At 39.0% G+C, this 115343-nt stretch carries 104 protein-coding genes, 1 pseudogene and 2 riboswitches (2 of these 107 running past the window's edge); of the genes and pseudogenes, 81 read left to right on the top strand and 24 right to left on the bottom strand.

Features of this window, described 5'->3' with window-relative positions:
- Together CRI88_RS14515 and CRI88_RS14510 are read left to right on the top strand one after the other, a co-directional pair.
- Positions 1-632 carry the 3' portion of a beta-carotene 15,15'-monooxygenase gene (locus tag CRI88_RS14515; protein ID WP_101966774.1) on the top strand. Its footprint begins 397 nt before the window's first position, so only the last 632 of its 1029 coding nucleotides appear in the window; its start codon lies beyond the left edge, outside the window; it ends in the stop codon at positions 630-632.
- A 481-nt stretch (positions 633-1113) separates the two neighbouring features.
- Positions 1114-6249, top strand: coding sequence for an ATP-binding protein (locus tag CRI88_RS14510; protein WP_089934718.1), 5136 nt, complete (start codon positions 1114-1116; stop codon positions 6247-6249).
- Positions 6250-6279: 30 nt separating this feature from the next.
- Here the strand turns inward: CRI88_RS14510 and CRI88_RS14505 are convergent, their stop codons facing one another.
- Together CRI88_RS14505 and CRI88_RS14500 are read right to left on the bottom strand one after the other, a co-directional pair.
- Complete coding sequence (locus CRI88_RS14505; protein ID WP_036119936.1) at positions 6280-6969, bottom strand: response regulator transcription factor; 690 nt, start codon at positions 6967-6969, stop codon at positions 6280-6282.
- A gap of 305 nt (positions 6970-7274) precedes the next feature.
- On the bottom strand, positions 7275-7742 hold the full coding sequence (locus CRI88_RS14500) for a hypothetical protein (protein WP_058844503.1): 468 nt from the start codon (positions 7740-7742) through the stop codon (positions 7275-7277).
- Between the two features lie 264 nt (positions 7743-8006).
- Between CRI88_RS14500 and bioD the strand changes: the two genes are divergently transcribed.
- The 5 genes from bioD to CRI88_RS22950 all read left to right on the top strand — a co-directional run bounded on the left by bioD (position 8007) and on the right by CRI88_RS22950 (position 12140).
- Entirely contained in the window at positions 8007-8711 is a 705-nt protein-coding gene (gene bioD / locus CRI88_RS14495) for a dethiobiotin synthase (RefSeq protein WP_058844504.1), read from the top strand.
- Positions 8692-10068, top strand: coding sequence for an adenosylmethionine--8-amino-7-oxononanoate transaminase (gene bioA, locus CRI88_RS14490; RefSeq protein WP_101966773.1), 1377 nt, complete (start codon positions 8692-8694; stop codon positions 10066-10068). The genes bioD and bioA overlap by 20 nt, the downstream gene beginning before the upstream one ends.
- A 25-nt stretch (positions 10069-10093) precedes the next feature.
- Positions 10094-10654 carry a biotin transporter BioY gene (locus CRI88_RS14485; protein ID WP_369802783.1) on the top strand — a complete coding sequence of 187 codons (561 nt, stop codon included), beginning with the start codon at positions 10094-10096 and terminating at the stop codon, positions 10652-10654.
- The gene (gene bioB, locus CRI88_RS14480; RefSeq protein ID WP_058844505.1) at positions 10651-11646 is read left to right on the top strand and encodes a biotin synthase BioB; all 996 of its coding nucleotides are present in this window, start codon (positions 10651-10653) and stop codon (positions 11644-11646) included. Before CRI88_RS14485 ends, bioB begins: the two co-directional genes overlap by 4 nt.
- Before the next feature lie 371 nt (positions 11647-12017).
- Entirely contained in the window at positions 12018-12140 is a 123-nt protein-coding gene (locus CRI88_RS22950; protein WP_255358819.1) for a hypothetical protein, read from the top strand.
- Between the two features lie 100 nt (positions 12141-12240).
- Here CRI88_RS22950 and CRI88_RS14475 read toward each other — a convergent pair whose 3' ends face one another.
- Complete coding sequence (locus CRI88_RS14475) at positions 12241-13404, bottom strand: aminotransferase-like domain-containing protein (RefSeq protein ID WP_089934721.1); 1164 nt, start codon at positions 13402-13404, stop codon at positions 12241-12243.
- A 128-nt stretch (positions 13405-13532) separates the two neighbouring features.
- Between CRI88_RS14475 and CRI88_RS14470 the strand changes: the two genes are divergently transcribed.
- From CRI88_RS14470 to CRI88_RS14460, 3 genes are read left to right on the top strand one after another with little or no spacing between them, the layout of a single operon-like run.
- Positions 13533-14930 carry an aminotransferase-like domain-containing protein gene (locus CRI88_RS14470; protein WP_058844506.1) on the top strand — a complete coding sequence of 466 codons (1398 nt, stop codon included), beginning with the start codon at positions 13533-13535 and terminating at the stop codon, positions 14928-14930.
- A 48-nt stretch (positions 14931-14978) separates the two neighbouring features.
- On the top strand, positions 14979-16217 hold the full coding sequence (locus CRI88_RS14465) for a DNA polymerase IV (protein ID WP_036119957.1): 1239 nt from the start codon (positions 14979-14981) through the stop codon (positions 16215-16217).
- 20 nt (positions 16218-16237) lie between these two features.
- The gene (locus tag CRI88_RS14460; protein WP_089934759.1) at positions 16238-16990 is read left to right on the top strand and encodes an alpha/beta fold hydrolase; all 753 of its coding nucleotides are present in this window, start codon (positions 16238-16240) and stop codon (positions 16988-16990) included.
- Between the two features lie 55 nt (positions 16991-17045).
- On the opposite strand, the gene CRI88_RS14455 is transcribed toward CRI88_RS14460, so the two are convergent.
- The 3 genes from CRI88_RS14455 to CRI88_RS14445 are packed head-to-tail and all read right to left on the bottom strand — an operon-like array spanning position 17046 to position 19558.
- Positions 17046-17903 (bottom strand): SDR family oxidoreductase, encoded by an 858-nt coding sequence (locus CRI88_RS14455; RefSeq protein ID WP_058844507.1) that lies wholly within the window; start codon positions 17901-17903, stop codon positions 17046-17048.
- Positions 17900-18928, bottom strand: coding sequence for a polysaccharide biosynthesis protein (locus CRI88_RS14450; RefSeq protein ID WP_089934761.1), 1029 nt, complete (start codon positions 18926-18928; stop codon positions 17900-17902). Before CRI88_RS14450 ends, CRI88_RS14455 begins: the two co-directional genes overlap by 4 nt.
- A gap of 30 nt (positions 18929-18958) precedes the next feature.
- Positions 18959-19558: a glycosyltransferase family 2 protein gene (locus tag CRI88_RS14445; protein WP_089934723.1), complete on the bottom strand. Its 600-nt coding sequence runs from the start codon at positions 19556-19558 to the stop codon at positions 18959-18961.
- Between the two features lie 256 nt (positions 19559-19814).
- On the opposite strand from CRI88_RS14445, the gene CRI88_RS14440 reads away from it, so the two are divergent.
- Positions 19815-20903, top strand: coding sequence for a glycosyltransferase family 4 protein (locus CRI88_RS14440; protein WP_089934724.1), 1089 nt, complete (start codon positions 19815-19817; stop codon positions 20901-20903).
- A gap of 115 nt (positions 20904-21018) precedes the next feature.
- Positions 21019-21459 (top strand): GNAT family N-acetyltransferase, encoded by a 441-nt coding sequence (locus CRI88_RS14435; protein ID WP_101966772.1) that lies wholly within the window; start codon positions 21019-21021, stop codon positions 21457-21459.
- Between the two features lie 101 nt (positions 21460-21560).
- Here CRI88_RS14435 and CRI88_RS14430 read toward each other — a convergent pair whose 3' ends face one another.
- The 5 genes from CRI88_RS14430 to CRI88_RS14410 all read right to left on the bottom strand — a co-directional run bounded on the left by CRI88_RS14430 (position 21561) and on the right by CRI88_RS14410 (position 28069).
- On the bottom strand, positions 21561-25061 hold the full coding sequence (locus CRI88_RS14430) for a S8 family peptidase (protein ID WP_089934728.1): 3501 nt from the start codon (positions 25059-25061) through the stop codon (positions 21561-21563).
- 372 nt (positions 25062-25433) lie between these two features.
- Positions 25434-26270 carry an energy-coupling factor ABC transporter ATP-binding protein gene (locus CRI88_RS14425; RefSeq protein ID WP_089934730.1) on the bottom strand — a complete coding sequence of 279 codons (837 nt, stop codon included), beginning with the start codon at positions 26268-26270 and terminating at the stop codon, positions 25434-25436.
- Positions 26267-27040, bottom strand: a complete 774-nt coding sequence (gene cbiQ, locus CRI88_RS14420; RefSeq protein WP_036120002.1) for a cobalt ECF transporter T component CbiQ — start codon at positions 27038-27040, stop codon at positions 26267-26269. The genes CRI88_RS14425 and cbiQ overlap by 4 nt, the downstream gene beginning before the upstream one ends.
- A 6-nt stretch (positions 27041-27046) precedes the next feature.
- Positions 27047-27319 (bottom strand): energy-coupling factor ABC transporter substrate-binding protein, encoded by a 273-nt coding sequence (locus tag CRI88_RS14415; protein WP_058844510.1) that lies wholly within the window; start codon positions 27317-27319, stop codon positions 27047-27049.
- Positions 27320-27322: 3 nt separating this feature from the next.
- Complete coding sequence (locus CRI88_RS14410; RefSeq protein ID WP_058844511.1) at positions 27323-28069, bottom strand: energy-coupling factor ABC transporter permease; 747 nt, start codon at positions 28067-28069, stop codon at positions 27323-27325.
- Positions 28070-28212: 143 nt separating this feature from the next.
- Positions 28213-28397: riboswitch (cobalamin riboswitch) on the bottom strand.
- Positions 28398-28654: 257 nt separating this feature from the next.
- Positions 28655-28836, top strand: a riboswitch (cobalamin riboswitch).
- A 147-nt stretch (positions 28837-28983) separates the two neighbouring features.
- On the opposite strand from CRI88_RS14410, the gene CRI88_RS14405 reads away from it, so the two are divergent.
- From CRI88_RS14405 to CRI88_RS14275, 27 genes are all read left to right on the top strand, one after another.
- Positions 28984-29355 carry a (2Fe-2S) ferredoxin domain-containing protein gene (locus tag CRI88_RS14405; RefSeq protein WP_036120017.1) on the top strand — a complete coding sequence of 124 codons (372 nt, stop codon included), beginning with the start codon at positions 28984-28986 and terminating at the stop codon, positions 29353-29355.
- 4 nt (positions 29356-29359) lie between these two features.
- The gene (gene cobJ, locus CRI88_RS14400; RefSeq protein WP_058844512.1) at positions 29360-31027 is read left to right on the top strand and encodes a precorrin-3B C(17)-methyltransferase; all 1668 of its coding nucleotides are present in this window, start codon (positions 29360-29362) and stop codon (positions 31025-31027) included.
- A 14-nt stretch (positions 31028-31041) separates the two neighbouring features.
- Positions 31042-31935 (top strand): sirohydrochlorin chelatase, encoded by an 894-nt coding sequence (locus CRI88_RS14395; protein WP_101966771.1) that lies wholly within the window; start codon positions 31042-31044, stop codon positions 31933-31935.
- On the top strand, positions 31932-32693 hold the full coding sequence (gene cobK, locus CRI88_RS14390) for a precorrin-6A reductase (protein WP_089934737.1): 762 nt from the start codon (positions 31932-31934) through the stop codon (positions 32691-32693). Before CRI88_RS14395 ends, cobK begins: the two co-directional genes overlap by 4 nt.
- A 12-nt stretch (positions 32694-32705) precedes the next feature.
- Entirely contained in the window at positions 32706-33365 is a 660-nt protein-coding gene (locus CRI88_RS14385) for a precorrin-8X methylmutase (RefSeq protein WP_058844515.1), read from the top strand.
- Positions 33365-34498, top strand: a complete 1134-nt coding sequence (locus CRI88_RS14380) for a cobalt-precorrin-5B (C(1))-methyltransferase (protein ID WP_036120040.1) — start codon at positions 33365-33367, stop codon at positions 34496-34498. Before CRI88_RS14385 ends, CRI88_RS14380 begins: the two co-directional genes overlap by 1 nt.
- Complete coding sequence (cbiE, locus tag CRI88_RS14375; protein WP_089934739.1) at positions 34455-35675, top strand: precorrin-6y C5,15-methyltransferase (decarboxylating) subunit CbiE; 1221 nt, start codon at positions 34455-34457, stop codon at positions 35673-35675. Before CRI88_RS14380 ends, cbiE begins: the two co-directional genes overlap by 44 nt.
- On the top strand, positions 35668-36375 hold the full coding sequence (gene cobI, locus CRI88_RS14370; protein WP_058844517.1) for a precorrin-2 C(20)-methyltransferase: 708 nt from the start codon (positions 35668-35670) through the stop codon (positions 36373-36375). Before cbiE ends, cobI begins: the two co-directional genes overlap by 8 nt.
- On the top strand, positions 36375-37160 hold the full coding sequence (cobM, locus tag CRI88_RS14365) for a precorrin-4 C(11)-methyltransferase (RefSeq protein WP_036120052.1): 786 nt from the start codon (positions 36375-36377) through the stop codon (positions 37158-37160). Before cobI ends, cobM begins: the two co-directional genes overlap by 1 nt.
- Positions 37153-38274 (top strand): cobalt-precorrin 5A hydrolase, encoded by a 1122-nt coding sequence (locus CRI88_RS14360; RefSeq protein WP_089934741.1) that lies wholly within the window; start codon positions 37153-37155, stop codon positions 38272-38274. Before cobM ends, CRI88_RS14360 begins: the two co-directional genes overlap by 8 nt.
- An 11-nt stretch (positions 38275-38285) precedes the next feature.
- Positions 38286-39653, top strand: a complete 1368-nt coding sequence (locus CRI88_RS14355; protein WP_089934743.1) for a cobyrinic acid a,c-diamide synthase CobB — start codon at positions 38286-38288, stop codon at positions 39651-39653.
- Positions 39646-40284, top strand: coding sequence for a precorrin-2 dehydrogenase/sirohydrochlorin ferrochelatase family protein (locus CRI88_RS14350; protein WP_058844589.1), 639 nt, complete (start codon positions 39646-39648; stop codon positions 40282-40284). Before CRI88_RS14355 ends, CRI88_RS14350 begins: the two co-directional genes overlap by 8 nt.
- On the top strand, positions 40281-41048 hold the full coding sequence (gene cobA, locus CRI88_RS14345; protein WP_036120058.1) for a uroporphyrinogen-III C-methyltransferase: 768 nt from the start codon (positions 40281-40283) through the stop codon (positions 41046-41048). Before CRI88_RS14350 ends, cobA begins: the two co-directional genes overlap by 4 nt.
- Before the next feature lie 34 nt (positions 41049-41082).
- Positions 41083-41643: a nitroreductase family protein gene (locus CRI88_RS14340; protein ID WP_036120059.1), complete on the top strand. Its 561-nt coding sequence runs from the start codon at positions 41083-41085 to the stop codon at positions 41641-41643.
- 13 nt (positions 41644-41656) lie between these two features.
- Positions 41657-42193 (top strand): cob(I)yrinic acid a,c-diamide adenosyltransferase, encoded by a 537-nt coding sequence (locus CRI88_RS14335; RefSeq protein WP_058844520.1) that lies wholly within the window; start codon positions 41657-41659, stop codon positions 42191-42193.
- A 19-nt stretch (positions 42194-42212) separates the two neighbouring features.
- Positions 42213-42470, top strand: a complete 258-nt coding sequence (locus CRI88_RS22515) for a hypothetical protein (RefSeq protein ID WP_170832572.1) — start codon at positions 42213-42215, stop codon at positions 42468-42470.
- 126 nt (positions 42471-42596) lie between these two features.
- Positions 42597-44096 (top strand): cobyric acid synthase, encoded by a 1500-nt coding sequence (locus CRI88_RS14325; protein WP_089934749.1) that lies wholly within the window; start codon positions 42597-42599, stop codon positions 44094-44096.
- Entirely contained in the window at positions 44093-44929 is an 837-nt protein-coding gene (locus CRI88_RS14320) for a class I SAM-dependent methyltransferase (RefSeq protein ID WP_089934751.1), read from the top strand. The genes CRI88_RS14325 and CRI88_RS14320 overlap by 4 nt, the downstream gene beginning before the upstream one ends.
- Before the next feature lie 98 nt (positions 44930-45027).
- Positions 45028-45960, top strand: a complete 933-nt coding sequence (rnz, locus tag CRI88_RS14315) for a ribonuclease Z (protein ID WP_058844523.1) — start codon at positions 45028-45030, stop codon at positions 45958-45960.
- 305 nt (positions 45961-46265) lie between these two features.
- Complete coding sequence (locus CRI88_RS14310; RefSeq protein ID WP_036120078.1) at positions 46266-46496, top strand: hypothetical protein; 231 nt, start codon at positions 46266-46268, stop codon at positions 46494-46496.
- A 114-nt stretch (positions 46497-46610) separates the two neighbouring features.
- A complete protein-coding gene (locus tag CRI88_RS14305; protein ID WP_036120081.1) occupies positions 46611-47192 on the top strand; it encodes a TetR/AcrR family transcriptional regulator in 582 nt (193 codons plus the stop codon).
- An 83-nt stretch (positions 47193-47275) separates the two neighbouring features.
- Entirely contained in the window at positions 47276-48652 is a 1377-nt protein-coding gene (locus CRI88_RS14300; protein WP_058844524.1) for an MDR family MFS transporter, read from the top strand.
- A 90-nt stretch (positions 48653-48742) separates the two neighbouring features.
- The gene (gene cdaS / locus CRI88_RS14295; protein WP_036120087.1) at positions 48743-49363 is read left to right on the top strand and encodes a sporulation-specific diadenylate cyclase CdaS; all 621 of its coding nucleotides are present in this window, start codon (positions 48743-48745) and stop codon (positions 49361-49363) included.
- Between the two features lie 98 nt (positions 49364-49461).
- A complete protein-coding gene (locus CRI88_RS14290; RefSeq protein ID WP_036120090.1) occupies positions 49462-49905 on the top strand; it encodes a MarR family winged helix-turn-helix transcriptional regulator in 444 nt (147 codons plus the stop codon).
- A gap of 52 nt (positions 49906-49957) precedes the next feature.
- The gene (locus CRI88_RS14285) at positions 49958-50899 is read left to right on the top strand and encodes a ring-cleaving dioxygenase (protein ID WP_036120093.1); all 942 of its coding nucleotides are present in this window, start codon (positions 49958-49960) and stop codon (positions 50897-50899) included.
- A 16-nt stretch (positions 50900-50915) separates the two neighbouring features.
- A complete protein-coding gene (locus CRI88_RS14280; protein ID WP_101966785.1) occupies positions 50916-51971 on the top strand; it encodes an LLM class flavin-dependent oxidoreductase in 1056 nt (351 codons plus the stop codon).
- Positions 51972-51984: 13 nt separating this feature from the next.
- On the top strand, positions 51985-52551 hold the full coding sequence (locus CRI88_RS14275) for an NADPH-dependent FMN reductase (protein WP_058844525.1): 567 nt from the start codon (positions 51985-51987) through the stop codon (positions 52549-52551).
- A 60-nt stretch (positions 52552-52611) separates the two neighbouring features.
- On the opposite strand, the pseudogene CRI88_RS14270 reads toward CRI88_RS14275, so the two are convergent.
- Positions 52612-53591: pseudogene (locus tag CRI88_RS14270) on the bottom strand (DUF2332 domain-containing protein).
- Positions 53592-53746: 155 nt separating this feature from the next.
- On the opposite strand from CRI88_RS14270, the gene CRI88_RS14265 reads away from it, so the two are divergent.
- The gene (locus tag CRI88_RS14265; RefSeq protein WP_036120103.1) at positions 53747-54628 is read left to right on the top strand and encodes a LysR family transcriptional regulator; all 882 of its coding nucleotides are present in this window, start codon (positions 53747-53749) and stop codon (positions 54626-54628) included.
- 112 nt (positions 54629-54740) lie between these two features.
- Positions 54741-55019: a YuzB family protein gene (locus CRI88_RS14260; protein ID WP_080717045.1), complete on the top strand. Its 279-nt coding sequence runs from the start codon at positions 54741-54743 to the stop codon at positions 55017-55019.
- A 50-nt stretch (positions 55020-55069) separates the two neighbouring features.
- Here CRI88_RS14260 and namA read toward each other — a convergent pair whose 3' ends face one another.
- Both namA and proC read right to left on the bottom strand, forming a co-directional pair.
- The gene (namA, locus tag CRI88_RS14255; RefSeq protein WP_101966770.1) at positions 55070-56080 is read right to left on the bottom strand and encodes an NADPH dehydrogenase NamA; all 1011 of its coding nucleotides are present in this window, start codon (positions 56078-56080) and stop codon (positions 55070-55072) included.
- Positions 56081-56128: 48 nt separating this feature from the next.
- Positions 56129-56932, bottom strand: a complete 804-nt coding sequence (proC, locus tag CRI88_RS14250; RefSeq protein WP_101966769.1) for a pyrroline-5-carboxylate reductase — start codon at positions 56930-56932, stop codon at positions 56129-56131.
- 347 nt (positions 56933-57279) lie between these two features.
- On the opposite strand from proC, the gene CRI88_RS14245 reads away from it, so the two are divergent.
- The 16 genes from CRI88_RS14245 (at position 57280) to CRI88_RS14170 (ending at position 72331) form a co-directional block, all read left to right on the top strand.
- Complete coding sequence (locus CRI88_RS14245; protein ID WP_170829910.1) at positions 57280-58269, top strand: MBL fold metallo-hydrolase; 990 nt, start codon at positions 57280-57282, stop codon at positions 58267-58269.
- An 8-nt stretch (positions 58270-58277) separates the two neighbouring features.
- Positions 58278-59033 carry an SDR family NAD(P)-dependent oxidoreductase gene (locus CRI88_RS14240; protein WP_036120113.1) on the top strand — a complete coding sequence of 252 codons (756 nt, stop codon included), beginning with the start codon at positions 58278-58280 and terminating at the stop codon, positions 59031-59033.
- Between the two features lie 108 nt (positions 59034-59141).
- A complete protein-coding gene (locus tag CRI88_RS14235; RefSeq protein ID WP_058844531.1) occupies positions 59142-59936 on the top strand; it encodes a MerR family transcriptional regulator in 795 nt (264 codons plus the stop codon).
- Positions 59937-60014: 78 nt separating this feature from the next.
- Positions 60015-60824, top strand: coding sequence for a CPBP family intramembrane glutamic endopeptidase (locus CRI88_RS14230; RefSeq protein WP_101966768.1), 810 nt, complete (start codon positions 60015-60017; stop codon positions 60822-60824).
- A gap of 277 nt (positions 60825-61101) precedes the next feature.
- Positions 61102-62295, top strand: a complete 1194-nt coding sequence (locus CRI88_RS14225; protein ID WP_058844532.1) for an argininosuccinate synthase — start codon at positions 61102-61104, stop codon at positions 62293-62295.
- Positions 62296-62375: 80 nt separating this feature from the next.
- The gene (argH, locus tag CRI88_RS14220; RefSeq protein ID WP_058844533.1) at positions 62376-63755 is read left to right on the top strand and encodes an argininosuccinate lyase; all 1380 of its coding nucleotides are present in this window, start codon (positions 62376-62378) and stop codon (positions 63753-63755) included.
- Positions 63756-63959: 204 nt separating this feature from the next.
- Positions 63960-64337: a carboxymuconolactone decarboxylase family protein gene (locus tag CRI88_RS14215; RefSeq protein WP_036120128.1), complete on the top strand. Its 378-nt coding sequence runs from the start codon at positions 63960-63962 to the stop codon at positions 64335-64337.
- Positions 64338-64892: 555 nt separating this feature from the next.
- The gene (locus CRI88_RS14210; protein ID WP_036120131.1) at positions 64893-65270 is read left to right on the top strand and encodes a GntR family transcriptional regulator; all 378 of its coding nucleotides are present in this window, start codon (positions 64893-64895) and stop codon (positions 65268-65270) included.
- A 7-nt stretch (positions 65271-65277) separates the two neighbouring features.
- A complete protein-coding gene (locus CRI88_RS14205) occupies positions 65278-66357 on the top strand; it encodes a DUF1648 domain-containing protein (protein WP_036120134.1) in 1080 nt (359 codons plus the stop codon).
- 13 nt (positions 66358-66370) lie between these two features.
- Positions 66371-67651 carry an alpha/beta hydrolase gene (locus tag CRI88_RS14200; protein WP_082673748.1) on the top strand — a complete coding sequence of 427 codons (1281 nt, stop codon included), beginning with the start codon at positions 66371-66373 and terminating at the stop codon, positions 67649-67651.
- Positions 67652-67662: 11 nt separating this feature from the next.
- The gene (locus CRI88_RS14195) at positions 67663-67980 is read left to right on the top strand and encodes a DUF3784 domain-containing protein (protein WP_036120141.1); all 318 of its coding nucleotides are present in this window, start codon (positions 67663-67665) and stop codon (positions 67978-67980) included.
- A 162-nt stretch (positions 67981-68142) separates the two neighbouring features.
- A complete protein-coding gene (locus CRI88_RS14190; RefSeq protein ID WP_058844534.1) occupies positions 68143-70125 on the top strand; it encodes an AraC family transcriptional regulator in 1983 nt (660 codons plus the stop codon).
- A 129-nt stretch (positions 70126-70254) separates the two neighbouring features.
- Positions 70255-70407: a YpzG family protein gene (locus tag CRI88_RS14185; RefSeq protein WP_004231380.1), complete on the top strand. Its 153-nt coding sequence runs from the start codon at positions 70255-70257 to the stop codon at positions 70405-70407.
- 118 nt (positions 70408-70525) lie between these two features.
- Complete coding sequence (locus tag CRI88_RS14180; protein WP_058844535.1) at positions 70526-71062, top strand: hypothetical protein; 537 nt, start codon at positions 70526-70528, stop codon at positions 71060-71062.
- Positions 71063-71082: 20 nt separating this feature from the next.
- Positions 71083-71421, top strand: coding sequence for a cupin domain-containing protein (locus CRI88_RS14175; RefSeq protein ID WP_036123245.1), 339 nt, complete (start codon positions 71083-71085; stop codon positions 71419-71421).
- 31 nt (positions 71422-71452) lie between these two features.
- Positions 71453-72331: a YwqG family protein gene (locus CRI88_RS14170; RefSeq protein ID WP_036123248.1), complete on the top strand. Its 879-nt coding sequence runs from the start codon at positions 71453-71455 to the stop codon at positions 72329-72331.
- Positions 72332-72365: 34 nt separating this feature from the next.
- Here the strand turns inward: CRI88_RS14170 and CRI88_RS14165 are convergent, their stop codons facing one another.
- Positions 72366-72860, bottom strand: coding sequence for a GNAT family N-acetyltransferase (locus CRI88_RS14165; RefSeq protein WP_082673749.1), 495 nt, complete (start codon positions 72858-72860; stop codon positions 72366-72368).
- 67 nt (positions 72861-72927) lie between these two features.
- Between CRI88_RS14165 and CRI88_RS14160 the strand changes: the two genes are divergently transcribed.
- Positions 72928-73356: an NUDIX hydrolase gene (locus tag CRI88_RS14160; RefSeq protein ID WP_036123251.1), complete on the top strand. Its 429-nt coding sequence runs from the start codon at positions 72928-72930 to the stop codon at positions 73354-73356.
- A gap of 137 nt (positions 73357-73493) precedes the next feature.
- Here the strand turns inward: CRI88_RS14160 and CRI88_RS14155 are convergent, their stop codons facing one another.
- The 3 genes from CRI88_RS14155 to mscL all read right to left on the bottom strand — a co-directional run bounded on the left by CRI88_RS14155 (position 73494) and on the right by mscL (position 76995).
- Positions 73494-74654 (bottom strand): aminotransferase class I/II-fold pyridoxal phosphate-dependent enzyme, encoded by a 1161-nt coding sequence (locus CRI88_RS14155; protein WP_036123254.1) that lies wholly within the window; start codon positions 74652-74654, stop codon positions 73494-73496.
- Between the two features lie 3 nt (positions 74655-74657).
- Complete coding sequence (locus CRI88_RS14150; protein ID WP_058844536.1) at positions 74658-75773, bottom strand: methionine biosynthesis PLP-dependent protein; 1116 nt, start codon at positions 75771-75773, stop codon at positions 74658-74660.
- 832 nt (positions 75774-76605) lie between these two features.
- Entirely contained in the window at positions 76606-76995 is a 390-nt protein-coding gene (mscL, locus tag CRI88_RS14140) for a large conductance mechanosensitive channel protein MscL (protein ID WP_036123266.1), read from the bottom strand.
- A gap of 204 nt (positions 76996-77199) precedes the next feature.
- Here mscL and CRI88_RS14135 point away from each other — a divergent pair, with 204 nt between their 5' ends.
- The gene (locus CRI88_RS14135) at positions 77200-77898 is read left to right on the top strand and encodes a lytic transglycosylase domain-containing protein (RefSeq protein WP_058844538.1); all 699 of its coding nucleotides are present in this window, start codon (positions 77200-77202) and stop codon (positions 77896-77898) included.
- A gap of 35 nt (positions 77899-77933) precedes the next feature.
- Here the strand turns inward: CRI88_RS14135 and CRI88_RS14130 are convergent, their stop codons facing one another.
- Positions 77934-78191 carry a GlsB/YeaQ/YmgE family stress response membrane protein gene (locus tag CRI88_RS14130; RefSeq protein ID WP_036123271.1) on the bottom strand — a complete coding sequence of 86 codons (258 nt, stop codon included), beginning with the start codon at positions 78189-78191 and terminating at the stop codon, positions 77934-77936.
- Between the two features lie 766 nt (positions 78192-78957).
- Between CRI88_RS14130 and CRI88_RS14125 the strand changes: the two genes are divergently transcribed.
- The 10 genes from CRI88_RS14125 to CRI88_RS14080 all read left to right on the top strand — a co-directional run bounded on the left by CRI88_RS14125 (position 78958) and on the right by CRI88_RS14080 (position 94623).
- The gene (locus CRI88_RS14125; RefSeq protein ID WP_058844539.1) at positions 78958-80133 is read left to right on the top strand and encodes an amino acid deaminase/aldolase; all 1176 of its coding nucleotides are present in this window, start codon (positions 78958-78960) and stop codon (positions 80131-80133) included.
- Positions 80121-81443, top strand: a complete 1323-nt coding sequence (locus tag CRI88_RS14120; protein ID WP_058844540.1) for a D-arabinono-1,4-lactone oxidase — start codon at positions 80121-80123, stop codon at positions 81441-81443. The genes CRI88_RS14125 and CRI88_RS14120 overlap by 13 nt, the downstream gene beginning before the upstream one ends.
- Before the next feature lie 372 nt (positions 81444-81815).
- Positions 81816-83486 (top strand): dihydroxy-acid dehydratase, encoded by a 1671-nt coding sequence (gene ilvD / locus CRI88_RS14115; protein ID WP_036123280.1) that lies wholly within the window; start codon positions 81816-81818, stop codon positions 83484-83486.
- A gap of 483 nt (positions 83487-83969) precedes the next feature.
- Complete coding sequence (ilvB, locus tag CRI88_RS14110) at positions 83970-85736, top strand: biosynthetic-type acetolactate synthase large subunit (protein ID WP_058844541.1); 1767 nt, start codon at positions 83970-83972, stop codon at positions 85734-85736.
- Positions 85733-86248 (top strand): acetolactate synthase small subunit, encoded by a 516-nt coding sequence (ilvN, locus tag CRI88_RS14105; protein ID WP_036123293.1) that lies wholly within the window; start codon positions 85733-85735, stop codon positions 86246-86248. Before ilvB ends, ilvN begins: the two co-directional genes overlap by 4 nt.
- A gap of 85 nt (positions 86249-86333) precedes the next feature.
- Entirely contained in the window at positions 86334-87368 is a 1035-nt protein-coding gene (ilvC, locus tag CRI88_RS14100) for a ketol-acid reductoisomerase (protein WP_036123296.1), read from the top strand.
- 368 nt (positions 87369-87736) lie between these two features.
- Positions 87737-88837 (top strand): 3-isopropylmalate dehydrogenase, encoded by a 1101-nt coding sequence (leuB, locus tag CRI88_RS14095; RefSeq protein ID WP_036123302.1) that lies wholly within the window; start codon positions 87737-87739, stop codon positions 88835-88837.
- A gap of 17 nt (positions 88838-88854) precedes the next feature.
- Positions 88855-90264, top strand: coding sequence for a 3-isopropylmalate dehydratase large subunit (gene leuC, locus CRI88_RS14090; protein WP_058844542.1), 1410 nt, complete (start codon positions 88855-88857; stop codon positions 90262-90264).
- Between the two features lie 31 nt (positions 90265-90295).
- Entirely contained in the window at positions 90296-90886 is a 591-nt protein-coding gene (leuD, locus tag CRI88_RS14085; protein WP_058844543.1) for a 3-isopropylmalate dehydratase small subunit, read from the top strand.
- Between the two features lie 506 nt (positions 90887-91392).
- Positions 91393-94623, top strand: coding sequence for a collagenase (locus CRI88_RS14080; RefSeq protein WP_101966767.1), 3231 nt, complete (start codon positions 91393-91395; stop codon positions 94621-94623).
- 138 nt (positions 94624-94761) lie between these two features.
- Here CRI88_RS14080 and CRI88_RS14075 read toward each other — a convergent pair whose 3' ends face one another.
- Positions 94762-96474 carry a methyl-accepting chemotaxis protein gene (locus CRI88_RS14075; protein WP_101966766.1) on the bottom strand — a complete coding sequence of 571 codons (1713 nt, stop codon included), beginning with the start codon at positions 96472-96474 and terminating at the stop codon, positions 94762-94764.
- A 588-nt stretch (positions 96475-97062) separates the two neighbouring features.
- On the opposite strand from CRI88_RS14075, the gene tnpA reads away from it, so the two are divergent.
- Positions 97063-97488: an IS200/IS605 family transposase gene (gene tnpA / locus CRI88_RS14070; RefSeq protein ID WP_101966765.1), complete on the top strand. Its 426-nt coding sequence runs from the start codon at positions 97063-97065 to the stop codon at positions 97486-97488.
- Between the two features lie 376 nt (positions 97489-97864).
- On the opposite strand, the gene CRI88_RS14065 is transcribed toward tnpA, so the two are convergent.
- Positions 97865-99073 carry an MFS transporter gene (locus CRI88_RS14065; RefSeq protein ID WP_101966764.1) on the bottom strand — a complete coding sequence of 403 codons (1209 nt, stop codon included), beginning with the start codon at positions 99071-99073 and terminating at the stop codon, positions 97865-97867.
- A gap of 236 nt (positions 99074-99309) precedes the next feature.
- On the opposite strand from CRI88_RS14065, the gene CRI88_RS14060 reads away from it, so the two are divergent.
- The 8 genes from CRI88_RS14060 to CRI88_RS14025 all read left to right on the top strand — a co-directional run bounded on the left by CRI88_RS14060 (position 99310) and on the right by CRI88_RS14025 (position 109389).
- The gene (locus tag CRI88_RS14060) at positions 99310-99750 is read left to right on the top strand and encodes an Lrp/AsnC family transcriptional regulator (protein WP_036128330.1); all 441 of its coding nucleotides are present in this window, start codon (positions 99310-99312) and stop codon (positions 99748-99750) included.
- A 244-nt stretch (positions 99751-99994) separates the two neighbouring features.
- Entirely contained in the window at positions 99995-100879 is an 885-nt protein-coding gene (gene rbsK / locus CRI88_RS14055) for a ribokinase (RefSeq protein WP_058844547.1), read from the top strand.
- A 287-nt stretch (positions 100880-101166) separates the two neighbouring features.
- On the top strand, positions 101167-103017 hold the full coding sequence (locus tag CRI88_RS14050) for a dynamin family protein (RefSeq protein WP_101966763.1): 1851 nt from the start codon (positions 101167-101169) through the stop codon (positions 103015-103017).
- Between the two features lie 490 nt (positions 103018-103507).
- The gene (locus CRI88_RS14045; protein WP_036128319.1) at positions 103508-104728 is read left to right on the top strand and encodes an RtcB family protein; all 1221 of its coding nucleotides are present in this window, start codon (positions 103508-103510) and stop codon (positions 104726-104728) included.
- A 71-nt stretch (positions 104729-104799) separates the two neighbouring features.
- Positions 104800-105807, top strand: coding sequence for a LacI family DNA-binding transcriptional regulator (locus CRI88_RS14040; RefSeq protein ID WP_231745076.1), 1008 nt, complete (start codon positions 104800-104802; stop codon positions 105805-105807).
- Positions 105808-105901: 94 nt separating this feature from the next.
- On the top strand, positions 105902-107323 hold the full coding sequence (locus CRI88_RS14035) for an aldehyde dehydrogenase family protein (protein ID WP_058844549.1): 1422 nt from the start codon (positions 105902-105904) through the stop codon (positions 107321-107323).
- Between the two features lie 21 nt (positions 107324-107344).
- Positions 107345-108190: an AhlS family quorum-quenching N-acyl homoserine lactonase gene (gene ahlS / locus CRI88_RS14030; RefSeq protein WP_374703119.1), complete on the top strand. Its 846-nt coding sequence runs from the start codon at positions 107345-107347 to the stop codon at positions 108188-108190.
- Between the two features lie 17 nt (positions 108191-108207).
- On the top strand, positions 108208-109389 hold the full coding sequence (locus CRI88_RS14025) for an iron-containing alcohol dehydrogenase (RefSeq protein WP_101966762.1): 1182 nt from the start codon (positions 108208-108210) through the stop codon (positions 109387-109389).
- Between the two features lie 184 nt (positions 109390-109573).
- Here CRI88_RS14025 and CRI88_RS14020 read toward each other — a convergent pair whose 3' ends face one another.
- Positions 109574-110083: a ferritin gene (locus CRI88_RS14020; protein WP_101966761.1), complete on the bottom strand. Its 510-nt coding sequence runs from the start codon at positions 110081-110083 to the stop codon at positions 109574-109576.
- Positions 110084-110284: 201 nt separating this feature from the next.
- Positions 110285-111046, bottom strand: a complete 762-nt coding sequence (locus tag CRI88_RS14015) for a TerC family protein (RefSeq protein ID WP_036123522.1) — start codon at positions 111044-111046, stop codon at positions 110285-110287.
- Between the two features lie 416 nt (positions 111047-111462).
- Between CRI88_RS14015 and CRI88_RS14010 the strand changes: the two genes are divergently transcribed.
- The 3 genes from CRI88_RS14010 (at position 111463) to CRI88_RS14000 (ending at position 114228) form a co-directional block, all read left to right on the top strand.
- Positions 111463-113223, top strand: coding sequence for an ABC transporter ATP-binding protein (locus CRI88_RS14010; protein ID WP_036123524.1), 1761 nt, complete (start codon positions 111463-111465; stop codon positions 113221-113223).
- Positions 113224-113344: 121 nt separating this feature from the next.
- Entirely contained in the window at positions 113345-113569 is a 225-nt protein-coding gene (locus tag CRI88_RS14005) for a PepSY domain-containing protein (RefSeq protein ID WP_036123527.1), read from the top strand.
- 239 nt (positions 113570-113808) lie between these two features.
- The gene (locus tag CRI88_RS14000) at positions 113809-114228 is read left to right on the top strand and encodes an SRPBCC family protein (protein WP_036123529.1); all 420 of its coding nucleotides are present in this window, start codon (positions 113809-113811) and stop codon (positions 114226-114228) included.
- A gap of 55 nt (positions 114229-114283) precedes the next feature.
- Here the strand turns inward: CRI88_RS14000 and CRI88_RS13995 are convergent, their stop codons facing one another.
- Positions 114284-115343: the 3' portion of a spore germination protein gene (locus CRI88_RS13995; RefSeq protein WP_036123533.1), read on the bottom strand. Its footprint extends 407 nt past the window's final position; the window shows 1060 of its 1467 coding nt (coding positions 408-1467); its start codon lies beyond the right edge, outside the window; the stop codon is at positions 114284-114286.

Genomic DNA, 115343 nt, shown 5'->3' with positions numbered 1-115343 from the left:
TGCCAGATCTCTTTTCATTTTCAAAAGCTGTAGAAAATCATGTACCCAAGCATGCTATCATTCAGATGATTTGTGCGGATATGCTAGTGCTATATTATGGTTTTGCAAGTTGGAAAAGACAAGAACGTCAGGGCTTAACTTTACATAAAAATTCGAGCTACATCGCTTTTCAGCTCATGATTATTCATGGCATTGCCATTGAAACGATTGGTATTCACTGGTGGCTACACGAAAAATCAATAGTACTTTCCATTGTTTTGCTCCTTTTTAATATGTATTCAGTGATTTTCTTTTTAGCAGATATGCAGGCCATTCGTTTAAATCCTGTTTACGTAACAAATGATACATTGTATTTATCTCTTGGACTAATGAAACGAACTGCCATTCCATTTGCTCAAATTGCAGCAATCGTGGAAGATAAGGAGCAGCTAGAAGGAAAATTATCAAAAGATACGATTGATTTTATAGCCCGTGATTTTGCTGAAGCCTACCCACAATTCATTTTGAAAATGAAAGAGCCTGTAGAAGTGACATTTATGCTAGGAATAAAAAAGCGCTATAATCAAGTAGCCATCAAGGCTGATCAAGTACAAGAGTTTAGACAAATGCTTGAACAAGGAATAACAAAATAACTATCCTAAAACGGGTGCTCCTAATATGCGTGCACCCGTTTTATGAATCGCTCAAAGTAAGTCTGTAAAAGTAAGATGTTCCATTCTATAAAGATGGCTTATGTATAGCCTGTAAAAATAATAATATTATTTAACCAAATTTTAACCTTCGTTTTTTATAGTATTTCATATACAAAAGTAGGAGGAAAGGGAATGTAAAGGTCGTGTCCAAACTAGATAGAGCTTTGTGAAATTTTCTGAGTATTGAATAAAAGGTGAAGAACCTTCAATAGAAAAATAGTATAATAAGCTTATACACTAATATACAATTTCTGGATGTATCTTAAAGATTTACATTCTTGTATACCTCATTTTAATGTGCTTGAAAAACAACCTCGATTTTTGGCATAAATGTATATAAATATAAATAGTGATTTAGTTTCGTTGGATTTCTAATTAACAAATGAAGGTAGTATAACTAGATAGAAGAGGGGGTTCGTTTGTGAATGATTGTATCCTTTTGCAGTCTAATCAAGATTGGCACTTACAAAGAATGTATATGAAGAAATTTAACAATCTGGTACTCGTAAAAAGTATTCATCAAAATTCTGCTGAGACAAGAGCCAAACTGCAATATGAATTTACCTTGTTTTCCAATGAGCAAAATCCTTGGCTATTGAAGCCGATTGCTATGGATTATATAGATAAACAATATGCGATTATCTATGAAAATTTTAATGGTGTGCCCCTAAAGCAACTCGGAAATAACCTTATTTCTTTACATCAATTTCTACTAATAGCGATTGAGCTTGTGAATATTTGTATTAAAATGCAACAAAGTAATTTACTTTATTTGCACCTTCATCCTGATCAAATATTAATCAATCCAAATTCGTTCAAAATAAAATTATTAAGCTCCGAGTTTAGTTCGAAATATGATGCAGAATCGCCAGTTGTAATTGAAAATCCCTATGAAAGACGGGATCAGTTACCTTATTATGCACCTGAACAGACGGGCAGACTTCATTTAGATGTGGATTATCGTACGGATTTATATGCACTTGGTATGATTTTTTACGAAATATTGGGCGGTCAATTACCTTTTCAAGCAAAGGATGCTGTAGATTTAATTTACGAAATCTTAACCAAAAAGCCAGAATCCTTGATGAACCTTCAAAATAGTTGTCATCCTCTCCTTTGGAAGATTATTGACAAGCTTTTAGCTAAAAATCCGGTTGATCGTTATCAAAGTGCAATGGGTTTGAAAGAGGATTTGCTCTTTATCCAACATAGACTTACGGCAAATAAATCACTTGACGACTTCCCACTAGGTCAACAGGATTTACAGTTGAATTCGGGATTGTCTACTAAGCTTTACGGCAGAGAAGAGCAATTTGCAGAGCTTTCCTCTCACTTTTATCAGGTCACAAAAGGTGATAAAAAAATGGTCACTATTTCAGGGCAAGCAGGATATGGAAAATCCAAGCTAGTACAAGAGCTGAAGGGTGAAATTGCGGCGGCAAAGGGCTATTTTATTGCAACGAAGTATGAGCAATTACAATTAGAAAATGACTATACCATTGTGGTTCATCCGTTAAGAAATTTATTGAAATTGGTTTATATGGAAGGTGAAAAATCTGTACAATTATGGAAAAAATTATTCCAGGAAGTCAAATTAGTTGTGACAGATGAGCTTATTCATTTATTACCTGAACTCAAATGGTTTGTGAAGGAAGAAGTAGGCTTTCAAAAGGAGGTTCGTCAAAATACAAAACAGCTCCATTCCTATACGTTTATATCTATTCAAAAAATTTTATTAACATTTGCAATACAAAAGAAACCGGTTGTATGGTTTGTTGATGATTTGCACTGGGCCAATCAGAGTACGCTTGAAATTATGGCACAAATTTATGAGCAGCAACGAGCGGGGTACTTTATGATGATTGGGACATTCCGAGTGAATGAGGACAGCACAGAGGAAAAAAGTGAGCAAAGAACCACTGTTTTTTCCAATTGTCACCATATTCCTTTACCCCTTCTTCAGGAACAACATGTGCAGCAATGGCTTGAGGCATCTTTCAATGCTCAGCCGCAAACGATACAGGTCATTGCTAAACAATTATTTAATTTGACCAAAGGGAATCCACTCTTTGTAAAAGAAGTGTACCGTTCACTCCAGCAAGATAACACGATTTATTTTAATACGACAACAAAAGAGTGGCAGTTTAATCGTCAGAAATTCAATTTATCTCGTTTAAATAACGAGCTACTTGCTTTCATTGAGAATAGAATGGCTAATTTAACGACCGATATCCATGCTATTTTACGACTTGTCGCATGTTTTGGTCAGCGTTTTGAATTTAGTGATGTCTTAAAGCTTGTCTCCCTACCTGCTCAAACATTATTGAAATATTTAGAAACACTTGTGGAAAATGGTTTTATTATTCCGTTAGATGCACATTATAAATGGGCGAGTACATTTGAACATGAAGGAATTTTGCATACATTTTCGACAAAATTCCAATTTGTCCATGATCGTATTCAGCAAGTAGCCTATCAAGAAATTCCGTTACAAAAGCGCATCAAGCTGCATTATCAAATTGGCCAATTACTAACTGAGAATTCTCCAACGATTGCAGACCATGATCGTTTAAACGAAATGGTTATGCATTTTAATTACAGCCGGCAATTATTGACGAGGGAAGAAAAACAGAAGTTGGCTCTCTGGAATTATCAACTAGGAATAGAGGCTAAAAGAATAGGGTTGTTTGATAATGCGCTTAAATTTTTTACAACTAGTAAAGAACTATTAACACCGGATCATTGGATAACTAGGAGAGAACTGTCTGTTAAATTATATGCGAACTTAGGAGAATGTGAATATATTGCAGGGCACTATGAACGCTCTGAAATACATTTAACAGAAGCTTTGCAGCATTCAGAGACAGTGTTAGAAAAGCTGATGATTAATAATTTAAAAACGATATTATATATTGAATCTGATAATCCTAGTATTGGTCTAGAAGCAGGCTTGGCGGGGTTACAAGTTGCAAATTTGAAAATTACGGCAGCTCCTAAAAAATCACAGCTTCTCAAAGAATATCTATTATTAAAATTAGCATTGCGACATATGTCTGACCAGGATTTATTGCAACAATCTGCAACAAATAGTAAGGAAATTGATCTATTAATTCATTTAATTATTAATATGACGGCAAGTGCTTTCCTGTTAAATCCTAACTTAACGGGCATTCTTTTAATGAAAGGCATGCGCCTACAGTTGAAGTATGGTACGACACCGAAAAGTGCCATGGTATTGATTAATTATGCCATGCTTTTAAATGCGGGATTTGGCAATATAAAAGAAGCTGCTCGCTTTGGAAAATTGGCCATCACCGTTGCCGATACGCAAGAGAGTATTTATATCAAAGGACATACTTATTATGTGTATGGGGTGTTTATCAGCCATTGGACAGAGCCGTATGAAGCCAGCATTCAATATATTAACGAGGCTCAACAAAAAAGCCAAGAGCTCGGCTTATATCATTTAGTATCCTCAGCCTCTTGTTTTATTGTCGTTATTCGACTTATTCAGGGGGCTTCCATTCAAGATTTACAGCAGGAAATTAGGCGACAACAAGATGAATTTTCCATACATGCAAGTACTTTATCGATTGATTTTTTAGCTGAAATGGGAGGATGGATGAATGCTCTGCACGATCCACATCATCCTGTACATTGGGGGTACTCCTTTACGATACAGGATCAACCTGCTATTAAAATCATGCATTATTCAGTACGTTTACAAATGTCCTTTTTATTAGGCGATGAAAAGCAAGGAAAAGCGATTTTGATAGACTTAAAGGAATTAAGTAAAGAAACCTATACATTACCGATTTCTACCGTTTATTATTTTTATCGGGCTATGTGGCAATTTCATTTTCTGCAGCGCCTCAATGGTGAAGCACAAGAGCGACACTTATATCTATCTGACATACAGCAAAGCATAAAAAAATTTAAAAAATGGGCCAGTTATTCTCCTGCCAATTACGAGCATCTCTATATCTTATTAATGGCAGAAAATTACCGTTCCAACAACAAAGAAAAAGATGCTGAGCTCTATTATGACCGAGCTATACAATTAGCAAAAATGAATGGCTTTATCCAAGATGTGGCACTTGCTTATGAACGAGCAGCAGACTATTATCGCGCCAAACAGCAAATGAAAACAGCAAGACACTATATATTAAATGGTATTCAAAGCATGCAAGCATGGGGAGCCGAAACGATTGCTAGAAGATGGGAAAGTGATTATCAAGTAAATCGCCAACCAGAAAGTCAGCGTAGACAATCACTCACGTTTGATATGATGACTGTATTTGAGACGACCCAATCTTTTGCAACAGCCATTCGCATGGAGGATCTCCTGCATAACATATTGTTTTCCCTGTTAAAGCATGTAGGGGCAGATAGTGGTTACTTTATTCATAAACAGCAGCAGCAACTACTGGTGTTGGCAAAGGCAGAAGCTGCGGAAAATGCCTTTACGCTGTATGAGCAACAAAAAATAGAGGACTTTAGTGCGAATATGCAGTCTATTATACGCTATGTTCTTAAAAGCAAAGAACATGTGATTATTCAAAATGCTCAAAAGACACAGCATCCTCTTTTATCTTATTCAACGGCGAAATCTATTCTTTGCTTACCGATTGTTCATCAAAATGAAATTATTTCGATTTTATATTTTGAGAATACGTTGCTGACAAATGCCTTCCATCCATCTCATGTCCAGCTTCTGAAAGTCATAGCTGCTCAAATTGCCGTATCTTTTGAAAATGCCAAAATATATGGGGATTTAGAAAAGCGAGTACAGCTACGTACAAAGGAATTGGATGAAACCAATCGGCACTTGAAAAAAATGAATGAACGTTTAGAAAAAAATGAACTGGAACGCAAAAAACTTTTGCATAGTATTTCTCATGAGCTACGTTCCCCACTAACCTCTACTTTAGGATATATAGAATTGATGCTTGAGGGCGTTATCGTGGAGGAAGCGGCTAAAGAGAAATACTTACTAAGAAGTAAGGAAAGGCTACTATCATTAAACAGCTTAATTCAAGACTTGTTTGATTTAGCGAATCTAGAAGCTGGTAGAGCAGAATTTTCTTATACAGAGGTAAAGGCAAAGGAATTATATCAACAAATGGCAAATCGATATAAGGATGACATCAAACGGTCAGGATTAACCTATAGTGCTCACTTTTATGGTCATCAGGAAGCACAGCTACTGATTGATGAGACAAGAATCAACCAGGTGATTGAAAATATGATGACTAATGCGATGAAATATACATCAAGTGGTGGTATTCAATTGTCCATGCATGTGGAGGACAAGCATTTGATTTGTTCGATAGCCGATAGTGGTGTTGGTATTGCTGAGAGGGATTTACCTTTTATCTTTGATAGCTATTATCGAGCTACCCATATCCATGCATCCGATTCACATGGGATCGGATTAGCCATTTGTAAGCAAATTGTGCACCAGCATAATGGCGAAATTTTTGTTGAAAGCATTGAAAATGAAGGAAGCATATTTAGCTTTACATTACCATTAGCGAAAGTATTGGTAAATAGTTAACAAGAGTGATGAGCCTTATCTTAATGCTCATCACTCTCTTTTATAGACGAATTGATAGCCAAATCCTCTCACCGTTTGAATCCATTTTGGTTTAGAGGGGACATCTTCAATTTTGCGCCGAAGGGTACTAATATGGACAGAGACAGTTTTCAAATCGGTGACACCGTCATAGCCCCAAACATGGTCAATGAGCTGGTCAACACTAATCACTTGATTTGCATGCTCCATTAGAAAAAAGAGGAGCAGTTTTTCCTTTGTGAACAAGTTTAGAAGCTGACCATCTTTATAGACGTTTTTTTCGTCAAAATGAATAGATAAATTATCAATATGTACAACATGATTTTGCTTAGATGGGATTCTTCTTTTTAAATTGGCTTGAACACGTGCCAATAATTCTTTCGGAATAAATGGCTTTGTTATATAATCGTCTGCCCCAACCTCAAAGCCTTCAAGCTTTTGTTCAATTAAATGATTGACGGTCACAAAGATGATAATGGCATCCGATACTTCTCGGATTTTTTTGGCTAGCTCAAAGCCTGTACCATCCGGTAAATTAACATCTAACAAGATTAAATCGGGTTGTTGCGTGCCAACGAGATGCCAACCAGTGGATAGGGAGGGTGCCTTTAATACTGTATAGTTAGCATTCACTAGCGTTAGCGATAAAACTTCCATAATATCTATGTCATCTTCTACTATTAAAATCTTCTCGTTCACCATATCACTAAATCTCCTTCCTATTATAAAATATACCAACTTTTATCTCGGATGGGAAAGAGAAGGTTTAGCGCTTGTGTCATTTTAACACTGCAATATCCTATAGAGCAAAGCAATCAGGGAGGACTGTTTATGGCTAATAAACAGCAAGAGGCTGGGACAGAACTCCATTATTTTGAAAAATAGCGAAAATAGATAATAGTTTTTTCGCCTCATTGAGTTAAATATTTCTTCCTAAATCAAAAAAATGTCAGACCGATTGTATCTTGGTCTAACATTTTTTCTTTTTGTCCCAGCCTCCTCCAACATCATGAATCGAGGTGTGCGATTGCATTTAGCATGTCATCACGGACGGCCTCCCAAAATTGCTGTTGAACATCGTCACAATATGTGTAAAGCTCCTTATGTTGTATATGCTCATAGAGAGCAGCAATAGCTTCTTGATGAAAATAAAGGCGATGATTTAATCCTGCTCGTTCTTCTTCGATACAAAATAGCTTATAGATATCAGCTAATCGCTCAAACTTTGCTAATTTTTGTGTGATGGTCTCATATTGTGTTTGATGAAAGCGTCCAACAGATGAGGTCATCGAAATCTTAGTTCGATGCTCCATCTGTAATGTGCGAAACTCCTCAAGACGTATCGCCACACGATACCAAAATTCATAACGGGTCGGTAATTCTTTTAGTTCATAGGTCAGTAAAGATTTTAAAATTGAATGCACTTGTTCATATGTATCGATGATCTTCTCGGATTCTTTAAAAATGCCAAACATACAACCACCCCCATACAGTGTAATACTACAAGATGAGATGAAACTCCTTTCAATATCAGCGTTATTTTCAATCCTTTTTATTTTATGAATAAGTAGCCTCGAGTAGGATTTAGGAGGTAATGATTTAGTTTTACATAAATTATCGCAAAATTCCCTTTTTTAAAACGAGTTTCTTAGAAAATGCAAATAGGCATTTACAAAATGAAATTAAATGTGTTAACTTTTATATTGTTATTAGTTAACGCAAAGAGGGGGAGGTTAACAATGCGACATTTTTGGGTTGTAGGCACAGATACGGATGTTGGTAAAACGATGGTCACTACTATGTTGATGTGTCATTTGCAAAGGCAGGGTTTGCAAGTCACACCCTATAAGCCCGTGCAAACAGGTGAGGTATACGAAAATGGGCATGGCTATTATCATGATACAGCTATGTATGAAAAGCATTCTTTACAAAAGCTGCAACAAGAGCATATTAATAGCTATTCATTGAAGGAAGCGGCATCACCGCATTATGCTGCCAAGCTAGAGGGACAGTCAATTGATGTCAAAGAGCTATTACAGCAAATTCAATTTTTACAAGATGCTTACGATATCGTGATATGCGAGGGGGCTGGTGGGCTCTTTGTTCCTTTCACTGCTCCAAATGGTACGACTCTGCTTGATGTTATTGTCAGTAGCAAGCTGCCAGTCGTGTTGGTCACAAGGACATCACTTGGGACGATCAATCACACATTGTTAACGATAGAGGCATTGCGCGCTCGTCAAATTGATATTCTTGGCATTGTCTTTAATGGAGACACGGGTAGCAGTATAGAACAAGACAATATACAAACAATTTTACAGTACTATCCTATACCTTATGCCATTATTCCACAGCTGAAGGACAAGTCACAGCTAATGGATTATGCCATGACACACACTACTTTGTTTGAAAGGCTCTTTCACTATGAATCAAGCATTAACTGACTTGCAGGCAGGAGATTTACGACATGTTTGGCATCCGTGCTCACAGATGAAGGATTACGAAGCATTTCCGCCAATCGTCATAAAAAAAGGGCAAGGTGTGTGGCTTTATGATGAACATAATCATCGTTATTTGGATGCTGTATCCTCTTGGTGGGTTAATTTATTTGGACATGCCAATCCGCGAATTAGCCAAGCTTTAAGTGAGCAAGCATTTACATTAGAGCATACAATTTTCGCTAATTTCACACATGAACCAGCCATAAATTTAGCTGAAAAATTAGCAGCTTTAGCACCTCAAGAATTACATAAAGTCTTTTTTGCAGATAATGGCTCGTCTGCTATTGAGGTGGCATTGAAAATGAGCTTTCAATACCATATGCAGACAGGAAAACCAGCGAAACAGCGCTTCCTCGCTTTGACAGATGCCTATCATGGGGAAACCATTGGTGCTTTATCGGTAGGAGGGGTAGGGCTATACAATGAAGTATATCAACCTCTTTTATTAGATACTGTTCGTGCCAAAGGGCCAGATTGCTTCCGTTGCCCATTTCAGGAAGAGCCAACAAGCTGCCAAGCGCCATGTAGTCAATTTGTAGAGGAACAGCTTCAAGCACATCATGAGGAAATTACGGCCGTTATTATTGAACCGCTTATTCAGGCCGCAGCAGGTATGAAAATGTATCCACCTATCTATTTGCAGCGCTTGCGAGCATTATGTTCACACTATGAGGTCCATTTCATCGCGGATGAGATTGCTGTCGGTTTTGGTCGGACAGGTACGTTATTTGCCTGTGAGCAGGCGGACATCACCCCAGATTTTATGTGTTTATCAAAGGGATTAACAGGCGGTTATTTACCGTTATCTGTTGTCTTAACAACCGATCAAATCTATAACGCTTTTTATGACGACTATGGAACGATGAAGGCATTTTTACATTCACATAGTTATTCAGGCAATACCTTGGCCTGTCGTGTCGCACTTGAAGTGTTAACAATGTTTGAAGAGGAGCAAGTGATGGAGATGATTCAACACAAAGGACAACAAATGCGAGAATTAGCCATGGCAGCCTTTCATGATATTCCGTATGTGGGGGAGTATCGACAAGTTGGTTTAGTGGGAGCTATTGAACTTGTCGCCAATCGACAGACAAAGGAACCATTCGCTAGTGAGGAACGGATCGGCTATCACATTTATCAGCGAGCTTTAGCAAAAGGTCTACTCATCAGACCTCTTGGCAATGTTTTATATTTTATGCCACCCTATATTATTTCTGAAGAAGAAATGTCCTTCATGATTCAAACAACGAAAGAAACGATCGAACAGTTTTTCCAAGATAGGGGGGCTAAGGTTGGTTAAGCGACATCAGACATTAGCACTTGTCATGATCGCCATGTTTGCAGCACTAACAGCGATTGGGGCGTTTATTAAAATCCCATTGCCTGTTGTACCGTTTACATTACAAATTGTTGTTGTATTTTTAGCAGGGTGTTTGTTGGGTAGTCGGAATGGTTTTTATAGTCAGCTTGTCTATATCGGTGTGGGCTTAGTAGGCTTACCTGTTTTTACACAGGGCGGTGGCTTTACGTATGTCCTACAGCCAACATTTGGTTATCTAATTGGCTTTGCCCTAGCTGCCTATGTCATTGGGTTCATCATTGAAAGAATAGAGAACCCAACGAAAAAGCATTTTATTGGAGCAACGATTATAGGACTTATCATTATTTATATGGTGGCTATTCCTTATTTATATATAGCATTAAATTTCTGGTTAGATATGAAATCAAGCTGGTCACATGTTTTTGTCATCGGCTTTTTCAGTAGTATTATCGCTGATGTTTGCTTAGCAATAACATCAGCCCTATTGGCAGAAAGAATGTATAAAGTATTTCATTCGGCAAGAACTGTGAACATTTCACACGTGGAGGGGGAGAAGATAGGATGAATTATTACCAATTAGCACAAGAAGTAATTGCTGGTAAGATCATTAGCAATGAGGAGGCACTTGCTCTCTTAAATAGTAAGGATGATGAGCTATTACAGCTAATGGACGGTGCTTTTGTCATTCGGAAGCATTATTACGGTAAAAAAGTAAAGCTGAATATGATTATGAATGCCAAAAGTGGCTATTGTCCTGAGGATTGTGGTTATTGCTCTCAATCTTCTAAATCAACTGCTCCTATTGAAAAATATCCTTTTATTACAAAAGAGGAAATTTTAGCTGGTGCTAAACGAGCGTTTGACAATAAAATTGGGACGTATTGTATTGTTGCAAGTGGTCGAGGGCCAACACGTAAGGATGTCAATGTAGTGAGCGAGGCAGTTGCGGAAATTAAAGAAAAGTATGGCTTGAAGGTTTGTGCCTGTCTAGGCTTATTAAAAGAAGAGCAGGCACAGCAATTAAAGGCAGCTGGAGTGGATCGCTACAATCATAATTTAAATACATCAGAGCGCCATCATGCCTTCATCACAACCTCGCACACGTATGAGGATCGTGTCAATACGGTGGAGATAGTGAAAAAGCATGGAATTTCACCTTGCTCTGGTGCCATTATTGGGATGAAGGAAACGAAGGAGGATGTTGTCCAGATTGCACGTGCCCTTCATCAATTAGATGCTGATTCTATTCCTGTAAACTTTTTGAACGCGATAGATGGTACAAAGCTGGAAGGAACAAAGGAATTAAATCCTCGCTACTGTTTAAAGGTTTTAGCATTATTCCGTTACATCAATCCGACAAAGGAAATTCGCATTTCTGGAGGGCGAGAAATCAATCTAGGCTCACTTCAGCCACTTGGTCTCTATGCAGCCAATAGTATTTTTGTAGGGGATTATTTAACAACAGCTGGTCAAGAAGCAAATAGTGATTATCGTATGTTGGAGGATCTAGGCTTCGAGATTGAATTAACGCAACAGCAAGAAAAAGCATTTTGTTAAGCTTATGAAAGAAAAATCTACTACTACAGCAAAACCGTGCTTCTGTGCGGTTTTTTTGCTTTAGGTGGATAGAAATCAAAAAGTGGTGGATAGGCAGCGTAAAGTAGTGGATACAAATTGAAAAGTACCGGATAAATCTGATATCACTGGCTGTTTTTATACCTATAAAAGAAAGGTTTTCACAAATTGTTCAATGAAAGCGTTTTGAAATTGAACAGTTTGTGAAGAACTTCACATAAAGCTTTCTTTTTGAAAAAAACAGCGTAAAATAAGAATCAAGTAAGGAATTGTTATAAAACAGTTGATAAGTAGTCTCACAAATTTTGGTGGTTGTTATATTACAAAAATAATGGGAGAAGGGAGCTTTTCATATGTGGGTTATTACAGTATTTGATAAAAAGGATGTCCGAATTTTTGAGTATACAAACAAAAATGAGGCAACAGAAGCTTTAGCAAAATTTAAGAAAAATGCAGTGTTAACATATACAAAATAAATTGCTTTTGAGACAGCCCTCTCCTGATAGAGGGCTGTTTTTTATGAACAACAAAAAACCGTATAAGCGCTTATGAAAAGCGTTTATACGGCTACTATTTTTATAAAATACTTGCTAAACGTTTAATCCCCTCACGGATGACTTCAGGTGTTGCATTTGTATAGTTGAGACGCATTGTATTGACATTCGTTTTAGATGTATAGAATGGATCTCCAGGCACAAAGGCAACCTTTTGTTCCATCGCTTTCTGGAATACATCAAGGGCTGATGTACCATCCTTCATTGTTGCCCAGATGAACATGCCTCCCTCAGGTTTTGTATATTCTACATGGGCAGGGAAAAACTCTTGCATCGCATCAAGCATCGCTTCGGATTGATTTTTATATAATGTAATAATTTTTTTGACATGTTCCGAATAGTCATTACTTGCTAAATAATCGTAGATGATATATTGCGAGAAAATATTTGTATGCAGATCAGACGCTTGCTTAGCTGTTTCAATATGCTGTAAAAGCTCTTTATTTTTTGTAATGATAAAACCAAGTCGCATACCAGGTGTGACCGTTTTAGAGAAAGAACCTAGTAAAATACTATTATCTAATTTTCCAGCACCGATATATGGAAGCGGCTCTCCTTGGAAACGTAACTCTCCATATGGATCATCCTCAATTAAAGCAACATCGTATTTTGCCACTATTTCGCAAATGTGCTCACGCTTTTCTTTCGAGTATGTGAGCCCTGTTGGGTTTTGGAAGTTAGGCACCGTATAAATGAATTTTACATTTGGTTGTTGTAGCGCACGTTCTAACTCTTCTAAGTTAAGACCATCGTTTTCAAGTGTTACCCCATAGAAAGTAGGCTCACTTAATGTAAAGGCTTGAATGGCTCCTAAGTATCCAGGCTCTTCGATGATAATGCCATCGCCTTTATTGATGAGTACTTTACTAATCAGTTCAAGAGCTTGCTGTGAGCCTGTTGTAATAAAGACATCTTCAGCTTGTACATCAAGCCCATGCACGCGTTGGTACTTTGCGGCAATGTACTCACGTAATGGTGCATAACCTTGTGTGGAAGAATATTGAAATAGTCGGCTACCATTTTCCGTAATAGCATGATCTACGGATGCTCTTAACGCATCAATAGGGAAAGAAATGGGATTTGGAAGTCCGCCTGCAAAGGAAATAACATCCTCTGCATCTGTTACTTTCAAAATATTTCGAATAAATGAGGATGGTGTTTTTAAGATTCTTTCAGAATATTGCATAATGATCGGTCCTTTTTTTCTGATTTTTTAAAAATTATATCATTGTCATCGTGTGCATACAATATTATCATTGTATGCAAGACAATTAAACTATTGTATGCAAATTAAGAGAAAGAAGGGCTTAGTGAATGCCTATTAATTCATTTGACGAGTATCCAATGAGTTGGAAGCCAGATATTCGCAATATTTCTGCCCCATTATATATAGCTATTGCGCACCAACTGGAACAAGACATAAAAGATGGAAAGCTAATGCCAGGAACGAAACTTCCTCCACAACGCGAATTAGCTGATTTTTTAGATGTGAATTTAAGCACCATTACACGAGCTTTTAAGCTGTGTGGACAAAAAGGATTCATTTATGCCTCGATTGGCAGCGGGACATTTGTTTCCACAGATGCGGCTAGCAATAAAATGTTACTGCCAGCCAATCATGCAACACCTATGATTGAAATGGGTTCTGTTTTACCAGACAACCTGGTCAATGATGATATTGCACGCTTTATGAAAAAGATGTTGAACGAGCCTAGTTTTAGCAAGCTATTTCAGTATGGTCGGCCTGAGGGCAATGCTTGGCAAAATGAAGCCGTGATGAAGCTATTCGAATTGGTGAATTTTCAAACAGATCAGCCTATTTTGCTCGGTGCAGGGGGACAAAATGCCATTGTGGGCACACTGGCAGCTTTATTTCAGCCAGGCGACCGTATTGGGACAGATCCCATTACTTATGCTGGTATTAAAACAGCAGCCAATATGTTAGGTATACAGCTTGTAGCTATTCAACAATGTCAAGGAGAAATGACCAGAGAAGGATTGCTATATGCCTGTAAAAATGAGCATATTAAAGGAATCTATGTGATCCCTGATTTTCATAATCCAACGACACATACGATGTCGGTGGAGACACGAAAAATGATTGCTGAAGTGGCTAGGCAGAAGGATTTGCTTGTGATTGAGGATGCGATTTATAGCTTTCTTAAAGAACAGCCACTTGCACCCATTGCTTCTTTTGCACCCGATAAGGTTATTTATATCGCTAGCCTGTCCAAGACGCTCTCGCCAGGTTTACGCTTATCTTTCCTTGTGACACCTTCAGCATTAAGGAAAAAAATAATGGAAACGCTCTATAATATCAATATTTCAGTGTCACCGCTCATGCTGGAACTAGCAGCAAGATTGATTCATGAAGGCGTGGCACAAACGATTTTAGAAAAGCACCGAGCATATGCGAAGCAGCAAAATGCGCTTGTTAATAAATATTTAGGCGATTACGACATTTTAGGGGAGGAGGAATGTATTTTTAGGTGGTTATACTTGCCTGATAAATTTACGGGAGTTCAATTTGAATTGCTAGCCTCCAAAGCCGGCGTACAAGTCTATGCAGCGGAACGTTTTGCTGTAGGCAATACAAAGCCAGTGAATGCCGTACGTTTAGCGATTGCAGCGCCAGAAGCTCAACTGGAGCAAGCTTTAATTATTTTAAAGGATCTGCTAGAAAGTAATGGTGATTATGCATTTGTTGACTAAAGGTCATCAAGCGTATAATAAAGCTAAGAGAGAGAAGAGGTGATGGACATGACGCATAAAGGGCGTGTTATTTTTCATGTGGATATGAATAGTTTCTATGCTTCGGTAGAGCAAGCACATGATCCAAGCTTAAAAGGGAAGCCAATCGCCATTGCGGGCAACCCAAAAGAGCGACGTGGCATTTTAGTAACCTGTTCCTATGAAGCAAGAGCGCTTGGCATTTATACAACAATGACTGTCCATGAAGCGAAGCGTAAATGTCCTGAACTATTGTTATTGCCTCCAGATTTTAAAAAATATCGTCAAGCATCCAAAGAAATGTTTACCATTCTTCGTAGCTACACTCCTTTAGTGGAGCCTGTTTCGATTGATGAGGGCTATATGGATGTGACAGCGTTAAGTAAGGAGCAACATGCATTAAGTATTGCCCAGGAAATACAAGAGCGCATTTTAGCTGAGCTTGATTTACCTTGCTCTATCGGTATTGCACCAAATAAATTTTTAGCAAAAACAGCTTCTGATATGAAGAAACCGTTGGGAATTACCGTACTACGAATACGGGATATTGAACAGCAGCTTTGGCATCGAGAGGTTGTTGATATGCATGGAATTGGAGCTAGTACGGCCAAAAAATTAAATGTACATGGCATATTTACGATTGGTGATTTGGCGAAAACGGAAGAGTTTAGGATGAAGCAAATTTTAGGAAAGAATGGTGTGCGACTGCGGGCAAGAGCTAATGGGGTGGATCAACGTATGGTCGATCCTGAAGCGGTTTTTGATACGAAAAGCGTAGGAAATTCAACAACTTTACCTGAAGATGTAACAGATGTCCGTGCACTACATAAAACAATAGAAGGTCTGTGTAAAAAGGTGGTTGAACGACTTGAGGCAAAACGGTTAGCGGGCTCCACTGTAAGTATTCAAATACGGGATGCAAGTTGGCATAATCACACACGATCAAAAACAATGTCTAATGTTCTTTATCGTTTTGAAGATATCTATGACATTGCTTGTGCCTTGTTTGATAAGCATTGGGATGAGTCTCCAGTAAGGCTTTTAGGCGTGACGGTTTCTAATGTAGTGGATCGTAAGGATTACTCGCAACAATTATCAATATTTGATTTTCAAGAACATGTAAAAGATGAACCTATTCTCAAAATCGTGGATGAAATTGAGGGACGTTTTGGGAAGGGGGTTATAAAACGTGGTGTAGATTTAGGGAAACGTTCATCCTATCAATCACAAACAAGCTTTAGTAAGGATTTTTTAGATGACCATGATTGAAAATGAAGGCAGGTGTATACATGCGATACAAAACATATGGAGATGTCCATAATCCTCTAATGCTGTTTATTCATGGAGGTGGAGTCGGTGGCTGGATGTGGGAACAACAAGTTCAGCATTTTTCAAATTATCACTGTGTTGTTCCAGAGCTGTTGTCACAAGATGTATTCTCCATTGAGCAGAGTGCCAGAGAGCTTCTCCAGCTTCTAGAAGAAAAGGCGACTGGAAAGCCCGTCATACTGATTGGATTCTCTTTAGGAGCACAAATCGCTATTCAAATGCTAAGTATAAAGCCTAGTTTAATCGATTCTACCATTATCAATAGTGCACTTGTAATACCTTCTCCAGCTATGGAATGGATGCTTCAACCGTTCATTCGGCTGACATTTCCACTTATAAAAAATAAAACATTTGCGAAACTTCAAGCTAAAGCTCTATACATCAATGATCTTGATTTTGAACGCTATTATCAAGAGAGTGCTACGATGAAAGTAGAGACATTGATTCAAATTTTGAGAGAAAATATGCTGTTTTCCATCCCGCATGATTTTCATAAAGCCCAAGGGAAAATTTTAATAACGGTAGGAGCTAAAGAGAAAAGCATTATGAAAAAATCAGCTAAAGCCCTTGTTCAAAGTCATCCAAATAGTCATGGTGTCATATTGCACAACATTGGTCATGGAGTATCATTAGCCCAACCTGCATTTTTCAACCATTTTGTAGAAAATTGGATTAAGAATGGTCAACTACCTGAGGGGACAGTGATTCAATAGGGGGGCTCCATTATGAATGTTCAAACTCATAATGGAGTTGACAGGAAAAGTGTATTTAAGCTTGAAAATAATGAGGATATAAATCTTTATGCTGTAACATCCAGTCCTTCATCTCTACAATCATTTCCTCATAGCCAGGGACAACAAAGGAGAAGTCATTTCTAGTATTCATTAATGTTTTATTGACATTAACGAGCCGATGAGGAAGAATTTTTATGTTGCTGTCCATAAAGTGTTTATTCAATAGTTGAAGTAAGTCGTATTTTGAAATATTCGTAGTATTGACGAGATGATAGAGTCCTGTTAAATCTTCTTGGACAGCCCGTTCAATGGCTTTTGCTAATGTAAGTGTAGTTACTCCAGTCCAAATAGCCCCCGTATAACCGTGAATGGGACCTTTTTGTTGCATAAACCAATTGAATAGTCCGATGCCATCGTTTTTTAAATCAGGGCCAATAATCGAGTTACGAAATGTTAAATGCTTGTTGTGCTCAATCTCCCCCAAGCCTTTTGTGCGATCATAAAAAGTTTCACCGTCTCCTATGCTAGTTTCATAGTAGGGGGCATTTTTCCCTGAAAATACGCAATCAGTACTTAGATGAATCAGCTTAGTTTGTCGGTTTTCTAGGAGAGAGACAATGGCATGCGGTAAATAACTATTCAGCCAAATGCTTTGTGCAGGATATACCGTACAAGCTTCGTTTAAGACACCAATACAATTAATGACGACATCAAAATCATGATCTACTAACAACGACCGTAAAAATATAGCGTCCATCACATCGCCCATTATATGGTTCCCAGATGGGAAAGGGGTTCTAGCGTAAGTTGTCACATCATGCCCTTGTTCACATAAATAGATGGCAATGGTATGGCCAGCCATGCCAGTAGCGCCGAGCACTAAGAATTTCATGGCGTTCCTCCAGTCCAATAAAGAAGCTCTTCTTGAATAAGCGGTAATGTCAATAATTTTTCTTTGATGTCAGCCACACTTAATTGTTGTGTATTGTTGGAGTTATATTCATCGGTTAATGTAATTTTAGGAGAGCCCTCATCGAGGTATTTTCCATAATTTAAATCCCGATTATCTGCAGGGATTCGATAAAAATTGCCCATATCAACGGCTTTTGCCGATTCTTCTTTTGTACATAATACCTCATACATTTTTTCCCCATGCCGTGTCCCAATAATTTGGATGGCATTGTTTGCCTGAAAAATCTCAAGTAATGCTTGAGCTAAATTGGCTATTGTTGCTGCGGGAGATTTTTGTACCATAATATCTCCATTTTGTGCATGTGAGAAAGCGTACAATACTAATTCAACGGCCTCATCAAGAGTCATCATAAAACGTGTCATGTTTGGATCTGTAATCGTTAACGGCTTTCCAGCTTTTATTTGTTCAATAAATAAGGGAATGACAGAGCCCCGTGAAGCCATAACATTGCCATATCTAGTGCCACAAATGAGCGTACGATGAGGATCAACCATTCGGGATTTAGCGATAAACGTTTTTTCCATCATCGCTTTGGATATTCCCATGGCATTGACAGGGTAGGCTGCTTTATCTGTAGAGAGGCAGATCATTTTCTTGACACCAGCCTGAATGGCAGCTGTTAGGACATGATCGGTTCCTAAAATATTAGTTTTCACAGCTTCTAAAGGGAAAAATTCGCAGGAGGGAACTTGCTTAAGAGCAGCGGCATGGAACACATAGTCCACATTATACATAGCGGTATGGATGCTTTGAATATCACGGACATCTCCGATATAAAATTTGATTTTACTATGCTGATAGAGCTTGCGCATATCATCTTGCTTTTTTTCATCCCTTGAAAAAATACGAATTTCCTTAATATCCGTATTGAGGAATCGCTTTAGTACAGCGTTACCAAAAGAGCCAGTGCCTCCCGTAATCAGTAATATTTTATTTGTAAACATTGTATGGTTCATTACACCTCCTGCATGCTTTTATTTCAATCCTCTTTGGTGTAGATCACATTCTGAGTTTTCTCTAGGATAGTTGTACCAGTAAGCAAATTCGTTTGTATATTTACTTGTCGGATTTTTATCCATGAGGGCACAATTAAAATCCCAATCTCCTGCTATATCTTTGCGTATTGTAAATTTTGCATCCCCAATTAAACTTCTTCGAATGATTTTAAATTGTCCGGGTAAGGAATAGCGATTCGATTCATCTTTAATAAAGGCGAAGCCATTTTTAATGATCATGTTGTAATAGTAAACATCAAATGTGCCATCCACTTGTGCTAATACATTGCGAATAGCTGGCAAGTAGTGGTCATCGCTATCGATGATGGCTATATAGTCTCCTGTCGCCTCTGCAATGCAGCGATTATAAGCAACACTAGCCCCAAGGTTCGTTGGATGCACGATGACTTTTAAAGCTGCACAGTTTTTTTGGTAGTCCTGTAAAATGGCTAATGTATTGTCAGTAGAACCATCATCCACAATGATAATTTCATAGGCATATTCTTTAGGAATACTGTCAAGCATTGTTAAGATCCATTCTTCGCTATTAAACGCAGGTGATAAAAAACTTATCTTCATTTTATCCCTCCATTCTTTATCTAGTAGTAGAGCTCTTCTATGTGACTGAGCAGATTCTTTAATACAATATGCGTGGACATAGAGCTATTGTAGGCAATTGCTTGTTTTAGGAAGTTTTTAAGAGAGACGCTTTTCTGTATACGATTTCTGTTTACTAGAGAACAAGCAGGATAGGGGCAAAAATTTACTAAGGTATGCACGTTTAGCAGGAAGGGTCATAAACTAGCTAGAGCGCTTTTTTAGAAAGAGGGATACAATGTCAAAAAGGATCGCATTTATTTGTAGCGTGGAATCTTATAAACTGTCTGATGCACATATTTTCAAAGATTTGTGTCTCGTGCCTATTTTGCTAGGGGAGGAATTAGGCTATGAAGTAAGTATTGTGACAACAGAGATGAATGAAGCCCTTCTTCAACAGGCCTTTCCAACTGTAAAATTTGAGTCCATACCATTTGAGAAGGATTATGTGGCGAATATGAATGCTTATTTAGCCAAGCATGCAAAGGACATTGACATTGCCTTTGCCATAGGGCCGTATCCATCTTATTTAGCCATTCTGAAAACCTATCAGCATTATAATCCGCAAGGAAAAATTTATATGAAGTTAGATGTAAATCGATTTTGGTTACATCGATTAAAATCCTATCCATACTTTTTAGAGCTACTGCAATTATGTGATCTGCTATCCTCCGAATGTGTGTCCATTCAAACCGCTATTCAAGTGTATTCGCAATTAGCGATTAAACATATCCCCAATGGCTTTTATGAGCATTTTCCCACAGCACCTGTGTCCTTTCATGACAAGGAAAATAGAATTTTAGCAGTGGGACGCTTAGATGCACCAGAGAAGCAAACGATTTTGACAGTCAAAGCCTTTCTAGCTGCCCAGCTTCCAGACTGGGAGCTTCGTTTAGTAGGACCGATGTCTGCCTCCTATCAAGAGGAGCTAAGGCAGTTGCTAGATGGCCATCCAACTGCCGCTCAAGTAACGATGGTAGGGCCTATTTATGATAAGGTGCAATTAGAAGAAGAGTACCGTAAGGCTAAAATTTTTTGTTTAACATCTGTAGTAGAATGCTATGCCCATGTTTTTGCAGAGGCTGCTAAAAATGGCTGCTATATCGTGACTACTGATGTTGATGGGGCTGCCGATATTACAATGCAACAACGCTTCGGTACAATTCATCCGACACATGATTGGGAGGGGATTGGTCGGACATTGCAGCAAGTTGCCACACAGGAATCATTGCTGGCCGATACTTGTGTACAGCTTCAAGCATTTGCTCGAAAGGAATTAAATTGGTGCCATATTGTGAAAAGGGTTGCTGAATATTTAAGTGAATAAACAATCCTCTCTCGATTTTGAAGACTATTCTTTTCTTTATACCATTATTTCCTATATAATAAAAACTAGATTCATCATGTTAGACAATCATGGGAAGACACAAGGGGAGACAGGAATGGAAATACGACAAGCGACAAAGCATGAACTAGAGGATTTATCAAAACTGTTTGATGAATATCGTCAATTTTATGGGATCGAGCCAGATGTAAGCAGCGCCAAGGCATTTTTACAATTACGATTGGCTTTAAAAGAGTCTGTTATTTTTGTAGCATTGGTAGATGGCAAGATGATTGGATTTACACAATTGTATCCAACATTTTCATCCATCGCTTTACAATGTGCCTATATTTTAAATGATATTTATGTAACAGAAGATGCTAGAGGCCTAGGGGTGGGCAAGGCATTGATGGAAAAGGTTTTTCGATATTGTGAGCAGCAAGGTGCTCGCTATGTCACACTGCAAACGGCGGCTGATAATGTAAATGCACGTAAACTCTATGAAAAGCTTCATATGAAGCAAGATGAATATTGTAATTATGTGAAATATTTTATGTAGGTGGAACTTGCCAGCATCTCGTCTTCGGATGAAGATGCTTTTTTTTATCAAAACATCCCCTAGATAGCAAATAGTATCTAGGGGATGTTGCTTGATGTTACTTATTTAATTTCAAGTGTATATGGTTGTGTGCTTGCTTTGCCATAATACTCACTGACTTCAATATAGTATTTACCAGCTTGTAGTTCAACTGTACCAACTTCAGTATCGCCAGCTCCGTAAAGATCGAAGGTTTTAACGGTTTTTCCGTTCGCATCAATCACTCGGATCACACCATCTAATGCTTTTTCTGTTTGAAGTGAAAAAACGACATCGCGTTTTTGGACATTATTAAACTCAAAATAGTCCTTATCACCGAAAGGAATACCTGCATTTAAATATTGAGTTGCAACCCATTTATCATCTTTTTTTGTCAGGGCAGATGGTTTTGTTGGTACACCATTCACTAATTCAGAATCTGCATCTTCATCTGCTTGCTGATGGTTGAACATCGTTAAAGTATACGGTTGTACAGACACTTGACCAAGACCCATGCTGTTGACAAGGATAAAATAACCGCGGTCTTTTTTGGCTTTGAAGGATGTATTTACATCTGTTGTTCCACCCATTCCAAGTAATAATTCAAGAATATTATCGCTTAGTCCAAATGGAATTTCTGTTTCCATTTCTTTCGGATCAATTTTCTTATTGCCGTTCGTATCTTCTATAATAGAGCCAGCAAATTTTAACTCTTTTTGAAGCTCTTTTGGTAGTTGAGCTAATTGTTCATTTGTAAATGGGGTAGAAGAAAGAAGCAGACTCATCACTTCATCATTGCCTTCTTGCTTATAGTAGTAATAATCTACATCATCTTGATAAATAAGATGGTCTTTATAAGTCGTACCTGGCTGAACTTTCAGCGCTTTTGCTTCCTCATGATTGTCTGGATTGTAATCTGCTGGAATATCACCGATTTTTTTTGTTTTCAACGTATAAGGTTCAGCAGATCGTTCTCCAGCATTGACAACAGCGACCACATAGGTTTTATCCTTTTTCAATGGGATGACCTTTGCATCATTTTCATTTCCAGTCGAACCAAGCAGTAGTGCTAGTAATCCAAGGTCATTTGTTAAGGAAGAAACAGGGATTAATTCCTTTGCTTCCTCATCATATTCAAATACGGTACCAGCAGGCTTTTGGTTCATCCCTTTGATAAAGCTGAAACTATAAAGGGCATCTTCCTTCGTTTTAAATAAGAAATAATCCTCATCATAGTCTGTTTGGAAATAAGCTTTCTTATTTTCACCAATTTCAAAACGTATAGCCTGTTTTATAATCGGCTCAACATTTTCTATATTCCCTGACGCCGTTGGATTCATTAGCATACCCATTAGGCTGTCAATTTCATTGCGTTTTTTAGTTTTACTTGGTGTAATCGGTAATTGTCCCTCTGGCATTCCTTCTTCTAACATGGCTTCATTTAGCGGTAGCCCATCTTCGTCTGGTGGAAGGGTAACCACTTCACCTTTTAATGTGTAAGGAATCATCGATTCACTAACCGTTTCTTCTTTTTCAATACCACCACTAAAGAACATTTCCATAGAAAACTCACTATTACTGTCATTAGAGACACTTAAAACATATTCCTGATCCGGTACAGCATCGATAATCATGCTAACTGCTTCACCTTTCGCTGTACCATTTGCTGTTTGCATAGGATAGGCTTGTTCTTCCTCGCTGTCATCAATTTTAGCTTGCTCAGCTTCTTCTGGTGGTATCGGCTGAAAGTCTTCCTTAAGATAAAGCTCCATAGAGGCTGTGACACCTGGAATACCCGACAGGTCGAATTGTAATGTCGTTGGTTCTTTTACAGAGAATGTGAAATAATCTTGATCTCGTTGTTGATCTTTTGACAGAAGGGTATAGTTTTTGCCTGCCGTACTATAAGGGAACTTATTTATCGGCGCCATAGTAGATTTATCTAATGTATCAATTGGCAAGCTCTTCGTCGTTTGTGCTGTAAACGTGTAAGTAGATTTGCCTTTTAAGCTATAGCTACCATTATGATCTTTGACAGCAATTAAAAGCGTCCCTTTTTGATCTGCTTTAAATAAATAACCTTCTTTTTTTCCTACGCGAACATCATTGACATGAATTGGCTCTACTTCACCCTTATGATTATTTGGGTAGAAATATAAATCAAAGGCATAATCATATTTGTTTGCACCTTTTAATGTTAGCTGAGCATATTCATTTGCGTCTAAATCGACTTTATACCATTTCTTTTCATCTTGCTGCTCGAAAGCGCCATGTTCGATATTTAACGTATTTTTAGCAAGAACTTTAGCGTTTTGTATGCGTTCTTCTTTCGACTCTGAATAGTGTTTAGGTAGTTTATTTAAATCGAATTGCAATGCTTTGACTGGATCGATTAGTCCATGACCGTAGGTAAGATCATAGCCTTTCGCTCCTAAATCTTGTGCCGTCATTTCCAAAATTGCCTCTATTTCATGCGGCTTTAAATGTGGATATTTTGATTTAAGAAGAGAGGCGACGCCTGCCACTACAGGTGATGCCATGGATGTACCACTGAATTTGACGAAGGATGATCCTTTTTTGTCATCATGAACGGTACTATAAATTTCCTCACCTGGTGCAACAACATCAACGGACGGTCCGTAATTTGAATAGCTTGATAGTTTGTTGCGCTCATTCGTTGAACCTACACTAATAACACCCTCATAAGAAGCAGGGAAGGAGTATTCATCTGTTGATTCATTGCCCGCGGCTGCCACAATTGTAATACCACTGTCAACGGCTTTCTGAACGGCTTCTTTCATCAGTGGAGATTCCCCGTAGCCTCCTAGACTCATATTAATGACGTCAACACCCTGTTCAATAGCATACAAAATGCCTTGTGCAATAATGAAATCATTTGCACCTTCTTTGCCATTAAATACGTCAATGGGTAGTAGCTTCGCTTTCGGATTCACACCGTGTCCGCCTATGCCATTATCTTTAGCTGCGGCGATAATACCAGCTACATGTGTTCCGTGATCACCTGGATAAGTAGTATTCGCTGGTGCTGCTGCATTATAGGGTGGGAGTACTTGAGATTTTAGATCGGGGTGTTTAAAATCTACACCAGAATCAATGACAGCGACTGTCACATCATGCTCACCCGCTAATTCTAGTGCCTTATCCATTTGCAGTAGGTTTAAATGATACATCTCTTGTTTCTTTGGATCGACTTCTGTTTGAAAAGAGCGATACACATAGCTAGGAGATACACTTGTAATGCCATCTTGCTTTAGATAGTAAGCAACTGCTTTTTCTATTGATACGCCTTTATTCAGTTGTACCACATCATAGCCTAATGAAGGAATGGAGCGGATGACTTTGGAGCCAATGTTTTTATGTACATTTTTATCAAGTCCTGAATGCTTGATAACAATTTTATCCTTACTCATCCATTTTTCTTCATTCTGCTCTGTTTGTTTCATACTACTTGCCAGTACATTCTTGGCTTTATGCTGAGGTACTTCAGCAAAGGCAGAAGCAGCTGGAACCATTAGTGTAGCGGATGCTACAATAGCGACTGATTTTTTAAACAAACTTTTCAATTGTTATCTCTCCTTGGTGTTATAAATTAAGTCTCGACTCTATTAATACGGATAAAGATTAGAAAAGTTTCGTAAAGGAGGAAAATTTTTCACTATTTTTTCCTTCGAATTGTCTAAAGTTTTTTGTTTTACAACTAATTAGTAGAAAGCCTCTATTCAGCTGATGGACTTCCAAGTATTGCACGCTTCGTTCTTTTACGTTTATCCAATATGTTTTTGGCATGCCAAACCATCAAAGACATCGCAACGAATTTGACGTATCGCTAACATAAATCGAATCTTTTGATTTCGTAGTAGTTTACTAATTTTTGAATATGAAAGAAAATAAAAAATGATAAAGCCATCGAGAGAGAATTTCTCGATGACTTTTGTCTACAATTGTTCTATTAATTGTTGTAATTCATACTTGGAGCGGGGGGGGGTAATGTTTTCCTGCAATAGCTTCTTTTTTTGTAATGTCATGAACATATCAAAAACCCATGGACGTTCGAGATGTGCACGTTGCAGCAATTCTTCTTCATAAAACAACTCGATCGGGTCTCCGTTATAAATGATATTCCCTGCCTCCATGACAATGATTTGATCCGCCCATTCATAAGCAAGGGGAATGTCATGGGTAGCAAGTAAAATGGTTCTTTCGCCGTCTTCTAATTTACCTAGGTACTGTAGAACTTGGGTAGCATAATAATTGTCAAGGCCTGCTGTTGGCTCATCTAATAAGAGGATAGAGGGCTCCATCGCTAAAACACCTGCCATCGCCACACGCTTTTTCTGACCTACGCTTAGAAAGTGAATAGGTTTTTCGAGTAAATCGCCTATTTCCGTTTGCGCAACAGCCCATGCTATTTTTTCTTCGATTTTTTCGGTAGACCAGCCAAGATTTAGTGGTCCAAATGCGATATCTTGCTTGACAGTACCTGAAAAAAGTTGATGATCCGCATCTTGAAAAACAATGCCAACTTGCTGGCGAAGTGCCTTTAAAGCTTTTCGACTATATTGAAGCTCGTTGCCATCAAAAACAATCGTCCCAGCTGACGGTTGTAAAATACCATTAAGATGCTGAAACAATGTTGATTTTCCAGCGCCATTATGACCAAGGATGGCAATTTTTTTTCCTTTTGGAATGTGTAAAGTAATGTCTGACAATGCCTTCGTACCATCTGCATAGGCATAGGACAAGCGGTTTAGTTCAAAATAGAATGCTGTCATGAGAAGTACCCTCCATATACAATGAGGAATAGGAATAGTGTCGCTATGCCTAGCCAATTTTTCTTGCTATAGGAGCCCATCTCTTGCCAGTAGACGGCTTCGCCACCCCGTGACTGCATGGCATTATTAAGCTCACGACTACGCTGAAACATTTCAGCAAATAGCGCCACAATAAGCATGGATACGGAGCGTAGCCATTGCATTGGAGAATGGTAGCCAAGACGCGCTTGCTGGGCAAGATGTATTCTGTACATGCTTTCTAAAAATATAAAAATAAAACGATAGGTTAGTTCAATAAGCTCAACCAATAAAGAGGGCAGTCGCCATTGTCGGAGCACATAGCAAATCCCTTGTACGGATGTGGTCAAAATTAAAAAGTATAAACAACTACTACTGCCAAGGACAATAAAGAACAATTGTTGGGCGGACAGGGCACTTGCTTTTCCGATGAAAATTGTCCAATTCATCCACGTAAAAGACCACAGATGGGCAGGTAATACATGAGTTGCTGGTGTGATTGACAGCAAGATGGATACAAGACTTGTTAGTAAGAAAAATCCAGGTAGCAATAATAACTTAACATAGTAGGTAAGCGGAATTTTTGCACCTAAAATGATAAAAGCACTCATTACAAAAAATGTAATGAGTGAAAGTCGTTCATCTCTCATGATGAGCGTTACGAGAAGTAGACCAATTGAAAATATCATTTTTTCTAGCGGATGAACGGACGCTAGCTTATTAAGATACGCATACTTATCAATGAGTAACATAACGGGTTAACCTTCTTTATGCTTGCCGCGCATATAGCCGATGAAGTAGCCAATAAAACCAGCTCCAATAGCTGCCTGTAGCACGAATAATAAGCTTTCAATTTCACCACTTGGTGGCTCCCATAAGCTTTCAAACCACGGTTCATATTCTGCATTGATTTCGCCAATGGCTGCTTCTGCCTCTCCATCAGCACCACCAAATTCTGCACCTTTTTGTATAAACAATGGGATGATAGCTAACAGCACAACAATCGCTAATAGTAATAAATTTCGTTTCATCTACTAATGTGCCTCCTTTGTTGAGAAAACACGCAACATTTTTAATTCGCTGACATTGTACTTTTTCAAGAAATTCATCACAATGACCGTTAAAATTCCTTCACTCACCGCTAACGGAATTTGAGTTAAGGCAAAAATACCTGCGAACTTTGTAAACGATGCCATAAAGCCGCCAACCTCTGAAGGGAAGGCTAATGCTAACTGTACAGAAGTCACAACATATGTACTTAAGTCACCAAGCATCGCAGCAAAAAAAACAGCTAGTGAAAATGACAACCCTATTTTTTGAGCCCCTTTAAAGACAAAGTAAGCAATAAATGGGCCTACAATCGCCATAGAGAAGGCGTTCGCTCCTAAAGTGGTAATCCCACCATGTGCTAATAATAAAGATTGGAATAATAAAACAATCGTTCCGATGACACTCATAGCGAGAGGTCCGAATAAAACCGTTCCAAGTCCAACACCAGTTGGGTGGGAGCAACTACCTGTAACCGAAGGGATTTTTAACGCCGACAGCACAAAAGCAAAGGCTCCTGAAAGACCTAAAAGCATTTTGGTTTCAGGGTTTTCTTCAATTGTTTTGCGAATGGAGCGCAATCCTAGAATAATAAATGGGATAGAGATGACCCACCAAAAAATAGCCCATTCGATTGGTAAAAAACCTTCCATGATATGCATAGCAAAGGCACGTTTTGGCACGAGTAAAAAGGCCAATAAAAAATAACTAAGTTTCCACCATGAAAATTTCAAAAGCTTTCCTCCTTACTAATAGATTTTTAGAATGTAGCGTGCGTAAATAAAAAAGCACTTCTCCGTTGTTGGAAAAGTGCATAGCTAAAAAAGCAAATAACATTCTCATCTGCTAAGCCGCACACCTATCCTCGTAGGCTGAAACGATCACATATTTTTCGGCAGGTCTCCTGGCTCTAGTTCAACACTTTATAGGTCTTCCCATCCGTTGGACAGTGACATGTTCTATAAAGCTCCCTAATACAGTGGCGGGACCGCGCCGGACTCAAACCGGCTTCCCTTTTAAGCAAAATGATAAGTATTTTACACCGAAAAAACATTAAGTTGTGAGATTTCACGACAAAGTGTAACATGATTTTCCATAAATATGCTATACTTTTTTTAAAAATATTTTCAATTGAAGGTCAATAGAGAAGATTCTGATAACTACTGAATTGTCATAAATAGGGAGATATTATAATTTTTATACCCGGTCTACACACAAAATTGATAAAATTGTCATAAATTTTTATAGAAATATTGAAATTTTAAAATAATGAGATATGATAGAGACAGTTTTCTATTCTATTAAGAAGATAATAAATTTCATATAAAACGTCGATAAGTGCTCGAATAACTCGAGATAATAGGGAAATTGGTGAAAATCCAATACAGCCCCCGCTACTGTAATAGCTGATGAAATCGCAAAGCCACTGGTGCAAACTTGGGAAGGTGCGATAGTAAAATGAAGCTTAAGTCAGGAAACCTGCTTATTTGATTGTGCATGCAAACTTTTCGGAGGGAGAAGTTGAAGCAAGAGCGAGTACCTGTATTTTATTTTATTCGTTTTTATTTGGCTTCTACAAAACCTTTACTCTTCGTAATTAGAGTAAAGGTTTTTCTTTTTCCAGAAAGCAAATGAGGGGAGACAGAAGATGACAACATGGAATTTAGAGGGGATGAAAACACATCTCTTTATTTGTAATGGTAGTAGCTGCATGAACAAAGGTGGGGAGGAAATTACCCTAGCTATTCGAGAAGAAATACAACAGCAAGCACTTGATCAAGAGATACATACAACAAGAACGCGCTGTAATGGACGATGCAAGGATGCTTGTGTGGTCATCGCCTATCCGCAAGGGAATTGGTATCGTGTACCATCAACAGAGCATGCTAGAACACTTGTACAAGATTTACATCATGAATCCTTATACAACGAACATGTCTTTACACTTCGTGAAGGTACATTACAGCGTACAGCACAAACGACAGCCATTAAAGGGATCGAAAAGGTGAAAGAGGGGTAACAACATGGCGCAAAAAGGAAAAATTTTCGTAGTGGGCTTTGGACCTGGAGACTTTAAGCATATTACGACACGGGCGGTAGAGGCATTACAACAAAGTGATATGATCATAGGCTACAAAACCTACGTGGAGTTGATTCAAGATTTAGTCAGTGCGAAGTCGATTGTCAGTACTGGAATGACCGAAGAGGTGTCCCGTGCGCAGGAAGCGGTGCGCCAAGCAGAGGCTGGAAGCATTGTCTCAGTCATTTCAAGTGGTGATGCGGGTGTCTATGGTATGGCGGGATTAGTGTATGAGGTATTGATTGAGCTAGGCTGGACAGAAGCAACGGGGATTGAGGTAGAAATTGTCCCTGGTATTTCTGCCATCAATTCATGTGCTAGCTTACTTGGTGCCCCGATTATGCATGATGCCTGTACGATTAGTTTAAGTGACCATCTAACACCATGGAATTTAATTGCCAAGCGCGTCGAGGCAGCCGCTATGGCGGATTTTGTAATCGCTTTATACAACCCAAAAAGCGGTCGCCGAACAAGACAAATTGTCGAAGCACAGCGCATTCTCTTAGAATATCGTTCGCCTGACACACCAGTAGGACTTGTGAAAAGTGCTTACCGCGATCGTCAAGAAGTGACGATGACAACATTAGCCGAAATGCTGGAGCATGACATTGGAATGCTGACGACAGTCATTATTGGTAATTCGTCGACATTTTTCTATGACAATAAAATGATTACACCACGTGGCTATCAACGTAAATATACATTGGGTGAAGAAAAACAACCCTTACGTCCACATCAACGTTTACGTGAAGAAAATGAACCTTGGGCAATGAACCAAGAGACAGGGACTGCACGACAAGACTTTACAGCAGATCCTAATGCAGGGCGTTTTAATAAACCCAGTGTAGCCGCTACGCCAAAGCCAAAAAAAACAGCACTTGAAATGGCTACAGCGGCACTCGCAATGGTGAAAGGAACAAGTGCAGTCAAAGTAACGCCGAAACTTGTACAGCAAAAAATAGAATCCATTTTTGAATTAGCTGTAAGCCCAGGAGTGGTGAATAAGTTTTTCACACCTCAGCAAATGATGACGTTAGCAGAGGTCGTTGGGGAAGAGGGGACGATGGAATATACACCAGACCATCAAATCCATTTGAAAATCCCAACGACTGCCCCTGAACGTATCACGGAGAAATTACAGGAAGTAGGCTTTTTATTAGCGCCGATTGGTGATGTGCTATCCTTGAAGGCTTGTGATTTTTGCTATGGTGAAAAGGCCGATTCGATTCCCTATGCAGAAGAAATACAACAAAAATTAGGTGGAATGTCTTTGCCGAAAACATTAAATATCGGTTTTAACGGCTGTGGTATGGCCTGTTACCGGGCTGTATTTGATGATATTGGTATTGTCTATCGCAAAAGTAAATTTGATGTCTTTATTGGGGCGAAGCCAGTTGGTCGTACGGCCCATGCAGCACAGCCTGTTGTAGAAGGGTTGGAGCCTGAACAACTGATTCCACTAATTACAGATATTATTGAAGAATATAAAGCAAATGCTCACCCAAATGAACGTTTATTTAAATATTTTAAACGTGTGAAAAAGATATTGCATTTTACGTATCAAGATATGTCTTCCAAAATAAAAGTAGAGCCAGCTCCGTGCGGCGACTAGTGAGGAGAAAAGAGATGAAAGCTATTTTATTTGTCGGCCATGGGAGCCGTTTAGCAGCAGGAAATGATGAGGTACGTACATTTATTGAACAAATGACACCGCGTATTGATGCACAATTTTTAGTGGAAACATGTTTCCTAGAATTTGCTTCACCGAACATCGAAGAAGGCATTACGAATTGTGTGAAGAAAGGGGCTACAGAGGTTCATGTAATTCCGATTATTTTACTTCATGCAGGCCATTCAAAGCTGCATATTCCAGCAGAGATCGAGCATGCGCGTGAGCATTATCCGAACATTACATTTACCTATGGTCAAACCATTGGCATTCATGATGAAATATTTGCGATTTTACAAGATCGTCTAGCGGAAATTGGTTTTCATTCAGAACAAGAGCAACAAGATACAGCCATTTTATTGATTGCACGAGGTGGCAGTGATCCATCTGCAAATGGTGATTTTTATAAAATTACACGACTTTTATGGGAAAAATTACCTGTTAAATATGTGGAAAGTGCATTTATGGGCGTAACAGATCCACGTGTTGAAGAAGGTATTGAACGCTGTGTTAAATTAGGTGCGAAAAAAATCATCATGCTCCCATACTTTTTATTCACAGGTATTTTAATGGAACGTATGAATGATATGTGTGTGAAGTTTAATGAACAATATCCAGATTGTACTGTTCAAATTGCCAATTATTTTGGCTACCATGAACGTTTACAAAATGTTTTATTAGAGCGTATTGAACAAGCGATAAATGGTACATCTACAGGCATGCAAGATTTAGAAAATTATCGTGCCTATGCGGCAGTTCATGGACATGCCCATCATCACCATCATCATGATCACGGACACGACCACCATCATGACCATGACCACCACCATGAAGAGGAGCCAGTAAAATGATTTTCATGTTAGCAGGGACGAGTGATGCAAGGGATCTAGCCCTTGCCCTGCAAAGCGCAGGACATGCGGTAACAGCTACCGTCGTGACTGATTCGGCAGCCTCTAGTCTTGCTGACGTTGGCCTACCACATTTAATAGGTCGACTGACAGCTGAGGAAATGGCAGCCATCATAACAGAGCAAGGCTATCAAATGGTGGTTGATGCCTCTCATCCATTTGCTGAGGAAGCTTCTAAAAATGCAATGGCAGCGGCCGAACAGGCACAAGTTCCTTATATTCGCTATGAGCGTGCCCATGAACACTATGCGCATCCTCTCATTACGATAGTGAAGGATTATGAGGAGGCTGCCCAATTAGCGGCAAAAAAGCGAGGTGTCATCATGCTGACAACAGGCAGCAAAACACTTGCTACTTTTACAAAGGTTTTACAAGGCTTAGAAAATACGAGAGTAATTGCTCGCATGCTTCCACGACTGGACAATATGGAAAAATGTGAGGCACTTGGTGTGGCACAACGAGATATTGTAGCTATTCAAGGTCCGTTTTCAAAGGAATTAAATGAAGCATTGTTTCGTCAATATGGAGTAACTTTGATGATCACCAAAGAAAGCGGTAAAGTTGGCTCAGTTGATGAGAAGCTTGAGGCAGCTCTTGCCTGTCATATTGAAACGATTCTTATTGCAAGACCAACCATTCAATATGGCCAACAATATTCAACATTTGAAGAAATATTACAGGCTGTACAACATACACTTTAGGAGGCATTATCCATGGATTTTAAAACAGATTTCAAACCATTAACGGTAGACCCAGATAAAATTTACGATTATAGTTTCTCGATTATTGCAGAGGAAATGGGCGATCATGATTTTTCAGAGGACGAGTGGAAGATTGTGCGCCGTATTATCCATGCTTCGGCGGATTTTGAGCTAGGTCGCAGTGTCATCATTACACCTGGTGCAATTGAAGCAGGGATTGAGTCCATCCTTGCCGGACGACATGTCATTGCAGATGTTCAAATGATTGAAAGTGGCTCTGGTAAAAAACGCTTCCAAAAGCATGGTGGCGATTTACATTGTTATATAGCGGATGAAGATGTCGCAGTAGAAGCGAAAAAACAAAATACAACTCGTGCCATCATTTCCATGCAAAAGGCTACAAAATTACATGAAGGTGGGATTTATGCAATTGGTAATGCGCCAACTGCCTTACTAGAATTGATTCGTTTAATTAAAGAAGGCTTAGCAAAACCAGATTTAATTATCGGTATGCCTGTCGGTTTCGTGTCAGCAGCCGAGTCAAAAGAAGAATTGCTGAAACTCGAAGGGATTCCGTACATTACCAATGTTGGTCGTAAAGGCGGTAGTACAGTGACGGTTGCCGCGTTAAATGCCATTTCACTATTAGCGGATGAACAGGCGAAAAAATAATGGAGCGGAAGCCAAAAAAGGATCCCAAGGACATGCGTCACGGTTATACAACGGGAGCCTGTGCAACTGCGGTAACAAAGGCTGCATTGCTCGCTCTGATTACAAAGGAAGAGCAGGAGACGAGTACCATTCATTTACCGATTGGTCGGGATGCAACCTTTACAATTGAAAAATGCATATTTGAAGAAAATGCTGTCAGCTGTGAAACGATTAAGGATGCTGGTGATGATCCTGATGCGACCCATCAGGCGCTTATTGTTGGCACAGTGAGCTGGGCTGATACACCTGGAATTCATTTAGATGGAGGGATTGGGGTCGGGCGTGTTACAAAGCCTGGCTTACCAGTGCCTGTTGGCGAGGCAGCCATTAATCCTGTACCACGTAAAATGATTCATAGCACGGTTCAAGGGGTATTAGACGAATTTCACATTACACGAGGCGTGAACGTAGTGATTTCCGTACCTAAAGGAGAAGAAATCGCTAAAAAAACGTTAAATGGACGACTTGGTATACTTGGAGGCATCTCAATTTTAGGCACAAGGGGAACCGTCGTGCCTTTTTCGAGTTCTGCGTATATGGCAAGTATTGTACAAGCCATTAGTGTAGCTAAAGAAGCTGGTTGTGAGCATTTAGTGGTAACGACAGGCGGTCGCAGCGAAAAATTTGCGATGAAACAATACCCCGATTTACCAGAAGAGTCTTTTATTGAAATGGGCGACTTTGTCGGCTTTACTTTAAAACATTGTAAGCGACTCGGTATCAAACAAGTTTCTCTTGTCGGTATGATGGGGAAATTTTCTAAGGTGGCACAAGGTGTCATGATGGTTCATTCCAAAAGTGCACCAATCGATTTTAACTTTTTAGCACAACTTGCAGAGGATACAGGAGCAGATGGAGAAACAATAGCGCAAGTACGTGAGGCAAATACAGCGTCACAAGTAGGTGAAATCATGATGGAGAAGGGCTATGATGCATTCTTTCATCATTTATGTGAGGCGTGCTGTTATTCCTCTATCCATCATATAAAAGGTGGTTTAACACTTTCCACATCGATTTATTCGATGCAGGGACAATTATTAGGAAGGGCTGATGACATTGCATCGATCGATGAAATTGATTGGGATCGGGGATAACGGATTAGCAAGCTTATTTCCCCAATACCTCGAGTGGATTGAAGACTGTGAGGTACTTGTTGGTGGTGAGCGAGTACTGGATTTTTTCCCGAACTTTACAGGTGAAAAAATCAGCATTAAAGGGGGACTTTCAGCACTTGTTGAAAGATTATCTAAGGAAACAAGAAATACGGTAATCCTTGCCACTGGCGACCCATTATTTTATGGCATTGGGGGCTATCTAGCTAAAAAGCTAGATATTGAGGTTTATCCATATATGAGTTCTGTTCAGCTGGCCTTTGCGAAGATGGGAGAAAGCTGGCAGGATGCCTATGTCACAAGTATTCATGGACGACCAATGAAAGGCTTGGCACAGCGTATCGATGGGAAGAAGAAAGTAGCGCTTTTAACGGATGCTGATAATAGCCCCAATGCGCTCGCTCGTTATTTAAAGCATTTTGGTATGACAGAATACCGAGCGTTTGTTGCAGAAAATTTACAGGGCGAAAACGAAAAATGTGGCTGGTATTCGTTAGATGAAATGGAAAGCGCTCATTATTCGCCATTAAATGTCGTGATTTTACAACAAATAATGGAACCGAAACGTTACACGCTTGGGATTGATGATGAAGAGTTTTCACAACGCAAGCCAGATAAAGGACTGATCACGAAAAAGGAAATACGTGTTTTAAGCTTACAGGCCATGCAGCTTCAACAGAATAGCATTATTTGGGATATTGGTACTTGTACGGGTTCTATGGCGATTGAGGCAGGAAAACTTGCGTCAGAGGGTCAAGTATTTGCTGTAGAGAAAAATGCACCTGATTTAGACAACTGTCTTCAAAATCAGCAAAAGTTCCGTGTTGATATCACAGCGATTCATAGTAAAGCACCAGAGGGATTAGACAGCTTCCCAGATCCTAATGCCATTTTCATTGGTGGTACGGGTGGCGAAATGGTGGAGTTACTACAGTTATGCTGTAGTCGTTTGAAGCCAAACGGTCGTATTGTCTTAAATGCAGCGACCATTGAAAATTTATATAAAGCGGTGGAAGCGTTTAAGGCTTGTGGCTTTGCGGTTGATATTTTACAGGCACAGCTTGCGCGCAGCAAACCTATTTTAGATATGACACGCTTTGTACCATTAAATCCAATTTATATTATTTCGGCTTATCGAAAGGAAGAAAATAATGAGTAATCTAGGTGTACTATACGGCTTGGGCGTTGGTCCTGGCGATCCAGAATTAATTACAGTCAAGGCGTTTCGTGTGATTCAGGAATCACCTGTTATTGCCTATCCAAAAAAGCTAAGAGGTAGTAAAAGCTATGCCCATCGCATTGTCGATGTTTATATTAATCCAGACGAAAAAGATATGCTTGGCCTTGTATTCCCTATGACCAAAGATGAGGCTGTCCTTGAACGTGAATGGACAAAATCAGTAGAACTTGTCTACGAAAAACTACAAGCTGGTAAGGATGTAGCCTTTGTAACAGAGGGAGATCCGTTACTATATAGTACGTTTATTCATATGATGAAGTTGATGCAGGACATGCATCCAGATGTAGAAATCCGTACGGTGCCAGGGATTTCTTCGTTCAATGGCTCCGCGTCTCGATTAGGGATTGCTTTAGCTGATGGCGATGACCGAGTGGCCATTATTCCTGCCCATGATGATTATGAAGCAATGCGTGAAGCCATTGAAAGTCATGATGCCGTTGTCTTTATTAAAGTGGCAAAGGTGATCGATTTAATGCTTGAGGTGCTACGTGATCTAGATTTATTAGATAAAGCATCTGTCGTGACGAAGGTCACTTCTGATGAAGAAGTTATTTGGGATGTTCGTGAATTGGATGGTGTGGAATTAGAATATCTAACATTAATGGTGGTGCGTAAATAATGAAGAAAATCTATATAGTTGGCGCTGGTCCAGGTGATCCAGACTTAATTACAGTTAAAGGTTTACATATGCTGCAAACAGCAGACGTTGTCATGTACACAGATTCATTAGTGAGTGAAGAGCTTATTGCGAAAGCCAAACCTGATGCAGAGGTCATTCGAACTGCTGGCATGCATTTAGAGGAAATGGTGGCCGTTATGGTGGAGCGTGTTAATGCTGGGAAAACAGTAGCTCGTATGCATACAGGTGATCCAGCGATGTATGGTGCCATCATGGAGCAAGTGGCTCTATTGAAAAAGGAAGGCATTGGGTATGAAGTGATTCCAGGGGTTAGCTCTGTTTTTGCATCAGCAGCGGCAATTGGTGCAGAGCTCACAATTCCTGATTTAACACAAACCCTCATTTTAACACGTGCAGAAGGACGTACACCTGTCCCAGAATTTGAAAAGCTGCGTGACTTGGCGAGCCATCATTGTACAATTGCTTTATTCCTTAGTGCAACACTTACAAAAAAAATTGTTAAAGAATTACAAAGTGCTGGTTGGGCTGATGATACGCCAGTAGCAGTTATTCAACGTGCTTCATGGCCAGATCAAAAGATCGTGCGTACGACTTTAATCGAATTAGATGAAGCAATGCGTGTAAATGGTATTCGTAAGCATGCAATGATTCTAGCTGGTTGGGCATTAGACCCGAACATTCATGATAAGGATCAATATCGTTCGAAGTTATATGATGCAACCTTTACACATGGCTTTAGAAAAGGTGTGAAGACAAGTGATTGAGTTACAGGAAGGTGTATTACCAGAGGTTGATCAACGCAATCCTTATGCGGTTGTCGCCATTACGAAGCATGGTGTTCAAATTGGACGTCGCCTGCAACAAACCTTTGCAGCGAGTGATTTATATTATATGAGTAAATTTGAGCAAGGCGATGAAGCAGAAAAGCATATTCAATTATTTACAGGTACCGTGCGCTTGTTATTGCCAACGCTATTTAAACAATATAAAGGGTTGATTTTAATCATTTCGCTCGGTGCGGTCGTACGCATGATTGCGCCCATTTTAAAGGATAAAAAGACAGACCCTGGCGTTGTCGTAATTGATGATCGAGGCGACAATGTCATTAGCGTATTATCAGGGCATCTTGGCGGTGCCAATGAGCTAACGCATGAGGTGGCAGCGGCACTTGGTGCAAATCCAATTATTACAACAGCTTCTGATGTGCAAAAGACGATTCCTGTTGACTTATTTGGCGCCCGTTTTGGGTGGGTATGGGATAGTGCCGACAAATTGACACCAGTGAGTGCTTCCGTTGTAAATGAGGAGCGTGTGGCCATTGTGCAGGAAACGGGTGAGCGCGATTGGTGGATGCGTGATACTGCCATGCCAGAGCAAATCAAAATCTATCCATCCACACAGGCAGCCATCGAGGCTAAACCTCATGCCACGCTATTAATAACGGATCGAATCATAGAACAAGAGGAAGAGATTCTTCTAGAAAACGGTGTTATTTATCGACCAAAATCTATTGTGCTCGGTATGGGCTGTAATCGTGGGACATCTGTGGAAGAAATTGAACAAGTGATTGATGAAACCTTGGCAGAGCTAAAGCTTTCGAAAAAAAGTGTGAAGGCATTATGCACGATTGATTTAAAAAAAGATGAACAATGTTTTTTAGATATTACCAAGAAATATGATTGGGAGTTCGTCACTTATACCCCGGCGGAATTAAATCAAATCGAATTTCCTTCCCCTTCTGAAACAGTCTTTAAATATACAGGTGCCTATGGTGTGAGTGAACCAGCGGCTATGCGTTATGCACAGGTCAAGTCACTCCTATTAGAAAAGAAGAAATCGGGTAATGCTACGATTTCAGTTGCGAGATACCTATTTTAAGGAGGAAGTCCATGCAAACAAATCGTTTTGTACTAGCTGGTACGGGTAGTGGGGTAGGCAAAACTACTTTCACCATTGGACTGATGAAAGCACTACAAAATAAAGGAAAAGTAGTGCAGGGCTTTAAATGTGGCCCTGATTATATCGATCCAACGTATCATACGGCTGTAACAGGTAGAGTATCACGCAATATTGATAGCTGGATGTTCTCCCATGAAGCAGTACGTGATATTGTGGCACGCGCAAGTATGGATGCGGATGTGTCCATTATTGAAGGTGTGATGGGCTTCTATGATGGCAAAAGTCCTTTATCAGATGCTGGCTCTGCCGCAGATATTAGTGTAGTGACAGAGAGCCCTGTTATTTTAATTGTTAATTGTGCAAGTATGGCGCGTAGTGTAGCAGCTGTTGTAAGAGGCTTTCAAGTTTTGTCAGATAAACCGAGGATCGTTGGCGTTATTGCGAACCAAGTGGGCAGTGTCGGTCATTATGAAATCGCCAAGGCGGCTATTGAACAAGAATGTGGCATTCCTGTCATCGGCTATTTAAAACGTGAACAAGGCATCGATATTCCGAGTCGTCATTTAGGGTTAGTACCCGCCATTGAAAGGGGAGAACTAGATTCATTTTTTGATAAACTAGGTGACCTTATGGCAGAAACGATTGACTTGGATCAATTACTTGACTTAACAAAAGCCCCTATCCTACATGAATCAGGTCATTTATTTGCTGAGGAGCCTTCACAAAATATTTGTATAGCGGTTGCAAGGGATGCAGCATTTAATTTTTATTATGAAGAAAACTTAGCTTTGCTACGTGCGAAAGGCGCGACATTACAATTTTTCTCTCCACTTGCCAATGAGCCTGTACCATCAGAAGCAGATGGCCTCTATATTGGTGGTGGCTTTCCTGAAGAATTCGCAGAGACATTGGCTTCACATACAGTCGTGAAAGACTCTATTCAAGACGCTATTGCCAAAGGACTGCCAACATTAGCGGAATGTGGTGGCTTTATGTATTTAACAGAGGCTATTACAAATAGTCAGGGTGAACGCTATGAAATGGTAGGTGTGATTCCAGGGGAAGTGGCCATGCAGACAAAGCTTGCAGCACTAGGCTATCGTGAAATTTTTGGCACAGCAGATAATTTCTTAATTGGTGTGGAGCAAGAAGCGAAGGGCCATGAATTCCATTATTCTAAATATAGTGGTACCCACAACACACCAGCCTACGAGACGATTGGTCGTTTTGGCAAAAAGCAAGAAGGCTATAAAAAAGGGAATTTGGTGGCTGGTTATACACATTTCCATTTTGTATCAAACCCAAAGCTAGTTGACAATTGGTTAACAGCTTGTAAGAAGGTGAAAAATGATGACTAATTATTTTCCTATTCATATCAATCTAGAATATAAAACCGTAGTGATTGTAGGTGGCGGACACGTGGCAACGCAGAAGGTAGCCTCTCTATTACCCGCAAAGGCCCATATTGTCATAGTCAGTCCAACCCTACATGATACATTACAGCCACTTGCCGATTCGGGGCAAATTACTTGGAAGCAGAAGGAATTTGAACCACGTGATTTGGATGATGCGATTCTCATTATTGCTGCAACGAATGTGACGGCTGTAAACGAAGCTGTTCAAGAGGCGGCACAGCATTGGCAATTAATCAATCGAACGGATAGACAAAGTGAAAGTGATTTCATTACACCTGCTACTGTTCGTCGTGGCCCATTGGTGTTAACTGTTTCGACATCGGGAGCAAGCCCAAGTCTAGCGCGCAAGATCAAAGCAGATTTAGAAGATCAATTCGATGATGCTTATGATGACTATGTATGCTTTTTACAGCAAGCACGATTAATGATTGCTGCTAAGTATGATAAAGGTCCGCAAAGACGGGCGGCATTACAAGCATTGCTAGAGCCAAGCATTCTGGAATGGACACGTCATGGAGAGATTGATAGACGTGAAGCCTATTTACAACAACTTTTGATGGGAGCGAAGCAATGAAGGAAGGAATAGTATATATCGTTGGTGCAGGTCCTGGGGATCCGAAGCTCATCACTGTGTATGGTCTGGAATGTATTCAAAAAGCTGATGTGATTGCCTATGACCGTCTTGTGAATCCCACATTGCTCGACTTTGCAAAAAAGGATGCAGAGCTCGTTTATTGCGGTAAACTTCCAGGTAAGCACCACCTTATTCAAGATGAAATTAATGCCTTACTTGTTGAAAAAGCACAAGAAGGTAAAGTTGTGACACGTCTGAAGGGTGGCGATCCATTTGTATTTGGACGTGGTGCTGAGGAAGCAGAAATATTAAAAAATCATGGCATAACCTATGAAATCGTTCCTGGTATTACAGCCGGCATTGCTGCAGCTGCTTATGCAGGGATTCCAGTGACACATAGAGACTTCGCGACAAGCTTTGCCCTAGTGACGGGGCATGGTCGTGAAGAAAAAGGACAGGATTTTTTGAATTGGCCAGCATTGGCTACAGGTATTGATACCGTCGCATTTTACATGAGTGTTGGAAATATTGCCTACATTGCTCGCAAATTAATTGAAAACGGACGTCAGGCCACAACGCCAGTAGCGGTCATTGAGTGGGGAACAACTGCTCAACAACGCACGATTACAGGACAGCTAGATGAGATAGCGGCCATTATTGAACGTGAAGGGTATCATAATCCTTCGATGATTGTCGTGGGAGAGGTAGTCAATGTACGTGAGAAAATTCAATGGTTTGAAGAGCAGGGATTAACATTTTCATAATCATTTCTTAGAAGAGGCACAAGGAGGAAGCAACATGACCGTTATCGAAGCATTAAAAAAGCGTAGAGCCATTCGAAATTACACAACACAACCAGTAGAGAAAGAAAAAATTGAGCAAATTTTACAAGCAGCCACCTATGCTCCGAATGACCGTATGCGTGAGCCTTGGCATTTTTATGTTATTCAAGATGAGGCAATGAAGCGTTATGAAGAAATGGCGAGTGCCTATTTACAAGAGCGTTTCCCCACAAAGCCGAACTTAGTGGAAAGCTCTTTAAAGGTTGTGCAAACAACGCCTGTAGCCATTGTTGTTACTGCAGACATTGTTGAAGGTGATACGGATGCGACAGAGGATAATGTTTTTGCCGTATGTAGTGCCATTATGTCCATGTGGCTCACTGCAGATGAGCTAGGTCTTGGTTTTGTTTGGCGTACACGTGGTGTTGGGCTCGTGCATGATTCACGTATGCATGCATTTATTGGTGCAAGTGCCTCTCAAAAAGTAGTCGGTACGATATTTATTGGCTATCCACAAGAGCAGGAGCAAAGCGACAAAAAGCGTACACCATTTGCAGAAAAGACAACATGGCTGTAAGGGGGCTACTCACATGGCAAGAAAAGGCTTGTTTTTAGTATATACAGGTGAAGGAAAGGGCAAAACAACGGCGTCTCTAGGTGTCACATTACGTGCAGTTGGCCGTGGCTTAAATGTGCGCTATATGCAGTTTATTAAATCACCTGAGCGTACGTACGGTGAGCAAATTGCCCTTCGCAAGTTAGGTGTGGAAATGGAGCAAATGGGTATCGGCTTTACATGGACAAAGACACCTGAAGAGCATCGTGCTGCCTTAGCTAAAGCATGGAAAAAAACGAAGGCCGCCCTGCAAGACGACAGTATTGATTTATTGGTGCTAGATGAACTAAACAATGCATTGGCTATCACCAAGTTTCCTATCGATGATGTCCTTCCACTAACAGAAGTCATAGAGGCGATCCAGCAACGTCCATCGACGATGCATTTGGTGGTCACAGGTCGAAGCGCGAACCCTGCCTTAACGGCAATGGCTGATTTAGTGTCAACCATCGATGCAACAAAGCATTACTATGATGAAGGCATCCCAGCGGTGAAAGGGCTAGAATTTTAAAGCCCTTCACCATTGCTGGGTGAAAAATATACGCGCGGAGTGGAGAGAAATACTCGTGCTTGCCCCGAGAATACTCGCGGAGCGAAGGGAAATACTCGCGCTTGCCCAAAGAATACTCGCGGAGCGAAGGGAAATACTCGCGCTTGCCCCGAGAATACTCGCGGAGCGAAGGGAAATACTCGCGCTTGCCCAAAGAATACTCGCGGAGCGAAGGGAAATACTCGCGCTTGCTCAAAGAATACTCGCGGAGCGAAGGGAAATACTCGCGCTTGTCTAAAGAATACTCGCGGAGCGGAGAGAAATACTCGTGCTTGCTCCGAGAATACTCCCGAAATGAAGGCAAACCCGCACAGCTCTAATACAATATACTGCGTTACACCAATAATGACGGAGGAAAGTGACTATGCCAGCTAAATCGATTATGATTCAAGGAACGGCTTCCGATGTTGGAAAAAGTATGATTTGTACGGCACTTTGTCGTATATTTTCGGATGATGGACTAAGTGTTGTCCCGTTTAAATCGCAAAATATGGCTCTTAATTCGTTTGTTACGAAGGATGGTGGCGAAATCGGCCGTGCACAAGGGGTGCAGGCAGAGGCAGCCCGTGTTATTGCGACGACTGATATGAATCCTATTCTGCTGAAACCGAAGCAAGATATGATGTCTGAGGTCATCGTCCATGGTAAGCATTTTTTAAATATGGATGCCAAAAGCTATCGCAATAATTTTGTGCAAGAGGCAATGCCAATCGTTGAAAAATCTGTCCGTACGCTACAAAATACATATGATGTCATTGTCCTAGAGGGGGCAGGTAGCCCAGCTGAAATTAACTTAAAGGATCGTGATATTGCTAATATGCGAATGGCACATTTAGCAGATGCAGCGGTAGTGCTTGTTGCTGATATAGATCGTGGTGGGGTCTTTGCCTCGATTGTTGGTACACTGGCGTTGCTAGATGATGATGAGCGCGCCCGTGTTAAGGGATTAATCATCAATAAATTTAGAGGCATGCGTGAATTATTAGATGATGGTCTTGAATGGGTGGAGAGAGAAACAGGTATCCCGGTGCTTGGTGTGATTCCTTATGTCAATATCAATATTGAAGCAGAGGATTCCCTTGCATTATCGTCATTACGCTTTAAAAAGCCAAAACCAGGCGAATTTACTGTCGATGTAGCGATGATTCGTTTACCCCGTATTTCAAACTTCACTGATATTGATCCCTTTTTCGATGAGCCAGAAGTAGGTGTACGTTTAATTAGCAATGTCCATGAGCTAGGCACACCGGATTTGCTTATACTGCCAGGAACAAAAAGTACAATGGATGACTTAGCTTGGTTAAAAGCACAGGGCTTCGATCAAGCTATTACCCATTTACGTGAGCGCGGCACAAAAATTATTGGCATTTGCGGTGGTTTCCAAATGCTTGGTGAAACATTACTAGACCCTGAAGCAGTGGAGGGAAATGGTGAAGCTGCAAATGGTCTTGGGCTATTGCCAATGGAAACGATTTTTGTAGGCACTAAAAAAACGGTACAAATGACAGGAACAAGAGGGCAGGATACATTGACGGGCTATGAAATACATCTAGGACGTACGAAAATTTTACGTGATGAAGTATCACCTTTTCTACTGCTAGAGGATGGTCGAGAAGATGGCGCAGTGAGTCATGATGAGCAAGTGATTGGTACGTATTTTCATGGCATGTTCCATAATCGCACCTTTACTCGTCAGCTTGTCAATGAAATACGAGTGAAAAAAGGGTTAATGGCTTTACCGAATGATGTAAAAAGTGATGCAGAACGAAGAGAGGACGCCTATAATATGTTAGCCGACCATGTTCGAGCAAATCTGGATATGAAAAAAATATATGAAATTTTATCTTTAGAGGTATCTATATGACAAGAAAAGGACCATTAGCCATTAATTATGAGGCATTATGGCAGGAGGGCATGAAAGACTGGCATGGAATGATGCCGGAGCGCATGGTCAATGATCAGTTAGAGGAGCAATTTTGGGCTCAATCCGTTGCACGTAAAAAAATAGGACAAACTGATCCTTATGCCCAACGCATTTTTCAGGAGCTTCAAAAAAGTATTGAGCCACAGTATTCTGTATTAGAAATTGGGCCAGGATGGGGTAATTATACGTTTCCATTGGCTGAGCGAGTGGACAAGCTAACCTGTGTGGATAGCTCTGAAAGCATGCTGCATTACTTACAACAGTGTATGCCTCATCAGGAGCATGTTTCATATGTTCATGCGAAATGGGAAAGTCTAGAAAGTGATGAAATTGAGCCACATGATATCGTTTTGGGCGTGAATTGTTTTTATCGGATGTATGAAATTAAAGCCGCCTTATCCCATATGAATCGGCTTGCGAAAAAGCGTGCCATCATTGGCATGACGACAGGTCCTATTCAGCCTCACTATGAGCGATTATATGAAAAGTATGGCTATGAAATTAAGTTTCCTCGTAGAGATTATATAGAATTTTTAAATCTACTGTATGAGATGAATATTTATGCGGATTGTCAAATTATCCCTTTGGAACGTGTCTATGAATATGAAAGCTATGAACAGCTTGTTACAACGCAAAGTAAAAAAATTTTAACGGCAAATGTCCAGCAAGCACATGTGGAAGAAGCTCTCTCACCTTTTATTGAAGAAAAAGAGGGACGCTATTATTATCGTCATGACTTTCATGCAGCCCTTGTCTCATGGCAACCAAAATAAAAGAGAAACCTTTGGAGAAATCTGTTCACCAAGGGTTTTTCTTATTGGGTATGTTAAGGTACAATAAAACGATAGAAACAAGAAGTGAGGTGGCATATGTGCAACTACATTTTTTAGGGACAGGCGCAGGCATGCCTTCAAAAGAGCGAAATACGAGTGCATTGATGATCAAGTTATTAGATGAAGTGAGCGAAATGTGGCTATTTGACTGTGGGGAGGCTACACAACATCAAATCCTACACACATCGTTAAAGCCACGTAAAGTAACAAAAATTTTTATTACACATTTACATGGCGACCATATTTTTGGATTGCCAGGGTTTTTAAGCTCTCGTTCCTTTCAAGGAGGGGATGAGCCTTTAACGATCTTTGGTCCCCCAGGTTTACAGCAATGGATTGAACAAACATTAGCCTTATCTAAAACCCATTTAACGTATCCACTGTATTTTGTAGAAGTGCAAGAAGGGATTATTTTTGAGGATGCTCATTTTGCAATTTATGCACAGGAATTGCGCCATGTTGTACCATGCTATGGGTATCGTATTGAACAAAAGGATTTACCTGGTGAATTATTAATCGACAAGGCACAGGCACTTGGTGTTCCTAAAGGCCCTTTGCTTGGTCAATTAAAAAATGGTTACGATGTCGTGCTTGAAAATGGGCATGTGATTCAAGCAAAAGACGTTGTTGCCCCCTCAAAAAAGGGCTTCACACTGACGATTTTGGGCGATACGAAATATTGCGAAGAGGCCATTCAATTATCAAGGGATGCTGACATCATTGTACATGAAGCGACCTTTGATGGGACACTGACTGCTTTAGCAGCCAGCTATGGTCATGCTACCAATGTGGAAGCAGCACAAGTCGCACAGCAAGCTGGCGCAGACTACTTGCTTTTAAATCATTTAAGTGCCCGTTTTCTTCCACAGGATTTACCACAATTTTTGGCAGAAGCACAAGCAATTTTCCCCCAAACATTACTGACATCCGATCAAGCCATTTTTACTTGGCAAAATAATAAATTAATCTAAACTAATTTAAAAAACATCTATTGATTGACATGCAACTAATAGATGTTTTTTATATATAGTTCTTACTATCACTATTTTCAGTTCGACTCATGGAATGTTTGTTACTAGCCAAGGAGAAAGATATTTGCTCAGAAGGCTATACATCAAGCGGAAAATATGAAAAGCATAACTACATTGATCAACCAATTAAATACAACAGTAGAAAAACGCCAACGATTTGCAGGTAAATATAGCGTTTAAAAGGAAAAATATAGTACAATCGATCCTTCACTTCCCGTATAATTGAAAAAAGGGGTGTGGTTTAATTGAATCAACAAAAGATGCCGCCAGCACTATTGCGATTAATTGTTATTTTTCCAAATGTGCTGAGCTATTTATTACTATTCGGATTAATTATTTTTGTCATCTCGAATTATGAAACGCTAAAAGCAACAAATAATTTAACCGTTTGGATTATTTTTATTATCGTATTAGCACCTGCTGCTGCCTACACGACTTTTAGTATTGTGAAGAAAATTCGGGCAGGTCATATGTAGCTCATCCGTGTTGTTATTAGAATGTATTCTAGTAACAACACATTTTTTTTGACAAACTGAGCTCTATCCTCTATATTTTTGTTAGTCATAACTAACATTTTGGAGGCGTGTACAATGAAAAAAGGCACAAAAGATAAAATTCTTGATGCAGCAACAAGTCTAATGACAGAAAGGGGCTATTCGAATGTTTCGGTAAAAGATATTGCTGCCACTGCTGGTGTTAGTGAAATGACTGTCTTCCGTCATTTTGAAACAAAACTAGGAATTCTTCATGCTGTCCTGCAAAGCCACTCATATATCCCATACTTTGAACATTTATTTGCACAAGATTTATCCGGAAACTTAGAGAATGATTTAAAGCAAATTGCTAACACATATCTAGCCTTTATGGAAAAAAATAAACCAATTTTTCTCATTACTACACAAGATAGAAGTATGCTACCAGGGTTAATGGATACAATTTCGGATAACCAAACTAAACAATTACTAAGCTTACTGGCCGTTTATTTTCAATCTCAAATTGAACAAGGAAAGATGAAGGAAATAGATACAAACGGACAAGCCATTGTTTTTTTAACGAGCCTGTTTGGTTTTTTTGTTTCCAATGCGCTATGGGACCAACATTTTCTAAAAGATCAACAAGAAATTTTTATTCAACATTTAGTTGCTACTTTTGTGAGTGGAGTCTGTGTTTAATGGTTCACTCACATAGTTTGCATATATTTTTTAAGTAAAATGTTAGTTATCACTAACTAACATACTATTTAGGGGGAAGTTTCATGAACGAAAAAAGAAATGTCATAGTAGCAATTCTACTATCTGCAGCATTTGTGTCTATTCTCAATCAAACATTATTACTCATAGCTATGCCACCAATTATGAACGATTTCAAGATTGATGCTAATTTAGCACAATGGCTCACGACAGTATATTTATTAACGAATGGTATTCTCATACCTATTACAGCTTTTCTGATTGGTCGTTTTTCCAATCGATTACTGTTAATAGTGGCTCTCACTTTATTTAGTATGGGTACATTTTTAGGCGCCTTTGCCCCAACCTTTACGGTTTTACTTATGGCTCGAGTTATTCAAGCGGCTGGAGCAGGGGTGATCATGCCCTTAATGCAAACGATTTTATTAACGATGTATCCAAAAGAAAAGCGAGGTTCCATTATGGGGCTAGCTGGCCTTGTAACAGGTTTTGCACCAGCAATAGGCCCAACATTATCAGGCTGGATTTTAGAACATTTTACATGGCGACATCTGTTTTTTACTGTCTTACCCGTTTCAGTTATTGTTTTGACTGTGGCCACGATTTTTATGAAAAATGTCACGACAAAAAAAGAGGGGCAGCTAGATGCTCTTTCTATCGTCTATTCTTCTTTAGGTTGGGGTGGCCTGTTATATGGTTTCAGCATCGCAGGAGCTGTTGGATTTCAATCAATGCCAGTACTTGCATCATTAATGGTAGGAGGAATTACGCTGTTTCTATTTATTAGACGTCAGCTTCAATTGCCTAAACCAATGCTTGAATTTCGTGTATTTCAATCCGCCATGTTCTCTATTACAACTTTTTTATCGAGTTTAGTTTATGCCCTCATGATTGGTACACAAATACTTATCACATTTTATATTCAAAATGTACGGCAGCTGTCGGCACTCGAAACAGGGCTGGTTTTATTGATAGGTGCGCTTGTAATGGGTATATTGTCGCCAGTGACAGGGAAGATTTTCGATAAAGTGGGTGGAAAAGGCTTAGCACTGGTAGGGTTCACCAGTATCTTAATTGGTTCAGGTGCTTTCATAGCATTATCAATGCATACAAAACTTTGGCTACTGGCATGTCTCTTTACGATGATTTCCTTTGGGATTTCAATGATTATGATGCCGCTGACAACCGCTGGCATGAATGCCTTACCTACCCATTTGATGGCACATGCGACAGCGATGAATAGTACATTGCGTATGGTCGGTGGTGCATTAGTAACGGCATTACTTGTAACCATCATGAGTACGGTAACTACTTTACAGCAAGAAATGGGTGTTGCTGATGCTATGCTAAATGGCATTCGCACAGCGTTTATTGTCACAACGATTTTAAGTGCTGTGGGACTACTACTGTCTTTATATATGAAGAAGCCAAATGCCAAATAGCCACCATCTCCTTGACGCATAAAAATAGTTTATCGAGAGAAACTAATGGAAGAAGAAGCTTCACAATTTTAGAAAAGAGAGGTGCTTTTTATGAATCCAATAAATTGTGATTTTTCACCAATGAAAGAAACATTAAAAGATGAGCTTCTCCAAGTGATTATGTCCTTACAGCAAAGTGTGCAAGAAATGGATACAGATGCAAATTGTCTCCTTGGCAATTTTGAGAAAATTAAAGAGAGATTTATGACAATTGAAATGAAAGCCGCGACGTTTTATTTAAATTGTTATCTTTCCCCGTTTACAGAAAAGTATCCGGAATTATCACATAGTGTGCAAAATATGTCGTTGAGAAGACATGGTGGTTTAATTGTCATCCAACGACAGGATTCGTTAGTGAATTTGATGCAGCCTGGTATTCATATTGGGGCAGATTTAACGCATTCCTTATTAGAATCCATTTTCTTTCCAGGTAATCCATTACATGATGGAGCGGTACTCGTCAATCAAAATCAAATTGAATCGGCAGCGAATGTACTGCCATTATCAGACCGTCAAACTGGTGAAAAAAAATTAGGAACAAGACATCGTGCAGCGTTAGGATTAAGTGAAGTAAGTGATGCACTTGTGATGGTCGTCTCAGAAGAAACAGGTAGGATTTCTTTTGCTTTTCAGGGAAATTTATACCCGATTACATCACCTGGCATCATATAGGGACTCTCCTCTGTAAAACAATATCTCAAATTCGAGATATTGTTCTTGCAATGTTATCACTTGCGTGGTAAAGTGATAACTGAAGGGAGGATGAAGTCATGAGAAATCATACATTAGGCACATTAACATGGATTCGTATGATGCGCTTTACAACGCAAAGTAACCAGTTATCGAATGAATTTTTAAAGCGTTTCGATTTAACAACGGCACAATTCGATGTGTTAATCCAAATCCAAACGTATGCACCGATCACTCAATCTCAATTAGCAGAGAAAGTAACAGTTACACAAGGTGGCATGTCTCGCATGCTTGCCCGACTTGAAAAAGAGGGACTAATCGAGCGTAAACAAAATTGGAAGACCAAAGCTATCTCATTGACGGCAAAAGGGGAGCAAATGATTGATGCAGCAACACCAAGTCAACTTCACTTCCAATCCTCATTTTTTGAAGAAGTATTATCAGATGAAGAAATAAAATCTTTATATAAAGTGATGACAAAGCTTGAAAAGCATAGCCGAGAAAAAAAATTGCCGCCCGTGTAATTTTTTTTACAACATCACTTGCTTAGTCAAGTGAAAAAGGAGGAACAGTAGGATGAATAAATTAAATGGACACCATCATATATCCATGCTAACGAAAAATGGCAAACAGAATAATCATTTTTATACAACTATTTTAGGGTTACGACGTGTGAAAAAAACAGTGAATCAAGACTCACCATCTATGTATCACTTATTTTATGGTGACTTAACTGGAGCAGCTGGTACAGAATTAACATTTTTTGAAATGCCCGTTGCAGGACGTACAGTGCGGGGCACGAATGCTATTACTCGTATTGGCTTACTTGTACCTAGCTCCGAAAGCTTACTATATTGGAAAGAACGCTTTCAACAGCTAGAGGTAGAACATAGCGATATCACTACTTATGCAGGCAAAGAGGCTTTGTTTTTTGAAGATCATGAGGGATTACGAATGGTGCTGTTAAATCATCAGGGGCATGATACGCCTGCACAATGGCAAGCATGGGATGGCAATGATATACCGGAGGAACATCGTATTTTAGGTATGGGGACTGTTGAAATCACTGTACGCTATTTACAAAGAACCGTGAATTTACTACAAGATTTATTTCACTATACAGTTGTTGCAGAAACGGACAAAGAAACGATTCTGCAATCGATAGAAGGAGAAGTGCTTGGAGAAATTGTCGTCAAAGAATTAGAAGGGCCAAGCGAGAAACCTGGTAAAGGCAGTATTCACCATCTTGCATTACGTGTAGCAACGGTCGAGGAATTACAGGAATGGGATACGAAAATTAAGGCACAGGGTTTGGATAGTACAGGTGTCGTCGATCGTTATTATTTCCAAAGTCTTTATTTCAGAGATCGCAACGGTATTTTATTTGAAATGGCGACAGAGGGTCCAGGGTTTACTGTGGATTCAGCAGTCGAAGATCTTGGAAAAGAGCTAGACCTTCCACCCTTTTTAGAAAAGAAACGTGCAGAAATTGAAGCCATTTTAGAACCACTAGAATAAGGAGAGATGAAACATGATGGAAAAATATCGTATCGATCAATCAAAAGGATTGGAATTTGGGCTGTACTCTTTAGGGGATCATATTCCAAACCCATTAACAGGCGAACGTATTTCTGCCCAGCAACGACTAAAAGAGCTAGTAGAGGCTAGTCAATTGGCTGAGCAAGCAGGCATTGATGTATTTGGTATTGGTGAGAGTCATCAATCGTACTTTACAACACAGGCACATACAGTCGTGTTAGGGGCTATTGCACAGGCAACGTCCACTATTAAATTATCTAGCTCAGCAACTGTATTAAGTGTTTCAGATCCAGTACGTATCTATGAGGATTTTGCCACAATTGATTTAATATCAGATGGTCGAGCAGAAATTGTAGCGGGACGTGGGTCACGTGTAGGAGCTTACCAATTGCTGGGTATTGATTTACAGGACTATGAAGAAATTTTTGAGGAAAAATTAGAGCTACTTATGAAAATCAATGACGAGGAGCTGGTGACATGGGAAGGGCAATTTCGAGCACCACTTCACCATGCACAAATTTTACCACAGCCCAAAAACGGCTCCTTACCGATTTGGCGAGCAGTTGGTGGTCCACCTGCCAGCGCTATTAAAGCAGGATATATGGGAATTCCGATGATGCTTACAACATTAGGTGGACCTGCTATCAATTTTAAACCATCTGTTGATGCCTATCGAGAAGCGGCAGAACGCAAAGGTTTTGACCCAAATGAATTACCTATTGCCACAACAAGCTTGTTTTATGTAGCAGATACAACAAAAGAGGCATTGCAAGGCATGTATCCACATTTAAATGGTGGTTTCCAAGCCATTCGTGGCGGAGGTTATCCAAAGCAACAATTTGCTCAAGCACCCGATACACGTGATGCTTTAATGGTTGGCAGTAAAGAGCAAATTATTGAAAAACTACTTTATCAGTACGAGCTATATGGCATGCAACGCTTTATGGCACAAATCGATTTTGGTGGCGTACCATTTGATAAAATTATGAAAAATATTGAAATCATCGGTCAGGATATTATTCCAGCGATGAAAAAATATACAGCAAAATAAGGAGTGGCTCATCATGAAAATTGTCGCGCTTGCAGGTTCTATTGTCGGCTCTAAAACAAGAACAGCAACACAGAAAATAGTTGAGATGTTACAAGAAAAATATCCACAGCATGAAGTTACATTACTGGATCTTGCTGACTATCAACTAGTTTTTAGTGATGGACGTAATTACTTCGACTACGAAGGCGATACAAAATATGTGACAGAAACCATTATGGCTGCAGATGCAATTGTTATTGGGACGCCAACATTCCAAGCATCGATTCCAGCGACATTAAAAAATATCTTTGACCTTTTACCTGTCAATGCCTTCCGCGATAAAGTCATCAGTGTCATTGTGACAGCGGGTACATCCAAGCATTATTTAATGGTGGAACAGCAACTAAAGCCGATACTAGCTTATATGAAAGCGCACATCGTTCCGACCTATGTATTTATAGAAGAAAAGGATTTTTTACGCAAAGAAATTGTTAACGATGATGTCCTTTTCCGACTAGCACGGTTAGCAGAGGATACAGTCATGGTAGCAGATGCCTTTGCAGAAATTCGGGCAAAAAAAGATGCAGAATATGATTTTTAAAGATTAATAGATGAAACGCTGTGTAAGTAGTCTGACGCAGCGTTTCTTTTTGCGTCTAAGCTAACTATTTGACCATTCAAACCATCGTGCATGCCCATCTGGACGCGGCATTGTACGTATGGATATGATAGTACCTTGATCTATAAAATCTTGATGAAGTTTTGTATCAAATAAATTGTTATAGCAATGATAAAGAGGCCTCCCCATGCTAATTTCTTTTAATTGCTCTATTAATTTATGACGTAATTCAATGGGGATTTGATTTGCGACATGTGTATGATAAATCACTAACATCGCCTCTTGCTCAATTATTCGACTAAGCTTTTTAATCAGTTGAATCGCATCCCCTTTTATTAACTGAATATCTAATTGATTGATGATGGGGAGGGCCTGTTGGAATAATATTCTACGTTCATGATGTTCAGGCCAAATTAACGCTTGAAGCCATTGACTTTCTACTTTATTTCCAAGATTAATTGGGTTTAAATCGATCCTATTCTTTGACAAACAATAGGAGATTGGGAAAGGGAGGTAGGCAGTGTTTCACCACGATTTTCCGAGAATAACATATAATCATTTTCCGTATTGATAATGGATAATTGTTGATTGTAGCAATCCATACCAAGCTGAAGTCCTGCACTTGCGCCTATTTCAATGAAAGCCAATGGTTGTTGATGTTTGGCATAGATTTCAGTCATCATTGGGTAGAGATAGGCACAACGTCGAATTTCATTTGTTTGTACAAGCTTTTCTTGAAACAATGTCGTTAATTCATTTGTATGTGATAGTACGAATGCTTTAAAAATAGGGAACACCTCCTGTATTGGATGAGGGGAGGGTGTTAAAGATGCATAATAATTGGTCAAAGGATCATTGGATGTAGCTAATAAATAATGAACTGCTGCCAACAATAAATTGGGCGCAGGCTGATCCTGTGGGATTAAGGAGGCAATGTCTAACAAATCTTCATCATTGGCAATTTTAGTAGCTAAATGTTCATAAAGGGGGCTTGAGCCTTGACATTCCTGTTGAGCAAACATCTGAAATTGACGACTTAATATAGTGTGCGGCATATGATTCTCTCCTTTTTACATACATAATCAAGTTCATCATCAGTCTAATCTTATTGTATAATTTAGTAAATTAAATATATTTAATAAATTTAATTAATATTTTTAATCACTGAGTTGAGATTTTGGAATATAAATGGTTACAATCTTTTATCGTCGCAGCCCAGACTTGTAATTTTCGTACAGCAGCGGAACAACTTCATTTATCTCAACCAAGTATTACGGTTCATATCCAGCAGTTAGAAGAATTTCTGCATGTACAATTATTTAAGCGCGAAAAAAATCGTGTGCAATTAACAGACGCTGGAAAGCTTTTTCAAGTAGAGGCACAGCATATGGTCAATCAGTGGGAACAAAGCATTGAACGTATTCGATTAGCAAGTAAAGGTATTCAAGAAAAAATCATTATGGCTATGACCCCGTTAATGGTTGAAACGATTCTGCCGCATGTGATCTATCAATTTATCAATGACAATCCTTCACTTGAGATATCAATTTTAGTAGAGGATTCAGCTAAAATAGAGGATTTAGTCAATCAAGATCAAGCTCATATTGGTATTTCATTATTACCAACACGTTATCGACATTGGCATCAAGAGCTGCTGATTGATAGTCCATTAGAGTTAGTAATCCCCCTAGATGCCTATGATGATGAAACAGGCACTTATATTGATTATGAGGAGTTATTTCAAACGTATACTTTATTTACGCATCATCATCCAACAATTTGGGGAGAGCTATTACGTAAATTAAGAGAAACATATATTTTAACGAAGCAAGTATCCATTTCTCAATCTTATGTGGTAAAAAGGCTAATAAAGGATGGGTTGGGGATGTCGTTTTTACCTCGTATGATTGTGAGAAAAGAACGGATGGAGGGACGGTTTAATATAGTTCCTTTTGAAGATTTCCCATTACCGAGTGTACCCGTATACCTCTTTTATAAGGAATCTACACAAGTACCAGATGGATTATTAGATTTATTGCAAACAAGAAATTATTTATAATTCACAAGATGGTCAAAAATGATTTTGAAATGATGCTGTTCAGTGTAAGGGTTTTCATAGACTTTGTCGAATTGTGGTATGATCGTTTTTAAAGAGTAGGAGGTCAATAAACATGGTATTTTCTCTATTTAAAAAAAAGAAAGAACAACAGCAGCTAAAAAATAGAGTGGAGTTTTGTATCACTAATTTATCACTTGGTGCGGCAGATGCGTATGATGAATTAGTAGAACGGGATGATATTGAGATAGAGGAATCTGGTTGTACATCTCACTGTGAAATCTGTGAGCAAAGTATTTTTGCGCTAGTTAATGGAGAAGTCGTGACAGCAGAGGACGCAGAGACATTGGTGCAGGCTATTGATGAAGAATTAAAACAAAACCCACTTTTCTAATGAAAAAACAGCTTGCGGGATAACAAGCTGTTTTTTCACTGCAAATCAATTTACCAACCGCGCACGTATTGTACGGGAGGTTGCACTTCTTCGCCTAATTCTTTAGCCGCATGAAGTGGCCAATAAGGGTCTCGTAATAAAACGCGTGCTAAGAAAATTAAATCTGCGCGATTATTTTGGAGAATTTCTTCTGCTTGAACAGCTGTTGTAATAAGTCCAACTGCGCCAGTAGGGATGTTTGCCCCATGCTTAATGGCCTCTGCATGCGATACTTGATAGCCTGGAAAGACATGAATAGCTGCTGGTACAACACCGCCTGTTGATACATCAACCAAATCAACACCTTGAGATTTCATCCAGCGACTAAAAACAATAAAATCTTCCATTGTTGTGCCATCCTCAGCGTAATCTTCTGCAGATACACGTACCAATAATGGCCCATCCCACACACTGCGAATCGCATCGATAACTTGACGAAGGAAACGATAACGGTTTTCCTGTGAACCACCGTATTGATCTTGACGTTTATTTGTCGCAGGTGATAAAAATTCGCTAATTAAATAGCCGTGTGCCCCATGAATCTCGAGCACATCAAAGCCAGCCTTTGTGGCACGAACAGCTGCTTGTTTAAACGCTTCTATTACATAAAGAATGTCCTCTTCTGTCATTTCTATTGGTGTTTTATAGTCTGGGCTAAAGGCAATAGCTGATGGAGCAAAAATTTCGCCATCCACCGTTGCTTTGCGACCAGCATGTGCAAGCTGGATGCCTGTTTTAGCGCCGTAAGCCTTCATCCCTTCAACTAGTTGACTTAATCCTTCAATATGTGCATCATCCCAAATGCCTAAATCCTTATTGGAGATGCGGCCTTCTGGCACAACACCAGTAGCTTCCAAGATGATTAACCCAACTTGACCAGCTGCTCGTGTCGCATAATGGACTAAATGAAAAGGTGTCACCATGCCATCGTCTTGCGCTGAATACATGCACATAGGTGCCATAACAACGCGATTTTTTAAGGAAATGGATTGTAATGCATATGGTTCGAATAATTTACTCAAAATAAAGCCCCCTAATTCCTAGTGATACACTCTATTTTGCACATAATATTAACCATTTGCAAGTGAACGAGATCGAGCTTCCGCTTCTTTAATACATGCTTCGATGGCTTCATTAAATTGATATTGCTCTAGTGCCTGAATACCAGCCTCCGTTGTACCGCCAGGGCTCGTTACTTTTTTCCGCAAAACATCCGGTTCATCTACCGATTGCTTGAGCATTTCAGCAGTACCTGCCAGTGTTTGAGTCATTAGTAATCGTACAGTATCTTTGGAGAGACCAACTTTTGTTCCTACTCTTTCAAAGGCTTCCATTAAATAATAAATATACGCAGGACCACTACCAGAAAGGGCTGTAACTGCATGTAATTGATCCTCATCGACTTCAATAACGGAGCCGACAGCCTCTAATAACTGGAGGAAAAGAATACGCTGTGCCGCCGACACCTCATTATTGAATGCTATCCCACTTGCTGACATACCGATTGTGGCAGATGTGTTAGGCATCACCCGTGCAATTGGACGACTTCCTAAAAATTTAGTAATCGTCTCAATAGCAATACCGGCTAGAATCGACAGAACGGCAGAGTGCGTTGTCATTTTAGGTTTTAGATCGCGCATGGCTGCAACAGCATCCTTTGGCTTCATTGCTAAAATGATAAGATCTGCCTGTTGATAAATGGCTTGATCAAACAGGCACTGGACTCCATATGTTTCGTGTAAGAACTGTAAACGTTCTTTGTCAGAGCGATTGGTGACATAGATTTCCTGTGGTGTAAACACCTTTTGTTTTATCCAGCCCTGCATCAATGCTTCTGCCATTGAGCCTGCACCGATAAATACTATTTTTTTCATAAACAAAACCTCCAGTTCAAAATAAAAAAGCGCTCTCGTCCTTATCTTGAAGGACGAAAACGCTCTCGTTTCCGCGGTACCACCTTTGTTTGCCAATTGTTGGCACAACTCTTAGCCCTCTTATCGCAAGGGAAACGGTTATGTTTGCATAACTGCTCAGAAGTAGGTTCGGTAATGGGAGCGGGTGATGTTACTCTCAGCAAATGTAACACTCTCTAACACCTTCACCAGTTACGTACTCGGCTTCTTCAACGCACAAAAATAATTAGATTATTCAAAATTATAGTGAGGAATTAGCAAACTGTCAACAGGAGGATGACGAAAACAGAAAAAACTTGTAAAATAGAATGAATCAGTATTCACTAGCTCGTAAAAAGGGGGAAACAACTTTGTCTATAGTCAAAATAGAAATACCAACACCCTATGAAGTAGGAGATGTCAATGCATTTATTGTAAAGGGCGATGCACTCAGCATTTTTGATGTTGGACCAAAAACGATGGAAGCCTATGATGCTTTGAAATGGGGAATTCGAGCAGCTGGCTTTGACATGCGAGATATTGAACAGGTTGTGTTAACCCACCATCATCCTGACCATGCAGGATGGGTCGATGCCTTTCCACATGCAGAAATTTTGGGGCATGCCTATAATGATAAATGGCTTCGTCATGATGAAGCGTTTTTAAGCTATCACGAGCAATTTTACAGTGAGCGTTTATTAGAGCATGGGGTACCACAAGAATATATTACAAAAAGTGTACATGTTCGTCGTGAATTAGAGCTTGTGGGTGAGCGCCCATTGACACAAATTTTGGTGGATGGAGACGAAGTGCCCGGTCATCCAGGATTAAAGGCAATAGAAACATTAGGTCATGCACAAAGCCATTTTATTTTCTGGGATGAAAAAACGCATCATGTTATTGGGGGCGATTTATTACTCGAAAAAATAACGCCCAATCCATTAATCGAGCCACCATTAGATCGTACATTAGGACGTCCAAAATCCTTACTGCAATACAATGAATCACTCGAAATTCTACGCCAATTACCCATCAAAATGATGCATACAGGGCATGGGGCCGATTTAGAGGATATTCCTTCTTTAATTGATAAACGATTAGAGCGCCAGCATCAGCAATCATTGAAAGTTAATGAGTTGCTAGGTGACGATCAATTAACGGTTGTACAAGTAACAAAACGCTTGTATCCAGCCATATTCCAGCATCAGCTAGGATTAACCTTGTCCAAAACACTAGGGCATTTAGATTATTTAGAAGCCAATGATTATATTAAATCAACGAAGACCGAAGCAGGTATCTATTTATTTCAAAGGAAGTAGGTTTACACATGAATAAATATAAAAAGACGATCTTCGTGACAGGTGCAACAAGTGGTGTAGGCTTAAAAACGACAGAATTACTTGTAGCTCAAGGGCATACAGTTTATGCCACGGGTCGTAATGCTGTTGCACTAAAGGTGCTAGAACGTTTAGGAGCTCACGTTATCCAAGCTGATTTAACCAATTTACATACACTCGATGATGTTTGTTCACAGCTCCCACCCATTGATGTGGCGATTCTTTCAGCAGGTGTAGGGAAATTTGCTGTAGCCCCCGCTTTAAAGGATGGGGATATTGCTCAAATGATTGAATTGAATGTAAGTGTACCGATTTACCTTGCCAAACGATTAGCTTCTGCAATGATGGCACAACAGCATGGTCATCTAATTTTTATTGGGTCACAGGCAGGAAAGGTAGCAACACCGAAAGCGAGTGTTTATGCTGCTACCAAGCATGCCATTGTCGGTTTCACGAATGGACTTCGTATGGAGTTAGCTCCATACAATGTGAAAGTAACCGCCATCCACCCAGGTCCCATTGATACACCATTTTTAGATAAGGCAAATGATGCAGGTGGCTACAGAGAGTCCTTAGGAAGATTTTTATTATCCGCAGAAGAAGTGGCACAAGCTACAGTTCAAACAATTGATCGTCCAGTTCGTGAGGTAAATTTACCAAGGATCATGGGATTATCGAGTAAATTATATGCACTCGCACCTGCAACCATTGAATTTCTAGGCAAATCATTTTTCAATAAAAAATAGTAATAATCAGACTGTCGCCATGCTCCCTATGTATGGCGACAGTTTTTTTCATACTTACCTGAAATTGTTGATATAGTAGGGAAGATGAAGCTAAAAAAGGAGAATACAATGTACACTATTGGACAAGTTGCTAAATTTTTAGGCATTTCTAGAGATACGATAAAATTTTACGAAGAAAAGGGATTGGTAAAGCCTCAGCAAAATAAAGGAAATGGCTACAGAAGCTATACCCATTTTGATATCTATGACCTAACAACGGTCAATTTTTATCGAGAAATTGATTTGGAAATCAAAATAATACAGGAATTAAGAAGAGGCAAGAGTATCGAGGGCATTCGCTCATTATTAGAAGAAAAAGAGCAGGGAATGTTGGAGGAGATTGCCTATAAAAAACGACAATTAAAAAAGTTACAAAGGGTCAAGGAAGATTGCGAAAAAATTAAGCAATGTTTAGGAACATACAGTATAAAGGAAATGAAACCACTAGAGATAATGGGAGAAATAGATCATTATACAGCTTATGATGAATATGACATTCTAAAAGAAAACACCGATAATTTTAAAAAAGCAGTGGTCCTTACATCATTAAGAAGAGTAATACGGTTTAATGATGAAGGGATACTAGAAGAACAATTTATAATTACCAGAAAAGTTGAAGATGATGACAAGGCAATAGCTGGGGAAATTCGAGCCTATCCAAAATGTCTTTATACAATCATTGAAGATGGTAGATGGTCTACAGGTGGTAAAAATACGGACGATCAAGTGGAAGCCAGTATGAGAAAAGTAGCCGAGGAAATGGGCTATGAGCTGTTAGGGCTTGTGTATATCAATCTACTGCTAGTTACGTATGAAGAAGGGCTGGAACGTATTTTTTTAGAAATGTATGTGCCAATAAAGTAAAAATAGAGATAGATAATTGACCTGTGAGCAACCCCCAGGTTTATGCTGAAGTTCAGTGCAATGAAATGGGGGATCAACATGAATAGAAATAAGAAGCTAAAAAGACCTGTAGCGAGTTTTATTGTCTTAACCAATGTCATTTTTTGGCCGCTTTTTTGTCTTGTAGGAGCTGTCAAGCTGTTAGGGTTTCCAACATGGGTTTTCGATGTAATACGCTGTCTATCAGCATGGTCATCAACCTTTGCCTTCGTTATATTATTTCCGAAAATATATCCTGGACAGAGCTTTCTACACTTTGTGAAACAAAAATTTAAGAATAGGTTGAACGGATCGGTGATTTTTTCAGTGCTGACGATTCAAGTCGTCATTTTTATTATTATTTTGAGTCTAGTTATGAATAATCATCAAACAGATTCTATTTTTACAATCTCTTCTTGGGTTATACTGAGCTATTACTTTTTTAGAAATCTTTTATCAGGACCATTAGGTGAAGAATTGGGATGGAGGGGTTTTGCCCTGCTGGAGCTTCAAAAGAAGTATTCCGCATTAGTCGCCTCTATCATCATCGGGTTTTGGTGGGGGCTATGGCATTTACCGATATGGCTTACGACTGGCTTTATGGGCATGGATTTACTCCAATATAGTGGCTTCTTTATGATAGCCATCATAGCGACGAGTATTATTATGGCAGGATTTTATAACATCAATCAGAATTTAATCATCCCCATCATCATTCACCAATTCTTTAATTTTTTTATTGGTTTAGTGAACGGGCATCTCGTTGATTTAATGATGTATAATGCCATTTTATATTCAGTAGCCGCCCTGTTATTGATCATCATTAATCCAAAGAATGCATTGTACAAGACAAAATCAATTAAATCGTGAAAAAAAATCCCGTTTTCTACGGGGTTCTTTTTTATTGATACATTTATATAGTATACATTTATGCCTTTAGTGAAAAAACGCTTATTCGAGTAAATATTCATACTTTCTCCAATGATTTGATGGATTGGTTGACGTTCGCTTAACTAGTAAAATAAATGTCTATGAATTTATAAAAATACACTTGTATTTATTTTTATAACATGATACTATTCGTGTATAAACTTTTAAATGAATGTATAAAAATACATATCGATAGAGCAATGGAGGCGCATTTTTAATGGCAAATAAAAAAGTTGTATTAGCTTACTCAGGCGGACTTGATACTTCGGTAGCAATTCCATGGTTAAAAGAACAGGGTTGGGATGTAATCGCGGTATGTCTTGACGTTGGTGAAGGGAAAGACCTTGAATTCGTAAAAAATAAAGCTCTTCAAGTAGGAGCTATTGAATCTTATATGGTAGATGCAAAGGATGAATTTGCTGAAAATTATGCATTAATTTCATTACAAGCCCATACTTGGTATGAACAAAAATATCCATTAGTATCAGCACTTTCTCGCCCACTAATCTCAAAAAAATTAGTAGAGATTGCGAACCAGGTCGGTGCGGATGCCGTTGCACATGGTTGCACAGGAAAAGGTAATGACCAAGTTCGTTTTGAAGTGTCTATTAAAGCATTAAATCCTGATCTAGAAGTATTAGCACCAGTACGTGAATGGGGCTGGAGTCGTGACGAGGAAATTGAATATGCGATGAAACATAATGTACCAATTCCAGCAACATTGGATTCACCATTTTCAATTGACCAAAATTTATGGGGACGTGCCAATGAAGCAGGAATTATGGAAGATCCATGGGTATCTCCACCAGAGGAAGCTTACGGCTTAACTGTTTCTGTTGAAAATGCACCAAATGAAGCAGAATATGTGGAGATCGAGTTTATAGCTGGTAAACCAGTAGCATTAAACGGAAAAGAAATGAAGCTAGCAGATTTAATTCAAGAATTAAACGCAGTAGCAGGTGCGCATGGTGTAGGACGTATCGACCATGTAGAAAATCGTCTCGTTGGTATTAAATCACGTGAGGTTTATGAAATCCCAGGAGCAAAAGTGCTGTTAACAGCGCATAAAGAGCTTGAAGATTTAACACTTGTAAAAGAATTAGCACACTTCAAGCCAGTGATTGAGAAAAAATTATCTGAATTAATTTACGATGGGTTATGGTTCTCGCCATTACGTGATGCACTTGAAGCATTCCTTGCGCAATCACAACAATATGTAAATGGTACAGTACGTGTGAAACTGTTCAAGGGGCATGCGATTGTAGAAGGACGTAAATCACCAAATTCACTATACAATGAAAAGCTAGCAACATACTCGAAGGAAGATCAATTCAATCACGCTTCCGCTGTAGGCTTTATCGAGTTATGGGGTCTACCAACCGTAGTGAACTCATCTGTTAATAAAAAATAATATTTAACAAGCGAGGTGTGGGAAGGCATTATGCTTTCACTACACCTTTCAATAAGAAATAAAGGAAAAGGTGAGCTGACATGACAAAACTTTGGGGTGGACGTTTCCAAAAATCAGCAGAAGCATGGGTAGACGAATTTGGGGCATCCATTGGCTTTGATCAGCAACTTGTGCTAGAGGACCTTGAAGGTAGTGTTGCACATGTCACAATGCTTGGTGCAACAGGAATTTTACCTGTAGCTGACGTAGAGGCCATACTAGGTGGTCTTGCCCAATTAAAAGAAAAGGCAATCGCAGGTGGGCTTGAATTTAGCGTTGCCAATGAAGATATACACTTAAATTTAGAAAAGATGCTGATTGATTTAATTGGTCCTGTTGGTGGCAAGCTACATACAGGTCGTAGCCGTAATGACCAGGTCGCGACGGATATGCATCTTTTCTTGAAAAAGCGTGTGCAGGAAGCAATTGATTTAATCGTGACGTTTCAACAAACATTAGTAGAGAAGGCTCAAGAACATATTGAAACGATTGCGCCTGGTTATACACATTTACAACGTGCCCAGCCAATATCCTTTGCGCATCATTTAATGGCGTACTTTTGGATGCTAGAGCGTGATAAACAACGCTTTACAGAATCCATCAAGCGCATTGATATTTTGCCATTAGGGGCAGGGGCTATGGCGGGAACGACTTTCCCAATCGACCGCTTAAAATCCGCAGAATTACTTGGCTTTAGTGAGGTATATGCCAACTCTATGGACGCTGTGAGTGATCGTGATTTTATTGTGGAATTTTTAAGTAATGCATCCTTGTTAATGGCGCATTTATCACGCTTTGCTGAGGAAATTATTATTTGGTCTACAGATGAATTTAAATTTATTGAATTGGATGATGCCTTCTCTACAGGTTCTTCCATTATGCCACAAAAGAAAAACCCTGATATGGCAGAGCTCATTCGTGGGAAAACAGGGCGCGTTTACGGGAATCTAATGGGCTTATTAACCGTGTTAAAGGGCACACCATTAACGTATAACAAAGATATGCAGGAGGATAAAGAAGGCATGTTCGATACTGTGCATACCATTCTTGGTTCACTTAAAATCTTTGAAGGCATGATTCGTACAATGACTGTCAATACAGAACGTTTGCATCAAGCTGTCCATGCTGATTTTTCAAATGCAACAGAGCTAGCAGATTATCTTGCGACAAAAGGTATGCCATTCCGTGAGGCACATGAGGTGACAGGGAAGCTTGTCTTCACATGTATTCAAAAGGGGATTTACTTATTAAATTTACCACTGGAAGAAATGCAGCAGGAAAGTGCACTAATTGAAGCAGATATTTATGATGTGTTAGCGCCAGAAGCGGCTGTTCGACGCCGTCATTCCTTAGGTGGAACCGGCTTCGAACAAGTGAAGATCCAAATTGACAAAGCAAAAGCCTGTCTTGTAAAACATTAATTGTTGCGTGCATGTCCTTGTGACTTTTGCATAGATATTCATTAAAGCTGTCCAGTGAGGCACTATGAAAACCTATATCCTTTTTCAACTAAGCCAGAGGGTGACGTGAAAAAGAGACCCTTACATACGTGAAGGACAATCCCCAATTCTGGAGACGCGGAATTGGGGTTTTTGTATAAGAAAATGGTGGGAGGAATCCAGTAAATGAATGAACGTTTTACAAAGGGGCTTGACACAATCAAACAATATATGACTGAGGAAGAAGTAACACAGATGATTACATCCGATCCATTAGCCGATGTGGCACCTGATTTACGCAAAATGATTATTGAATTTGCTTATGGTGATGTCTATGCACGACCAGGATTGGAGGCCAAAAATCGAGCACTTGTCGTGATAACAGCAGTTGTCACACAAGGTGCTGCGCCGCAAACAAAAACCCATATCCAACGAGGATACCATGCAGGCTTAACACAAACAGAAATTGTCGAGGCTCTGTTACAATTAGTGCCCTACATCGGTTTTCCAAAAGTGCAAAATGCCTTAACCATTGCACAGCAAGTCTTTGCAGAAAAAATTTGAAGCATGAATAAAAAATCAGGCAAAGGTTCATAATAAGTTCGGAAACACTTATTAATCTAATATGATGGGGAGGATGCAGAATGAGTAATAGTCAAACACCCAAAGACCAAGAATCTCAGGAAAGTCCGCCACAACTGGTTAAGGTTGAAGCTTCTTAAAACTTAAGCCTAAAGGTGAAACAGAATTGATCTGCTTCGCTGTAGATTAAGTTGAAGCGTAAACCTACTAGTAAAAAATCAAATAGAAGCAATAAGTGTCCATGGATCCAGAATTATTCTGGGTCCTTTTTGTGGTTCACTGTTAACAATCTAATTGAGGGTGAGAAGCAGAGAGAAAGGCGCTCCTACTAGGGTAATAAAATTCATAAGGAAGGCAAAATGCACTCACCCAAGCCAAGACTCCACCCCTTTCAAAGGTAAAACATCATATAAGACATTCACATAGGTGAGTTAGTCACCTTCATCATTACCTTCATTTGACATTTTGAGAAATCTGTATTACTCTATACATAACAGATTCTGTTTGGGTATTAACAATACAGATTGGAGGAGCGATATGCAAATACGGTTAGATCCAAATAGTGAATTGCAGCTTTATAAGCAATTAGCCAATCAATTAATTGAATTCATCGCAAAAGGTGAACTGAAAAATGGTGATACATTACCAGCGGTGCGTGCGATGGCTACGGATTTAGGTATCAATGTAAGCACAGTGAGTAAGAGCTACCATGAACTCGAGGAAAAAGGGTTAATCGAATTAAAACCGAAAGCGAAGGCAGTCATTATTGGTGGGCAAAAGCGAGAGCTGGAAGAAACAGAGGTTGAAAAAGTGGAAAATGCTTTAAAGCCAATTATGGCGGAAGCTTTTGCACGTGGGTTTGAAAAAGAACAAATAACAAGTTTGTTCCAGCGAATTTTAAAACAATGGAAGTAGGGGTAGTATGCTTATAATAGTAGGCATCTTTATCATTGTTGGTATTTTGGAAACCATGACACCACATTTAACAAGAAAAACGAATGTTTTTGGTGTTTCCATACCAGAACCTTATGTCAAGCATCCTCAATTACAGCTTTGGAAGAAGCGTTATAGTCAAATTATCGGAGGAATTGCAGGCTTATTTTTACTAGGTCAAATCGGATTCTCTTTGTCGCCTATGCAAGAGGAGAAAACGTCTTTAATCTCCTTTATCCTTTTGTATGTCATGCTCCTGCTATCATCTGGTCTTTACATGAGTTACCATGTTAAAACGAAAAATTTAAAGGGACAGGAACAATGGGAAACAAACATCAAAACGGTGCATGTAACAGACTTAACAATCCGCCAAAAAGATGAAACACTATCGCCCTTATTTTTTAGTTTACCTATCATCATGACACTGGCATTGATTGTTTTTACGTACATGAATTATGACACCATTCCAGCAATTTTTGCCACGCATTGGAATGGTGCAGGGGAGGCGGATGGTTGGACTGAAAAAACTAGGCTCTCCGTCATCAGTATGCCACTGATATTATTAGCGATACAAATTAGCTTTTTCATCATGGGCCAAGGGATGAAAAGTGCCAAAATTCAATTGAGTGCACAGGCTAGAGAAGCCTCAGTTCATCGGGAACTGACTCAACGCAAATATGGTAGCTGGTATTTAGCAGCGATTAATTTTAGTATGACGATTCTATTTATTGCTTTACATTATACAACCGTTATTTTACATGACCAAACAGCCCCATACTTTTTCCCCCTTTTTCTTGTCTTTAATATCGTTACATTAGGTGGCTTACTAGTATTAATTTGGAAGCTCAGTAAAAGCAATGAACGTTTTGATGAGGTACATACAAATGAAACAGCTGCGGCAGATGATCAATACTGGAAATGGGGGATTTTTTATTGTAACAAAAACGATCCATCCTTATTAGTGCCGAAAAAATTTGGAATCGGATGGACTGTCAATTTTGCGAATAAATGGAGCTACATCATAATCGGTATTACCTTATTGCCAATTTTATTGGTGATCTTCATATAGAGAGGAAGATTGGATGAAAAAATGGTTATTGTTATGTTGCACATTGTTACTTTTAAGTGCCTGTGGGCAAAAAGAGGTCACTGCGGACAATCAAGAGACAAAGGGGCAAAGTGCAATGAATGAACAGTTTATCGGAAAATGGGAGGGAAATATTGAAACGCCTAATGGAGCACTGCCAATTATCGTCGATTTACAGAAGGATAGTGGTACATTATCTGTTCCAGCACAAGGTTTATCTAATTTTCCATTTCAAAGTGTCAAGTATACAGATGACAATGTAAAAATATCTATTCATTTGAACGGCTCTGTTATTGCGATAAACGGCATATTAAAAAATGAACAAATAGAGGCTACATTTCAACAAAATGGTGGGAATTTCCCCCTAATTTTAACGGCTTATAAAGAGCAGCCCGTTACCTATGAAAAACTAAAAATTCCTGTTCAACAGGGAGACTTAACAGTTGCTTTACAAAAAGCGAGCACGTCGCCATCGCCTGTGGCTCTCATTATAGCAGGCTCTGGGCCAACTGATAAAGATGGTAATTCTGCTCTAGCTGGTAAAAATAATAGCTTAAAAATGCTGGCGGAAGGTTTAGCACAAGAGGGCATTACGACGGTTCGCTATGATAAGCGAGGACTTGGTGATAATCAAGCGCTCTTAACAAAGGAAGAAGATGGGACGTTTGATCAATACGTGGATGATGCAGTACAAATCCTACAAACATTGATGGCGGATAAAGCTTATACAAGTGTACACGTGATTGGTCATAGTGAAGGCTCACTCATTGGTTTGCTAGCAGCTCAAAAAACAGGGGTAGCGTCCTTCGTCTCTATCGCAGGTGCTGGAAGACCATTGGACGTAGTACTCTTAGAGCAATTAAAAGGTCAGTTAGCACCGAAGCTTTACAATGAATCAACGGATATTTTGACAGCTTTAAAGCAAGGCAAGCAGGTGACAACTGCTTCGCCAGAGCTGCAAGCCCTCTTCCGTCCATCTGTTCAGCCTTTCCTGATTTCCTTGCTAAAGTACCATCCTGCTGACGAGTTGGAGAAAGTAAAAAGCCGTGTATTAATCGTACAAGGAACAACGGATTTACAAGTAAAGGAAGTCGATGCCGAGGCATTAAAGAAAGGCAAACCAGAGGCAAAGCTACTTTATATGGAGGGTATGAACCATGTATTGAAAAAGGCTCCAGCAGATCGTGCAGGAAACTTAGCAACCTATTCAGACCCTTCATTGCCATTACATGAAAAATTACTACCAGCGATTCAGCAATTTATTAATGAAGAGTAGGATGATGAACGATGAGTATCTTTGTATATGGAATTATCATGCTGCTATTTCTGACCTTTGCCATTGTGCTGTCCCAAGGGAAAGGAGCGTTTTTAATCGCAGGATTTAATACGATGCCAGAAGAAGAAAAAAAGCAGTATGATGAGCAAGCATTGGCGAGATTTATGGGGAAAATGATGTATGGCTACTGCTTTTGTGTGCTTTTATGGATTCTTAATGAACTTTTTCATACACAGTGGTTATTTTTTAGTATCGGACTTGTTCTTTTCGTAGCATTGACGATCTTTTTAATGATCTATGTGAACACAGGCAATCGTTTCAAAAAATAAGAAGGATATAAAATGGACTTGGTCAATGCAATGACAAGTCCATTTTGTTTGGCTACATTTGAAGGAAATGCATTTTATCTATGAGAATTATTATCAATTAGTGGGATTTCTGTTAAACTAGAGACATGCTATTGGTTAAACTAGAAGGAGTGCTTGAGCTCGATGAAATTAAGTGATCATATACTTTTATGGAATCACGCATACATCAAAATTATGGATGTACGATTGACAATGATGGAGCAGGGAGAGGATTTTGGTCCCTATCGATTGCCGACCAGTGCCTTTCTCTATACAAAAAGAGGGAATGCTCAAATCTGGCTTGATAAAAACAGACATCTGGTACACCCGTTTCACGTCCTGCATGCAGGAAAAGGGGTGGATGTAGAGATTGTAGCGGAGAAAGAGTTTGAATACTTTATGATTTTCTATAAGGCAATACTTCCGTTACCTCATCGCCAAGAAATGGTAGCCTTGATGGAAAATCATAATCCTTTCCACTATCAATATGCTTTTGTGCCAGCTCATCCTCTTGCATTACTTGACAGAGCAGAGCAGATGAAGATAGTTTGGCAACAGGCCCATGACAAAGAGCTGAAAAATTTACATATAAAATCATTATTCTATCAATTTATCTATGAATTATTGCGGCAAATGCATGGACAGGGAATTCATCCCGTAAAGCCAGATATGGTGGCGCAGGCAGTTCGCTATATAGAGGAACATGTGCATATGCCTCTAACACTAGACATCATAGCGCAAGAGTTAGGCTGTAGCATTGGTTATTTATCAAAACTGTTTAAAGAAAAAATGCATACAAGCCCGATTCATTATTTAGGTGAAATGCGTGTCAATAAAGCAGCGGCATTACTCGTGCAAACAGATGCTACGTTGCAGGAAATTGCGGAGCATGTCGGTTATCCTGACGGTCATTCCTTGAGCCGAAGCTTTAAACGATACAAGGGTGTATCTCCAGCACAATTTAAAGTGGCATGGAGGCAAAAGCGGCAACTGGAAGATGAAGAATTGCCACTTTGGAAAAGAAGATATGCTATTCTCCCAAAACAATTCGAGTGTTATATTGATGATGAAATTGAAAATCATTATCAACGAAAGGGAGTAAATGAAATGTCGAAGTACAAAAATATGAAAGTAAAGGCTATGACGTTGTTTATGTGCCTATCATTGTTGCTAGCAGCATGCTCAAATACAAATGGAGCCTCATCATCGACAAATCAAGTGGAATCACAAGCGAATAGTGGACAAGAGGCTGTACAAGAAGGAAAGACAAGAATTGTTTCGACGCCTAGAGGTGATGTAGAAATTCCAGCTCAGCCACAGCGTGTAGCGGCTGATCAATATATGGGGCAGCTTTTAAAGTTAGGAATTATTCCAGTTGGTGTCCGCGAAGGCATGTTAACGGAAGGTTGGATTGAGAAAGCGGGGATTCCTCAAGAAACGCTCGCTAAAATCGAGAATTTAGGTGGCTTCCCAATGAATCCTGAAAAACTCATTATGCTAGAGCCCGATTTAATCATTGGGTCGATTGAGAAAAATATTGAACAATATGAAAAAATCGGCTCTACTGTTTTTATTCCTTACTGGGAAGAGCTTTCGACGGCTGGACCATTAGAAAAATTTAGAAGAATTGCTGAAGTATTTGGAAAAGAGCAAGAAGCTGAGTTATGGATAGAAGAATATGAACAGAGGGTAGAAGATGCTCGAAAACAAATCGATGGCATCATTAAAGAAGGTGAAACGGTATCAGTCGTGCAATTAAGCCCTACAGGTTTATTTGTGTTAGCTGCTGAGGGAGGGAATTATGGTAGTAACACCATTTATCAGATGTTGAAATTACCTCCAACAGAGCAAGCTTTAAACATGAAAGAGGGCTTTGAAAATATCTCATTAGAGGTATTGCCACAGTATTTAGGCGATCATGTATTTGTCTATGTCAATTCGCAAGAAGATGCAGAAGAAATTTTGAATAGTCCGATTTGGCAGGGAGCACCTGCTGTTAAAAATGGCAATGTTTATATGTATGGTGAGTTCGATGATGAGTTTGTCATGGAAGATCCTTACTCTTTAGACCTACAACTTGAGAAAATTGTCAAAGTTTTATTGGAGAAAAAAATAAAAAGCAAGTAAAACCTGCATTCATTTTGCAATAAAGTAGAGCTATTTTCTGATGAATGGCCGTTTGTATAAATTCATCCTAGCTGGTCATAATAAAGAAGATTTCACTTATGAAATCTATAATGATGAGGAGGATGAAAAATGAGTAGGTTCGAACAATTAGATCCAAAATCTCAAAAAATCCACCGCAACTGGTCAAGGATTAAGCGATCCAAATCGCAAGTAAATGGTGAAACGGAGATAACTCTCCATAATCGCCTCTTGCGAAGTGAAGCAAAGGCCCGTCAGTTTTAATCATGTTAGAAAAGTAAGTGTCATCAAGCCCAGAAAAAATTCTGGGTTTTTTTATGGATAAAAATAGAAGGCGGAATGTATTATAATACGTTATAAGGAAGAAAAGGGGAGGAAGGCTATGAATATTACTATTCCAACTTATTTACAGTCATATGCAGAAAATGTTGAACAGCTAGAGGCAGTTGAATCACAGTTACAGCTTTGTTCCAGCACAGGGAATAAACAGTTTGAAATTTGGTACTATGGAGATTTACTAACAATCGAAGGTGAGGCATTGCCTTTCATTACTGGAGCAACCGCTAGAATCGTTGCAAAAGACCCTTTAACGGCGGAGGAAATTTTGCTATTTGATGCAACCCTACATGGCTATAATGCGCTATTTTGTGATGAATTTACGGAGGAGCAGCGTATCCATCGTCCACTACGGAAATATCTTTTGCCCACAACAGAAGTTGTCCTATCATTTTTCTATAATATTGACTATGACGAAGAAGCAGAAGACTATGAGGTAGATGAACATGGCAATGTACAGCTACTCAACGGAGAAACAGCAGATTGGGAGACGATAAAAAGTATTGGCTATGATGCCTTTGCTTTTTATGGCAAATCAGAAGATGGTACACTGCTAGCATTTGCACAGGAAGAATTAGCCTAGCATGAAAGGAACATAGAAAAATGCAATTCATCTCATATACACAAGATTTAGCGAAGCAAATTCATCAATATCAATCAAACAATGCATTTTATCGGAACATTATGAAAACAGAAGAGCCAGTGAATATCGGTTTCATCTATATTGAGCCAAATGGGGTAGTTGGTATGCATGAAGCCCCTGTTCCTCAGCTTTTTATCGTGATGCATGGCGAAGGCTGGGTTCGTGGTGAAGATGATGAAAAAATCACCATAAAATCTGGACAGGGTGTACTTTGGCATCAAGGGCAGGCGCATGAATCTGGTAGTACGACAGGCTTGACAGCACTTGTGATCCAAGCTGAGCATATACATCTTACATAAAAAACGTGTGTAACGGTAGGAGGGGAAGGCATTGAGCAACACAGAAAAATGGAACAAATGGTTGAAAGACTATGGGTTAGCACATAAGGCTGAGCAAATAGCAGCTTATACTAGAAGCTCTATACGTATGGTAGCTAAGCAAAATGCTGATGAAGAAATTCCGATTGGCCATTCAAAAATAGGTGGCTGTCCGGATGTTCCCACAGATTTTGTGTGGCCATATACGAACGATAAGAGACCGTTGTATTTCCTTTGCCAACTACATGTAAAGGATATCAAACCTTACGATACCAACAATTTATTACCTACAGATGGATTATTGTCCTTTTTCTATGATGCAGCCGAGCAACCATGGGGATACGATCCGAAAGACTATGATGGCTTCAATGTTTTCTATTTCACAGAACCAGTTAGTAGCCTTACAAGAATAAAAATACCTGCTATCTTACTCAAACATGGCGACATTGCCAGTGCAAGTCTGCAGTTTAAAAATGAATGGACACTCCCGCCCTGGGAATCTCCATTTTGGGATGATTTAGAAGAAACTCTAACGGAAGAGGAAGCAGATAATTTGAGAGACCTTGCATATGAATCGATGGAAGAAGCTGATGCAAATGGAGCCGTTCATCGCATAGACGGTTTTCCAGATGCTATTCAAGGGGATATGTACTTACAATGTCAGCTTGTCTCCAATGGCTTATATTGTGGCGATTCAACTGGCTATAATGATCCCCTTCGAAGGGAATTAGAGGCTGGGGCAACAGACTGGCGATTATTGCTTCAACTTGATTCAGAAGAAGAGCTTGGATATATGTGGGGAGATAGCGGTAGATTGTATTTTTGGATTCGTGAGGATGATTGCCAAAAGACCCGCTTTGATCAGACATGGGTTGTCTTACAATGCTTTTAAAAACGAAGGGGGATAACGGTTGTCAAAGCAACCGTTATCCTTTTTCATGTTGTTTCACCATTTTCACTGTTTTAAGCGGATAACCATCGAAACACTCATCGAATTCTACTAGCTTTTCGAACCCCTTTGCCTGATAAAAATGCATACCAATTGTATTTTCTTTTGCTACACAAACAAATAATGACGATAGGCTGGGAAGCATGTTTAGCCCTCTTTGTAAAAGAGCTGAACCGATACCACTCCCCTGGCTATCAGGATGCAAGTAAATGGCAAGCAGCTCTGCCTCACCATGTGTAACATTTGAGAAATTAGCAAAGCCTACTAGCGATTCATCGACGATTGCGACTAAAAATAGGCTAGTAGTGAAGCGCTGTGTTAAACGGTTACTGCTATACGCCATTTGTAAAAAGCGATCTTGAATATCACGAGGGATGATTCCTTCATATGTATGGTGCCAGCTTGTTCTAGCAATTTCTTGTACAAAAGTAATGTCATTTTCTAGCATCTGTCGTATAATAAATGTCAACACTTTTCACCTTAAATTCCAATTTTTATCTTTATTGTAACATTCAATCAGTCAAAAGGGGGTCACTTTCATGCAAGTAGTGGAAAAAGCATTTGGCTATATTACGAGAGAGCATGAAGAACAATTACAAGTGCTCGTATTTGAACAGAATTCAGTTGGTGCAGGTATTCAAGTGCCCAAAGGTACAGTAGAAGAGGGCGAAACACCTTTAGAAGCTGTGAAGCGTGAAATGTTGGAGGAGACTGGTCTAACAACACTTGTCGTTCAGAGGTTAATTGCACAGGACTATTTTAATCATCCGTCAGGTATTTTACAGAAACGTTATTTTTATCATTTAACATCCGATGAAACACAAGATTCATGGCAACATCATCCAACGGGCTTAAATGAAGCGGATTTAATTTTTTCATTTTATTGGATTTCTGCTGAGCAAGAAGCGCTACTAGCAAAGGGGCATGGTGATTATTTATACCGTGTGTTAGGAAAGGTGAAAAATTGAACGTAGGATTATAAAGATGCGGTGGCATGACTACTTTAGCTATTAACAAATAGAAAACCCTAACTATGATAAAACACGCAATGAGTGTTTCGTAAAATAGTTAGGGTTTTTCAACGGTCTCTTTCAGGTTGGTTCAATCAAGCCTTGGCCACAATCTCTAAGGCTTGTGCAAAATCAGCGATTAAATCATCCACATGCTCAAGTCCCACTGAAAATCGTAAAAGTCCATCTGTGATGCCGCGTTTTGCACGCTCCTCAGGCTCCATAGCAGCATGACTCATCTTTGCTGGGTAGGAAAGAATTGATTCCACACCCCCAAGAGAGACCGCGAAAACAGGAATTGTCATTGCTTCGACTAATGCTTTGGCGGCTGCATAACTTGGTAAACGGAAAGACAAAACAGCCCCACCACTTGTACTTTGGCGCTGATGAATGTCATACCCTGGATGTGAGGCAAGTCCAGGATAGTAGACTTGCTCAACCAGTGGATTTGTAGTTAAAAATGTTGCAATTTTTTGTGCAGATTCAGCAGAGCGACTAAAGCGCACATCTGTTGTTTTGATATTTTGTAGCAGTGTGAAAGAATCTTGTACACCTAAAATATTGCCAAAAGAATTTTGGATAAAGTATAGCTCTTGTCCTAGCTTGTCATCTGCTGTAACTGTTAAGCCAGCAATAATATCAGAATGACCAGATAAGAACTTAGTTGCACTATGAATGACGACATCAACTCCAAGTTCTAGTGGACGTTGGTGTAACGGTGTCATAAAGGTATTATCTAAAAATGTCAGACATTGGTGTTGTTTCGCTAGTGCCACCACGCCACGAATATCTGTGATGCCTAATGTCGGATTTGATGGTGTTTCCATATAAAGCAGCTTCGTAGCTGGCGTTATTGCTGCTTCTACTGCTGCTAGATCCGTGAAATCTACAAATGTATGGGAAATCCCAAAGCGTGGTAACACCTTTGTCACAAAACGATAGGTTCCACCATAAACATCCTCGGTCATGACGATATGGTCCCCTTGGGATAACAGCATTAACGCTGCTGATACCGCTGCAATGCCCGAAGAAAAGGCATGAGCGCGAACACCACCTTCAAGTTCTGTCACAGCTTTTTCTAATGCGTCTCTCGTAGGGTTGCCTGAGCGAGCATAATCATATTCTCCAAACTCATCCATACTTTCTTGATGGAAGGTAGAGGACAGATACATGGGAACATTGACAGCCCCTTTTTTATTACCATAGCCATCACGAACACCTGCATGAATGAGGCTCGTTTCAATACGTTGCTTCATAAATTATGCCTCCTTTCTTAGGATATCGAATACTTGTTGTAAGTCTGCAATTAAATCTTCTGCTTCCTCAATACCGACAGAGAATCGAAGTAAACGATCACAAACGCCACGTTCAACACGCTCTTCATATGGCATATCTGCATGTGTTTGTGTGGCAGGATATGTAATAAAGCTTTCCACACCGCCAAGACTTTCAGCAAAAGTAATTAACTTTAAGTGACGAAGGAATGGGTCAATCCACTCAGGTTTTTGCAAGCGGAATGACAGCATGCCACCTTTTCCTGTATAAAGTACATCAGTCACTAATGCTTCTTCCTCTAAATAAGCAGCAATGGCTTTTGCATTTGCATCATGCTGTTTTAATCGGAGATGTAAAGTTTTTAAACCGCGAATAAGTAACCACGAATCCATAGCGCCTAGCACCATACCACTGCCATTATGAATAAAGCCAATGCGTTCAGATAATTCCTTACCTTTAGCCACAACTAAACCAGCTAAAACATCATTATGACCACCGATATATTTTGTAGCAGAGTGAAGGACAATGTCTGCCCCTAATTCGATAGGGCGTTGGAAGTATGGTGTATAGAAGGTATTATCTACAATTAACCAGGCTCCATGTTTATGGGCTAACTCTGCATACACTTGTAAATCGAATTCCTGCATAAGTGGATTTGTTGGGGTTTCAATGAATAACGCACGAGTATTTTCAGTTATTAATGCTTCCACCTGTTCAACCGATTCAAACTTTGAATAAACAGGCTTGATATTATAGGTTTCTTGGAAGAAGTTAAATAGTCTATAGGTACCGCCATATAAATCATCAGGCACGACTAACTCATCGCCTGGTTTAAATAAGGATAACACCAATTGAATAGCAGCCATCCCTGAACTACAGGCAAAGCCCATATCGCCCCCCTCTAAATCAGCAATCCCTTCTTCTAAAAGAGCACGTGTAGGATTTTTTGTACGTGTATAGTCAAAGCCAGTAGATTCCCCAATTCCAGCATGTTTATAAGCAGTCGATAAATGGATCGGCGGGCTCACAGCACCTGTTATGGGGTCACTTAAATTTCCTAGTTGTACAAGTTTTGTTTCAATACTTCTGTTTAATGTCATGACGTCACTCTTTTCTCCAATATTATTAAAAGCGACAATTTTCGCTTTCAATTTATTAGTATTCTCAATAATTGTTACCAATTTAACATGGATACTAAAGAAGAACAAGGGTGTTTTCTGAAAATTAGCTAGATTATTTATAGTTAATCACGTAGGAATAGTAGGAGATTGATTATTAAATTATGAGCAACAATGTGTGGGAGCTTCTAGTTAAGTTAACAGGATAGAGCAGAGAAAGTGGAGGATACGCATAAAGTTGGTGGATAGAATAAGAAAAGCAGCGGATAGAACGCGGAAAGAGATGGATAGAACAGAGAAAGAGAAGGATACGCATAAAGTTGGTGGATAGAGTAAGGAAAGTAGCGGATAGAACGCGGAAAGAGATGGATAGAGCAGAGAAAGAGAAGGATACGCATAAAACTGGTAGATAGAGTAAGGAAAGTAGCGGTTAAAACGCGGAAAGAGATGGATAGAGCAGAGAAAGTGGAGGATACGCATAAAACTGGTGGATAGAGTAAGGAAAGTAGTGGATAAAACGCGGAAAGAGAAGGATAGAGCAGAGAAAGTGGAGGATACGCATAAAACTGGTGGATAGAGTAAGGAAAGGAGCGGTTAAAACTCGGAAAGAGAAGGATAGAGCAGAGAAAGTGGAGGATACGCATAAAGTTGGTGGATAGAATAAGGAAAGCAGCGGATAGAACGCGGAAAGAGATGGATAGAGCAGAGAAAGTGGAGGATACGCATAAAGCAGCGGATAGAACATCCAAAGAGAAGGATACAAAACCAAAGGATCTGCCTCTTTCGAATAAGGCAGATCCTTTGGTGTCATATGTTAGGCTTGTTCTTTTTTGAGTAAATCACGAATTTCTTTGAGGAGCTCTTCTTTTGCATCTAATTCAGGAGCTGGCTCTTCAACGACTGCTTCTTCTTTTTTACGTGTAAGCTTCGTCATAATTCGGAGCGCCATAAAAATGGCAAATGCAATAATTAAAAAATCAATAATTGATTGTAGAAATACACCTAAATTGACTTGGGCTTCACCAGAGCCAAAAACAAAGCTCTTTGTTAAATCAACACCACCTGTTAAAATACCAACTAATGGCATAATGATATTTTCAACTAAGGAGGTAACAATTTTACCGAAAGCACCACCGATGACTACTGCTACTGCTAGATCGACAATATTGCCTTTCATTGCAAATTCTTTAAAGTCTTTCCACAAAATAAATGCCTCCCTATTATTATCCAATATAATGAATCAATCTGTATTTTACTATATTTTTAGCAAACCTTTCAACTGCTTTTATAGTGAAAATGAATAGCAACCTACAACTGGAAGTTTCTATCTTACAAAAATTAAAAGATTTACTACATATAACGAAAAATTTGGTAATATAGAAAAAGAATACTAGATTAGGTGTGACGTATGACAAAGAAAAAGAACAACAAAGCCATGTTATCACCCGCTACAAAATTGGGTATGATAGCATTATTGATTCCCGTTGCGATAACGGTGTATGTCCTGACATTTTTTGCGTGGAAGGAACTTCAAACATTACCGATTTTCGAAAAGCTTGCACAGCAAAAGGCAATCGAGGAGATTCAACAACATTTCGATATGGACATTCCAGAGAAATACATTCCGGTATATGTAGCAGCGGAGGAGAAATATGGTGTGCCATGGACATTGCTTGCTGCACATCATCGAATTGAAACGAGATTTTCTACAGTGAAATCAATGGTTTCATCTGCCGGGGCAGAAGGGCATATGCAATTTATGCCGTGCACGTTCGTTGGCTGGCAGCATCCTACTTGTTCAGGACTAGGAAAAGGAAACATCACGAAGGCTGAATTAATGAATCCAGAGACAATTGCTAAATATGGAGGATATGGCGTAGACGCGAATGGGGATGGTATAGCCGATCCCTATGATATTGAGGATGCGGTATTTAGTGCAGCTAATTATTTAGCTAAATACGGAGCTGCCAAAGGTAATATTAAGAAAGCTGTGTATCAATACAATCATAGTGAAGAATATGTAGAAAATGTATTGTATTACTACCAATTGTATAATAATTATCACGATGAACTCCGAGCAACCGTTTTACTAAATGAAGCAAAATAAAGAGCCATCACCATGGATGGCTCTTTATTACATATTTAAGTTGCTTTACGCATACCTTTTAAAATAAGGCTGACGATAAAGATCAACACAACGGCACCGATCAGTGCTGGGAACACGTAGAAATCACTTACTCTCCAACCCCAGTTCCCTAAAACCATACTACCGATCCAAGAACCAACAATCCCTGCAATAATATTCCCGATGATGCCACCAGGTACATCTTTACCTAAAATTACGCCAGCTAACCATCCAAGAATTCCTCCGATGATTAAATACCAAATGAAACTAATCATTATTTTCATCTCCTTAAAATTAAGATATAATGGCGATTACTTAGTTATACCCTGAATGGAGTAGATTAAACACTGCGATTTTGTTTAGTAATTATTACATGCTGTCATAATGGCTGTAGACAAATGAATGCAGCTCTTTCATCATGCCCACACTAACGTAACTCCAACTGCATAAATGATTGTGAAAATGTCCACATTAACTACAATTACTTCTATATTGTACATACACCGATTTTCGCTTACTTCTATAGTATGTTCACGCATTCAATTCGTACCAAAAATAGATGGAACGCTCCAAAATCAGCCGTTTGACTAAATATTTGCAAAAACCACCTTTTTATCCATGAAAAAATGCATTTTTTGTTGAAGCAGAATTTCAATCAATTATACGGTTGTTCATTTTTTATTTATATGAATGGAAAATGGTTAAATTTTCACCTTTTAATAGTTTGAAAATTCTGTTTAAAAGGATTATAATGAGAAAAAAGGAGCGTGTTGCATATGAATATGGCTGTTATGAAACGTTTAAATCGTCAAGGTTTTCTGATTGCTGGTCTGCATTTGTTAGTGCTGCTAAATCTTGCAGCCGATTTCTTATACGCATCGTAACCAATTGAATAGAAAGGTGAATGAAATGTTTGTCCCATTCTAAAACAACTGTGTCGACTTATTGAATAAAAAGCGCACGGTTGTTTTTATTTTGACTCATGAATAAAAAAATTATTCTGTAAATTATCAAATACATAGTATATACAGGAGGGATTAAATGACGACAAGATTGGATCGAGCGTTTAGTGATTTGGAAAGACCATTTGCTTGGTTGGACTTAGATGCGCTGGATAAAAATATACGAACTGTGCAAGAGGCTTGTGGTGGCAAGCAAATTCGTATTGCGACAAAATCGATTCGTTCTGTTGAAGTGCTTCGTTATGTTCAGAAAAACCTTGCTAATGTTGTAGGCTTTATGACATTCACAGCGGCAGAGACCATTTTTTTACTACAGCAGCAATTTGATGATTTATTACTGGGCTATCCAGTAATGGAGGAAGCAGCTATTCGTCGCTTGCTACATTTCGTCAAAGACGGGAAAAGCATTACTTTTATGGTGGATCGGCCAGAACATATCCAACTATTAGCGAAGCTGGGACTAGAAATAGGTGTACGTGTACAGGTTTGCATTGATATTAATGTTTCGAATGATTTTAAAGTACTGTATTTCGGGACTAAACGTTCATCGTTGTATTCTCTTGAGACGCTGACACCTTTTTTGCAAGAGATTCAAAAAACGTCAGCGATTGAGGTTGTAGGTGCAATGGGCTATGAGGCTCAAATAGCAGGCGTTGGCAATCGTCCTGCGAATGCATTAAAAGGCAAAGTGATTGAGGCAATGCAAGTACAAGCTAAAAAACAAGTAACCCAATTTCGTCGCTTAGCGATAGCCCATATCAAGGCGTATTTTCCAAACTTACGCTTCGTCAATGGTGGAGGCTCAGGGAGCATGTTATATACCAATCAGCAGAAAGAAGTGACTGAAATTACAGTAGGCTCCGCTTTTTATGCACCTGCATTGTTCGATCAATTTACACATTTACAGCTAGAAAAGGCAGCTGGATTTGCTTTGAGTGTAACGAGAAAGCCTGAAAAAAATATTGTTGTTTGTCATGGTGGTGGTTATACGGCTTCTGGAGCAATTGGATTGGATCGCTTACCTGTATTCTATGAACCTAGCAATTTTGCATACCTTAGCTTAGAAGGAGCAGGAGAAGTACAAACGCCTATAAAGGTCAAAGGAAAACATATTAATATTGGTGATACGATCTATTTTAGACATGCAAAAGCGGGGGAGCTTTGTGAGCGTTTTCAAGTACTCCATGGGATTCGAGAGGACAAGTATATGGGGCCTTACACAACATATAGGGGGGATGGACAATGTTTTCTATAGAAAAATGGCGTAATGGTGAAAAGTGGACAAATTGGGCGGGGAATGTTATTTCTTATCCGAGTGAAATGTACTTACCACAATCGGTTGAAGAAGTTTCAACCATTGTCAAGCATGCACGTGAAACGGGAAAAACGATTCGGGTCACAGGGGCAGCTCACTCTTTTAGCGCTGTGGCTATGCCAGAGCATATCGCTATTTCCTTACATAATATGCGTGGATTAATCGCTGTGAATGAGGAAAAGCAGGAGGCAACATTATGGGCTGGTACCTACCTATATGAAATTGGACCAATGCTGGAGAAGCACGGCTTTGCTTTAATCAATATGGGGGATATTCAGGAGCAAACGATTGCAGGAGCAGTATCAACGGGTACACATGGTACAGGGATTACACTTGGTTCTCTGTCGTCTGCTGTCATGACATGGGGGTTTGTAGATGGCACTGGCACATATCAGGAGCACAGGAGGGGAATGGACGATTTATCTGAAGCACTACATGTATCGCTCGGTATGCTTGGTGTCCTTGTCAAAGTAACGATCAAAGTCATGCCACTTTATAGCTTGCATTATGTTGGGGCAAGAGAAACTTTGAGCAATGGTCTCACACTATTCGCAGAGGATATTCGCCAACATCGCCATGTGGAATGGTTTTATTTCCCTGGCAGTGAGACGATTCAAGTAAAACGGATGAATGCTGTAGCACCCATCTATCAAAGTGAATGGAATAAAAAAATAGAAACGTTAAAGCTTCAAATTGTAGAAAATGGTGCTTTCTTTGCCATGTCAGAACTTTGTAAGTGGAAACCAGCGTTAAGTGGTGCTATGAGTAAAATAGCAGCCGCAAATGTGGTGAAAAGTGAAAAAGTGGGCATAAGCTATGAAATTTATCCTTCTCCTCGTAGTGTGAAGTTCCAAGAAAGTGAATATGCCATTCCACTCGCTCAATTTGAAGCATGCTTGGAGGAAATTCATACAACCTTTAAAAAAGGGATTTTTAATGTTCATTTCCCATTAGAGTGTCGAACAACTGCAGGGGAAGCAGGCTTTTTAAGTCCAACACAGGGGCGCGAGTCTGCTTTTATAGCCTTTCATATGTATAAAGGGATGTCAGAAGAGCCTTATTTTAAATGGGTTCATACTTTGATGCAAAAATATGATGGCCGACCTCACTGGGGCAAACAACACCATTTAACAGCACAAACCGTCTACGAACTGTATCCAGAGATCGAAAAGTTTTTAAAAATACGACACCAATATGATCCCGATCAAGTATTTTTTACAGGCTACTTAAAAAAATTGTTTCTATTGTAAGCGTTATCTCTATAGATAAGATGATTCAACTTGTCCGAAAATATGGGAATCAATGGTCTCTTACATTGTTGGTTATTATTGAAAAATTAAAATTTGAACGAAATGTCAAAATTTTTATCAAAGCGAGATAAAACTGATGCTTAATCAGCATGTAAACGATTTCAATTTTGACAGATTTTTTTAATTGTTTGAACAATTCAAAAAATACTGTTGACGAGACCTTTTTTTCGTACTATGATAACAACAATTTAACACGTTCGTTACAGCAGTAGCCATCTAGTAGGCTGCTACTCTATAAACAAAAATTAAAAAGACAGAACATTTTGTCTATAGCAACGAACATAGTATGGATAGCAATGAGGGGCGTTTAAAATGAGAAGTGACATGATTAAAGTAGGCGTAGATCGAGCGCCACATCGAAGTCTTTTATATGCAACAGGCAAAGTAAAAGCAAAAGATTTAGGCAAACCATTTATTGGGGTTTGTAACTCATATATCGACATAATACCAGGTCACGTTCATTTACGTACGTTCGCTGATGTAGTGAAAGAAGCCATTATTGAAGCGGGTGGTATTCCATTCGAATTTAATACAATTGGTGTCGATGATGGTATTGCAATGGGGCATATTGGTATGCGTTATTCATTACCAAGTCGTGAAATTATAGCAGACTCAGCAGAGACAGTTATTAATGCACATTGGTTTGATGGTGTATTTTATATTCCTAACTGTGACAAAATTACACCAGGGATGCTGATGGCAGCAGTTCGCACAAACGTACCATCTATCTTTGTTTCTGGTGGTCCAATGGAGGCTGGTACTTCTGCTTCAGGCAAGCAGCTTTCTTTAACCTCTGTTTTTGAAGGCGTAGGAGCCCATAAATCAGGAAAGATGTCATCTGAAGAGCTGTTAGATATTGAAAATAATGCATGTCCAACATGTGGCTCATGCTCAGGGATGTTTACAGCCAACTCGATGAACTGTTTAATGGAAATGCTCGGTGTTGCTCTACCAGGGAATGGTACAATCGTTGCCACTTCTGAAGAGCGTCACAAGCTGATTAAAGAAGCAGCCAAACAATTAATTCGTATGGTCAAGGAAGACATTAAGCCACGCGACATTATTACAAAAGAGTCAATTGATGATGCTTTTGCTCTTGATATGGCAATGGGAGGCTCCACAAACACTGTTCTTCATACATTAGCCATTGCCAATGAAGCAGAAATAGATTACAACATTGAAGATATTAATAAAGTAGCAGAGCGAGTACCCTATTTAGCGAAAATTATGCCTGCATCCGATATTTCAATGGATGATATCAATAAAGCGGGTGGTGTTAGTGCCATTATTAATGAATTAACATCCATTCCGGGAGCTATTCATCCAGATCGCCCAACCGTTGCAGGTGTAACAATGGGTGAGCTTGTCAAAGATTATCACATCACGAATGATCAAGTCATTCGAACAAAAGACAATCCCTATAGTGCTGTAGGTGGGTTATCGGTGTTATTTGGTAACATTGCACCTGATGGCTCCGTTATTAAAGTAGGTGCAGTTGATCCTTCCATCAAAGTATTCAAGGGAGAGGCAATCGTCTTTGATTCCCAGGAAGCAGCGCAGGAAAATATTGATAATGGAATAGTGAAAGAGGGCCATGTAGTCGTCATTCGCTATGAAGGACCTAAGGGTGGCCCAGGGATGCCTGAAATGCTTGCACCAACATCTGCGATTCAAGGTCGTGGTCTTGGTACAAAGGTTGCATTAATTACAGATGGTCGTTTCTCAGGTGCATCTCGAGGTATTTCAATTGGTCATATTTCACCAGAAGCTGCTGAAGGCGGTCCAATCGCCTTAGTAGAAAACGGAGATATTATTGAAATTGATCTACCAAATCGTACGATTAATGTACAAGTTTCAGATGAAGTTTTAGCTGAACGTCGTGCAAAATTACCAGTCTTTGAGCCAAAAATCAAACGTGGTTGGTTAGCAAGATATTCAAAATTAGTGACGAACGCTTCCACTGGTGGCGTAATGAAAATTTAACAACTAGATAAATGAAAACGTTGATGAGGTTAAAGGTTCTAGAGCCTTGTATCTACCAGAGAGCCGGTCGTGCTGGAAGCCGGCGATACAACTAGATCCGACATCCCCTCGGAGTGGGCTATTAAACGTGTTTACACCATTAGATAGCTCCGGGCATAGTCGAAAGTGCTCGTTATTAATGAATAAATGTTTTATGACACCCTATTGGATGTGAAATTTTTTGCATAGGTGTATAAATGCAGTCATTTATTCGCGAGGTAGCAATTATTTGCTATAAAAAAGGGTGGTACCATGGAAAGTCTTTTTCATCCCTACGTAAGGTAGTTCTTTGCGTGTGGAGAAAAGGGCTTTTTTATTATTTTCACGACGTAATGAGCAAACTCTCAATGAAAAGGAAGAGAGGTAGACTTACCAGCTAGTGGCACTTTACTAATCTAGAACACTGATGTATGACTTTGAAAGAAATGAAGGAGGCATAAATTGATGAGTGCGAATGTTTCAATCAATGAACAAGAACAATTAGCAACAACAGCAACGGCTGAACAAACCTATCAAGCGAAGGACGGTGCAGATGTTTTAGTGCAGGCTTTGCATGATCAAGGTGTTGAAATCATCTTTGGCTATCCAGGTGGAGCCGTATTACAAATCTATGATGCGATGTATAAAAATCCGATTCGCCATATTTTAACAAGACATGAACAGGGGGCTATTCACGCGGCTGAAGGCTATGCACGTGTCTCAGGTAAAACAGGCGTTGTCATTGCCACAAGTGGACCTGGTGCAACAAACCTCGTAACAGGTATTGCGGATGCCATGATTGATTCCATCCCATTAGTTGTCTTCACAGGTCAGGTTGCTACATCTGTCATTGGAACAGATGCTTTCCAAGAAGCTGATATCATGGGGATTACGACACCAATCACAAAGCACAATTACCAAGTGCAGGATGTCAATGACATTCCACGTATTGTGAAGGAAGCATTCCATATTGCAAGCACTGGACGTAAGGGACCAGTGGTTGTGGACTTTCCAAAAAACGTTTCACAAATGTTGTTTGATGTAGAGAATCCACCACAAGCACCAGATGAAATTTATTTACCAGGCTATCAACCAACCTATAAACCAAACTATTTACAAATTCAAAAGGCGATCCAAGCAATTTCTTTGGCAAAAAATCCAGTTATTTTAGCTGGTGCAGGTGTTCTTTTTGCTGACGCACGTGAGGAATTAACGGCCTTTGCTGAAAAATACCGTATCCCCGTAACGAATACATTGCTAGGGCTAGGCTCCATTCATGGGGAACATGATTTATTCCTTGGAATGGCAGGAATGCACGGTACGGTTACAGCGAATACAGCCATCACAAAAACAGATTTACTACTCAATATCGGTGCACGTTTTGATGATCGCTTAACAGGAAATTTAGCCACATTTGCACCAAATGCAACGATTATCCATATCGATATTGACCCTGCTGAAATTGGTAAAAACGTACCGACAGATATTCCGATTGTTGCGGATGCAAAAGAGGCGTTAAAGGCATTGTTGAAAAAGGATTTCGAAGGTCCTGATACAGCAGACTGGCTAGCCTTTTTAAATAATCATGCGAATGAATACCCATTGTGGTATTGCAAAGATGCCAATACGCAAGAAATCTTACCACAAGAGGCATTGCAATTAGTGCACAAGATTACAGAGGGTGATGCCATTGTAACGACAGATGTAGGGCAGCATCAAATGTGGGCAGCACAATACTACCATTTAAATAATGATCATGCATGGGTAACGTCTGGTGGACTTGGTACGATGGGCTTCGGCTTCCCGGCCGCAATTGGGGCTCAGTTTGCGAAGCCAGACAAAAAAGTTATTTCGATTGTAGGAGATGCTGGATTCCAAATGACGGCACAGGAGCTATCTATTCTACAGGAATTTAACTTACCAGTAAAAATAGTGATTTTGAATAATAGTTGTCTTGGAATGGTGCGCCAATGGCAACAAACATTCTATGAAGAACGTTATTCATCGTCGCTGATGCCAATCCAACCAGATTTTGTTAAATTAGCGGATGCCTATAATATTAAAGGCTATCGTATTAACACAATCGATGAGGCGGAGAATATTTTCCGTGAGGCACTACTTTCTGATGAGCCAGTATTAATTGATTGTCGAGTGAAACAGCTTGAATGTGTTTACCCAATGGTAGCACCAGGCAAAGGCTTACATGAAATGATTGGGGTGAAAAAGAATTGAAACGAGTAATTACTGTAACTGTGATTAACCAAAGTGGTGTATTAAACCGATTGACAGGTTTGTTGATGAAGCGACAGTTCAATATTGAATCGATTACAGTAGGGCATACTGAACAACCAAATTTTTCTAAGATGACCTTTGTTGTCAATGTTGAGGATGAACGCAAAATCGAGCAGCTAGTAAAACAATTATCCAAGCAAATTGATGTGTTAAAAGTCAATGATATTACCGACAAATCAATTGTTCTGCGAGAGCTGGCGCTAGTAAAGGTTATTTCACCACCAAATCTACGCTTGGAAATGAATTCGATTGTTGAACCATTTCGTGCACAAATTATTGACACAGCCAAAAATGTTGTGACGTATCAAGTAGTAGGGCACCCAGAAAAGATTGATGCCTTTATCGAACTCATTCGACCATATGGCATTAAAGAACTGACACGTACAGGAGCCACTGCCTCTGTGCGTGAAACGCAAAAAATCTCAAACCCACAGCTCTCTATTTTAAAATAGTTTGCATATAAAATTGATAGCTTTATTGAAACAGCAAGTTGCTAAAGCTATGAAAACCAAACCAAATTCTAGGAGGAAATAAACTATGGCTACAATGTACTATGAACAAAACATCAACGAGGACGTATTAAAAGGAAAAAAAATCGCTATTATCGGTTACGGCTCACAAGGTCATGCACATGCACTAAACCTTAAAGAATCAGGCTTTGACGTAGTAGTTGGGGTTCGCCCAGGTGGATCATTCGATGCTGCGAAAGCTGATGGTATTGACGTGAAAACTGTGGCTGAGGCTGCACAAGAAGCAGATGTGATTCAAATTTTATTACCAGATGAGCGTCAAAAAGCCGTTTATGAAGCAGAAATTGCACCATATTTACAAGCTGGTAAAGCACTGATGTTTGCGCACGGCTTCAATATCCATTTTGGTCAAATTACACCACCAGCAGATGTTGACGTATTTTTAGTAGCACCAAAAGGACCAGGACATTTAGTTCGTCGTCAATTCCAAGAAGGTGCTGGTGTACCAGGTCTATTCGCTATCCATCAAGATGCTACTGGGCAAGCAAAAGATTTAGCACTTGCTTATGGGAAAGGAATTGGTGCTGCGCGAGGTGGTTTACTTGAAACAACATTCAAAGAAGAAACAGAGACAGATTTATTCGGTGAACAAGCAGTACTTTGTGGTGGTGCAACACAGCTAGTAAGAGCAGGTTTCGAAACGTTAGTAGAAGCTGGCTACCAACCAGAACTAGCTTACTTTGAAACGCTACATGAACTTAAATTAATTGTAGACCTAATGTTTGAAGGTGGTATGGCTACAATGCGCTACTCGGTATCTGATACAGCAGAGTGGGGAGATTATGTGGCAGGACCACGCATTATTGATGAAACTGTAAAGGCTCGTATGAAAGACGTGTTAACAGATATCCAAGATGGCACATTTGCACGTCGTTGGATTCAAGAAAATGAAAATGGTCGTCCAGAATATACAAAATTCAAGGAAGCTGGTGCGAACCACCAAATCGAAGAAGTTGGCGCGAAATTACGTGCTATGATGCCATTCATCAACGAAGGGAAAGAAAAAGTTGTGCGAGAAGTAGCGGCAAGTGCGAAAAATTAATATTTTCGATACTGCGCTTCACAATGGTGAACAATTGGCTGAGATCTACTTAACCGCAGCTGAAAATTTACTATGAGGATATATCGACTACCGGCCGTAACTCCTCTCAAGATGTTTAGAAGCTGCTATTAAATGCCATTAACCGTCATTTAATAGCATGCCTTCGGGAGCACATCCTGTATAGGTTTTAAAGGTAGTGAATCGTATGACATACCATTCACAAGTCGGATGCAATGATGATATGGCGTATTGTATCCATTCACAAAAAATTACGCGTAGACGTAATGAATGCGCCCACCTAAATTAATGGTAGGTGGGCGTCTTTACTAAATTAGCGAATGCGCTATACAAAGAAAGGTGTTTTGATGATGGAGAGAAAAATTACAGTACTTCCTGGTGATGGGATTGGCCCTGAGGTTGTTGCTTCTGCTGTACGTGTATTACAAGTGATTGGTAAACGATTTAATCATACTTTTCATTTAGGGTATGCAACAATTGGAGGTGCTGCTATCGACCAGCATAATAATCCACTACCAGAAGAAACAATCGAGATGTGTGAAAATAGTGATGCGATTTTATTAGGTGCTGTAGGTGGTCCAAAGTGGGATCAGAATCCACCTGAATTACGCCCGGAAAAAGGGTTATTGCGAATTCGCAAACACTTCGATCTTTTTGCAAATCTACGTCCAGTAAAGGCGTTCCCGAGTTTACTAGATGCTTCACCACTGAAACGTGAAGTAGCTGAAAACGTTGATTTAATGATTGTCCGTGAACTAACAGGCGGCGTATACTTCGGGGAACCACGTATGCGTACTGAAAATGGCGCAATTGATACAACGGTCTACTCAAAAGCAGAAGTGGAACGTATTGTTGAAAATGCCTTTGAGCTAGCACGTTTACGTGGCGGCAAATTATGCTCTGTTGATAAGGCGAATGTGCTTGAAACAAGTCGCTTATGGCGAGAAGTCGTAGAAGCTAAGAAAAAAGATTATCCAGATGTGATCGTGGAACATAATCTAGTAGACTCTGTGGCGATGAAACTTATTACAAACCCAGGACACTATGATGTTGTAGTCACTGAAAATATGTTCGGTGATATTTTAAGCGATGAAGCTTCTGTCATTACTGGCTCTTTAGGTGTATTACCATCAGCATCTATCCGTGGCGATAATTTTGGCTTATATGAACCAGTACATGGGTCAGCACCAGAAATTGCAGGGCAAGGAGTCGCAAACCCTGCAGCAACCATTCTTTCTGTCGCTATGATGCTGCAATATTCATTTGGTTTAACAGAAGAGGCAGCAGAAATTGAGCGTGCTGTTAGTGCGGTATTTGATGATGGTTACTTTACAGCAGATCTAGCCCGTGATGGCAATCGTATTCTTTCGACAAATGAATGGACAGATAAAGTAATTAATGAAATTGATACTAGCTTTGTTTCACAAAGCATTATGACAACATATATTTAAAGAAATAGGTGAAGACAATGGGTAAAAATATAATTGAAAAGATTTGGGATAAACATGTAGTTTATCAGGAAGAGGGCAAACCGGACCTGTTATATATTGATCTTCATTTAATTCATGAAGTAACATCTCCGCAAGCTTTTGAAGGGCTACGTTTGAATGGACGTAAAGTGCGTCGTCCTGATTTAAGCTTTGCGACAATGGATCATAATGTACCAACGAAAAATTTACAGACTATCCATGATCCCATTGCACGCAATCAAATCGAAACATTGGCTAAAAATGCTGAAGAATTTGGCGTTGAGCTAGCAGGGATGGGTCACCCTGACCAAGGCATTGTACATGTTATCGGGCCTGAGCTAGGGCTAACACAGCCAGGTAAAACAATTGTCTGCGGTGACTCACATACATCCACTCACGGTGCCTTTGGGGCAATTGCTTTTGGGATTGGTACATCAGAGGTAGAGCATGTATTATCGACGCAAACATTATGGCAAAATAAGCCGAAGACGATGGAAATTCGTGTTGAAGGGGAGCTACAAGTTGGCGTAGCAGCTAAAGATATTATTTTAGCCATTATTGCGAAGTTCGGCATTGGCGTTGGTACAGGACATATTGTGGAGTTCACTGGAGAGGCAATCCACAAATTATCAATGGAAGAACGTATGACGATTTGTAATATGTCGATTGAGGCAGGAGCAAAAGCAGGGCTCATCTCACCTGACCAAACAACCGTCGATTATATTCGTGGTCGCAAATATGCACCCCAAGGTGAAAAATTAGAGGAAGCAGCTGCTTATTGGCTAAGCCTTGCCTCAGACGAGGATGCTACGTACGATACAGTTCGTATCATACAAGCAGAAGAAATTGAACCTATCATTACATGGGGTACCAATCCCTCGATGGGTACGGGTGTTTCAGGATATGTGCCTACACAGGCAGATTACGAGGATGACTCTGATAAGGCGGCACTTCAAAAAGCGCTTGCTTATATGGGCTTAGAGGAAGGGCAATCCTTAACATCCATTGACATCCAGCATGTCTTTATTGGCTCCTGTACAAATTCACGAATTAGTGATTTACGTGCGGCAGCTAATATCATCAAAGGACGCAAGGTGCACGATAAGGTCACAGCGATCGTTGTGCCAGGGTCACATACTACGAAAAAGCAAGCGGAGGCAGAAGGTTTGGATAAAATCTTTATGGAAGCTGGCTTTGAATGGCGGGAGTCAGGTTGCTCCATGTGTTTAGCCATGAATGATGATGTCGTACCAGCTGGTGAACGCTGTGCTTCTACATCTAACCGCAACTTTGAAGGACGTCAGGGCGCGGGTTCTCGTACACATTTAGTATCACCACCAATGGCAGCAGCCGCTGCGATTGCAGGTCATTTTGTTGATGTGCGTGAATTTGTCAAGGAAACTGTGTAAATCTTGCTTTACACGGAAGGGATGAGTAAAAATGGAACCAATTAATATCGTCAATAGTGTCATCACACCACTTGATCGTAAAAATGTCGATACAGATCAAATTATTTCAAAGGAATTTCTAAAACGCATTGAGCGCACAGGTTTTGGGCAGTATTTATTTTATCACTGGCGCTATGATGCGCAAGGCAATGAAGTAACAGACTTCGTATTAAATAAACCTGAATTTAAAGCATCAAAAATTCTAGTAGCACAAGATAATTTCGGCTGTGGCTCATCTCGTGAGCATGCACCATGGGCCATTTTAGATTATGGTTTTAATGTAGTAATAGCACCTTCCTTTGCAGATATCTTCCATAATAATTGCTTTAAAAATGGAATTTTACCTATTAAGCTAACAGAAGCCGAATGCGATAATATTCTGGCTAAAGGTTTGGCAAAGCCGTACACAATGGAAGTAAATCTGGCAGAGCAAACTGTAACGGGTGAAGATGGTACAGTGTATCAATTCTCGATTGATCCGTATTATAAGGAAACGTTACTCAATGGCTGGGATGAAATCGCCTTAACCTTTAAATACGAAGACCATATTGCTGCCTATGAAGCAAAGCGGATAGCCTATTAACTTGATAGACTGAAGACAACTTTATGTTGTCTTCAGTTTTTTCTTTTACAGTGAAATAAAGTAAAGCTGTTGATTTCCACTACTGATGGATCAATTAGCACCCAAAGATCATTTAGTATGAAAACTAGAGACTGCTATTGATTTCGTTTATTTATCTAGTAGAAAACCTCTCTTCAGCCTAACATCCAAGTATTAATCCCTTCATTCTCATGTCGTAAATGTTCGGCTTCCTCCACAGACGATTCCCAAATATGATGTTGAATGAGTTTCTGGTGATTTGTCTATTAAAGAAATGTTTAGCTTCCCCATACTCATATATAAATGGAAGGTACTAAGTTCTATGGTCTAATTGTGTCTTAGTGTTCAAATTATAAAAGAAAAAATTCCTAAATATAACATTATCTATTGATATTTTTACATAATATGTTATTTTAAAATGGGTAATATAGTACCAAATAATAAATATATTACCAAATAAGTAATGTAGTACTATAGGAGGACTTATTATGAAGAAAAAATTTAAATTCAATCAAGTGTTAATTGGGATTAGCACAATGGCACTGTCGTTAGGAGGGTTACAAGCAGAAGCATCAGCAGCAGAAAAAACGCCCTATAATGTATTACAAATGAAACCAATTGGCATAGAAACGTCGAAAGATGAAATTGTACACTCTACAAAGGCTGATGAAACATTATCATTTGATGAACGTTTGGAAATTGGAGATTTTTCGCAACATCCAGCTCCAATTATAGAACAGGCTGATACGAAGCAATTGCAGGAAAAGTACTCGATGGCAGAGCTTAATAAAATGAACGATCGTGAGCTAATTGATACGCTAGGAAATATTCGGTGGTATCAAATAACAGACTTGTTCCAATTCAGTGAGGAAACAAAAGCTTTCTATCAAAATGAAGAACGCATGCAAGTGATTATTAATGAATTGGGGAAAAGAGGAAGTTCTTTTACGAAAGATGATTCAAAGGGGATTGAAACATTTGTTGAGCTATTGCGTTCGGCTTTTTATGTAGCATTTTATAATAACGAACTAGGTTATTTAAACGAGAGAAGTTTCCAAGATAAGTGTTTACCAGCATTAAAAGAAATAGCTAAGAATCCGAACTTTAAACTAGGTACAGCTGAACAAGATAAAGTAGTATCTGCCTATGGGAAATTAATAGGTAATGCTTCTAGTGATGCGGAAACAGTTCAACTTGCTACGAAGATTTTAAAGCAGTATAACGAAAATCTCTCTACATTTGAAGACGAGTCGTCAAAAGGACAAGCTATATACGATGTAATACATGGCATTGATTATGACTTACAGTCGTATTTATATGATACTCGTAAAGAAGCTAATACGACGATGTGGTATGGCAAAATTGATAGCTTCATAAATGAAGTTAATAAAATTGCTCTTATACATAATGTGACAGATAACAATAGTTGGTTAATCAATAATGGCATTTATTATGCAGGGCGTTTAGGAGGCTTCCATAGTAATCCGAATAAAGGTTTAGAAGTTGTTACACAAGCGATGCAAATGTATCCATATTTAAGTGAAGCTTATTTTGTAGCAGTAGAGCAAATTACTACAAATTATGGTGGAAAAGACTATAGTGGAAAGACAGTAGATTTACAGCAAGTACGTGAAGAAGGAAAGGAGCAGTATCTACCGAAAACATATACATTTGATGATGGATCCATTGTATTTAAAACGGGAGATCAAGTAACAGAAGACAAAATTCAAAGATTATACTGGGCTGCAAAAGAAGTAAAAGCACAATATCATCGTGTAATTGGGAATGATAAAGCATTAGAACCAGGTAATGCTGACGATGTCTTAACAGTAGTCATTTATAACTCTCCAGATCAATATCGATTAAACCGTCAATTGTATGGATATGAAACAAATAATGGTGGTATTTATATTGAAGAGAATGGAACGTTCTTTACATATGAACGGACGCCAGAGCAAAGTATTTATAGTTTAGAAGAGTTGTTCCGTCATGAATATACACATTATTTACAGGGTAGGTATGAGGTTCCAGGTTTATTCGGAACAGGTGATATGTACCAAAACGAGCGACTAACATGGTTCCAGGAAGGAAATGCAGAATTTTTCGCTGGATCAACGCGTACAAATGACATTGTTCCACGTAAGAGTATTATTAGTGGATTATCGGAGGATCCATCACAACGCTATACAGCTGAACAAACAATGTTTGCAAAATATGGATCATGGGATTTTTATAACTATTCATTTGCATTGCAGTCTTATATGTATAATCACCAATTTGATACATTTGATAGGATTCAAGATTTAATTCGAGCGAACGATGTGAAAAATTATGATGCGTATCGTGACACTTTAAGTAAAGATCCACAACTAAATGCGGAATACCAAGCCTATATGCAGCAATTGATTGATAATCAAGAAAAATACGAGGTACCACAAGTATCAGAAGATTATTTAGTGCAACATCAACCAAAAGCGTTAGACGAAGTGGAGCAAGAAATTGTCGATATTGCTAACATGAAAAATGGAAATATGACAAAACATAAATCTCAATTTTTTAATACATTTACACTCGAAGGCACGTATATAGGTAGTGAAACACAAGGTGAATCTCAAGATTGGAAAACGATGAGTAAGCAAGTGAACCAAGTATTGGAGCAACTGTCGCAAAAAGAATGGAGCGGCTATAAAACAGCGACAGCGTATTTTGTAAACTACCGTGTGAATGCGGCAAACCAGTTTGAATATGATGTTGTTTTCCATGGCATTGCGACGGATGAGGGAGAAAATCAAGCGCCTTTTGTATCTATAAATGGTCCATATACTGGAATCAAAAATGAAAAAATCCAGTTCAAAAGCGATGGTTCAAAAGATCACAATGGAGATATCGTTTCTTATCTTTGGGATTTTGGTGATGGAAAAACAAGTGAAGAGGCAAACCCTATTCATGTATATGAAGATGAAGGAACATATAATGTGATATTAACAGTGCAAAATGATAAGGGAATAGCAAGTAAAGCTAAAACAATTGTAACTGTACGGAGAGGGGAGCAGACAGAAGAGAATAATCATCCCGAAGAAGCGACTATCATTCCATTTAATATGCCTCTAAAAGGTAGTTTGATTGATAAGGATACGAATGTATATCAATTCGATATTACGTCTCCAGAAGAAATAGATATTTCTGTTGTAAATGAAAATCAAATTGGCATGACATGGGTGCTTTATCATGAGTCTGATATGCAAAATTACACTTCCTATGGGCAGGAAGATGGGAATATTATAAAAGGAAAATTGAATGCAAAACCAGGAAAATATTATTTATATATTTATAAATTTGATAATGAAAACGGGACATATACAGTAAATGTACGGAATGGAGCGCAAACAGAGATAGAACCAAATAATCATCCCGAAGAAGCGACTATAATGCCATTTAATATGCCAATAAAAGGTAGCTTGCTTGATGATGATAATACGGATATATATCAATTCGATGTTACATCTCCAAAAGAAATAGATATTTCTGTCGTAAATGAAAATCAAATTGGCATGACATGGGTACTTTATCATGAGTCTGATATGCAAAATTACACTTCCTATGGACAGGAAGATGGAAGTATTATAAAAGGAAAATTAAATGCAAAACCAGGAAAGTATTATTTATATATTTATAAATTTGATAATGAAAATGGAACATATACTGTTAATGTACACTAATACTATTTTTTAAGATAAACGAAAATTCTTGTTTTTAGTGTGACGAGTAGCATTGAAAACTAAATAGTGTACGTAAGACATTCCTAGTTTAAAAAGCCCAATTTCTCTGTAATTAAATAGAGAAATTGGGCTTTGTTCTTACAATCGAGTTGAGTTTGTTTGAATCGTAAATTTTGAGACATTTTCCTGCATTTTATTAGCTAACTTTGCTAATTCTTCACTGGAATTGGCAATTTCATAAATGGAGTTTGTTTGATTTTGTAAATATGCGGCTGCTTCTTCCGTACCAGCTGCATTTTCTTCCGATATGGCAGATAAGTTTTGTAGAATATCTATTACTTCGTCCTTCTTTTCACCCATATTATTGCCTAAGTTATATAATTCCTCAATGACCGTTTTTATTTTTTCAATAGAGTTTGCAACATCTTCAAACTTGCCATTCGTAGTTTTAACACTTGTAGCTTGAGAATTGACAATATGATTCACTTCTTGGATAGTCTGAACAGCTTGTCCAGTTTTTGCTGTTAAGTCTCCTATAACAGTGGCAATTTCCTTAGTGAATTGATTTGATTGCTCCGCCAATTTTCGTATTTCGTCCGCAACAACTGCAAATCCTTTTCCAGCTTCGCCAGCTCTAGATGCTTCAATAGCCGCATTTAAAGCTAATAAATTCGTTTGTTCCGAAATGGTTCTTATCATCTGGCTTGCATTTTGAATTTTCCCAGAGCTTTCGTTTGTCGTGAGAATGATGTCATAAATTTCTTTTGCTGCCTTATTATTTTCTTCTGTTTTAGCAACAAGCTCTTTTAATATGAGTAAGCTTTCATCTTTAATATGGCTTACTTCATCGACAAATAGATTCAAATTTTCTAAATGATCCTGATTACTTTCAATTAATTCTCCTAGCTCTCCAATACTTGCAGTCCCGTATTCGGTATCTTTTGCTTGTTCCACAGCTCCCTTAGCAATGTCTTCAACAGCAGATGATAAATCCTTTGAAGACTCTAAAGAAGTACTGGTTGCATCTCGCAGTTCTTCAGATGATGCAGTAACCTTATTCGAAGTTAGACTGATTTCATTAAGTAAATCAACAAAGTGATTTTGCATCTCATTTAAAGCATATGTAAGCTTACCTACTTCATCGTTTCTAGTTGTTATATTTGGGGGGATTAACTCAGTGAATTCTCCTTTTCCCATGTCATTGCATTTATCAACTGCTAACAGTAAAGGTTTGAACATTTTATTTAAAATAAAAATCATTAAAATAATGAATAAAATACAGCCAACAGCAACTGTAATAATTTCCTTTAGTAAAATGGCATTCGTAACTTTTGTGATGTCACCCTCGAAAATACCTACATCCATAGATCCGTAAAGCGTATTATTTATATAAATCGGTACCATTATATCGAACGTCCAACTTTTCTGAACATCCGCATAAAATCTACTAGTCATCGTTTTCCCATTTTTCGCTCCATCTACAGAGTAGGAATCATCTTCATAGTTTTTACCTATTTTCTCCTTATCACTATGGGCAATTGCCGTAACATTTTTATCAATGACAACTGCATAAGCAATTCCATTTTGTTGTACTTTGTTTTCAACGAAATTTTGCAGTTCCACTGTAGGATTAGAGTTAGAAACTAGAATATTCTCCACTTGACGTGCAATTTCATCGACCTGCTGTATACTCTTTTCTAATAAAGCATCTGAAACATTTTCTTTAACTGTCTTAATATTTAAATAGGAACTGATGCTGATAATCGAAATAAACAGTAAAAGTGATATTCCAATAATACGATTTTTTAAGCTTCCTTTTCTGACTCTACCATTTTTCTGCTGTTGACCCATAGACACTTACCACCTTCTTTTTATTATCTCTATTTTAAAATTAATTATAGTACTTTAGTTGTAGTTAATCAATATGATTTAGAACAAGGGTATTACTATAGCTTTTTCATTTTCATTGTTTTAAAAATATTACCTTAGTTGGTGAACTTCCTTATTTTCTAGGTTTTGTTAGCTGTTCATTTTCGTATTTGAAAAAGGCTTACCGCAAACCCTCTTATATCAACTATCTCTTGAAAATTTAACATATGGACAAATGAAGGAACGCTACTACAGGTGAGATGGTTTATGTTAAACATGGCAGGCAGCTTAAAAGAATTTTTATGCTTAAAGAGTATGTTTATTATGTAGTGAATGACCATTTTTAAACATAATGAAAAATGACAAAAGGAAGCGAGTATGAACTTCTCGCTTCCTTTTGTCGACAGTCTGAACAGTCTCCGAGAAATCGAAGCTGTTTTATTGTATCTTTTGAAAACCCCTTGCTATGCGAGGGGTTCTAAAGAACTTCTAGCTAGGGACAAGAAAAAAACCCCAATCGTACAATGAATTCAGGTCTGGTCAACCGACTTCGTACGAAAGGAGATCCAAATGGATAATAAAAGTTTAGCACACGCAACATGGAATTGTAAGTATCACATTGTCTTTGCGCCAAAATATAGCAGGCAGATTATTTATGGACAAATCAAAGCAGACATAGGTAAAATCCTTTGCCAGTTATGTGAAAGAAAAGGAGTAGAAATTATAGAAGCAACAGCCTGCCCTGATCATATTCATATGTTGGTGAGTATTTCACCCAAACTAAGTGTTTCATCGTTTGTGGGATATTTGAAAGGGAAAAGTAGTTTAATGATATTCGATCGACATGCGAACCTGAAATACAAATATGGAAATAAAATCATTCAGGAATATATAAAAAATCAATTACAAGAGGATATTCTTGAGGATCAAATGACCATGAAAGAATTCATCGATCCTTTTACAGGAGAAGAAATAAAAGCAAACAAACGAAAATAATAAGACCACTTTAGTGGTAGCTTGAAAACGGAGTGCGGTTGGCAGACCATTCAGAATGTCTTTAGACATGGGCCAGTACCCCAGCGTTTCACGCGCAGAGCAAGAGGCTGGGACATAACTCATTTTATTGAGAAAAAGCAAAAAATGAATGTTATTTTTGTGATTTATTAAAGTTTATGTGTTCTAATAACGCAAAAAAATGTTAGACCAAACTTGTAAATGGTCTAACATTTTTTCTTTTGTCCCAGCCGCTCTGATTAAATAGCAATACAATATACCTTTGAAATAAAGTTGCAGTGTTTACAAAAAAAGATAAGATGTTTGAAATAAAGCCGCAACGAAATGGCTATGTGTTTCAAGGAATATCCTGATTTAATCATTGTTTTGTTTGAGGAAACCCAGAAACATTTGCGCGAAACGCTACTAGAAATCCAAGAAGAATGAGGATAAACATTACCCATGGAAAAGATACTACATCAAATGATTCCATCAGGATTGCTCCAATTGCACTCCCTCCACCGATAGCGAGGTTCCAAACAGTAACTAGCATTGATTGGGCAATATCTGCACCTTTTTTAGCATTATCTGCTATTGCTGTTTGCGTAAGTGTTGCTGCTCCTCCAAAAGTTAAACCCCATAAAGCTACAGCAATGTAAATGATAGTAGGGTGACTAATTCCGATACCTAATAATAATGATGCCAATCCAAATCCGGCTAGACTCATTAACACTAAAGTACGTAGTATACGCTCAATGAATATACCAATAGCCCAAATTCCAACTAAAGATGCAATACCGAAAACGAGTAAAACCAAATCAACTCGTTGCGCAAGACCTGCTTCGGAGAGGTATGGTCCGATATAAGTATAAAGTATGTTATGAGAAAGTATCCAAACTAATACAACAAATAAAATCGGACGAACTCCAGGGGTAATGAAAACCTTGAGCAGGGTCATTCGCTTTTCAGATGTTTGCCCAGGAAAGTCAGGGATTTTCCAGATAATCCATAAAATCAATAATACTGCTAAGAGTGACATTATTCCGAAAACAGATCTCCAGCCAACAAGGGAACCGAGAAATGCCCCAGCAGGAACACCAAAAGCTAATGCAAGAGGAGTACCAATCATGGCCACTGCCATTGCCCTTCCCTTAAGTAACTCTGGCGCCATAAGTCGTGCATATCCCGCGCTCATTCCCCACAGGACGCCTGCCGTTACACCCGCAAAGAATCGAGCTATTATAGTTAAGGTAAAACTAGAAGAAAGGGCTGTAATAGTATTAAATACAAGGAACCCAATAATACATAAAAGCAGCAAGGGTTTCCTATGCCACCCTTGTGTTGCAGTGGTTATAGGAATAGCTGCAATTAGTGAGCCAAGAGCATAAGCTGTAATAAGTTGACCTGCAAGAGATTCGGACACAGCGAGTCCTTCACTTATCTGTATTAATAAACCAGCTGGTATAGTTTCGGTAAGGATACATATGAACCCTGCCATAGCTAGTGCAATTAAACCGGCCCAAGGGAGACGTTCTGAAGGTATTGCAACAGATTTTTCATTTTGTTTAGTTAAATCATTATTATTCATTTATAAAAGACCTCCTGATTAGTTGATAGGATTAATTATACTAATGTCATTTTTGATTTTACATTTGATAATAAAGATATTATTGTGTATTTAGCTATAAAATTAATGTATTTTGATGATATTGCATTTGAAGTATAATATAATAATCTAGGAGGCATAGACACCTTACAATAGGATTAGTTAAATTAGCTATTAATTGTGAAATGTCAGTATCGTATAAATGAAGGGGTGCTTAAATGGATAGTATTGATGCAGATATACTAATGCGTTTACAATCAGATGCTCGGTTGTCAATGACTTCCCTTGGAAAACTAATAGGATTATCTCAACCAGCAATAACAGAGAGGGTAAAAAGACTAGAAGAACAAGAAGTGATTAAGAGCTACAGAGCTATAGTTTCGAATGAAAAAGTTGGGAAATCCACTGTTGCGTTTGTCCTTTTCCGGACTACAAAGTGCAATAATTTCGTTGATTATTGTAAGCAGGCCTCACAAGTAGTAGAGTGTCACCGAATTAGCGGAGAATACAATTATTTGATTAAAGTAGTAGTTGAATCAACAAAGGAACTTGAATTATTTGAAAATGATAGTATGAAGTATGGCGATTCCACTACATTGATTTCCTTATCATCACCTATTGAAAACAAGTCATTGATACCAAATTTAAGTGTTGAGTAACAAGTAGAGAGGCTTTTCAATTTTTCCAGAGTGCTCCAATAGAAAACTTAATGAACATGCAGGATTTCAAATTACTGCTGTTTCTGCTTATCAAGTGATTTCATTGGATATATTAGAAAAGTATCTAGATGATTTTTCGGTTTTTGCAAATATATTACTATAAAATTAGCTACTGAAATGAATACAATATTGTGTTCATTTCAGCTTTTTCTGCTAATCAAAAAGAAGAAAGGTAGTGAAATTGATGATTACAGTGATCGGAAGTTTAAATATGGATTTAGTTGTACACATGGATACTTTTCCAAAACAAGGGGAAACCATTCTGGGCAATGCATTTCAAACGGTCCCTGGAGGAAAAGGGGCTAATCAAGCAGTTGCGGCAGCTCGTCTTGGCAGTGAAGTGGCAATGATTGGCTGTGTAGGTGAGGATTATTTTGGTAAGGCATTACAAGCCACTTTACAGCAGGAGCAGATTCAGACAGATGCGATTGTAACTAGTACTTCTTCTCCTACAGGCATTGCCAATATTCTTCTTTACAATGACGATAATCGAATCGTTGTTGTACCTGGAGCAAACTATGCGTTATCCCCATCTCACCTTGAAGCTTCTAAGGAATTGATACAAAAAAGTCAAATGGTAATCATACAGCTTGAAATCCCAAAGGAGACGACAGCCTACGCCATTCAATTATGTAAAGAAGCAGGTGTTTCTGTCCTATTAAATCCTGCACCAGCAGCCAATTTTGATATGCAATGGATGGAGGATATTAGCTATTTAACGCCAAATGAAACAGAATGTGCTGAAATTTTTAATGAGCCGTTCGAGCAGCTTTTAAAAAAGTATCCTAATAAAATAATTTTGACACGAGGTAGTGATGGTGCATGTTATTTCGATGGCTCCTATCCAATCCATGTACCAGGCTATATGACGACAGCTGTGGATACAACTGGAGCAGGAGATACGTTTAATGGGGCATTAGCCTATGCTTTAGTAGAGGGACAATCGTTGGATGAGGCCGTATACTTCGCCAATATTGCTGCTTCCTTGTCTGTAGAAAAATTTGGTGCACAAGGCGGCATGCCAACACTTGGCGCTGTTTACGCTCGGATGGCTGGAGTAGAGGAATAGACTTCATTTAGGAGAAAGGTCATTGCAATAGAAAAACAGAGGTAAATAAAAATGATAATACCTCATACTTCTATTAAAATTAGTAGAATTCAGAGGGGTACGCTGTTCCCTTTAGTCCGAGTAACCGCTCATATATGGAGCAGACATCGAATAAGTATAAGGATGAATTCCTATTTACTATATAATCACATAAGTACATTGTCCTCTTTTCATCAATCCATGTATTAGAAAAGCCATGGTTTCCTTTATAATAGTTTTATAGATACATACGAAAAGAGGTTTTGAGGATGACGAACATTGACAACACGCCAATCGAATATACAACCTCAGCGAATAATATTTTGCCACAATTTGTTGATCACCTGCGACATTTGTATGGCATCATTGTGCAAAATACATATGTGAAAGATACAGCGAAACATTTAAATCGGATTATTCAAGATGCCAATAACCAAACGATGATCTTAGTAGTCGGAAAAGAGAGAGTGGGCAAAACGACACTTGTCAATGGGCTTCTTGGACGTGAAATATTATCAGTTGATGATCAGCATCCAACAGGTGTAAATACATTTATACGCTATGGTGAACAAGAAGAGATTAAAGCCTATTTTTTAGATGGCGTTGTAGCTATATTTGATATGAGTAAACTAGAGCTACTGACAACTGGTGATACGTTTGCCTCTCAGATTTTACGGGAACATTTAGATTATCTTGAAGTCTATTTGAAAAATGATTTATTAAAATCGGTAACTATTATCGATTCTGTCTCATTAGAAGCAGGTGGAGGCGAAATGGCTTATTTCTCAGAAGCGCTTATGAACCGTGTCGATGAAATTTTCTGGGTGCTGCGTGCGGGTTCTATGGCGATTGATGCCGAACTATTATTGATAGATGCATTAAAAAATAAAGGGGTAGAACCTTTATGTGTCATCAATGGCATTGATATCGATGAGCATGCTACAGCATTTATGAGCTCAGAACAACAACGTATTGGTCATTTAATGAGTGATTTTGTAGCGGTTTCAGCAACCGATGCACTAGAAGCCAAACAAACGGACAACCAGGAGCTTTGGCAAAAAAGCCAGTACGATCATTTAATTGCCCACATCCATCGTGTGGCTGAAAATAGTGATAAAAAAACCTACGCCATCTTAATCCGCTTCTTGCAATGGCTTGAACGATTCCGCTTCGAATTAACTGTAATTCCACAACGTGATCCTTTTCAATCTGCTGTAGAGAATATTGAGAAATATGCAGGCGATACCCAATATGAATTTTCTCGCTATCAACGGGATTTAGCAATTGTTAAAGAATATGAGCAAGAATACGAGCAGGTAGCGAATACATTTAAACAAGTTCAAACATTATATCAGCTGTTACAAACGATCTCGCTACATGATTATTTACAGGATGATAAGGTGGAAGAGTTTACTGAAATGGCTGTGTATTACCAACAAATGTTACGGGAATATCGCAACATGCATAGTGAATATTCCCGTGAATATGAGCGCTTGGATGCGCAGCATAAAAAAATTCATGGCAAAGGGCTTATGAAAGCTATTTTTGGTCAGCATACACAAAATGAATTTTTCAAAGAGAGAGTTCAAAAATTAAATGAGCAGCAATTGGATTGTGTCGCTCAATATGACAAAGTACAGCAAGCGGAAGCCACTGTATTACAAATGATGCAAGGTATACAAGCCTATTTAGTGGATTTAGTGAAAGAGCGCATGCATCGTATTGAACAAAAAGTACAAGAATTAAATCAACAACGTGCAAAAGAGAAGCGCCAATTAAAGCGTTATGCTGAAAAGTTAAACGAATTTTCTTGCTTAATTGAAGCGCAGGGTTATATTAAAGAGCAGCTTCAACCATTTTTAATGAACGAGCAAATGCCGCTGAAAACGAAGGATCTTGAAATGCTAGAGGAAACTGTTCAGGCTATTCTAGCTATTGATTTATCCAACAAAGGCTTACTTGCACGAAGTCAAATGCATAATAAAATGGAAAGTATTGCAATACCTTTTGATGTGCAAGAAAAGTACGCACTACAAAGGCTTACGTTAAAAGAAGAAGATGTAAAATCAAACGATATACCAGAAATACCAAAGAAATTAGCTATTCAGTATGAAGAATAAGCCTTTGCAAAACGTTCTAAAAGTATAATCTTTTAGAACGTTTCATGTTGTTGAGAACAGGTGATGTCAACGGCAGCAGCAGCCATTTTGAAAGGCGAGGGATTGATGGCCGTTCTGCTTGCGTCCTTTTCAGGAAGCGTTCGATGAGCCGCTTCACTCACCATGTGTAAAAGTATCTGTTTCTTATCTTTTATCCAAGCCCTAGTAAACAAAATAGCCCATTATTTGTATGATTAGAGAAAGGATAGTCTCTTATTTTCAATATGGAAAAATGATGAATGATAACACCCCTCCATAAAGAGTAGTGAATACCCTTCACTTTATTTGAAAACCTTTGCTAAAAAGAAACATTTTTATGGAGTGGAAAGTAAGTAGCCTGCAACGGAAACCCATTTTCACCCTTCACAAAAATGCTATGGATGGTTTTGTTTTTCAACACTACGAAACATTTCATTCCATTTTTACGTATAAATAGGAAGGAGGGATAGACATGATTGACATTAAAGGTCGTTACACAGAGGCCAAAATTTATGCACAAACAGCATTGCAAACTGCCATCGAGCAAATTCAAGAGCTGACAGATCAGGCTTTCATGGCAGGTACTAAGGTACGGATTATGCCAGATTATCATGCGGGGAAAGGTTGTGTTATTGGCACAACCATTCAATTACAGGGTCGTGTTGTACCAAATCTTGTCGGTGTAGATGTAGGCTGTGGTGTATTAGTCGCTCAATTAAATGTATCGACAGTGGATTATGAAAAGCTCGATACCATTATTCGAACACATATACCAAGTGGGCAGGACATTCATCAAGAAGTATCACCCAATCGACATTTTTTAGAGTTTGAAGGTAAACAATTTCGAGCAAGCGGCTTGAAAGATGACTATACCAATCTATCATTAGGGACACTTGGTGGAGGCAATCATTTCATTGAATTGGCAAAGGATGAAGACAATCACTACTATTTATTGATTCATACAGGTTCACGCTATGTAGGGGCAAAGGTTGCCAATTGGCATCAAAAGAGAGCTTATGAAAATTTACGTCGACAAGATTTGACTGAAAAGATAGTAGAGCTTAAGCAGCAAGGACGGGAACAGGAGATTCAAACGATGATTCAAGCCTATAAGGAACAACACCCGCCAGTTCCGAAAGATTTAGCCTATTTAGAAGGTGAAGCTTTCCATGACTATATTCACGATATGAAGATTGCACAGCAGTTTGCACGTATGAATCGTTGGACGATTGCAGAAACGATTGCTAAACAGATGGATTGGCATTTTGTAGATACCTTTGATACGATCCATAACTATATTGAGACAGAAACAATGACCCTTCGTAAGGGGGCTGTTCGTGCTAATAAAGGAGAAAAGCTTGTCATCCCTATGAATATGCGAGACGGTTCTCTTATTTGTATTGGGAAGGGCAATGCAGAATGGAATTATTCAGCACCGCATGGAGCAGGGCGCATGTTCTCACGTCGAGCGGCTAAAAAAGCGTTGAATATGGAAGATTTTAAAGACACGATGAAAGGGGTTTGGACAACATCTGTTAACGAAGAAACATTGGATGAGGCACCAATGGCCTATAAGCCAATGGCAGAAATTACAGCTGCTATTGGGGAAACAGTGGATATTGTAAAAGTTATTCAACCCGTCTACAATTTTAAAGCGAGTGAAGCAGCTAAGCCCTATGAACGAAAGGGCTAAACCAATAATTGGTCTTCCCTATTACCATTATGCTATAAATGGTATAATATAGCTTTACAATGATGAAATGGGTGGTTTTTTTGGTATCTTCAAAAGATGTGGCAAAGCATGCTGGTGTCTCACAAACAACCGTGTCTAGGGTGTTGAATACGCCAGAGCTGGTAAAGCCAAAAACAATTGAAAAAGTAATGAAGGCGATTGAGGAACTAAACTATGTGCCAAATGATATAGCAAGATCGCTTGTTCAGAAAAAAACAGGCATTATAACATTGATTTCGGGGCCGTTACACAACCCTTTTTTTGTTGATACAACAACAGCAATCGTGAATTATGTTAATGCACGTGGTTATAAAGTCAATGTCTATTTTGGAACAGAGGATAATTTACATTCAATTTATAATGCGGTTTTGGAAACGAAAGCAGACGCGATCATTTTATCTTCTATGCTGTACCAAGATGATTTGTTTTTTAAACTAGAAAAACTAGGTATCCCGTTTATTATGTTTAATCGTAAGCATCAAGAAAATAGACATTTTGTAGAGATTGATAATGTGCATGCTGGTTATCTTGCAGCCAATCATGTTTTATCGTTAGGGCATCAATCCTTATGCTGGATAGGTGGGCCCCATCAAATGAGTACTTTTTATGGGCGCTATCAGGGATTTGAACGGGCCTTAAAGGAACATGGGATAGAGGCCAAAGCCGTGCCTACTTTTTTAACGAATACTAATAAAAAGGATATTGAACGTGCCTTTGAGGAACTTTTACAACTCGCTAGTAGACCAACAGCTATTTGCGCAGCTACAGATGCTATCGCTATTGAAATATTAAATCTTTGTTTGGAAAGAGGCTTTCAGGTTCCGAAGGATTTTAATGTCATAGGTATTGATAATGTCGAGCTGAGTAAACATCATTCTATTGCTTTAACAACAGTTGGTTTAACCACAGAGGAAAACCTTGGTTTTATGGCCATCGAAAAATTATTTGAGATCATGGAAAAAAAAAGTACTTGCATCCAGCAAACAGAGTCTGTTAAACTTTTCCCAAGAAATACAACGTGTAAAAATGAACTGATGTAATGTCAGTTTGTTTTTTACACTAAAATGGTTACGTATTCATTTCTTTATTTTCTAAAATGAATACGTAACCATAAAGAAAGGAGTGACACAAGTTTTGAAAAAGGGCTTATGGATCAACGGGGAATGGAAGATGACCGCTGACTGGATGGAGGTGCAAGCTCCTTACTCACAGGAAGTGATTGCACAATTTGCGATGGCTACTGAACAGGATGTACAGGAGGCCATTGAAAGTGCGCAGGCTGCAGCTCCTCAAATGGCTGCTTTAACCGCTTTTCAACGCGCAGAGATATTGGAACATTTAGCCACGCTGTTTGCGGAACATCGGGAAGAAGCAGCAAACATTATTTCATTGGAATCAGCGAAGCCGTTAAAGTATGCCTATGCAGAAATTGATCGCACCATTGAAACCTATAAATTTGCGGCTGAAGAAGCGAAGCGACTTACGGGTGAGATGATTCCGATGGATGCCTCGAAAAATGGAGAGGGGCGTTTTGCCTATACATTACGGGAACCAATAGGTGTAGTGGCAGCGATTACGCCATTTAACTTTCCGCAAAATCTAGTAGCCCATAAAGTAGGGCCAGCGTTAGCGGCAGGCAATACCATTGTGTTGAAGCCTGCCACACAAACAGCATTATCTGCTCATTTTTTAGCCAAGTTATTAGCCCAAACCAATTTACCAGCAGGAGCATTTAATCTTGTAACTGGACAAGGCAAATTAGTAGGGGATATGTTTTTAGCACATCCACACGTTAAAATGATAACGTTTACGGGAAGCCCTGCAGTAGGCATTTCCTTACGTAATCGAGCTGGTTTGAAAAAAGTAACATTAGAATTAGGCTCGAATGCAGGCGTTATTATTGATGAAGGAGTCCAACTCGACCGTATAATGGATCGCATTGTGATGGGAGCTTTTTCAAATCAAGGTCAAGTGTGTATTTCATTGCAGCGTATTTATGTTATGGAGAGTATGATTCACGAATTTTTATCGCTGCTGAAAGTAAAAATAGAACAGCTAATAATGGGTGATCCACTGGACAGCAAGACGGATTTAGCGACGATGATTTCACGAGCTGAACAACAGCGAGCCTATCAATGGATTGAAGAGGCAGTTGCGGAAGGGGCACAGATTATAACTGGTGGTCGCATTGAGAATCACATTTTATTACCTACTGTTTTATATAATGCTCAACCACAAAGCCGTGTGTCCTGTGAGGAAATCTTTGCACCTGTCGTTACGGTGAATACAGTCTCATCGATAGAGGATGCGATAGTAGCTATCAATGATTCCCATTATGGCTTACAGGCAGGGATTTTTACACCTTCTATTGAGATTGCTTTCCAAGCCACGAAATCATTACAGGTTGGCGGTGTCATTATTAATGATGTTCCGACGTATCGTGTAGATCATATGCCATACGGTGGTGTGAAGGAAAGTGGCACAGGTCGTGAGGGCATTAAATATGCAATAGAGGAAATGACGGAAATGAAGCTAGTAATTTGGAATAACCAATAATCACGAATGGAGATGGGAAACATGAAAATGATCAAACAACACCCAAAATTGTATGTAATGGACAATGGTACGATGCGAATGGATAAAAACTATATGATTGCCATGCATAATCCAGCAACGATCGATCATCCAAACCAACCAAATGAATTTGTGGAATTCCCTGTTTATACAGTGCTGATTGACCATCCAGAGGGTAAAATTCTCTTTGATACAGCGTGTAATCCAAATTCTATGGGGCCAGATGGCCGTTGGGGTGAATTTACGCAAAAGGCATTTCCTATTAATATGCCAGAAGAATGCTATTTGCATCATCGCTTAGAAGAATTAAACGTTCGTCCAGAGGACATCAAATATGTTGTCGCATCCCATTTGCATCTCGACCATGCAGGCTGCTTAGAATTGTTCACAAATGCAACAATTATTGTGCAAGAAGACGAATTTAACGGTACATTACAAACCTATGCACGAAACGTCAAAGACGGTGCGTATGTTTGGGGTGACATTGATATGTGGATTAAAAACAATCTACAATGGCGCCTAATTAAGCGTGGCGAGGATCAAGTGAAGCTAGCAGAAGGAATCCAAGTATTGAATTTTGGTAGTGGGCATGCTTGGGGTATGCTCGGTTTGCATATACAGATGCCCGATACAGGAGGCATCATTTTAGCCTCGGATGCTATTTATACGGCTGAAAGCTTTGGTCCTCCCGTTAAGCCACCAGGCATTATCTATGACTCTGTAGGCTATAATGGGACGGTTGAACGGATTCGAAGATTAGCAAATGAAACGAATTCACAAGTATGGTTTGGCCATGATCCTGTCCAATTTAAATCATTTAGAAAATCAACAGAAGGTTATTATGAATAGATAGGAGTAGAGAAGCCATGCATAAATTAACCTTTACACCTACAAGCTATACCGGCTGGGGAAGCTTAAGTCAGCTCCTGATAGAGGTAGAGAAATTGAACGCGCGCAATATTTTGATTGTGACAGATCCATTATTAAAAGAAATAGGGTTAACAAATCATGTTGAAAAACCTTTAATTGAAAAGGGGTATACAACCACTATTTATACGGAAATTGCACCAGAGCCACCGCTTGCCATTGGCGAAAAGCTTGTAGATTTTACTCGAAATCATCAGTTCGATTTAGTCATTGGTGTAGGTGGGGGAAGTGCATTAGACTTAGCAAAGCTCGCTGCTGTATTAGCAACACATGAGGGACAAGTCGCAGATTATTTAAACCTAACAGGGACAAAAACATTGGACAATAAAGGGCTGCCCAAAATCTTAATTCCAACTACTTCTGGGACAGGCTCAGAGGTAACGAATATCTCTGTGCTATCACTCGACACAACGAAGGATGTCGTAACACATGATTATTTATTAGCAGATGTAGCAATTGTAGATCCAGCTTTAACGATTTCTTTACCACCAAAGGTAACGGCTGCTACAGGTGTGGATGCCCTCACACATGCCATTGAAGCTTATGTATCAGTGAATGCGAACGAGGTAACAGATGCCCTTGCCCTGCAAGCTATTCGATTAATTAGTCATTCGATTCGAACGGCTGTCCATGAGGGGCAAGATAAGCAGGCTCGAACAGATATGAGCTATGGCAGCTATTTAGCAGGCTTGGCATTCTTTAATGCTGGTGTAGCGGGTGTCCATGCGTTAGCCTATCCACTTGGCGGCCAATTCCATATTGCACATGGTGATTCCAATGCAGTGCTATTGCCATATGTTATGGGCTATATTCGTCAAAGCTGTGAAAAACGTCTGAAAGATATTTTAGATGCAATGGGTATAGCATCTGCCTATTTATCGCAAGAAGAGGCTTCCTATAAATGCGTCGACGCATTACAAAAACTCGTTCAAGATGTTAATATTCCTTCCACATTAAAAGGATTTAATATACCAGAACAAGCCTTAGAACAATTAACGGATGATGCAACGAAACAAACAAGAATTTTAGCACGAAGCCCGATGCTACTAGAACGAGAAGATATCTATGCTATTTATCGAGCTGCATTTGATGGAGAAGTTCGAGAGCCTAAACAATCATAATTAAGAAAAGAGAAACGTTGATTTTTGACGTTTCTTTTTTATGCAGATTATGATTTTTATTACGATCACCTACAGAATTAGCTGTTTATAGTACAAAAATTAAACTACGAAGCTTCTATGATGAAACTTCGTAGCTTTTGTCATTTCTTAGCTAATGATTCATGATTTTAAAAAAAACTATGTTTTATGCTTCAGCATCAGGTGTAAATGTACGCGAAGCTAATTCTGCATCTAGCATAAAGATAGCATTGGAGTCATTTTCAATACGCTCAATTTTGCGGATTAATGTATCGAATGTTGATTCTTCCTCTACCTGCTCATGGATAAACCATTTTAAGAATGCCATAGTCGCATGCTCACGTTCATCTAAAGCAATGTCTGATAAATTGTAAATGCGTCGTGTTACTTCTTTTTCGTGCGATAGAGCTGTTTTAAAGGCGTCTAAAATCGAATCAAAATGATTACCTGGGCTTTCAAAGCCTTGTATTGTTGCACGATAGCCCATATCACTTAAGAAATTATAAAATTTCATGGCATGGAAGCGTTCTTCTTCGGCTTGGACTAAAAAGAAGTTAGCGAAGCCATCATAATCTTGGTCTGTGCAATAGGCTGCCATTGCCATATAAGCATGGGCAGAGTAAAATTCAAAATTCATTTGTTCGTTAAGAGCTGTGTGTAATTTTTCAGATAACATAAAAGTTTTCCTCCTTTTGCAGTAAATGACTTCTTTACTAGTATACAGTGTAAAGGGGGTTACATACAAAAAATTTAATTTTCGAGGCAAATTGTGCAAAAGTTAATTGATATTAGTTCTCAATTAGAAAATTTGTACGTTTTCCTTTGAAGGAAATACGAAAACATCGCCTCGACATGAATCGAAGCGATGTTTTTTGTCTTATTGTTCTTGTTTCTTTTGGTTTTTGACACCGATTAAGTAGCCACCAAGTGCGATAGCAACTAAAACAATCCAGAAAATGGCTTTCCAAATAGTCGAGTGCGGGAATTCATGTGGAATCACGCCTAATTTCTCATGTGCCAGTGTTAACACAGCTAGTTTCACACCAACCCAACCAACAATTAGAAAGGCAGCTGTTTCAAGTGATGGGAATTTATCAAGAACTTTCACAAACCAACGAGCTGCGAAACGCATCATGATCACACCAATAATACCACCTAAGAACATAACAGCAAACTGACCTGCATTAATGCCACCGATATCAAAATCACCGATATGTGGTAGTGTGACAGCAATCGCTACCGCTGCTAAAATAGAGTCTACTGCGAATGCAATATCAGCAAGCTCTACTTTCACAACTGTCATCCAGAAGCCAGATTTCTTTTTAGGCTCTTGTACTTCCTCGGAGTTTTGCGAGGCTTTCCGGGAATCATAAATATGCTTTATTGACATAAACAATAAATAAGCAGCACCAATTGCCTGAATTTGCCAGAAATTAACGAGTGTTGTAATAAGGAATAGTGCGGCAAAGCGGAAAATAAATGCCCCAACTAATCCATATAATAAAGCTTTTTGTTGTTGAGCTTTTGGTAAATGCTTAACCATAACAGCCATTACGACAGCATTGTCAGCAGCTAACAAACCTTCTAGTACGATTAATACGACAAGTACCCATGCGTATTCTAAAATAATTGCCTCCAAATGTATTTCCTCCTTTAATTGTTGAACAGAAATGAATGGCTTGCTAACTTATTCTTTCCCTATTTTAAGCAAAAGAAAAAGACCTCTGCCTAAAAAACAGGCAAAGGTCTTGCTAAGCAATTAACTGTTCATTCCACAGAATAAATTCTGTGTGACAAAAAATGCCAACACACCCGATGGTAAGATACCATGTAATGACGAATGTGAAATCAGATGCATCGATCGCATCTGCTAGCTACTCCCCTTTGACAATAAAGTCAAAAGCTATTCAATTCTTACTTTTATAATAGCATGTGACAAAATGAAAGTAAATAAAAATATACTGCTATGGGGAAAAAATACTTTTCCGTTACCATTGCACAAATGGTACTATTAAAAGATAGGCGAAATTTTTACAACTTAGAAAGGAGACAAACATGTATAGAAAATTTTTTTCCTATTACAAGCCACATAAACGATTGTTTGTCATCGATTTTTCGAGTGCTATTATTGTAGCCATTTTAGAGCTTGCCTTTCCGTTAGCTGTACAGTGGTTTATCGATGAACTGTTGCCATCAGGCGATTGGGGCATGATTGTAAAAGTGAGTGTGTTATTGCTGCTTGTATATGCCATTAGTACTTTTTTGAACTTTATCGTCAACTATTTAGGCCATAAACTTGGCATTAATATTGAAACAGATATGCGACAGGAATTATTTACACATGTACAAAGACAATCATTCCGTTTCTTTGATAATACAAAAACAGGTCATATTATGAGTCGTATTACTAACGATTTATTTGATATAGGGGAGTTTGCTCATCACGGGCCAGAGGATTTATTTATAGCGATTATGACCTTTATTGGGGCCTTTGCTATTATGTTTAATGTGAACCCAACACTCGCTTTGATTGCAGTGATTATGGTGCCGTTTTTAACATGGCTAGTGACCTTTAGTAATGTCAAAATGAATAATGCATGGAAAACAATGTACGGCAAAATTGCTGATGTCAATGGACGTGTGGAGGACAGTGTATCCGGTGTGCGCGTCGTGAAATCCTTTACTAATGAAGCTTTTGAAATTAGCCGATTTAAAGAACAGAATGGATTTTTCCGCGCGGCAAAATTATATGCCTATAAAATAATGGCAGGAACACACTCCAGTATCTACATGATGACACGCCTTTTAACATTAGTGGTACTTGTTGTCGGTGCTTGGTTAAGCTTTAATGGAAAGCTTTCTTACGGTGAACTAGTAAGCTTTGTCTTATATACGAATGTTTTGATTAAACCAATTGATAAAATTAGTGCATTATTAGAGCTTTATCCTAAGGGGATGGCTGGCTTTAAGCGCTTCCGTGAATTAATTGAGCAGGAGCCAGAAATTCAAGATCGTGAGGATGCCAAGGTCATCAAGCACTTAGCAGGTGATATCGCATTCAACAATGTTCATTTTAATTATGATGCATCGAAACAGGTTTTACGTGATCTATCATTTGATGTAAAAGCCGGACAAACCATTGCCTTTGTTGGACAATCAGGTGCGGGTAAAACAACGATTTGTTCGTTAATTCCTCGATTTTACGAGGTGACAGAAGGTGCTATTACGATAGATGGTATTGATATTCGCAATATGACGCAGGCTTCATTACGTGCTCAAATTGGTATCGTACAGCAGGATGTCTTTTTATTTACAGGGACGATTCGTGAAAACATTGCCTACGGAAAATTAGACGCAAGTGAAGCAGAAATTCGAGAGGCAGCGAAAAAGGCCCATTTACAATCATTTATCGCAGAGCTGCCAGATGGCTACGACACGCAAATTGGTGAACGTGGCTTGAAATTATCAGGGGGTCAAAAGCAACGATTAGCAATTGCTCGTATGTTCCTGAAAAACCCACCGATCTTAATTTTAGACGAGGCAACTTCTGCATTAGATACAGAAACAGAAATGATTATCCAGCAATCGTTAACAGAGCTAGCTGAAAATCGCACAACATTAGTTATTGCTCACCGATTGGCAACTATTCGGAATGCAGACCGCGTGCTAGTTGTGACATCGAACGGTATTGAAGAAGATGGTACATATGATGAGCTAGTGGCTCAAAATGGACTTTTTGCGAAGCTTCATCATATTCAATTTCGTAAGGGACAATCGGAACAAAACAGTCAACAAGATTTTGTTGAACTAACGTAGAGAAATGGGGAGATTGTTTTAAAACAATCTCCCTTTTCTATTTGACACATATTCTCAAGCATTGTCATAAAAACACATACATGCATAGTATAGGTTTATGTAACAAGGGGAGGATGATTGAATGGTTATGCCATCAAATAATCAAAGGATATCTCTTCAACAAGCCATGCAAATTGCTGTACAAAGAGTACCAGGTCAAATCATACATTATGGCATGGATATGGAAAATGGGACTTTGGTCTATGAAATATTTATTTTGACTGCTCAAAATAAGATTTATGAAGTTGAAGTAAATGCAAAGACAGGTGTCATTCGAAAAATAGAAGAAGAGAATGATTACGACTAATTCTTGTTTTAATAAGCATAGCTCAAGTACTCAAATGATTTTGAGCTTGGGTTTTTTTTATTGATCATGAAAAGGCCTCAGCTCGTTGATTAAAAGCACACTTAGTATAGAAATAATTAGTAATGTTGAAGCGGGATTAGATAGGTTAGCAAAATTTTTGAATGGTGAAAGGAATAATACGCAAAAAAATCGAATAGAACAATCACTAGTAAAAATGATGAAATAGATGAGGTGAAGTAATGGATAACCAACAAATCATTGGTCAAACAAAAAGTGTAGGCTTTCAAGTAGGGGTTAGAAGGACATTTCCAATTTCACAGGAGCAAGCATGGGCGCTTATTACGACGGCAGAAGGAGTACATTCCTGGTTAGGAGAAGGTACTACGATTATTTTTGAAGCTGGGCATAAATACCATTCAAGGACAGGGACAGGGGAAATCAGGATTGTTAAACCATTAGAGCAGCTTCGACTCACGTGGCAAAAAGAAGCGTGGTCAAGACCATCCACTGTACAAATCCGTATTCTACCTAAAGAACGACATAAAACGACGATTAGCTTTCATCAAGAGCATCTTTCTGATCAAACTGTACGAGAAGAAATGAAACGTCATTGGGAAAGCGTGCTAGACAGTATCAAAGAAAGGGCACAAACTATTTGAGTGTACAAAGAATAGCATCCCTACCATTTTTGAAGGGATGCTATTTGCTTTGTTTTTAGGACTCTTTGTTTTCGTGACCTTTTGATGTTCGTGTATAATCCTGAGGAGCAAGTGCTTTGTTACGCTCTGTATAGCCCTTAGGTGATAAACGAAAGATGGATTTTTTAATGGTAGCCCAATTTAAATCTGTTGCCAGATTCATGTAGGAGTAGCCATAAATGCGAATATTACATAGGTAAAGGAGTGTTAAATATAATGAAACAAAGAAGCCAAACAGTCCAAAAAAGGCACTGGCAAAAATAAAGGCAATCCTTAAAATACTAACGGATGTAACAAGCGATTGATTGACCAATGTAAAAGAGGCAATAGTAGAAATAGCAATCACAACAATCATTTCAGGACTTGTTACCCCTGCTCGAATGGCAGCATCTCCGATAATTAATCCGCCTACCACACTGATGGTCCCACCAATAACAGAGGGTAGACGTAAGCCTGCCTCACGAAACAATTCAAACATTAGCAACATCAAGAGCATTTCAAGCGAAGAGGGGAGCGGTAAGCCCGATTTAGCCTGCACAACGGTTGCGAGTAGCTGTAACGGTAATTGATTTTGATGATAGGTCGTTAAAGCTAGCCAAAATGCAGGCAGTAGTAAGCCGATTAAAATACCTGATATCCTTAATAATCGTTCGAGGGAACTAAAGATAATAGGATATTCATTATCCTCAGCCGATTTAAGTAATAAAAACAGATTAACTGGTGTAACGACAGCATAGGCAACACCATCAACAAAAATTATAAATCGACCTCTTGCTAAGGCTTGAACGGCATAATCAGGTCGCCCTGTGTAGTCAAACTTTGGAAAAAGCTTAGAATTTTTATTGACCCGTTCCATCAATAAATCACCACTAAATACAATATCTGTATCTACGGCTGCTAGCTGCTTTTTAATCCCATGTAAAATATCCATATCCACAATATCATCAAAATAAAGTATAGCAACCGTTGTTTTTGAACGTTTCCCAAGCTCCATTTTTTCTACACAAAAGGAATTGGTTGGCAATCGTTTTCGTAACAGTGCGATATTGACGCGAATATCTTCAATGAAATTATCC

Origin of the sequence: Lysinibacillus fusiformis (assembly GCF_002845985.1) — a bacterium.
In the GTDB taxonomy this organism is placed as follows: Bacteria; Bacillota; Bacilli; order Bacillales_A; family Planococcaceae; genus Lysinibacillus; species Lysinibacillus fusiformis_D.
The sequence above is the reverse complement of the archived record's forward strand: the minus strand, read 5'-3'. Positions and strand labels throughout refer to the sequence as shown.

Bases quoted from the DNA above. Each gene is read 5' to 3' on its own strand.
- CRI88_RS14205 (WP_036120134.1), top strand. From the start codon at position 65,278: ATGCTTATAATAGTAGGCATCTTTATCATTGTTGGTATTTTGGAAACC.
- CRI88_RS14020 (WP_101966761.1), bottom strand. From the start codon at position 110,083: ATGTTATCTGAAAAATTACACACAGCTCTTAACGAACAAATGAATTTT.
- leuB (WP_036123302.1), top strand. From the start codon at position 87,737: ATGGAGAGAAAAATTACAGTACTTCCTGGTGATGGGATTGGCCCTGAG.
- CRI88_RS14470 (WP_058844506.1), top strand. From the start codon at position 13,533: ATGCCTATTAATTCATTTGACGAGTATCCAATGAGTTGGAAGCCAGAT.
- bioB (WP_058844505.1), top strand. From the start codon at position 10,651: ATGAATTATTACCAATTAGCACAAGAAGTAATTGCTGGTAAGATCATT.
- CRI88_RS14240 (WP_036120113.1), top strand. From the start codon at position 58,278: ATGAATAAATATAAAAAGACGATCTTCGTGACAGGTGCAACAAGTGGT.
- ilvD (WP_036123280.1), top strand. From the start codon at position 81,816: ATGAGAAGTGACATGATTAAAGTAGGCGTAGATCGAGCGCCACATCGA.
- CRI88_RS14045 (WP_036128319.1), top strand. From the start codon at position 103,508: ATGATTGACATTAAAGGTCGTTACACAGAGGCCAAAATTTATGCACAA.
- CRI88_RS14325 (WP_089934749.1), top strand. From the start codon at position 42,597: ATGCCAGCTAAATCGATTATGATTCAAGGAACGGCTTCCGATGTTGGA.
- CRI88_RS14160 (WP_036123251.1), top strand. From the start codon at position 72,928: ATGCAAGTAGTGGAAAAAGCATTTGGCTATATTACGAGAGAGCATGAA.
- CRI88_RS14440 (WP_089934724.1), top strand. From the start codon at position 19,815: ATGTCAAAAAGGATCGCATTTATTTGTAGCGTGGAATCTTATAAACTG.
- tnpA (WP_101966765.1), top strand. From the start codon at position 97,063: ATGGATAATAAAAGTTTAGCACACGCAACATGGAATTGTAAGTATCAC.
- CRI88_RS14195 (WP_036120141.1), top strand. From the start codon at position 67,663: ATGAGTATCTTTGTATATGGAATTATCATGCTGCTATTTCTGACCTTT.
- CRI88_RS14000 (WP_036123529.1), top strand. From the start codon at position 113,809: ATGGATAACCAACAAATCATTGGTCAAACAAAAAGTGTAGGCTTTCAA.
- CRI88_RS14395 (WP_101966771.1), top strand. From the start codon at position 31,042: ATGAAAGCTATTTTATTTGTCGGCCATGGGAGCCGTTTAGCAGCAGGA.
- CRI88_RS14285 (WP_036120093.1), top strand. From the start codon at position 49,958: ATGAATAAATTAAATGGACACCATCATATATCCATGCTAACGAAAAAT.
- CRI88_RS14025 (WP_101966762.1), top strand. From the start codon at position 108,208: ATGCATAAATTAACCTTTACACCTACAAGCTATACCGGCTGGGGAAGC.
- cobI (WP_058844517.1), top strand. From the start codon at position 35,668: ATGAGTAATCTAGGTGTACTATACGGCTTGGGCGTTGGTCCTGGCGAT.
- CRI88_RS14460 (WP_089934759.1), top strand. From the start codon at position 16,238: ATGCGATACAAAACATATGGAGATGTCCATAATCCTCTAATGCTGTTT.
- leuD (WP_058844543.1), top strand. From the start codon at position 90,296: ATGGAACCAATTAATATCGTCAATAGTGTCATCACACCACTTGATCGT.
- CRI88_RS14425 (WP_089934730.1), bottom strand. From the start codon at position 26,270: ATGACAGCATTCTATTTTGAACTAAACCGCTTGTCCTATGCCTATGCA.
- CRI88_RS14450 (WP_089934761.1), bottom strand. From the start codon at position 18,928: ATGTTTACAAATAAAATATTACTGATTACGGGAGGCACTGGCTCTTTT.
- CRI88_RS14215 (WP_036120128.1), top strand. From the start codon at position 63,960: ATGAATGAACGTTTTACAAAGGGGCTTGACACAATCAAACAATATATG.
- CRI88_RS14350 (WP_058844589.1), top strand. From the start codon at position 39,646: ATGACTAATTATTTTCCTATTCATATCAATCTAGAATATAAAACCGTA.
- CRI88_RS14130 (WP_036123271.1), bottom strand. From the start codon at position 78,191: ATGATTAGTTTCATTTGGTATTTAATCATCGGAGGAATTCTTGGATGG.
- CRI88_RS14260 (WP_080717045.1), top strand. From the start codon at position 54,741: ATGGTATTTTCTCTATTTAAAAAAAAGAAAGAACAACAGCAGCTAAAA.
- CRI88_RS14485 (WP_369802783.1), top strand. From the start codon at position 10,094: ATGATCGCCATGTTTGCAGCACTAACAGCGATTGGGGCGTTTATTAAA.
- CRI88_RS14135 (WP_058844538.1), top strand. From the start codon at position 77,200: ATGACAAAGAAAAAGAACAACAAAGCCATGTTATCACCCGCTACAAAA.
- CRI88_RS14005 (WP_036123527.1), top strand. From the start codon at position 113,345: ATGGTTATGCCATCAAATAATCAAAGGATATCTCTTCAACAAGCCATG.
- CRI88_RS14225 (WP_058844532.1), top strand. From the start codon at position 61,102: ATGGCAAATAAAAAAGTTGTATTAGCTTACTCAGGCGGACTTGATACT.
- cobJ (WP_058844512.1), top strand. From the start codon at position 29,360: ATGGCGCAAAAAGGAAAAATTTTCGTAGTGGGCTTTGGACCTGGAGAC.
- CRI88_RS14355 (WP_089934743.1), top strand. From the start codon at position 38,286: ATGCAAACAAATCGTTTTGTACTAGCTGGTACGGGTAGTGGGGTAGGC.
- CRI88_RS14435 (WP_101966772.1), top strand. From the start codon at position 21,019: ATGGAAATACGACAAGCGACAAAGCATGAACTAGAGGATTTATCAAAA.
- leuC (WP_058844542.1), top strand. From the start codon at position 88,855: ATGGGTAAAAATATAATTGAAAAGATTTGGGATAAACATGTAGTTTAT.
- CRI88_RS14280 (WP_101966785.1), top strand. From the start codon at position 50,916: ATGGAAAAATATCGTATCGATCAATCAAAAGGATTGGAATTTGGGCTG.
- CRI88_RS14190 (WP_058844534.1), top strand. From the start codon at position 68,143: ATGAAATTAAGTGATCATATACTTTTATGGAATCACGCATACATCAAA.
- CRI88_RS14155 (WP_036123254.1), bottom strand. From the start codon at position 74,654: ATGAAGCAACGTATTGAAACGAGCCTCATTCATGCAGGTGTTCGTGAT.
- cbiE (WP_089934739.1), top strand. From the start codon at position 34,455: ATGACATTGCATCGATCGATGAAATTGATTGGGATCGGGGATAACGGA.
- CRI88_RS14185 (WP_004231380.1), top strand. From the start codon at position 70,255: ATGAGTAGGTTCGAACAATTAGATCCAAAATCTCAAAAAATCCACCGC.
- CRI88_RS14080 (WP_101966767.1), top strand. From the start codon at position 91,393: ATGAAGAAAAAATTTAAATTCAATCAAGTGTTAATTGGGATTAGCACA.
- CRI88_RS14180 (WP_058844535.1), top strand. From the start codon at position 70,526: ATGAATATTACTATTCCAACTTATTTACAGTCATATGCAGAAAATGTT.
- CRI88_RS22950 (WP_255358819.1), top strand. From the start codon at position 12,018: ATGTGGGTTATTACAGTATTTGATAAAAAGGATGTCCGAATTTTTGAG.
- CRI88_RS14065 (WP_101966764.1), bottom strand. From the start codon at position 99,073: ATGAATAATAATGATTTAACTAAACAAAATGAAAAATCTGTTGCAATA.
- CRI88_RS14415 (WP_058844510.1), bottom strand. From the start codon at position 27,319: ATGAAACGAAATTTATTACTATTAGCGATTGTTGTGCTGTTAGCTATC.
- ilvB (WP_058844541.1), top strand. From the start codon at position 83,970: ATGAGTGCGAATGTTTCAATCAATGAACAAGAACAATTAGCAACAACA.
- argH (WP_058844533.1), top strand. From the start codon at position 62,376: ATGACAAAACTTTGGGGTGGACGTTTCCAAAAATCAGCAGAAGCATGG.
- CRI88_RS14340 (WP_036120059.1), top strand. From the start codon at position 41,083: ATGACCGTTATCGAAGCATTAAAAAAGCGTAGAGCCATTCGAAATTAC.
- CRI88_RS14230 (WP_101966768.1), top strand. From the start codon at position 60,015: ATGAATAGAAATAAGAAGCTAAAAAGACCTGTAGCGAGTTTTATTGTC.
- CRI88_RS14455 (WP_058844507.1), bottom strand. From the start codon at position 17,903: ATGAAATTCTTAGTGCTCGGCGCTACTGGCATGGCTGGCCATACCATT.
- bioA (WP_101966773.1), top strand. From the start codon at position 8,692: ATGAATCAAGCATTAACTGACTTGCAGGCAGGAGATTTACGACATGTT.
- CRI88_RS14050 (WP_101966763.1), top strand. From the start codon at position 101,167: ATGACGAACATTGACAACACGCCAATCGAATATACAACCTCAGCGAAT.
- CRI88_RS14200 (WP_082673748.1), top strand. From the start codon at position 66,371: ATGAAAAAATGGTTATTGTTATGTTGCACATTGTTACTTTTAAGTGCC.
- CRI88_RS14380 (WP_036120040.1), top strand. From the start codon at position 33,365: ATGGAGCGGAAGCCAAAAAAGGATCCCAAGGACATGCGTCACGGTTAT.
- CRI88_RS14275 (WP_058844525.1), top strand. From the start codon at position 51,985: ATGAAAATTGTCGCGCTTGCAGGTTCTATTGTCGGCTCTAAAACAAGA.
- cobA (WP_036120058.1), top strand. From the start codon at position 40,281: ATGAAGGAAGGAATAGTATATATCGTTGGTGCAGGTCCTGGGGATCCG.
- CRI88_RS14150 (WP_058844536.1), bottom strand. From the start codon at position 75,773: ATGACATTAAACAGAAGTATTGAAACAAAACTTGTACAACTAGGAAAT.
- CRI88_RS14405 (WP_036120017.1), top strand. From the start codon at position 28,984: ATGACAACATGGAATTTAGAGGGGATGAAAACACATCTCTTTATTTGT.
- CRI88_RS14500 (WP_058844503.1), bottom strand. From the start codon at position 7,742: ATGTTTGGCATTTTTAAAGAATCCGAGAAGATCATCGATACATATGAA.
- CRI88_RS14445 (WP_089934723.1), bottom strand. From the start codon at position 19,558: ATGAAGATAAGTTTTTTATCACCTGCGTTTAATAGCGAAGAATGGATC.
- CRI88_RS14235 (WP_058844531.1), top strand. From the start codon at position 59,142: ATGTACACTATTGGACAAGTTGCTAAATTTTTAGGCATTTCTAGAGAT.
- CRI88_RS14120 (WP_058844540.1), top strand. From the start codon at position 80,121: ATGTTTTCTATAGAAAAATGGCGTAATGGTGAAAAGTGGACAAATTGG.
- ahlS (WP_374703119.1), top strand. From the start codon at position 107,345: ATGAAAATGATCAAACAACACCCAAAATTGTATGTAATGGACAATGGT.
- CRI88_RS14465 (WP_036119957.1), top strand. From the start codon at position 14,979: ATGACGCATAAAGGGCGTGTTATTTTTCATGTGGATATGAATAGTTTC.
- CRI88_RS14335 (WP_058844520.1), top strand. From the start codon at position 41,657: ATGGCAAGAAAAGGCTTGTTTTTAGTATATACAGGTGAAGGAAAGGGC.
- CRI88_RS14175 (WP_036123245.1), top strand. From the start codon at position 71,083: ATGCAATTCATCTCATATACACAAGATTTAGCGAAGCAAATTCATCAA.
- ilvC (WP_036123296.1), top strand. From the start codon at position 86,334: ATGGCTACAATGTACTATGAACAAAACATCAACGAGGACGTATTAAAA.
- rbsK (WP_058844547.1), top strand. From the start codon at position 99,995: ATGATTACAGTGATCGGAAGTTTAAATATGGATTTAGTTGTACACATG.
- CRI88_RS14475 (WP_089934721.1), bottom strand. From the start codon at position 13,404: ATGCAATATTCTGAAAGAATCTTAAAAACACCATCCTCATTTATTCGA.
- CRI88_RS14290 (WP_036120090.1), top strand. From the start codon at position 49,462: ATGAGAAATCATACATTAGGCACATTAACATGGATTCGTATGATGCGC.
- bioD (WP_058844504.1), top strand. From the start codon at position 8,007: ATGCGACATTTTTGGGTTGTAGGCACAGATACGGATGTTGGTAAAACG.
- CRI88_RS14125 (WP_058844539.1), top strand. From the start codon at position 78,958: ATGACGACAAGATTGGATCGAGCGTTTAGTGATTTGGAAAGACCATTT.
- CRI88_RS14305 (WP_036120081.1), top strand. From the start codon at position 46,611: ATGAAAAAAGGCACAAAAGATAAAATTCTTGATGCAGCAACAAGTCTA.
- cobK (WP_089934737.1), top strand. From the start codon at position 31,932: ATGATTTTCATGTTAGCAGGGACGAGTGATGCAAGGGATCTAGCCCTT.
- cbiQ (WP_036120002.1), bottom strand. From the start codon at position 27,040: ATGTTACTCATTGATAAGTATGCGTATCTTAATAAGCTAGCGTCCGTT.
- CRI88_RS14300 (WP_058844524.1), top strand. From the start codon at position 47,276: ATGAACGAAAAAAGAAATGTCATAGTAGCAATTCTACTATCTGCAGCA.
- CRI88_RS14075 (WP_101966766.1), bottom strand. From the start codon at position 96,474: ATGGGTCAACAGCAGAAAAATGGTAGAGTCAGAAAAGGAAGCTTAAAA.
- CRI88_RS14505 (WP_036119936.1), bottom strand. From the start codon at position 6,969: ATGGTGAACGAGAAGATTTTAATAGTAGAAGATGACATAGATATTATG.
- CRI88_RS14010 (WP_036123524.1), top strand. From the start codon at position 111,463: ATGTATAGAAAATTTTTTTCCTATTACAAGCCACATAAACGATTGTTT.
- CRI88_RS14320 (WP_089934751.1), top strand. From the start codon at position 44,093: ATGACAAGAAAAGGACCATTAGCCATTAATTATGAGGCATTATGGCAG.
- CRI88_RS14245 (WP_170829910.1), top strand. From the start codon at position 57,280: ATGAATCAGTATTCACTAGCTCGTAAAAAGGGGGAAACAACTTTGTCT.
- CRI88_RS14060 (WP_036128330.1), top strand. From the start codon at position 99,310: ATGGATAGTATTGATGCAGATATACTAATGCGTTTACAATCAGATGCT.
- cobM (WP_036120052.1), top strand. From the start codon at position 36,375: ATGAAGAAAATCTATATAGTTGGCGCTGGTCCAGGTGATCCAGACTTA.
- CRI88_RS14210 (WP_036120131.1), top strand. From the start codon at position 64,893: ATGCAAATACGGTTAGATCCAAATAGTGAATTGCAGCTTTATAAGCAA.
- proC (WP_101966769.1), bottom strand. From the start codon at position 56,932: ATGAAAAAAATAGTATTTATCGGTGCAGGCTCAATGGCAGAAGCATTG.
- cdaS (WP_036120087.1), top strand. From the start codon at position 48,743: ATGAATCCAATAAATTGTGATTTTTCACCAATGAAAGAAACATTAAAA.
- CRI88_RS14385 (WP_058844515.1), top strand. From the start codon at position 32,706: ATGGATTTTAAAACAGATTTCAAACCATTAACGGTAGACCCAGATAAA.